We start from the raw sequence: 111,610 nt of genomic DNA, 5'->3' as shown, positions 1-111,610 counted from the left end.
CCGTTCGTGCGGGAGGGGCTGGCGGCCGGCGAGCCGACCTGGATCGCGCTCGCCGAGCGGGACGCCGGGCTGCTCCGGCGGGCGCTGCCCCGCTCCGCCGGCGCGCGCTGGCTGGCCATGGACCGCCAGTACCCGACCCCGGCCGCCGCCATCCGGACCTATCACGAACAGTTCACCGAGGCCCTCGGCGCCGGTGCGCCGCAGGTCCGGGTGATCGGGAACGTGCCGCACCCGGGGCACGGCACGCGCTGGGCCGGCTGGGCGCGCTACGAGGCGGCGATCAACCACGCCTTCGCGACCCTCCCGGTGTGGTCCCTGTGCTGCTACGACACCCGGATCACGCCCCGGCCCGTGCTCGACGGCGTCCTGCGCACCCATCCGCACCTGGCAGCACCGGACGGCACCCGCGCGGCCAATCCCGCGGTCGTCGACCCGGAGGCGGTGCTGGTCGAGGGCATGCGGACGCCGCCGCCGGCGGAGCCCGGGCCGCCCGGCCTCGTGCTCCACGAGCCCAGTCCCGCCGCGGCGCGGCACGCCCTGCTGGCGTTCGCCGCCCGGCTGGACCGCGACGAGCTGGAGGATCTGGTCCTCGCGGTGAGCGAGGTCGTCGACAACGCCTGGGTGCACGGCGCGCCGCCGGTGCGGGTGGCGTTGTGGACGGGCGAGCGGACCGTCGTCACGGTGACGGACGCGGGCGCGGGCCCGAGCGACCCCTACGCGGGCCTGCTCCCGGCGAAGGGCAGCGCCACGGCCGGGCTCGGGCTGTGGATGGCCCACCAGCTCGGTCGCGAGGTCAGCCTGCACCGCGGCCCCGGCGGCTTCACCGTCCGGATCGCCGCCGGACCCTCCTGACCGGTCAGGGCTCCACGAGGGTCGTGATCTGGGCGACGACCTCGGGCTCGGCCTGGTTCTGCTGGAGCACCTGCTGGATCTTCTGCGTGCCCTCGGTCCCCGCCGGGTACGGCTTGTTCTGCGCCAGGACCTGCGCCCACTTCTCCGGGTCGTCGACCCCGTTGGTGCGGAAGGAGGCGGCCAGGTCCTTCTCCGACGAGGCCATGATCGAGCTCTTGACGGGCTGGCCGGGCGCGGAGGTGACGGTGTTGTCCACCCCGGGCTGGTCCGCGCCTGCGCGTGACCCGCCCGAGCAACCGGCCAGGGCGAGCGCGGCGACGGCCGCGAGCACGCCCGCGGCGATCCGTCGCGTCGGCGTCGTGGTCCTGCTGCTGGTGGTCATTCGGGCACTCCTCCGGCGTCGGTGACGGCGGGGAGGTACCCGGGAGCGCGCCGGGAACACCTCGCGGTGATCGGCAGCGGTGATCGTGCTCGCGGCGCGCCCCGGGGTGCGGCTCAGGTGTTCCCGTGCTCCTCGCCGGGCTCCATCGGCATGCTCGGGGCGCCGGGACGGGGGACCTCGACCGGGTCCGAGTCCAGGGCGTCGGGGTCCTCCTGCTCCGGGAAGGTACGCACCGGCTCGTCCTCGGCGGTGCGGTCGTCGCGGGGTTCGGTCATGGGTGCCTCCTCGCTCGGCCCAGGCGGTCCGGGCACGGACCGTCGGGAGGATTCCTCACCCGGGGAACGGCAAACCGGCGAACGGCCCTACCGGCCGCGCGGTCCGCCCCGCTCGTGGGACCGGCGCCGCCGCGCCTCGCCCCACCAGATCGCCCCCGCGGTGCCCACCACGACGGCCGCCACCAGGATCCCGATGTTCAGCGCCAGCAGTCCGCCGACGGTGAGGGCCGCGGCCACCAGCAGGATCACGCCCGCACCGACCAGCTCGGCGCGCGGGTCGACGCCCCGGGCCGCACCCGTGACGGCCGCGAGGGCCCGCCACTCGTCCCCGTCCGGCACGGCGACTCCTCTCCCGTGCTCCGTGACTCCCGTCCCGGGGGCGAGGGCCGCCCGGCGTCGGGAAATACCCGCTCCGCGCGATTCCACACGCCCCGCCGCGAACCTCGTGGACAGCCGTCCGAGGCGCGCGCCGCACCCGCCGGATCCGGCTACGCTTCGACTTCCGTACATCTCCCCACGTCGGAACGGAGCCTTCATGACCCGGCCCGACGACTCGGTGCGCCCGCCGGTCGCGGAGGAGAGCATCTTCGCCCGCGGTGGCGAGCTCGGCCGGATCATGGCGGGCTGGGACTGGGCGGCGACCTCCGTCGGGCCGCCGGAGACCTGGCCCTCCGCGTTGCGCAACGTGGTCCGGATCCTGCTCGGGTCGCGCTTCTCGATGTGGATGGGCTGGGGCCCCGAGCTCGCCTTCTTCTACAACGACGCCTACCAGCGGGACACGCTGCGGGCCAAGCACCCGTGGGCGATCGGGCGGCCCGCCCGCGAGGTGTGGGCGGAGATCTGGGAGGACATCGGCCCGCGCATCGCGTCGGTCCTGGGGACGGGCGAGGCGACCTGGGACGAGGACCTGCTGCTGATCCTCGAGCGGTCCGGCTACCCCGAGGAGACCTATCACACGTTCTCCTACAGCCCGCTCGCCGACGACACCGGCGCCATCCCGGGCTTCCTGTGCGTCGTCACGGAGAACACGGACCGGGTGCTCGGCGAGCGCCGGATGTCGATCCTGCGGGCGCTGTCCAGCGCGGTCACCACCGCCCGCACCGAGCACGCCGTGCTCACGGCGGCCGGCGACCTGCTCGGCGCCAGCACCCGCGACCTGCCGTTCTCACTGGTCTACCTGTTCGACGACGAGGGCGGCGCCCGCCTGGCCTGCGCCGCCGGCGTCGAGGCGGGGGCCCCGGTCGCACCGGAGCAGGTCGGGCCGGACGGGCCGTGGCCCGTCGAGGAGGCACGGGCGGGCCGGACGGCCGTCGTCGACGACCTCGGCGCGCGGTTCGCCGAGCTGCCCACGGGGGAGTGGGACCGCCCGCCGCTCGAGGCCGCGGTCGTGCCACTGGGCACCGAGGACGCCGTGGCCGGGTTCGTGGTCGTGGGCCTCAACCCCTACCGCCGCTACGACGAGGGGTACCGCGGCTTCGTCGAGCTGCTGGTGGCGCAGATCGCCTCCGGGCTGCTCAACGCGCGCGCCTACGAGACCGAGCGGCACCGGGCCGAGGCCCTCGCCGAGCTCGACCGGGCGAAGACGGACTTCTTCTCCAACGTCAGCCACGAGTTCCGCACCCCGCTCACGCTGATCATGGGGCCGATCGAGGAGCTGCGGTCCGCCGACGGGATCCCGGCCGACCGGCTGCGCACCGAGCTGGACGTGATCCACCGCAACGGCCTGCGGCTCGGCAAGCTGGTCAACAGCCTGCTCGACTACTCCCGGCTGCAGGCGGGCCGGATCGAGGCCCGCTTCGAGCCGCTGGACCTCGCCGTCTTCACCGCCGAGCTGGCCGGGGCGTTCCGCTCCGCGATCGAGCACGCCGGGCTCGAGCTCGTGATCGACTGCCCGCCGCTGCCCAGGCCGGTCCACGTCGACCGGGACAGCTGGGAGAAGGTCGTCCTCAACCTGCTGTCCAACGCACTCAAGTTCACCTTCGACGGGGCGATCACGGTCCGGCTCCGGGAGGTCGACGGGGCCGCCGTGCTCACGGTGTCGGACACCGGCGTCGGCGTCCCGGCGGACGAGATGCCGCGGCTGTTCGAGCGCTTCCACCGGGTCACCGGCACGCGGTCGCGTTCGGCGGAGGGCAGCGGCATCGGGCTGGCGATGGTGCGGGAGCTGGCGGCGCTGCACGGCGGCACGGTGAGCGCGGAGAGCACCCTGGACGTCGGCACCTCGTTCACTGTGACCGTCCCGCTGGGCACGGCGCACCTGCCCGCGGACCGCGTCGCCGCGGCATCCGAGGAGGCGCAGCCCACCTCGGCGTCCGCCGTCGTCGAGCCCTTCGTCGCCGAGGCGCTGCGCTGGCTGCCCGACGGCCCGGAGGACCGGGCGGACGGGCCGGCCCCGGGACCGTCCGTCACGGGCGGGCGGGTGCTCGTCGCCGACGACAACGCCGACATGCGCGACTACCTGCACCGCCTGCTCGCGCCCCGGTACGCGGTGCAGGTGGTGGGCGACGGCCGCGCCGCGCTCGAGGCGGTCCTCGCCGACCCGCCGGACCTGGTCGTCTCGGACGTGATGATGCCCGAGCTCGACGGGATGGCCCTGCTGGGCGCGCTGCGGGCCGATCCGCGGACCGCCCGGGTGCCGGTACTGCTGCTGTCGGCGCGGGCGGGGCAGGAGGCGGCCGTCGAGGGCCTCGCCTTCGGGGCGGACGACTATCTGACCAAGCCCTTCGCCGCCCGTGAGCTGTTGGCCCGGGTCGACGGACACCTGCGGCTCGGCCGGGCCCGGGCGGACGCCGAGCGGCGCTTCCGCGCCCTCGCCGACGCCACCCCCGCCCTGATCTGGGCGGACGGCGCCGACGGCCGCCGGGTCTTCGTCAACAAGGCCTGGCGGGAGTACACCGGGGCCGGGGACGCGGACCTGGGCATCGGCTGGCGGACGCGGATCCACCCGGACGACCTGGCCGGGTACGACGAGCGCCGCGCCGCGGCCGCCGGCGGGGTCTTCGAGGCGGAGTACCGGCTCCGGCGGGCGGACGGCCGGTACCGCTGGGTGCTCGACCGCGGCGCCCCGCTGGGCCCGGCCGCCGCGGAGCGCGGCTACGTCGGCGGCTGCCTGGACATCGACGACCGGTACCGCGAGCAGGAGCGGCAGCGGGTCCTCGGCGTGCTCGGCGGCGCGATGGACCGGGAGAGCAGCGTCGCCGGGCGGCGCGAGGTGCTCGTCCGTGCGCTCGTCGACGAGGGGGTCGCCGACCTGGCCCGGCTGATCGTCGTCGACGACGGGGGCGAGCCCCGGGTGGTGGCGGTGGCGGCCCGCGACGCCGCCCGCGAGGCCGACCTGGCCCGGCTCGACGCCGCCTCGCGCTGGGCGTCGGAGGTGCTCGCGGACGGCCGCCCCGCCACCGCGCAGGTCGACGAGGGCTACATCCTGGCCGCGTCGAGCGATCCCGAGCAGCAGGAGGCGCGCCGCCGCCTCGACCTGCGCAGCGTCTCGCTCGTCCCGCTGGTCGCGCGCGGCCGGATCGGCGGGCTGCTCGCCACGGCCCGCACGGGTGCGTCGGCCCCGCAGGACGCGCTGGACCCGGCCCTGCTGGAGGAGATCGGCCGGCGCGCGGCCACCGCGATCGACAACGCGCAGCTCTTCGAGAGCGAGCGGGACACCAGCCACCGGCTGACGCTGCTGCAGGAGGCGACCGCGGCCCTGTCCGCCGCGGCGACCCCGGTCCGGGTGGCGGAGACGGCCGTGACCCAGTTCGCGCAGCTGCTGAAGACCTCGTCGGTGTCGTTGTGGGAGGTGCGGGGCTCGGGCACGCTCGAGGTGCTGCACTCCGTCGGCTGGCCGCCGGCGGTGCAGCGGGACTGGGCGACCGTGCCGGACGACGCGCACGCCCCCGTCGTCGACGCGTTGCACCGCGGGGCACCGGTGTGGGTGGAGCGGCCCGAGGACTGGGAGCGCGAGTACCCGCACCTGCACCGGCTCGTCCGCGACGAGTACGGCTACTCCGGCGTGGCGGCCGTCCCGCTGCTGGTGGCCGGGCGCTGCATCGGCGTCGTGGCGCTCGGCTTCGTCGAGCCGCGGCGGCTGGCCGCGACCGAGCGGGCGGCGGCGGTGTCGCTGGCCGAGCAGAGCGCGCAGGCGCTGCAGCGGGCCGAGCTGCTGGCCGCCGAGAGCGACGCCCGGCTGGCCGCCGAGAACTTCAGCCGGGTCGTCTCGGCGCTGTCCGGCTCCGCGCGGCCGGCCGAGGTCGCCGAGGTGATCCTGGAGCACGCGGCGGAGATCGGGGCGACGGAGGCGGTCGTCGCGCTGTGCCGGGGCGACCAGCTGGAGGTGCTCGGCGCCTTCCCGCCGACGCCGACGCGCCGGCTGCCGGCGGACGTGCCGCGCCCGCTGGCCTACGCCGCCCGCACCGGCGAGCCGGTGTGGGTGGGCACCCGGTCCACGCTCGCCTGGTCCGACCGGCGGCTCGACGACGGCGGCGGCGAGCTGCCCGACCAGGTCGCCGTGCCGCTCTCGCTCGGCGGTACCCCGCTCGGCGTGCTCGGCCTGCGGTTCCCCGTGGGGGGCCCGGAGCTCTCCGACGAGGCCCGCGCCGCGCTGCTCACCGTCGCCGAGCAGTGCGCGCAGGCCCTCGACCGGGCCCGGCTGCACGAGGCGGAGCACCAGATCGCCGCGGTCCTGCAGCGCAGCCTGCTGCCCCCGGAGCCGCGGCCGTTCACCCGGATCCGCACCGCGACCCGCTACCGGCCCGGCGCCGCCGGGGTGCAGGCCGGCGGCGACTGGTACGACGTCTTCGCCGTCGACGACGACCGGATCGCGCTGTCCGTGGGCGACGTCGTCGGGCAGGGCCCGGCCGCGGCCGGGGTGATGGGTCAGCTGCGGGTGGCGCTCTCCGGCGCCCTCCGGCAGGGCAACCCGCCCGCCGCCGCCCTGGAGATCCTCGACGCGCACGTGTCGTGGATCCCCGGGGCGCGCGCGTCGACGGCGGCGTGCCTGCTGCTCGACCGGGCCTCCGGCACGCTGCGCTGGGCGCGGGCCGGGCACCTGCCGCCGCTGCTCGTCGACCGCGACGGCGCCCGCTACCTCGACGACACCCGCGGTCCGGTGCTCGGGCTGCCCGACCACGCCCCGTTCACCGAGGGGTCGACCATGATCCGGCCGGGCACCACCCTGCTGCTGTACACGGACGGGCTGGTCGAGCGGCGCGGCGAGATCGTCGACGACGGCCTCGCCCGGCTGGCGTCGGCGGCCGCCCGGCGCGCGCTGGAGGGCCCGGACGAGCTGGTCGACCACCTGCTCGAGGAGGTCGTGGAGCAGCAGCACGGGCACGCGGACGACATCGCGCTCGTCGCGGTGCGGCTGCTGCCGGCCCCGCTGCACGCCCGGTACCCCGCGGCACCGGAGGTGCTGCGCCGGATGCGGAGCGACGTCCGGGTCTGGGCCGAGGAGGCGGCGCTGCCGAAGCTCCTGCTCGAGGACCTGCAGCTCGCCCTCGGCGAGGCCGCCGCCAACTCGGTCGACCACGCCTACCGGCGGAGCACGCCCGAGGACTTCGAGATCGGCCTCGAGCTCGAGGCCGACGGCGGGATCCGGGTCGCCGTGCGCGACCGCGGCCACTGGCGCCCGGAGCCGGCGGACAAGGGGTTCCGCGGCCGCGGCATCGACCTCATCCGGGCGCTCGCCGGCGAGGTCGAGATCGCCCGGCACGAGGACGGCACCGTGGTGCGGTTCCGGGTGGATCCGACCGTCCGGGACCCCGCGCCGCTGCCGGTCGCCCCGGCCGCCACGACCCCGCCCACCCGGGCGCCGGCGGGCCTCACCGTGCACCGGGAGGGCTCGGGCCTGCGGCTCGCGCTGCACGGCGATCTCGACCTCAGCGGGATCGACGCGGTCCGTGCCCCGCTCGCGGCCGAGCTCGCGCGGGACGGGGTCGTCGATCCCGTGGTCCTCGACCTCACCGGCGTCGGCTACCTGCCCAGCGCCGGGATCGGCATGCTGGTCGACCTCGCCGACGACGTCCGCTCCCGCGGTGGGGAGCTCCGGATCGCCCGCCCCGAGACCGGCCCGGTGGCACGGGTGCTCGCCCTCACGGGCCTCGACGGCGACGCGCCGTTCGGCCGCGGCTGAGCTCCCCGCGCCCCGGGCGGTCGGGACGGCTCAGGACATGAAGCCGGGGTCGGCGACGTGCGCGACCGGGGCCCGCCCCTTCGGCTCCTCCCAGTCCTCCTGCCGGCCCAGCGCCGTGAGGTCGAGCAGGTGGTAGCCGTGCATCATCTCCTCGACCCCGCGGCCGTAGGTCGACCAGGTGTGGAAGACCTCGTCGCCGTCGCGCAGGAACGTGCTGATCCCCGGCTGCTCGCCCACGTAGTCGGTCAGCCAGCCCTGGCCCGCGGCGACCAGCTCGTCCGCGTCCCGGAAGTTGTAGCTCGACGGAGCCACGGCCGGGTCGAGCGTGACGTGGAAGTCGTAGTTGAACGTGCTGCCGTACGACGAGTACCAGGCGAAGGTCCAGCCCCGCGCCTCGCGGACCTCCTGCAGTTTCGGGTAGGGCGCCCGGGACACCGCGGCGAAGGCCGTGTCCCGCCGACCGAGGTGCTCGCGCACCCCCTCACCCGTCTCGGCCGCCATCGCGCTGCAGCTGCGGCAGGGTTCGTCCCAGGCCGGGTCGTACATGAAGTGCTGCAAGACGAGCTGCCGGCGACCGGCGAACAGGTCGCGCAGCCCGACCTCGCCCTCCGGTCCGGTGAACCGGTAGTCCTGCTCGACCCGCACCATCGGCAGCCGCCGGCGGTCCGCGGCGAGCACGTCCCGTGCCCGGGTCAGTTCCTTCTCGCGCAGCAACAGCGCCCGGCGCGCGGCCAGCCACTCGTCCCGCGAGACCACCTGCGGAAGTGCCATCGTCCTCAACCCCTTCGTGTCGACTTGCGTGATGCAAGTCACGGTAGGGGTGGGACTTGCATCACGCAAGTCGAATTCGGCTATCGTCGGCCGCGTGCTGGGTCGGCTGTACGAGCGCGAGAACTGTTCGGCGGCGCGCGCCCTCGAGCTGGTGGGGGAGCGCTGGAGCCTGCTGATCATCCGCAACGCGGTCTTCGCGGGGATGACGCGCTTCTCGGACTTCGAGCGCCGGCTCGGCATCGCGCCGAACGTCCTCGCCAAGCGGCTCGACGGCTTCGTGACCGCCGGGCTGATGGAGCTGCGCGAGGGCGAGTACGTGCTCACGGAGAAGGGGCGCGAGCTCGGCGAGGTCGTCGTGGCCCTCACGGAGTGGGGCGACCGCTGGGCCGCCCCGGACGGCCCGCCGATCGTCTTCCGGCACGCGGGGTGCGAGGGAGTGGTGCACCTGCGGACGACCTGCGAGGAGTGCGGCGGCTCGCCCACCATGGCCGAGGTCGTCGCCACCGCCGGTCCCGGCGCCGACCCGGATCGGCTGCCGGGCCGGGACACGGGCTGACGATCCGGGTGCGCCCCTCGCCCCGCCCGAGCGCTCCCGGCCCGCCGCTCGAGCCGGGAGCCGGGCGTCAGCGGTAGTTCGTGAACTGCAGGGCGATGCCGAAGTCCTTGCTCTTCAGCAGCGCGATGACGGCCTGGAGGTCGTCCTTCTTCTTGCCCGAGACCCGCAGCTGATCCCCCTGGATCTGGGCCTGCACGCCCTTGAGCTTCTCGTCCCGGATGGCCTTGCTGATCTCCTTGGCCTTGTCCGAGGCGATGCCCTGCAGGATCTTGCCGGTGACCTTGTAGGTCCTGCCGGACTGCGCGGGCTCGCCCACCTCGAACGCCTTCAGCGAGATGTTGCGCTTGATCAACTTTTCCTTGAAGACGTCGATCGCCGCCTTCAGTCGCTCCTCGGTCTCCGACTCGAGGGTGATCGCCTCCTCGCCCGCCCAGCTGATCGAGGTCCCGGTGCCCCGGAAGTCGAACCGCTGGGAGAGCTCCTTCCCGGCCTGGTTGAGGGCGTTGTCGACCTCCTGCCGATCGACCTTGCTCACCACGTCGAACGACGGGTCGGCCATGGGCTCCTCCTCGCTGACGGCCCCCCTCGCGGGGACCGGATCTCGCTGTCGTATCCTTCTCCCTGCACGTCGGCGAGGCCGACGGCACCCCGGCAGGTTGCCCGAGTGGCCAAAGGGAGCGGACTGTAAATCCGTCGGCTTAGCCTACGAAGGTTCGAATCCTTCACCTGCCACACCCTCGGGGTACGGCCCCTGACCAGCGGAGACGCGGGTCAGGGGCCGTTCTCGTCCCCGGGGTGCGGGCCTGGAGGGGCCACCGCCACCGCGTCGCGGGCTACCGTCTGCGAATGGACGCGGGCGACGAGTTCGTGGCGCACTACGCCGCAGGCCGGGAGCGCGACCGCCTGACCGCGCAACCCTCGCTCGAGCTGGTGCGCACCCAGGTCCTCCTGCAGCGCCACCTCCCGCCCCCGCCCGGCCGGGTCCTCGACGTCGGGGGCGCCAGCGGGGTCTACGCCGCGTGGCTGGCAGGCCTGGGCTACGACGTACATCTGGTCGACCCGGTGCCGCTCCACGTCGAGCAGGCGGCGGCGCTCGGCGGCTTCACCGCCGCCCTCGGCGACGCGCGACGCCTCGACGAGCCCGACGGCGCGTACGACGCGGTCCTCCTGTTCGGTCCGCTGTACCACCTCGTGACCGAGGACGATCGCCTGCAGGCCCTCCGGGAGGCCCGTCGGGTCGTCCGGCCCGGCGGGACCGTCGCCGCCGCCGCGATCTCCCGCTACGCGAGCACCCTCGACGGGTACTACCGCCGGTTCGTCGACCGGCCCGGCTTCGTGCCGATCATGCGTGCCGACCTGCGCAGCGGGCAGCATCGCAATCCCACCGGCGACCCGGACTTCTTCACCACCGCCTACTTCCACGACCCGGCCGGCCTGGCCTCCGAGATCGCGGCGGCCGGCCTTCGTCCCGAGGTCGTCCTGCCCGTCGAGGGCCCTCTCGCCTGGGCACCGGACCTCGGACGGCGCCTCGCCGACCGGCAGCAGCGCGAGCTGGTCCTCGAGGTGCTCGCCGTCGTCGAGCGCGACCCCGCGATGACGAGCGCGACGGGCCACCTGCTCGCCGTCGCCCACCGCTGAGCGCCGGCCGCGGCTCAGACGCCGAACGGGGCGGGATACCGCACGATCCCCGAGGGCAGCGGGTCGCCGGTGAGCGACAGCGCCATGAGCGCCTCGTCCGGCACGTCCGCGGACAACCGGATCCCGTGCGCCGAGGCGCGGCCGAAGCCGAAGCGCGGGTAGTAGTCCGGGTGTCCCAGCACCACGACGAACCGCTCGCCCTTCGCCTCCGCCGCCGCGAGCGCCGCGCGGATCGCCGCGGACCCGGCGCCGGTGCGCTGGTGGGCGGGCAGCACCGAGCAGGGGGCGAGGGCCAGCGCCGGGACCTCGCCGACGTGGCAGCGGGTCAGCAGGGCGTGCCCGACGATCTCCCCGTCCGGGGCCTCGGCGACCACGGACAGCCCGTCGATCCACGCGGGATCGGAGCGGAGGGCGTCGACGAGGTCGGCCTCGGCCGGGGCGTCGAACGCCTCCACCACCACCCGCCGCACCGCGGGCGCGTCGCCCGGCCCCTCCGGCCGCGTGGTCCAGCGCACGGACACGATCCTGCCAGTGATCGCCGTCGACGCCCGACCGGATAGCGTGCGGCCGTGCCTCCGAGGCTGCCCCTGACCGTCGTCGCCGCCCAGCCGCCCTGCACCCCCCGGGACGTCGCGGCCAACGCCCGCGCCCACGCCGACACGGTCCGCCGGGCCGGCGCGCGCGTCGTGGTGTTCCCCGAGCTGTCGCTGACGGGCTACGAGCTCGACGCGCCCGTGCTCGACCCCGTTGACCCCCGGCTCGCGCCGCTGGTCGAGGCCTGCACGGACACCGGCGCGCTCGCCCTCGCCGGCGCCCCGCTGCCCCTCGCGGGCGGCGGCCGCTCGCTCGGCGTGCTGGCCGTCGACGGCACGGGCGCCCGGACCGTCTACCGCAAGATGTGCCTGGGCGGTGCCGAGCCGGAGCACTTCACGGCGGGGACCGAGCCCGCGGTCGTCGAGGTCGACGGGTGGCGCCTCGGGCTCGCGGTCTGCCGGGACACCGGCGTGCCCGAGCACGCGGCCCGGACGGCGGCGCTCGGGGTCGACGCGTACGTCGCCGGCGCCGTCGACACCCCGGAGGACGCCGCGGTGCAGGAGGAGCGGGCCCGCCGGATCGGCCGTGACCACGGGATCCCGGTCGTCGTGGCCAGCTTCGCGGGCCCGACCGGCGGCGGCTACGCCCGGACCGCGGGCCGGTCGGGGATCTGGGCGGCGGACGGCACGCTCCTCGCGCGGTGCGGGCCCGGGCCCGGCGAGACGGCCCGCGCGGTACTGGTGCCCTGACCACACCGGACGCGCGGGGCCCCGTCGCCGTAACATCCGCCCGTGGCGGAGTACAGGATCTCGGAGGTCGCGGGCCTGCTCGGGGTCAGCGACGACACGGTGCGCCGGTGGATCGACGCCGGCACCCTCCCGGTGCACCTCGACGCCTCGCGGCGCAAGGTGGTCGACGGGGCCTCGTTGGCGGCGTTCACCCGGGAGCACGCGACCGCGGCGCCGGACCCGTCGGACGTGCACACCTCCGCGCGCAACCGCATGGTCGGCCTGGTGACCGAGGTCGTCATGGACAAGGTCATGGCCCAGGTCGAGATGCAGTGCGGGCCGCACCGGGTGGTGTCGCTGATGAGCCGCGAGGCGGTCGAGGAGCTCGGCCTGCAGCCCGGCTCGCTCGCCGTCGCGGTGATCAAGTCGACGAACGTCGTCGTCGAGACACCCCGGCGGTGACCCCGACGACCACGGTGGCGTCGAGCTCGGTGGAGTGCGTCAGCGCGGTGCCCATGCCGTGCACCACCATCGCCGCCGCGGTGCCCGGCGCCTGACGCCGGGAGGTCTCGATCAGCAGGTGCGCGCCGGGCCGCAGCCAGCGGGGGGCGAGCGCGGCGATCCGGCGGTGCAGGTCGAGGCCGTCGGCGCCGCCGTCGAGCGCGACGAGCGGCTCGTGGTCGCGGGCCTCCGGCGGCATGAACCGGACCTCGGCCGTGGGCACGTAGGGCGCGTTGGCGACCAGCAGGTCGACCCGTCCGCGCAGGTCGGCGGGCAGGGCGGCGTCGAGGTCGCCCTCGTGCACGTGCCCGCCGCGCGGCTCCAGGTTCCGCCGGGCGCAGCGCACCGCCGCCGGGTCGACGTCCGCCGCGTGCACCTCGGCGCCCGGCAGCTCGACGGCCAGGGCGGTCGCCACCGCCCCCGAGCCGCAGCACAGGTCCACGACCACCGCCCCCGGAGGGGCGAGCGCCACGCCCTGCGCGACGAGCAGCTCGGTGCGCCGCCGCGGCACGAAGACCCCGTCCTCGACGGCAATCCGCAGCCCGCGGAACTCCGCCCACCCCACGACGTGCTCCAGCGGGACGCCCGCGACGCGCCGGGCGAGCATCGCCTCCAGCTCCTCCGCCGACCCGGCCGACGCCGCCAGGACCTCGGCCTCCTCCTCGGCGAACACGCACCCGGCCGCCCGCAGCGCCCCGACCAGGGCCTCGCTCGTCCCCACGAGGGGGCATTATCACGGAATGATCCAGCTGGACGGCGCGGTCCTGCTCCCCGACGGCACCCCGGTCCGCGGCCGGGGCCGCCGCGACCCCCTGCCGGACGGGCCGCTGCCCGAGTTCTCCCTCTGCCTCGGCCGCCCCGGGCACGACGACGAGCCGGACTGGCCCTCGGCCTGGATCGTGTGGCCGGACTTCCGCGTGCCCCGCGACCGGGACGGCGCCACCGCCGCGATCGTCGACGCCTACGAGCGCGCCCGGTCGGGGGTGCGGGTGGAGGTCAGCTGCACGGGCGGGACCGGCCGGACGGGCACGGTGATCGCGTGCATGGCGGTGCTCGCCGGGCATCCGGGCGCCGAGGCCGTGGCCTGGACCCGGGCGCACTACCGGCCCCGGGCCGTCGAGACGCCCTGGCAGCGGCGGTGGGTCCGGGCGTTCGCGGAGCGGGTGGCGCGCCGCCCCGGCTGACCCGAAGAACCGCGCGAAGGTCGGGGTGTCCCGGAAGGCCGCCGCGCGGAGGAAGGCCGGCGCACGGGGAGGTCGCGGCACCCCCCAGAGGTCGCGGCACACCCGCTCGATCGCCGCGCCACACCCGCGCCGAGCGCGACACATCCGGTCGACGGGTGGCGAGCCGAGCGAGCGGGTGTGCGCCGCTCGACGTGGCCGGCTCGGGCGCGGTCTGCGCGGACACCGGCTGGTGGCGCTGCCGGCCCGGAGTCGCGCCGGCCGTCCGACCGCTCGTCGGCCGGGTCCGCAGCTCGCACACCCGGGAAGGCACTCCACACCCCGTCGACGACGTGTGCCGCGTGCCGATCGGTTGTGGGACGTGGCCGCAGCGGGTGTGCCGGGGCGGACCGGTTGTGCCGGGGCGGACCGGTTGTGCCGGCAGGCCCCTCAGACCCCGCGCCGCCCGTAGTCCGATGCCAGCCGGGTGCGCGCGGTGAAGAGGTGCCGCGCCACCTCGGCGGTGATCCGGTCCGCGTCCGTGCAGCAGCGGCCGGCCCGTTCGGAGTCCGGCAGCCCGCGGTAGGCCGCGGTGAGCTCCTCGAGCGCGCCGAGCAGGTCGGCGATCGCGGCGGACCGCGACTCGGCCTGAGCGACGGTCAGGTCGATGGTCATACCCTCGAGGGTTCCGTGCGCAGGTGTCGGGCGTGGTCCCTCGACGTCACGAACCCGTGACCTCCGCCGCACACCCGTCCGGACCGCCGCCGCCCCGGGAGACGGCCACGATCACCGCCGGGACCGCCCCCGGGTTGTGGACCGTGCGCAGGTTCAGCCCGGTGAACCAGAGCACCGAGCCCGCCGCGAAGCGCCGCCGCCCGCCCGCGTGGCAGCGCAGCTCGATCTCCCCGGCCTCGAGGACGACGAGCACGCCGCGCCACTCGTCCTCCACGTGCGGCCGGGACTCGCCCGGCGCGATCTCGATCCGGCGCCTGCTGAAGCGGCGCCCGGGTGGGAGTGCCGGACCGGCTCTGCCGTCCATGGTGTCGCCTCCCACCCGCGACTCATGCGGGCCGGTCGCTCCGGGCCCGTCGAGGGGTGGACCAGGTTGCGTCCCGGAACTCATCGGTTCCGCCCGCATCGTCCGGAACGCCCTGGTCGGGGCGGTGCGCGAGGACGAGCCCGGGATCGGCCGTCCGCAGCACGGCCGCGGCGGCGTCGTGACCGAGCCGCGAGGCGAGCTCGACCCGCGGGACGTCGATCGTCAGCCCGCGGACGCCGGCCGAGCGCTCGGGGGAGATCGCGAACAGGTGGCTGCCGGAGCGGTCCGGGTGGGCGGCGTCGGCCAGCAGGTCGAGGCTGTCGGCGTGCCGCCGGACGTCCTGGGTCATCGCGCCCAGCCCGGGGGCGAGCCGGTCGATCGACCGTGCCCACCACGGCGTGCGCCCGGCCGGGTCGGAGCGCCGCAGCTCCGGCACGGGCCGGGTGAGCAGGACGAGGACGTGCGTCGCGCCCTCCCGCAGCGCCCGCGCCACCGGCAGCGGATCGCCGATCGAGCCGTCGATCCAGCGCCGCCCGTGCAGCTCCACGGGCGGCCCGGTGAGGAGGGGGATGGCCGCGGTCGCGCGCATGGCGAGCCGCCAGTCGTCCGCCGTCGGGAGCCCGCCCAGGGCGTGCGGGGTCATGTCGTCCGCGTCCGTGACCAGGACGTTCAGCGGGGCGGGGCTGTCCCGCAGCGCGTCCCAGTCGGTGGGCTTGCTGTGCACCAGGATCTCGTGGATGAGGTGGTCGAGCGAGACCATCGGCTGCCGGCTGCGCAGCCGACGGGCGTCGACGAACTCCCGGCTGGCCATGTCGTCGGGGAAGATCCGGGAGGCCTCGTAGCCGTGCCCGAGCAGCAGCGCGGTGGCGACGAACGCGCCGGCCGAGCTGCCGTAGGCCACGTCGAAGGCCGGGGCCAGGCCCGCCTGCTCCAGGGCCCAGACCATGCCGCCCGCGTAGGCGCCGCGCATCCCGCCGCCGCCGACGACCAGCGCGATGCGGTGCCCGTCCGTGCGCGCGCCCGGCCGGCTGCCCGAGTCCCGGCGGCGGACCAGGGCGTGCAGGACCTCGAGGTCGCCCTGCAGACCGCCCTCCCGGTCGTCGCGCAGGTCCCCCATGGGCTCATCATCACCCGACGGGTGCGGCCCGGTCAGGATGTCCGGGTGAACGTCACCGACGACGGCCCGGTGCGCCGGGTCACCCTCCACCGGCCCGAGGCGCGCAACGCGCTGACCGCCGGCGATCTCCGCGACCTGCACGCCGCCTTCGACCCCGGCGGGCTCGGCCCGGACACCCGCGCCGTGGTGGTCGACGCCGCCGGGCCCGTGTTCTCGGCCGGGATGCACGTCGACGAGTTCCTGACGCTCGGGTCGGTGGCCGAGGCGGAGGCCTTCATCGCACGGCTGCGGGACCTCCTGCGGAGCGTGCGGACGGCGCCGGTGCCCGTGCTCGTGGCCGTCGACGGGCCGTGCATCGGCGCGGCGTTCGAGCTCGCGCTCGCCGCCGACCTACGGGTGGCGTCCACCCGGGCCGCGTTCGGGCTGCCGGAGGTCAGGCTGGGCATCCCCTCGGTGGTCGACGCGGCGCTGCTGCAGCAGCACGTCGGGCTCGCGCTGGCCAAGGAGATCGTGCTGACCGGCGACCTCTACCCGGTCGACCGGCTCGGCACCCTGTGCAACGCCGTCGTCCCGCCCGAGGAGCTGCCCGGTGCCGTCGCCGGGCTGCTCGGCAAGGTCACGGGGCACACCCGCACCGTGCTCGCCGCCCAGAAGCGGCTGTTCGAGACGTGGCAGAACACCGGCCTCGCGGAGGGCGCCGACCGGAGCGTCGCCGAGTTCGCCGGGGTGTTCGCCGAGGAGGAGACCCGCGAGGTCCTGGCCGCGTACCGCGCCCGCCTCGGGCGTCGCGGCGGCGCCCGCGAGGAGTGAGGCAGTCGTATCGAACTCCGCTCCGTGCCGGGGAGACGAAGACGGCGGCGGGTTTCGTACCCCGGGCACGAAGGTGGACCGCGTGACCGATGTCACGGTGCAGGGGAGACCCCAGCCCGTCCGCGTCGGACCCAGGAGGCAGCGTTGCCCGTCCACCCCGAAGCCCAGACCCTGCTCGACGCCCTCGCCGAGCAGGGCATGCCGCCGTTCCCGCAGATGACGGTGCCGATGGCCCGTGCCGCGGCCAAGGGCTTCCTCGACCTGCAGGGCGAGCCGGAGCCGATCGCGGTCGACGAGCGGCGGATCGACGGCCCCGCCGGCCGGATCCCGGTGCGGATCTACACGCCGGAGGGGGACGGCCCGAAGCCGCTGGTCGTGTACTTCCACGGCGGCGGCTGGGTGATCGGCGACCTGGACATCGTGGACCGCCCGCTGCGCAGCATCGCGAACCGCAGCGGCGCCGTGATCGTGTCCGTCGACTACCGGCTGGCGCCCGAGCACGTCGCCCCGGCCGCCTTCGACGACTGCTACGCCGCCACGAAGTGGGCCGCGGAGAACGCCGCCGACCTGGGTGCGGACCCGGACCGCGTGATCGTGGCCGGCGACTCGGCGGGCGGTCACCTGGCCGCGGCCGTGGCGCAGGCGGCGAAGGACCGCGGCGGCCCGGCGCTCGCCGCGCAGCTGCTGCTCTACCCGGTGACCGACTTCGACTTCGCCACGCCCTCCTACGAGGAGAACGCCGACGGCTACCTGCTCACCCGCGGCGCGATGGAGTGGTTCTGGGCGCACTACCTGGGCGCCCAGGCGGACGACGGCGAGTACCTCTGCCCCGGCCGCCGCGAGGACGTCTCCGGCCTGCCGCCGGCCTACGTGGCCACGTCGGAGTTCGACCCGCTGCGCGACGAGGGCGAGAACTACGCCCGCAAGCTCGAGGAGGCCGGCGTGCCCGTCACGCTGAAGCGCTTCGACGGGATGCTGCACGACTTCCTCTGGACCCTCGGCGCCACGCCGTCCGGCGGGGTGATCGTCGACGAGATCGCCGACGCCATCAAGAAGGCGGGAGCCTGAGGCCCACCCCCCGAGCGGGGGCACCGACCCCCGGCCGGGTGCGACGTCGGCAACGGCGCCGGCGTCGCGCCCGGCCGGGCTCGCCCGTGCGGGCAGTTGCCGAACGTTCGGCAGGACGTACTGTGGGGGCGTGCCGCCACCGTCGACGGACGTCTCCCCGGCCGGGCTCGCCCAGGTGGGCGGCTGCGTGCGGGCGATCGCCGTGGCCCTGGGCCGCCGCGTCGTCGAGATCGCGCTCGACCTGCGCCAGCTGATGGCCACGGAGATCGCCGAGCTGGACGGCGACCCGCGGATCGTCGAGCTGCTCGGCGCCTCGGTCGAGGGCAACGTCGAGACGATCCTGCACATGCTCGCGCACGAGATCCCGGCCGAGCGGATGGAACCGCCGTCGGCCGCATTCGAGTACGCGCGCCGGCTGGCCCAGCGCGGGGTCCCGGTCAACGCGTTGCTGCGCGCCTACCGGGTCGGCCACGACCGGCTGCTGCGCTGGATGTTCGCCGAGCTCGACCGGCGCCGGGAGGACCCGGTGGTGGCGCTCGGTGTCGCCCGCAAGATGGTCGGCGACACCTTCGGCTACGTCGACTGGATCTGTCAGCAGGTCGCCGAGGTCTACGAGGAGGAGCGCGAGCGCTGGCTCGCCAACCGGGACACGCTGCGCGCGGGCCGGGTCCGGGCGCTGCTCGACGGCGACGGCCCGGCGGACCTCGACGCGCTCGAGACCACCCTGGGCTACGGGCTGCGCGGCCGGCACCTCGCGCTCGTGGCCTGGTCCGGCGAGGGGGAGGGTGCGGCCGTCGTCCGGCTCGTCCGGGCGCTGGCCGAGCGGACCGGTTGCCGGGGCCGTCCGCTCTGCGTGGCCTACGACCACGCGACGACCTGGGCCTGGCTCCCCCTGGGCCGCGAGGCCGGGGTGGCCGACCTGTCCCGGGCCGTGGAGGCCCTCGCCGAGGACGGCGGGCCGGCCGTGCGTTTCGCCGTCGGCGACCCGGGGACCGGGGTGGCCGGGTTCCGCGAGAGCCACCGGCAGGCCGTCCGGGCGCAGACCGTGGCCCTCGCCGCCGGCGACGACGCCCGGACCCTGACGACCTTCACGGACGTCGGCGCCGTGGCCCTGCTCTGCGCCGACCTGGAGGCCGCGCGCACCTGGGTGGCCGACACGCTCGGCGGCCTCGCCGCGGACGACCCGCAGCGCGCCCGGCTGCGCGAGACGCTGCGGGTGTTCCTCGCCGCGGGCGGCAGCTACACCACGGCGGCCGAGCAGCTGACGATGCACAAGAACTCGGTGCGTTACCGGGTGGGCCGCGCCGAGCGGGAGCGCGGCCGTCCCCTCACCGAGGGCAGGATCGATCTCGAGCTGGCCCTGCTGGCCTGCCGCTGGCTCGGCCGCGCGGTGCTCACACCCGCCCGCTGATGGTGGGTAGTGTCGCGATCGTGAGCGCTCTGAAGACCGAGGTCGAGCCGGACGAGGTCGGGCTCGACGCACAGCGGCTGGACCGCATCGGGACCCACTTCGCGAAGTACGTCGACTCCGGCAGGCTCGCCGGCTGGTCCGTCGCCGTCGCCCGCCGCGGCAAGGTCGCGTACGTCGCGCACCACGGGCTCCGAGACGTCGAGGCCGGGCTCCCGGTCACCGACGACACCATCTGGCGCATCTACTCGATGACCAAGCCGATCACCTCGGTCGCCGCGCTGATGCTGTGGGAGGAGGGCGCGCTCGAGCTCACCGACCCGGTCTCGCGGTACATCCCGTCCTTCGCCGACACCCGCGTCTACCGGTCGGGCTCCGCGCTCAACCCGGGCACCGACCCCGTGGTCGAGCCGATCCGGGTCTGGCACCTGCTCACCCACACGTCCGGCCTGACCTACGGCTTCCACCACGCCCACCCGGTCGACGAGATGTACCGCGGCAAGGGCCACGAGTTCGGTGCGCCGCGCGGGCACGACCTCGCCACCGCCTGCGACACCTGGGCGAGCATCCCGCTGCTGTTCCAGCCGGGCACCGAGTGGAACTACAGCGTCTCGACGGACGTGCTGGGCCGGGTCGTGGAGGTCGCCTCGGGCATGTCGCTCGCGGCCTTCTTCCGCGAGCGGATCCTCGACCCGCTCGGCATGACCGACACCGGCTTCCACGTCTCGGGCGAGGAGGACCTCGGGCGGCTCGCCACGCTGTACGTGCCGAAGCCCGGCGGCGGGCTGGTCCGCAGCGGCGCGATGGCCGAGGCCATCACCCGGGAGCCGACCTTCCTGTCCGGCGGCGGCGGGCTCGCCTCGACGCTGTACGACTACCACCGCTTCACCCAGATGCTCGCCCGCGGCGGCGAGCTCGACGGCGTGCGCCTGCTCGGCCCGCGCACCCTCGCCTACGCCACGCGCAACCATCTGCCCGGCGGCGCCGACCTGGAGACCATCGGTCGGCCGATCTTCGCGGAGTCCACCTACCAGGGCACGGGCTTCGGGCTGGGGTTCTCGGTCGTGGTAGACCCCGCGGCGGGCAAGCAGCTGCAGGGGCTCGGCGAGTACGGCTGGGGCGGGCTGGCCAGCACCGCCTTCTACGTCGACCCGGTCGACGAGCTCTCCGTCGTGTTCATGACCCAGCTGATGCCGTCGAGCACCTACCCGATCCGCCCGCAGCTGCGGGTGCTGGTGTCCCAGGCGGTGGTCTCGTGAGCGAGCTTGCGAGCTCACCACTCAACACAGCAGCGCCGCGAACGCGACCGACGAGCGCCAGCGAGGAGGGCTCGTGAGCTGGGTGGACGAGCGCGAGGGCTCCTGGGTCCTCGCGTTCGTCGTCCGGGTGGTCGTGGTCGCGGTCGCGCTGTGGGTCGCGACCTGGCTGGTCGACGGCATCGAGCTGGGCGGCAGCTCGACGGGCGCCCGGGTGGGCACGCTGGTCCTGGTCGCGCTGATCTTCGGGCTGGTCAACGCGTTCCTCAAGCCCGTGATCAAGATCCTGAGCTGCCCGCTGTACATCCTCACGCTCGGGCTGTTCGGGCTGGTCGTCAACGCATTGCTGTTCTGGCTGGTCGGCACGTTCGCCTCGCGGATCGGCCTGCCCTTCGTCGTCGACGGCTTCTGGCCGGGCTTCTGGGGCGCCATCGTCGTCGCGATCGTCGGCTTCGTCCTGCACCTGCTCATCCCGGACCGCTTCGACCAGCGCTGACCGGCGCTGACCGGCGCTGACCGGCGCTGACCGGCGCTGACCGGCGGACGCGCCGCGTGCGCGGTGAGTGGTGCCGGAGCACCGCTCACGCGCACGGCGGGGTCAGACGGGCCAGCCCTCCTCGCGGTAGCCGCCGTCCCAGAACATCCACTCGTAGCGGCTGGTCGTCGTGAAGTGCGCCCGCATCCGGGCGAGCTCGGCGTCGGAGACCGACTCGCCCAGGCGGTTCGTCGCGGCCAGCACGGCGTCGACGACGGCCTGGAACTCCGCACCGCCGTACGTGCCGATCCACCGGGCGTACAGCGGGTCCGGGGATCCAACCTCGACCAGGTGCTCGCCGACCTTCGCGTAGATCCAGTAGCAGGGGAGCACCGCCGCGACCGCCTCCGCGTACGAGCCGGAGTACGCCGTGGCGAGCAGGTAGCTGACGTAGGCCTGGGTGGCCGGGGCGACCGGCAGGGCCATCGCCTGCTCGGCGGTCAGGTCCAGCTTGCCGAGCAGCTCGGTGTGCAGCTCCTGCTCCGCGGCGATCGCGCCGCCGGCGTGCGCGCAGAACATCGCCAGGTCGTCCTCGTCCGGCGCCTTCGCCGCGCACAGGGCGAGCGCGCGGGCGTAGCCGCGCAGGTAGTGGGAGTCCTGCACGATGTAGTGCCGGAAGGCCGAGTGCGGCAGCGTGCCGTCCGTCAGTCCGGTGACGAACGGGTGGGCCAGGATCGCGGCGTAGACGTCCTCGACGTCGCTCCACAGGACGTCGGTCGTGCGGGTGCTCATGCCCGGAACCGTAGGGCCCGCAGCAGATCCGCCGGTGTGGCGTGGACCACCCGCCGAGTGATCATGTGCGCGTGGGGTAGTCGCGTTCTGACAGCTCGTGCGCTCAGAGTGAGAGCCTCGTCACTCTTCGGGTACCATGACACCTGCCGGTAAACGGGGTGGGTCACGATGGGACACCACGGATGGCGACTCAGCGCTGAGCGCGCGCCGGCCCGCACGTCCTTCCTCCACGGAGGTGAGTGGAATGAGTCCCGTCCCCATGGACCATCACGAGAAGATGCGGCTGCGCGCGGCCGCGTTCCGGGTCACCCGGCTGTACCCCGGCCCCGTCGGTGAGGTGCTCTCCCGCGAGCTCCTGACCTGGGAGGAGTTCGGGTACCGGCTCGGCGGCGGCCAGCTCGTCATGCGGCTGGTCGACCACGTGCTGAAGACCCCGCTCAACCAGGACGGCGTCGCGGCCTGACCGTCCCGGGGCGACCGGCCGTCACTCCGTCGGCATCCCCGCGGGGTCCTGCAGGGTCGTCACCGTGGTCGCTGCGGGGCCGCTCGGCACCGTGCCGTCGGCCGACGCGGCCACGGCGCCACCGAGCACCAGCATCGCCGCGAGGGTGGCCAGGCTGCCCGCCCGGGCCGCGACCGTGTAGGCCGCCGTGGCGGCACCGTGCACCACCGGGGACGCCCTGAGCGTGCGTCGGTCGGCGTGCTGGATCGCCACCGGACGCAGCAGCCGCTCCGCCGACGCGGGCGCCGCGGGAAGGCGGAGCACCTCGTGCGGGTCGGGCTGTGCCCGGTGTGCACCCGGAAGGGGCGAGCGGCCAGGTCGCGCTCGCCGGTCCGGGAACCCACCGTGCCCCGGCACCCGCGGCCGCGGAACCGCCGGAAGGGCGACCGTGGGCTGCTCCTCCCGACGGGCGTGGCACGGACCCGGCACGGGGCGACGGGCCGGGGTGGCGGGCAGCACGGTCACGTCCGGTTCATCGTGATGTCACACACCGCCGTTAACGCACCCCGGCCGCCTCACCCGATCGGTGTGATCCGCCCTGACGAGTGCGACCCCGGCGCTCGGCCGACCGGTCGGGCGGACCGATCTCCCCTACAACCGTTCCCGCAGCTCCCGCTTGAGCACCTTCCCCGCCGCCGACACCGGGATCTCGTCGACCAGCCGGATCTCGCGCAGCCGCTTGTAGGGCAGGACCTGCGCGTTCACCGCCTCCATGAGCTGTGCGGCCTCGGCCTCGGTGCGGCCCGGCGCCACCACGAACGCCACCGGCAGCTCTCCGACGTTCACGTCCGGCCGGCCGACGACCGCCGCCCCGACCACACCCGGCTGCCGGAACAGCAGCTCCTCCAGCTCGCGGGGGTACACGTTGTAGCCCTTGTAGAGCAGCATGTCCTTCTTGCGGTCGACGATCCGCAGGTACCCGTCCTCGTCGAGCACGCCGACGTCGCCCGTGTGCAGCCAGCCGTCCCGCAGCGCCGCCGCGGTCTCCTCCGGCCGGTCCTTGTACCCGACCATGACCTGAGGGCCGCGGATGCAGACCTCGCCCTCGGTGCCGGTCGGGACCGGGTTCCCCTCGTCGTCGACGATCCGGATCTCGGTGTCGGCGACGGGCGGGCCGACGGTGCCGGCCTTGCGGACCGCGGAGCGCGCGCTCGGGTTCTGGGTCGCGCCCATCGTGACCTCGGTGAGTCCGTAGCCCTCGACGATCACGAGGTCCTCGCCGAGCCGGCGCTGGAGTGCCTCGATCAGCTCCACCGGCAGCGGAGCGGCTCCCGAGCTGAGTGCGCGGACCGAGGAGAGGTCCCGCGTGGCGAAGTCCGGGTGCCGCAGCAGCGCGGCGTAGAGCGGCGGGGCACCGCCCATCGAGGTGGCCCGGAACCGCTCGACGTCCGCCAGGTAGGCGGCCGGGTCGAACCGCTCGTGCAGCACGCTGGTGGTGCCGGAGAGCAGCGGGATGTTGAGCCCGCCCACCGTGCCCATCGCGTGGAACCAGGGCGTGATGTTGACGACGGCGGCGGTGCCGAACCGCACCGGGAACTCCTCGGGCGGGCCCTGGTCGACGAGGACGAGGCCGCCCTGCTCGTCGAGCTCCGGCCGGGCGCCGGAGCCCGCGCACGCGTACTGCAGGACGTTGACCACCACGTTGCGGTGCGGCAGCTGCACACCCTTCGACCGCCCCGTGGTCCCGCCCGTGTAGGCGAGGTGGGCGAGGTCGCGGTGGACGTCGATCTCCACGGCGGGCGGCTCGGTGGGCGCCTGCGCGTGGAACTCCTCGAAGTCCGTCGCACCGGCCGCGGTGAGCCGCACGGTCGGGTCGACGGCCTGCTCCCGGTTCGTGACCAGCGCGAACTTGACGCGCGTCTGGTCGCGCACCGCGGCGAACGTCGGGTACGCGGCCTCCCAGCTCACCAGCGCGACCGCGCCGGCGTCGGCCAGCTGGGCCGCCAGGTCCGCCGGCGGCAGCAGCGGGTTGGCCGGGGTGAAGGTCGCCCCGGCGAGCTGGATGCCGTAGTAGGCGATCGCGTACTGCGGGCAGTTCGGCAGGTGGATCGCGACCACATCGCCGCGGCCGACGCCCTGCTCGCGCAGCGCGTGCGCGAAGGCCGAGGCCCGTGCGAACAGCTGGGTGTAGGTCAGGTCGCGGCCGTAGTAGTGCACGGCCGCGCGGTCGCCGTAGCGCCGCGCGGAACCGGCGAGGACCGCGCCGACGGGCACCTCGGGGTAGATCACCGGGCCCCTCCGGCGGTGAACGCGACGGGCAGGTGCTTGATGCCGTTGATGAACATGGACCGCAGCCGCTGCGGCTCCCCGGTGACGTGGATGTCCGGGACCCGGGTGAGCAGCTCGCGGAACATCACCGCCATCTCCCGGCGGGCCAGGTGGGCGCCCAGGCAGAAGTGCGGGCCGGGGCCCCCGAAGCCGACGTGCGGGTTCGGCGAGCGCCGGACGTCGAACCGGTCCGGGTCGGGGAAGTGCGCGGGATCGCGGTTCGCCGCCCAGTAGAAGAGGGCGACCTTGTCGCCCGCCGCCAGCTCCTTGCCGCCGAGCACCGCATTCCGGGCGAGCGTGCGCCGCATGTAGATCACCGGCGAGGCGAGCCGGACGATCTCGTCGATCGCGGTCGGGGTGACGCCGTCGAGATCGGCGAGCCAGGCGGCGCGCTGGTCCGGGTTGTCCGTGAGGAACTTCAGGCCCCAGCTGATCGCGTTGCGGGTGGTCTCGTTGCCCGCCACCACCAGCAGGACGAAGAAGCTGGCCAGCTCGTCCGGGGTGAGGCGCTCGCCGTCGATCTCCGCGTTGACGAGCGCGGACGTGACGTCGTCCGTGGGGTTCTTCTCCCGCGCCGCGCCGAGCTCCTTCATCAGGGCCGCGAGCTCGCCGCCCGCGGTGAGCAGGGCGGTGATGACGTCCGTGCCCTCCGGCACGTACTCCGGGTCCTGCGCCCCGAGGATCACGTTCGTGCGGTCGAACACGAAGCGGTGCTGGCTCTCGGGGATGCCCATCATGTCGCAGACGATCTTCAGCGGCAGCCGGGCGGAGATCTCGGTGACGGCGTCGCACTCGCCGCGGTCGATCACGTCGTCGACGATCCGGGTCGCCGACCGCTGCACGTCCTCCGTGAGCTGGGCGAGCCGGCGCGGGGTGAAGCCGCGCGAGACGATCCGGCGCAGCCGGGCGTGCCGCGGGTCGTCCATGTTGATCATCGAGCCGAAGAACTCCGCGAACTCCGGCGGCTGGTCGACGACCGAGGTCGAGCCCGAGCCCGAGGTGAAGACCTGCGGGGTCCGGCTGGCCTCGACGATGTCGTCGAGCCGGGTCAGCGCGAAGAATCCCGGGCCCGGCTCGAGGTGGCCGAAGTCCGGCTCGGGGTAGAAGGGGATCGGCTCGTTGGTGCGCAGCCAGGCGAAGGCGGCGGCCCGCTCCTCGACGGGCACGGTCCAGAACCCCTCGACGTCCGAGAGGTCCGGGCGCCCGCCCGGGCCGACGGCCGTCGGATCCGTGGTGGTTGCGTCAGTGGACATGCGTGCGGTCCCTCCTGCCGGTCCGCGGTGACCGGCGCCACGCACACCATAGTTACTGAACGGTAGATCGGGGAGGGATGAGCCCCCGTTCGTACCCGATCGCCACCGCGTCCGTGCGGCCCGCGGCGCCGAGCTTCGCCATGACCCGGGACAGGTGCACGCTGACCGTCTTCTCACTGATGTAGAGGGCCTCGCCGACCTGCCGGTTCGTGCGTCCCTCGGCCACCAGCGCCAGCACCGCGCGTTCCCGCGGGGTGAGGGGGCCGGTCCCGTCCGCGACGGGCTCGGACCGCGTCCGCCGCGACCCCGCCCGCTCCCGGACGTCCGCGGCCCGCGCGCGCAGCGGGTCCGCGCCGAGCCGGTCGGCGGTGGCGACGGCGGCGTCGAGGTCCGCGACGGCCTCCTCCCGGAGCCGGGCGGCCGCCGCCCGGTCCTCGGTGCGGCCGGCGGCGGCGAGCAGGGCCTCGGCGCGCCGGACCCGCGCCTCGGCCTCCCGGTACGGCTCGCCGTAGCCGAACGCATCGAGCACGCCCGTCCACGTGGCCGCGTCCGCCTCGCCGTGCACCCGGTCCCGCTCGGCGCGGGCCCGGGCCAGCCACGCCCGCCCCTCGACGCCCAGGGAGCCCGACCGCGGGATGCCTTTCTCGGCCGCCTCCTCCGCGCTCGCGAGGAGCCGCTCGGCCGGCTCGTGCGCGCCCTCGGGCAGGGCGCCGAGGCCGAGCGCGGCGAGCATGATCGCCGCGATGTGGTGCGGCACGAGGCGGTCGAGGTCGGCGAGGGCGGTCTCCGCCCGGCGCAGCGCCTCCGCCGGCTCGCCCCGCCACAGCGCCGCCTCGACGCCGGCCCCGCCGAGCAGGAGGACGACCTGGTCGTCCTCCTGCTCGCGGGAGTCCAGCTCGGCCCAGCGCCGCTCGGCCTCCGTGAGCCGGCCGCGCGCGACCTCGACCAGCAGACCCGCGGCGGCGAGCCGGCCGGCGACGACCGGTGCCACCATCGCGCCGCCGAGCCGGGCGGTCCGTTCCGCGGCGTCCCAGTCGCCGGCGACGAACTCGCTCATCAGCCGGGCGACCCGCATGTCCATGCCGTAGCCGCTCCACGTGGTCCCGGTCTCGGTGGCCCGCCGGCCACCCGCCGCGAACTCCGCGGCCGCCGCGGCCGCGGAGCCCTCCTCCAGGAGCGACATCCCCCGGTTGTAGAAGATCCGCAGCTCGACGCCGATGTTCCCCGAGCCGCGGGCCAGCGGCAGCGCCTCGGACAGCAGCTCCCGGCTGCGCGGGCCGCGGCCCTCGAACTCCTCGACGACGGCCAGGCTGATCAGCGCGTCCGCCTCGGCGGCCGCGACGTCCTGCAGCGCCTCGGCGAGGGCCGTCTCCGGGTCCGCGTCCCCGTGCTCGCCGTGCGGCGCGGCGGTGCCCGCGCGCAGGGCGGCGGCGACCTCCTGCGCGATCCGCAGGGCGGCCTCGCCGTGCTCGCGAACGCCGGGCACGTGGTCCGCGCGCCAGAGCGCGCGGGCCAGGACGGCGTGCGCCCAGGCGAGATCGGCGGTGGGCGGACCCTCTGCGAGGAGGTCGATCGCCTCCCGGACGGCGGCCGCCGCGGCCGCGGTGCCCTCGGTGCGCTCGAGCAGCCGGATGGCGTGCCGGACCCGGACCTCGGCGGCGCGCGCACGGTCCGCGGTGGCGTCGGCCAGCTCGAGGGCGCGGCTGCTCAGGGCGATGCCGCGGTCCGGGTCTCCGGTCGCGCTCGCCGCGTACGCCGCCCACAGCGTGACGGTGATCTCGTCCGTGCCGGTGACCGCCTCCGCCCCGGGCACCGCGGACCACAGCTCGACGGCCCGTTCGGCGTGCCGCAGGACCTCGGCCGGCGCCCCCACCCGGTCGGCCTCGCGGGCCGCGCGCACGGAGGCGGCGAGCGCGCGGGGCAGGTCGTGCGCGGCGAGGGCGTGGTGGGCGAGGGCGGCCGCGGGCGAGGCGCCGACGGGCGACGGGCGGCCCGGCGGCGCGGGCTGCTCGAGCCGCGTGGACAGCAGGTCGGCGTAGCGGGAGTGGATCCGCGCCCGTTCGCCGGGCAGCAGGTCCCCGTAGACCGCCTCGCGCAGCAGCGCGTGCCGGAAGGCGAGATCGCCCCGCTCGTCCGGCACGAGGACGTGATGGGCCACCGCCTCGCGGACGGCCTCCTCGAACTCCGCGGTGCCGAGCCCGCTGACCTCGGCCAACGTCGCGTCGGCGACGCTGCGGCCGGCCACCGAGGCGACCCGCAGCACCTGCCGCGCGGGTGTCGGCAGCCGCTCGAACCGCGCCAGCAGGACGTCCGTGAGCGCCTCGGGCAGCCCGCCGCCGCCCCCGGCCGCCGACACCAGTTCCTCGGCGAAGAACGCGTTGCCCTCGCTGCGCCGGGCCAGCCGGTGCAGCTCGCGCTCCTCCAGCCCGAGACCGCCGGCGAGGGCGGTGACCAGGGCGAGCGCGTCCGCCGGCGGCAGCGGCGCGAGCTCCAGCCGCTCGATGGCGGGCAGCCGCACCAGCTCGGCGAGCACCGGCCGCAGCGGGTGTCGCCGGTGCAGGTCGTCCGCCCGGTAGGTGGCCACGACGAGCAGCCGACCCGCGCCGAGCCGGGACAGCAGGAAGACGAGCAGGTCGCGGCTCGACCGGTCCGCCCAGTGCAGGTCCTCGAGGACCAGCAGCACGGGCGGTCCCTCACCGGCGACCGTGTCGAGGGCGGAGAGCAGCGCCTCGAACACCTGCAACTGGCCCAGCTCACGGCCGCCGCGCTCCGCGGCCGACTCGCCGGGAACGAGCCGCAGCAGCCCGGGATGCCGCGCGGCCAGCTCCGGGTGCTCGGCGAGCAGCCGGCCGACGATCTCGGTGAACGGCAGGTACGGCAGCTCCACGCCCGCGGTCTCGATGCACCGCCCGAGCAGGACGAGCGCGCCCGCGGCACCCGCCTCGGCGGACAGCTCGGCGATCAGCCGGGACTTCCCCACCCCGGCGTCCCCGGACAGCAGGACGCCCGTGCCCCGCCCGGAGCGCGCCCGATCGAGCGCAGCCGCGAGGACGGACCGCTCGGCCCCCCGGCCGACCAGCCCGATCCCCACCCCCGGACGTGGCACGGACGTCATGCTCGCACGCGCCCCCGACGGTTCCGCGCGAGTTCCGTGCCGTCCGCGCGGAGCGTCCCCCTCACGCCGCGCGGCACTGCCCCGTGACCGACACCGCCGCGGACGTCTCGGACTTCTCGTGCGGCACCGGCGGGGGCGCGGGGAACCGCGGTGCGCGCGGCGGCTCGCGGCGGCCCCTCCGCCAGAGCCGGGCGAGCCGGGCGAGGCGGATGCGGTCGGCCTCGGCCAGGAGGGCGCTGCGGTGCTCGTCGACCATCGTCTGCAGGAAGACCATGACGATGACACTCCGCCTGAGGGGCCGCCGCGGACATCGGTCGGTCACGCCGTCCCACGGGCGCCCCGACGCCCTTACCTGAGGGCGTGCCTTACCCCTCGGGGTGGAGCAGGCCTCGCCGGTACGCGGGCAGCAGCCGGCGCGGGACCAGGTGCCGCCGCCCGTCCACGGTGACCGGGACCAGGTCGGGTGCGGTGTCGCGCACCGCACGGCGCCACTGCGCCCGCCGTGACCGGGTGTTGCTGCGCGAGGTCCGCCGCGTGGGAACGGCCATCAGGACTCCTCTCCTCGGGACCGCCCGGCCTCTCGGCCGGCCGGGTCGTGGCCTGCGGGTTCGGGGTCGCCGCAGGGGTCGGTGTGCCAGAACCCGAAGGGATCGGGCAGCGCCGGCCAGGTCTCCTCACCGGCGGCGAGCTCGGCGTCGGTGAGCAGGGCGGACCGCAGCCCGGCCTCGATCGCGTCGAGGCCGTCGCCGTCGAGCGCGTGGGCCAGCACGACGACGTCCTGTGCCCGGTCGCCGAAGCGCGGGTGCCAGCCGAGCGCGGCGAGCGCCCGCCGCTCGTCGGACACGTCGTCCCAGGCTCCGGGCTCCTGCCCGGCGAGCCACTCGCCGGCGTACCCGATCCGCAGCCCGCCGCCGGCGGACTCCAGCCACAGGACGTCGTCCGGCCGGGTGGCGAGCCAGATCCGCCCGCGGGTCCGCACGACGCCGTCCAGCAGCAGGTCGATCGCCTCGTGCAGCCGGTCGGGGTGGAAGGGTCGGCGCGCGGAGAAGACGAGCAGCCGCACCCCGCAGTCGGCGGTCAGCGGCGGAGCGCCGCGCAGCAACGGCCCGTGGACGTCGTCCGGCCGGCCGCGACGGGCACCGGCGCGGGCGCGGCGCAGCAGGATCCCGTCGTCGTCGAGCTCGGCGAGGCGGAGGCGCAGGGCCGTGGGCGCCAGCCGCTCGAGCACGGCGTCGACGCGGGCCTGCTCCCAGGCCGGGGCGGCGCCGGTGTGCACGAGGAGGTCGGCGAACTCGGCCTGCGCCACGGCGACCTGGGCGACCGTGCGCTCGTCGTCGGGCAGGTCGGCGAGGCCGCGCTCGGCGACGGGCTCGTCGCCGGTGGCGTCGTCGAGCCAGGTGGCGGCGTCGATCGCGGTGATCACCCCACGCAGGTCCACGAGGTCGGTGAGCACGACGTCGTCGACCAGGACGTGCGCCAGCGCCCAGCACACCTGCTCGGGCTCCAGCGCGGGATCGAGGTGCAGCACGACGCGGCGGACCCGCCCCGCCAGCCGGCGCAGCGTCGGCAGGAGGTCCTCGCGCAGCGTGCAGGAGACGCAGCCGTGGGCCAGTTCCAGCTCGGTCCGGGTGTCGGTGTCGCGGTCGCGGATCCGCCGGTGCAGCCGCCCGCGGGCGAGGTCCTGCAGGGCGTGGTGCACGACCACGACGTCCGGGTCGGCGGCGCGCAGCCGGGCGACGACACGCTCCACGCCCTCGGCGTTCAGGCCCGTGACCACGAGCAGTTCGGTGTCGGGCATGGGGCCTCCTCGGGAAGGGGACGGGGTCGGCGAGTGTTACCGTAAATGACAATCGTTCCCAATACGAGAGGAGGGTGGCGTGGCCGCCAAGTCCACCGCCGTGCGTCCCGTCGTGAAGATGCGTTCGACCGCCGGCACGGGCACGACCTACGTGACCCGCAAGAACCGCCGCAACGACCCCGACCGGCTCGTGCTGCGCAAGTACGACCCGGTGGTCCGCCGACACGTCGAGTTCCGCGAGGAGCGGTGAGGATGCGTCCCGTCCGCCCCCTGCGGAAGAAGGTCGACCCGCTGCACGCCCGGGGCCTGACCGAGGTCGACTGGAAGGACACCGCGCTCCATGCGGACCTTCGTCTCCGACCGCGGCAAGATCCGGGCTCGCACGCGATCGAGCGTGCGAGATCGCGATCGGCACAGCACGGGCGAAGCGGCCTGACGCCGCAGCAGCAGCGCCAGGTGGCCGTCGCGATCCGCAACGCGCGGGAGATGGCCCTGCTGCCCTCCCCGAACGCAGGGCGGGGGTGAGGGCGTGTCCCGCAGGTGTCAGCTGACCGGCCGCGAGCCCGGGTTCGGCCGACGGGTCTCGCACTCGCACCGGCGCAGCCCGCGCCGGTTCGACGCGAACGTGCAGGACCGTCGCTACTGGCTGCCGTCGGAGAACCGGCACGTCCGGCTCCGGCTCTCGGCGAAGGCGATCAAGTTGGTCGACCGGATCGGCGTCGACGCCGCGGTGGCGCGTATCCGCGCGCGGGGGGAGAAGGTCTGATGGCGACGACCGCGAAGATCGCCCGCAACGAGCGGCGCAAGGAGATCGTGGCCCGCCACGCGGAGCGGCGCCGGGAGCTGAAGCGGATCATCGCCCGGCCCTCGACGCCGGAGGCCGAGCGGGAGGCGGCGGTGCGCGAGCTGCGCCGCCGGCCCCGCGACGCCAGCGCGACTCGCGTCCGCAACCGGGACTCGACCGACGGCCGTCCCCGCGGGTACGTGGGGAGGTTCGGCGTCTCGCGGGTGCGCCTGCGTGAGCTCGCGCACGCCGGGATGCTGCCCGGAGTCACCAAGTCCTCCTGGTGACACGGCGGCCACCGCGACCCGCGCGGGGTCGTCGGGTGAGCGGGTGGATCGGGGTGGTGTCGCGCAGGCCGACTCATCGGCGTGACGACACCGCTCCGCCCGCGACGCTCCGCCCGTCCCCGCGCCAGACCGGCCGGTCCACATCCATCTGGACCTGGCGCACCCGTTCCTGCCGCCTTGCGCACCCGGCCGGGTCGTCCACATCCGCCCGGGCCTCGCACATCCGCTCCTGCCGCGCGCGGCACACCCGTCGAGGTCGTCCACATCCAGCCGGGCCTCGCGCACCCGTTCCTGCCGCCCGGCACACCCGTCGGGTGCCTCGCACACCCCGTCGCCGGCGTGCGTCGCGCTCCTTCGGATGTGGGAGGTCTCCGATCTCGGTCCGGAACGGCGGTCGACCGTGGTCACTCACGATGGAGACCGCCGGGCGCGGTCGGACCGGGGAAGGCTCCGCGCCGTGTCCCGGCGCCACACCCGGAGATGCGCGCCACATCCTGTCGACGGGATGTGTCGCCGACCTCCCGGATGTGCGAGCGCTCCGCAACGGGTGTGAGGCGCCTCGCCGAGTGCGTCCGCCGGATGTGTGATGCCGTCATGGCGAGTGCTCGAGCTGCCCGCGCCCGCTCCTGCCGCCCGGCATAGCCGCCGAGTGCCTCGCGCACCCGCCGACCGCCCGGCACACCCACCGGCTGCCTCGCACACCTGCCGGTTGCCTCGCACACCTGCCGGGTGCCTCGCACACCCGGCGGGTGCCGCACGCGCCTGCCGGGTGCCTCGCACACCCCGTCGACGGTCTGCGTCACGCCCCTTCGGGGGCAACTTCGGGCGGTCACGGCGGTCGAGCTGCGGAAACGGGGAGGGGCACCCCCGGGTTGGCGGCCCGCGGAGGGGGTTGTGTAGAGTTCTGCAGGTCCGACGGGGAAGTCCTCGGAGGGCGTGCCGCCCCTTTAGCTCAGTCGGCAGAGCGTCTCCATGGTAAGGAGAAGGTCTACGGTTCGATTCCGTAAAGGGGCTCCAGCGAGGTAGGTGTGACCGGCTTCGCGAGGCGGTGTAGCTCAGTCGGTAGAGCAAGCGGCTCATAATCGCTGTGTCGCCGGTTCAAGTCCGGCCACCGCTACACACACGATCCGAGCTCGAAGCAGGAATTAAGCAGGAGGCACCCGCGATGGCGAAGGCCACCGACGTCCGGCCGAAGATCACGCTGGCGTGCGAGCAGTGCAAGCACCGGAACTACATCACCAAGAAGAACCGGCGCAACGATCCCGACCGGCTCGAGATCAAGAAGTTCTGCCCGAACTGCGGCACGCACCGCGCCCACCGCGAGACCCGCTGAGTCCGGACGGGTCGGCAGTGCCCGACGAGTCCTTCGTCGGCCGTTCCCTCCCGGCCGCCGGGCCCTTCCAGGTCGGCCGGGAGAAGATCCGCGAGTTCGCCGCGGCGATCGGGGACACCTCCCCGCTCAGCCGTGATCTCGACGCCGCGCGCGCGGCCGGTCACCCCGACCTGGTCGCGCCGCCGACGTTCTCGACGACCTTCACCATGCCGCTGATCGAGGCGTTCCTCCGGGACCCCGACTTCGGCTGGGACTACACGCGGATGGTCCACGGCGACCAGCGCATCACCTTCCACCGCGCGATCCACGGCGGGGACGAGCTGTTCACCACCATCCACGTCGACGAGCTGCGCACCCGCGCGGGCAGCCACATGCTGACCCTGCGCTGCGAGGTCGCCGACGCCGAGGGGGCACCCGTCGCCACCACGAGCTCGCTGCTGGTGACCCAGGCATGAGCACCCCGCCGAACCCCGCCGCGGTGCAGAAGGGCGACGAGCTGCCGCCGCTGCGCGTGCACCTCACCCGCACGGACCTGGTCCGCTACGCCGGAGCCTCGGGCGACTTCAACCCGATCCACTGGAGCGACCGCGTCGCCGGTGTCGCCGGGCTGCCCGGCGTGATCGCGCACGGGATGCTGACCATGGCCGTGGCCGGCCGGGTCGTCACCGACTGGATCGGCGACGCCTCCCTGGTCCGCAGCTACGGCACCCGCTTCACCCGCCCCGTCGTCGTCCCGGACGACGACACCGGCGCCCTCGTGGAGTTCACGGGGACGGTCGCGGACGTCACCGGGTCGGACGGTGTCCGCGTCGCGCGGATCGACGTCAAGGCCCTGTTCGAGGGCAAGTCCGTGCTGGGTAGGGCCACCGCGGAGGTCGTCCTCCCCGACTGAGGCACCGTGCGTCTCCGGTTGCCGTGATCGTCGTCGGGGTCGATGCTGCCTTCCGTCCCGGGTCCGCGAGGGCCCGCACCGCACGGAGGGAGCACCAACGTGAAGTTCGGGAAGCTGGTGGACAAGGCCTGGGAGGAGAAGACGGCCGCCGAGATCCTCAAGGCCCCGCCGTCGGCTCTCGAGGGCCTCACCGAGAAGCACGACGAGGCGCTGGCCGCCCTCGGCATCAAGTCGGTCGGCGACCTGGCGAAGTGGAAGTACTTCCAGCGCGCCACCGCGCTCGCCGCCCTGGCCGAGCTCGACAAGTAGGTCCCCCCACGCGCGAGGGGCGGGCGCCGCGACCGGCGCCCGCCCCTCGTGTCGTGTCCGCCCCTACTGGGCCTCGCGCAGCAGCGCGCCCATCCGCTCGACGCCGGTCTTCAGGTCGTCGTCGCCCAGGGCGTAGGACAGCCGGAAGAAGCCGGGGGTGCCGAACGCCTCGCCCGGCACCACGGCGACCTCGGCGTGCTCCAGCACCGCGGCGGCCAGGTCGAGGCTGGTCTCGATCTTCTGCCCGCGGATCTGCTTGCCGAGCAGCTCGCCCACGGCCGGGTAGGCGTAGAACGCGCCCTTCGGGGTGGGGCACTGCACGCCCGGGATCGCCGAGAGCAGCTCGACGATCGTGCGGCGGCGGCGGTCGAAGGCGGTGCGCATCTCGTCGACCGCGTCGAGCGGGCCGGTCAGCGCCTCGATCGCGGCCCGCTGCGACACGTTGGCGACGTTCGACGACAGGTGGCTCTGCAGGTTGGTGGCGGCCTTGACGACGTCCGCGGGGCCGGCCATCCAGCCGACCCGCCAGCCGGTCATCGCGTAGGTCTTGGCCACGCCGTTGAGCACCACGCAGGTGTCGGCCAGCTCCGGCACGGCGACGGGCATCGAGACGGCCTCGGCGCCGTCGTAGACCAGGTGCTCGTAGATCTCGTCCGTGACCACCCAGATGCCGTGCTCCACGGCCCAGCGGCCGACGGCCTCGGTGAGCTCGCGGGGGGCCACGGCGCCGGTCGGGTTCGACGGCGAGCACCACAGCAGCGCCTTGGTGGCCGGGGTGCGCGCGGCCTCGAGCTGGTCGACCGAGGGCAGGTAGTCCGCCTCGGGTCCGGTGACGACGACCTTGGTCACGCCGCCGGCCAGGGCGATCGCCTCGGGGTAGGTGGTCCAGTACGGGGCCGGGAGGATGACCTCGTCGCCCGGGTCGAGCAGGGTGGCGAAGGTCTGGTAGACGGCCTGCTTGCCGCCGTTGGTCACCAGGACCTGGTTCGCGGCGATCTCGTAGCCGGAGTCCCGCTTGGTCTTCTCCACGATCGCGGCCTTGAGCTCCGGGAGCCCGCCGGCGGGGGAGTAGCGGTGGTTGCGCGGGTCCGCGGCCGCCTCCTGCGCCGCGGCCACGATCGCCGGCGGGGTGGGGAAGTCCGGCTCGCCGGCGCCGAAGCCGATCACCGGGCGGCCCTCGGCCTTGAGCGCCTTGGCCTTCGCGTCGACGGCGAGGGTCGCCGACTCGGCGATCCCCCCGATGCGGGCGGAGATCCGTGGCTTCTGCGCTGAAGAGGCTGCACTGGGTGCGGACATGGCCCTCATCCTCGCGCACCCCGCGTATGCTCGCGCGAGCGGGTTTCGGCCCCGCAGGCCCTGTCGGACGCTCCCCGGGGGCCGCGGGTGAAGGGCCCCGGACCGGGTGCCGTACACTCTCCTTCGCCGGGCGCACCGGATCTTCCGGTGTGCCTGCTCCGAACCCGTCGGGTCCCCGACGTGACGGGCCGGGGCAGCGTAGGGGTGTAGCTCAACTGGCAGAGCAGCGGTCTCCAAAACCGCAGGTTGCAGGTTCAAGTCCTGTCACCCCTGCCACCTGGGACGACAGCAGGAACGAGACGAGGGGGCGGGCGTCTGCCCGCCGGTGAGGACGAGTGTGAGCGACGAGCGGGAGACCGGGCGGGAGCGCCCGACGTCCGCGGCCGACCGCCGCGGGCGGCGCACGTCGTCCTCGTCCGGCTCCGGCGCGGTCACCGCGCCGGGCAAGGGCCGCCCGACGCCCTCGCGAGGTGGCGGGGCGCCGCGCAAGGCGTCGCCCGTCGCCAGACTGGTCCGCTTCCTCCGCGAGGTCGTGGCGGAGCTGCGCAAGGTCATCTGGCCCACGCGCAAGCAGCTGGTGACCTACACGATCGTCGTGCTCATCTTCGTCGCCTTCATGGTCGCGCTCGTGTCGCTCCTGGACTGGGTGTTCGGGCTGGGCGTGCAGGCCCTGTTCGGCGCCTAACCTTGTACCCGGGACCCCGATCGAGCACGATGACGCTGACGAAGGAAGCGAGAAGCACGTGACCTCCCCAGACGGCCGGCCGGCCGAGGACGAGACGACGGTGCAGGACACCGACGTCGAGGTGGCTTACGGCGCCGAGGCCTCCGACAGCTCGGACAGCGGCATCGACCCCGCCGACACCGACACCGCCGCCGAGGCGGTCGAGGCCGAGGAGGCGGAGGACGCCCTCACGGACGCCGGGGAGGTCGACTTCGGCTCCGACGCGGCCGCGGCCGTCCCGACCGGGGAGGCGCAGGCCGACCCGGGCGACCTCGAGGCGGGCGCGGACGGCGAGGGCGCGGACGGCGAGGGCGCTGCCGGTGCCGTCGAGGCGCCGGAGGAAGAGGTCGACCCGGTCGAGGAGATGAAGCAGGCGCTGCGCCGCGCCCCCGGCGACTGGTACGTCGTCCACTCCTACGCGGGCTACGAGAACAAGGTGAAGCAGAACCTCGAGACCCGGGTGCAGACCCTGGACGTCGAGGACTACATCTACCAGGTCGAGGTGCCCACCGAGGAGGTCACCGAGATCAAGAACGGCCAGCGCAAGCAGGTGCAGCGCAAGGTGCTGCCCGGCTACATCCTGGTCCGGATGGAGCTCAACGACCAGTCGTGGGGCGCCGTCCGCAACACCCCGGGCGTCACCGGCTTCGTCGGGGCCACCTCGCGGCCGTCGCCGCTGGCCCTGGACGAGGTGCTGAAGTTCCTGCTGCCCAAGCAGGAGGCGCCGAAGGAGAAGGCCGCCGCGACCGCGGGCACGGGCGGTGCGACCGCCGGCACCGGCGGCGGAGCCCAGGTCGAGGTCGACTTCGAGGTCGGCGAGTCGGTCACCGTCATGGACGGCCCGTTCGCGACCCTCCCGGCCACGATCAACGAGGTCAACGTCGACGCGCAGAAGCTGAAGGTGCTCGTGTCCATCTTCGGCCGCGAGACGCCCGTCGAGCTGGCCTTCAGTCAGGTCTCCAAGATCTGACGGTGCACGAACTCCGCCGCGGCGGGCAGGTCCGCGGCGCGTAGGACGATCACGAGGAAACAAGGATGCCACCCAAGAAGCGGAAGCTCTCCGCGATCATCAAGCTCCAGATCAAGGCCGGCGCGGCCACGCCGGCCCCGCCGGTCGGCCCCGCGCTGGGTCAGCACGGCGTGAACATCATGGAGTTCTGCAAGGCGTACAACGCCGCCACCGAGGCCCAGCGCGGCGACGTGGTGCCGGTCGAGATCTCGGTGTATGAGGACCGCTCGTTCACCTTCGAGCTCAAGACCCCGCCCGCCGCGAAGCTGCTGCTCAAGGCGGCCGGCGTGGAGAAGGGCTCCGGCGAGCCGCACAAGACCAAGGTTGCCTCCGTGACCATGGACCAGGTGCGGGAGATCGCGCAGACCAAGATGCGCGACCTCAACGCCAACGACCTGGACCAGGCCGCGAAGATCATCGCCGGCACCGCCCGGTCGATGGGCATCACGGTCAACTGACCCACTCAGCACGCGTGGGAGAGCCGGGCGCGGCTCCTACCACGATCTTCGAGAAGGACTGAAGATGGCAAAGCGCAGCAAGATCTACGAGCAGGCCGCGGCCAAGATCGACCGCGACACCCTGTACTCGCCCCTCGAGGCCGCCAAGCTGGCCAAGGAGACCTCGAGCAGCAAGATGGACGCGACCGTCGAGGTCGCCATGCGGCTGGGCGTCGACCCGCGCAAGGCCGACCAGATGGTCCGCGGGACCGTGAACCTGCCCCACGGGACCGGTAAGACCGCCCGCGTCATCGTGTTCGCGGTCGGCGACAAGGCCGCCGAGGCCGAGGCCGCCGGTGCGGACGTCGTCGGCGCCGAGGACCTGATCGAGCGGATCCAGGGCGGCTGGCTGGACTTCGACGCCGCGATCGCGACCCCCGACCAGATGGCGAAGGTCGGCCGCATCGCCCGCATCCTCGGCCCGCGCGGCCTGATGCCGAACCCGAAGACCGGCACCGTCACCCCGGACGTCACCAAGGCCGTCAGCGACATCAAGGGCGGCAAGATCAACTTCCGGGTGGACAAGCAGGCCAACCTGCACCTCGTCATCGGCAAGGCCTCGTTCGACACCGAGAAGCTGGTGGAGAACTACGGCGCCGCTCTCGACGAGATCCTGCGGGCCAAGCCGTCCGCGGCGAAGGGCCGCTACATCAAGAAGATCACCGTCTCGACGACCACGGGCCCGGGTATCCCGGTCGACCCGAACCGCACCCGCAACCTGCTGGTCGACGACACCGTCTGATCGTCCCGCCGGTGCGCCGGCACACGAAGGCCCCCTCCGGGATCCGGAGGGGGCCTTCGTCGTTCGACGAGTGGACGTCAGGTCCAGTCGGCCAGGACCTGGTCGACGGACTCCGGCTCGGCGGGCCGGCCCGGGACCTCGGTCCGGGTGCGCGAGAAGCGCGGGGCCGGGGCGACCTGCGGGGTGTCGTCCGGGCTGACGATCGTGTTCCGGGCGGCCATGTGCGGGTGCTGCGCCACCTCGCCGAAGGCCAGCACCGGGGTGGTGCAGGCGTCCGTGCCGTCGAAGATCGCGGCCCACTCGTCGCGGGTCTTCGTCCTGAAGACCTCGGTGAACCGCTCCTTGATGGCCGGCCAGGACGGGATGTCCATCTGCGGCGGCAGCTCGGCGGGGTCGATCTCCAGGCCCTTGAGGAGCTCGGCGTAGAACTGCGGCTCGATCGCCCCGACGGCCATGAACTTGCCGTCGGCGCAGGTGTAGGTGTCGTAGAAGGGGGCGTAGCCGTCGAGCATGTTGCTGGCCGGCTGGTCCTGCCAGAACTTCTGCCCGAGCATCCCCCACACCATCTGCACGAGCAGGCTGGCGCCGTCGACCATCGCGGTGTCGACGACCTGGCCCTCGCCGGAGCCGCGGGCCTCGTACAGCGCCGCGAGAACGCCGATGACCAGCAGCATCGAGCCGCCGCCGAAGTCGCCGACCAGGTTGAGCGGCGGTACCGGGCGCTCGCCGTTCCCGCGCCCGATGGCGTGCAGCGCGCCTGTGAGCGAGATGTAGTTGATGTCGTGGCCGGCCCGGTCCGCCATCGGTCCGTCCTGACCCCAGCCGGTCATCCGGCCGTAGACCAGGCGCGGGTTGCGCGCGTGGCAGTCCGCGGGGCCCACGCCGAGCCGCTCGGTGACGCCGGGCCGGTAGCCCTCGAGCAGCACGTCGGCCTTCTCGACGAGCTTGAGCACCGTCTCGCGGCCCTCCGGGGTCTTCAGGTCCGCGGCCACGCGCCGCCGCCCGCGCAGGGTCGGGTCGACGTCGCCGCCGATCTTCAGGCCGCCCGGCCGGTCGATCCGGACCACCTCGGCGCCCAGGTCGCCGAGGATCATCGCCGCGTGCGGCCCGGGTCCGATGCCCGCGAGCTCGACGACCCGTACGCCCGCGAGGGGTCCGCTCCGAGTGCCCACTTCCATCCTCCTCATCGATCGATCGTTCAGGACTCTACGGGTCCGGCGGCCCCGGGTCAGCGGTCCGGACCACAGATCCGCACTTCGCTCACGCCACGGCGATCTGGTCCGCCGCCGCCCGGTCCGGCTGGTGCCGCAGACCCTGCCACGCCGCCGTGAGCCGATCGAGCGCGGCGGCGGCCTGCTCGGGGCGCAACGTGTAGGGCAGCCGGACGTACCGCTCGAAGGCGCCGTCGACGCCGAACCGGGGCCCGGCGGCCAGCAGGACGTCGTGCCGGCGGGCGGCGCCGGCCAGCAGGCTCGACACCGGCTGGCCCAGGTCCACCCACAGGCTCAACCCGCCCGACGGGTGGTTGGGTCGCCACTGCGGGAAGTCCGCGGCGAGTCGGCGCTGCAGGTCGGCGCGGGCCATGCGCAGCGTCTCCTGCCGCTCGGTCACCACCGCCTCCACCTCGCCCAGCAGCCGGGCCGTCACGATCTGGTCGAGCACCGCCCCACCGAGGTCGATCGACGGCCGGAGCGCGGCCAGCCGGCGCACGAGCGAGGCCGAGGTGCGGATCCAGCCGATGCGCAGCCCGCCCCAGAACACCTTGCTCGCCGAGCCGATCGTGATCAGCAGCGCCGAGTCCGGTGCGTGCCGGGCGACCGGGTCGGGCACCGGGACGTCGAGCGGCAGCTCGGTCAGGGTCTCGTCGACGACGATGGGGGTGCGCGTGCGCCGCGCCAGGGAGACCACGCCCTGGCGGATCTCCGGCGGCATCACCGCGCCCGTGGGGTTGTGGAAGTCCGGGACCAGGTAGCACAGGGCGGGATGGGTGTCCCGCACCGTCGCGGTGAGCAGGTCGAGGTCCCACGCCGGCTCCCGGTCCCCGGGGCTCAGCGGCACCGGGACGGGCCGGGCGCCGCGGCTGCGGATCGCGTCGAGTGCGTTCGGGTAGGTCGGGTGCTCGACGAGAACCCGGTCGCCCGGCCCGGCCAGCAGCGTCAGCACCAGCGCGATCGCGTGCTGGGCACCGGAGGTGACCAGGATCTGGTCCGGTGTCGTCGGCACGCCGCGCTCGGTGAAGCGCCGCGCCACCGCCTCCCGCATCGCCGGGATGCCGGAGAGGGTGTAGCCGTGGCCGCAGATGTGCCCGTCGAGCTCGGCCACGGCCGCCGCGGCGGCGCGCCGGATCGCGTCCGTCGGCGCGGCGAGCGCCGCGTGCGCGAGGTCGGTGAGCCCGCCCCCGGTGAGCGGCGAGAACGGGGTCTCGGCGGCGGCGGCGCCGGTGGGTCCCGGGACGCGGGTCCAGCTGCCGGAGCCGCGCCGGCTCTCGAGGAAGGCGTCGGCCCGCAGGGCCTCGTAGGCGGCGGCCACCGTCGTCCGGCTGACGTCCAGGGCGGCCGCGAGCTCACGCTCCGCCGGAATTCGGGTGCCGAGCGGGAGCCGGCCGTCCAGGATGAGGAGCCGGACGCGCTCGGTCAGCGCCGCGGCCAGCCCGCGCTGGTCGTCCGGCCGCCAGGTACCCAGCAGTCGGGCGAAGCTCGGGCCACCGATCCGGCGAGTGCCGGGATCCAGGGGGTCCACCCAGTCCACCTCCGCGAAATTGGCCATGGAGAACCAGGCCAATACTGTCAGAGTGGAGCCATGACAGCGACGATCCTGCTCTCGGTCCTGACCCTCATCGCGATCCTGGCGCCGCGCTACGGCGCCGACAGCCGCAACCTGCGCGAGCGGCCGCACTACACGGCGACGCCGTGGGGCGACGTCAAGAAGCTGCTGCGCCGACTGGAGGACGCCGCCGCGCGGCCGCAACGGGCCGGTCCCCGGCTCCGGCGACTCAGGTCCGGTACTCCCAGTGGTTCTGCATGAGCACCTCGTCCGTGCGGTCGGCGTCGTCCCGGATCTCCGCGCGGTAGTAGTAGCGGCCCGGCTGCCAGCCGTCCTTCTCGGCGACGACCTGCAGGTACTCCGTGGCCCAGCGGTGCCACTCGTCGACGTCCCGGGGCACGGGGTCCGGGGCGTCGCACACCACGGTCGTGAAGTCGTGCAGCCGGCCGCGCAGCGAGGTCCACATCCGGACGTCGAGGAAGAGCGTCTCGGGCAGCCCGCCCGCGGTCCGCTCGCCGGACCCCGTCTGCTCTCCGTCCACGCCACGCCTCCCGGGGACGGGCCCGTGGTGGGCCCGCAGGGAGTATTGATCATCGGTGCGGCCCGGGCGCCGGGGTGTGCCCGGACCTCACCGGATCGTGCTACGCGGGGGAGCTCACGCGGCCAGCAGGTCCGCGCGGCCCTTCTCCTCGAGCATGCCCTTGTACGGCCCGAACAGGCCCTTCGCCAGCGGCAGCACCTTGAGCAGCTTGGCGACCGGGCCCTTCGCGCGGACCTGGCCCTTCGCCAGCGCCACCGGCAGCACGACCTTGCCGAGCCAGAACCGGTTGCCGGTGTCGGCGCTCATGAACAGCTCGACGTTCGGCTCCGGGCCGTTGCCCGCGCCCTCGTGGATCTCCGAGTTCGGCATGTCCACGGTCAGCACGGCCTCGGGGTCGGAGTAGGTGATGCGCAGGACCACCCCGGACGGCCTCAGCTTCTCGACGAGGGCCGCGTCCTCCATGCCCAACCGGAAGACCCCGCCCAGGTACTCGTACACCTCGGCCTCGTTCTGGAACGCCGCCACGTCGCAGCCCCTTTCGCTCGCTTGCCGGGGAGTCTGGCCCGCCCGGGCCACCGGCGGCGACTCCCCGGCCGGGCCACGCCTGGCCCGCACGGACCGGGCTCAGGGGCGGTGGTCGTCGAGCAGCCCGGCCCGGCCCGCGAGCGCGGCCGCCTCGATCCGGTTCGCCGCGCCGAGCTTGTGCAGCAGCGAGGCGATCATCCGCTTCGCGGTGCGCTCGCTGACCAGCATCGGCCGGGCGATCTCGCTGGTCTCCAGGCCGCGGGCGAGCAGCCGCCACAGCTCGACGTCCCGCTCGGAGAGGGTGTCGAGCACGCCGTCGGCCGTGCGGTCCGCGGAGGCGAGGAGCGCGTCGAGCAGCTCCCCGCGGACGACCTTCACCCCGGCGAGCAGGGACAGCAGCGGGGCGACGAGCACCGCGGGATCGGCGGACTTGGCGAGGTACCCGTCCGCCCCGGCGCGCAGGGCGGCGGCGGCCAGGTCCAGGTCCTCCGTGCCGGAGAGGGCCAGCACCTTCGTCGCGGGGTAGGCGGCCTTGATCCGGCGGATCGTCTCGACGCCGCCGAGCGGCGGCAGTGCGAGGTCCACCACGGCGATGTCCGCCCGGTTCTTCCCGACGAGCGCGACGGCCTCCTCGCCGGCCGTCGCCGAGCCGGCGACCCGGAAGGTCTCGCCCGCGCGGGACTCCAGCAGGAGGGCCAGGCCCTGGGCGAACAGCGCGTGGTCGTCCACGATGACGACGGTGTGGGGCCCCTCCTGCACGGACCGGAGCCTAATCAGGCCTAGTCTCCGGACTCTCACGACCTGCACCGATCGCGACGGAGGCCCGGTGACCAGCCCGACGGACGGCGGGGTGGACCCGCTCGCGGAGGCCATGACGGACCCGGGCGCGGCCCGCTGGGACCCCTGGACGCGGCGCTCGGACTCGGCCGAGGAGCGGGCCGCCGTGGTGATCCGGGCGATCGTCGTGGTCGCCGTCGGGCTGGCGCTCGCCGTCGGCCCGGAGCTCGCCCGGGGCCGCCCGCTCGTGGTCTGGGGCATCGTGGTCGGCACGGCGCTCTACGCCGCGGCGCTGGTGGTGGCCGAGTGGGCGGAGTGGCAGCTGCCCGTCCGGCCCGCGGTGATCACGGTGATCGACGGGGTGCTGGTCCTCGTGGCCTGCGGGCTCACCGGCGGCGCGGACAGCATCTTCGTCGCGGTGCTGCCGCTGATCGCGATCGCGATGTCGCTGCGGAGCGGGCCGGTGCTGGGCCGGCTGGGCGCGCTGGGTGTCGGTGTCGGTTTCACGGTCGCCTGCCTGCTCGGCTCGGACCCCGACGTGCCGGTGGCGGAGCGGCTGCTCACGGGGGCCTGGTGGAGCGGGTTCCTCGTCGCCGGCGCGGTGCTGGTCGGGGTGCTGGTGCGGATGCTCGAGCGCCAGCTGCAGGAGGCCGCGGACTCCCGGGCCCGCGCGGCGGCGGAGCACGAGAAGCTGCTCTCGGAGCGGGAGCTGCGGGCGCGGCTGGTCGCGGCGCAGCAGGCCCGGCTCGACGGGGTGCGGGTGGTGCTGCACGAGTTCCGCACGCCCGTCGCCTCGCTCACAGCGCTGACCACCGACCTCGCGAAGGGCGCGCTGTCCCCGGAGGCCTCGCGCACCGCGACCCGGTTGCTCGCCGAGCACGCCGTGCACCTGCAGGACATGCTCGAGGGCCTCGCCGACCTGGCCGTCCGGGACGGCAGCCCGCTGGGCCGGGTCACCGACCGGCGGGTCGTGCTGGCCGAGCTGGCCGAGGCGGTGCTCGACGCGGCGGCGGTGGCGCCCGGCCGTCGGCGGATCGCCGTGGCGCCGCCGGATGCGGCGGTGCGCTGCGACCCGCAGCGGCTGCGCCGGGTGCTCACCAACCTCGTGGAGAACGCGGCGCGGCACAGCGGCGAGGAGCCCGTCGAGCTGGACCTCGCCCACACCGCGGGCACGCTCGTCGCCGAGGTGCGCGACCGCGGTCCCGGCCTGCCGCCGGGCCAGGAGGGCCTGGTGACGGCCAAGGGCGTGGCCCTGGGGGAGCGGCGCGGTACCGCGGGCCTCGGGCTGTGGATCGTCGAGGCGCTGGTGGGCGCGATGAACGGCGAGCTCACGCTGCTGCCGCGGGAGGGCGGCGGCCTGGTCGCCCGCCTCACCCTCCCCCTCGCCCCCGCCTGACCACCCGACTCGCGGTGCAGCACCTGCCGACTCGCGGGAGCCCAGACCCCGACTCGCGGGAGCCCAGACCCGACTCGCGGGAGCCCAGACCCCGACTCGCGGAAGCCCAGGCCCCGACTCGCGGGAGCGCTGCCGGCCCTTCCCGCGAGTCGCGCTGTGGGCTCCAGCGAGTTGCGCTCGACACGTCGCCCACTGCTCGTCGGGGTCCGGTGCAGTACGCTGGACAGCCGTCGGTGAGGAGCCCGTGCCCATGATCGGAGTCGAGGTGGGACCTGCCGCGGAGCCGTTCACGCACCCCGCCCTCCTCTACGTCGACCCGGCGCACTACGTCCGGGAGACGACGTCGTTCGTCCGGGAGGGGCTGGCGGCGGGAGACCCGGTCACCGTGGCGGTCCCGACCCGCAATCTCGAGCTCCTGCGGGACGAGCTGGGGGCCGACGCGCGGCACGTGCAGCTGCTCGACATGAGCGAGGTGGGGCGCAACCCCGGCCGCATCCTTCCCCAGGTGCTGTACCGCGCGGTCGACGAGAGCCCGCCGGAGGTGCACGTCCGGGTCATCGGCGAGCCGATCTGGCCGGGGCGCACGCCGCTGGAGTACCCGGCGTGCCTGCAGCACGAGGCGCTCATCAACCTCGCCCTCCGGGGGAGACGGGCGACCGTGCTCTGCCCCTACGACGTCGGCGGGCTGTCGCCCGAGGTGCTGGCCGACGCCGAGCGGAGCCACCCGGTCCTCGTCGACGGCGACGGCGCCCGCACCAGCCGGGCGTACGACCCGGACGGGGTGCTCGTCGTGACCAACCGGGAGCTGCCCGAGCCGGAGAGCTGTGCCGAGTTCCCGTTCGACGCCGGCCGACTCGCCCGGGCACGCGCCTTCGCCGCCGCGGAGGCCGCCCGCGCGGGGCTCGACGAGGACCGCTGCGACGACTTCCAGCTCGCGATCGCAGAGCTCGCCGCGAACAGCATCCGGCACGGTGGCGGTTCCGGCCGGCTGCGGGTGTGGACGGAGGACGGCCACCTCGTGGGGGAGGTCCAGGACGCGGGCCGGTTGGCGAACCCCCTGGCCGGGCGCCGCCGGCCGGACGACTCGCAGCTCAGCGGCCGGGGCCTGCTGATGGTGCAGAGCCTCGCCGACCTCGTCCGGACCCACACCGGGCCGGCCGGCACGACGACCCGGGTCTATCTGCGCCGCTGAGCCGGCCCGGTCGCGCGCGGCGCGAGCTGGCACGCGCGGGACAGGGCGGGAACTCGCGGCCCGCTGTGGTCCCGCGTGACGCGGGTCATGATCGACGCTCATGAAGACCCGAGCAGCGGTGCTGTGGGAGCAGGGCGGCAAGTGGGAGGTCGAGGAGGTCGAGCTCGACCCGCCTGGCCCCGGTGAGGTCCTGGTCGAGCTGGCCGCGTCCGGCCTCTGCCACTCCGACGAGCACCTGGTGACCGGCGACCTCCCCGTCGCCTACCCGATGGTCGGCGGCCACGAGGGCGCGGGGCGCGTGCGCGAGGTCGGCCCGGGCGTGACCGAGGTGGAGGTCGGCGATCCGGTCGTCATGACCTTCCTGCCCAGCTGCGGGCGCTGCTCGTACTGCGTGCGCGGCATGACCAGCCTGTGCGACGACGGCGCGGGCGCCACCCTCGGCCCGCAGCTCGACGGCACGTACCGCTTCCACGCGCGCGGCGAGGACGTCGGGCAGATGTGCTTGCTCGGCACGTTCAGCCAGCACACCGTGGTGCCGGTGAAGTCCGTCGTGAAGATCGACGAGGGCTTCCCGCTCGAGCTGGCCGCGCTGGTCGGCTGCGGTGTCACCACCGGCTTCGGCTCGGCCGTCCGCACCGCGGACCTGCGCGCCGGCGACTCGTGCGTCGTCATCGGGATCGGCGGGATCGGCGCCAACGCCGTGCAGGGCGCGGTCAACGCCGGCTGCCGGTACGTCGTGGCGGTGGACCCGGTGGAGTTCAAGCGGGAGAAGGCCCTCGAGCTGGGCGCCACGCACACCGCGGCGAGCATCGACGAGGCCTGGCCGCTGATCTCCGAGCTCACCCGCGGCCAGCTCGCCGACGCCGCCGTGCTCACCACCGGCATCGCCGACGGGGACGACCTGCAGCCCGCGCTGCAGCTGGTCGGCAAGCGCGGCCGCGTCGTCGTCACCGCGCTGGGCAAGGCCGAGCAGGAGACGGCGAGCCTCAGCCTGCTGGAGCTCACCCTCTACGAGAAGCAGATCCGCGGCGCCCTGTTCGGCAGCTCCAACGGCCAGCACGACGTGCCGCGCCTGCTCGAGCTGCACAACCTCGGCCGGCTCAAGCTCCGCGAGCTGATCACCACGGAGTACACCCTCGACGAGGTGAACGAGGGCTACGAGGACATGCGAGCGGGCCGCAACATCCGGGGCCTCATCCGCTTCTGACCCCCACCCCACCACGAGCCTCGAGGCAAAGGAGCCGACATGCGCACGATCGAGCACGGCAAGCGGGACGGGTTCGCCTCCCTCGACGCGGGCGGGCTGAAGCAGGAGTCCTTCCCGCTCCGCCTGTTCACCAAGGGGGCCGCGAAGCACTGGAACCCCGCGGACATCGACTTCTCGCAGGACGCGAAGGACTTCGCGGCCATGACGGACGAGGAGCGGTGGTACACCTGCGCGCTCGCGGCGCAGTTCATGGCGGGCGAGGAGTCCGTGACGCAGGACCTGCAGCCCTTCGTGGCCGCGATGGCCGCCGAGGGCCGGTTCGCGGACGAGATGTACCTGACCCAGTTCGTCTACGAGGAGGCCAAGCACACGCAGGCCTTCCGGCTGTGGTTCGACGCCGTCGGGATGAGCGGGGACCTGCACGAGTACATCGAGTTCAACGACGCGTACATGCAGATCTTCACCCAGGAGCTGCCGGGCAGCCTGTACGCGCTGGAGCACGACCCGTCGCCGCGCAACCAGATCCGCGCCTCGGTGACCTACAACCACATCGTCGAGGGCACGCTCGCGCTCACCGGCTACTTCGCCTGGCAGAAGATCTGCGCGAGCCGCGGGATCCTGCCCGGCATCCAGAAGGTGATCAAGCACATCGGCGACGACGAGCGCCGCCACATGGCCTGGGGCACCTTCACCTGCCGCCGCCACGTCGCCGCGGACGACGACATGTTCGAGGTGGTGGACGAGCGCATGCAGGAGCTGATGGTGCCGGCGATGGGCGTGGTCACCGCGACCTTCGACAAGTACGAGGGCGGCGAGCCGCCCTTCGGCGTCGACATCTCCGAGATGGCCGAGTACGCGATGGACAAGCTGGGCCGCCGGCTCGGCGCGATCGAGTCCGCCCGCGGCGCGGACCTGCGGGCGATCGACGTCGACGCCTCGCCCGAGGCGCTGGAGGAGAAGTTCCACGCCGAGGACCAGCTGGAGCTGGCCGGATGACCCGCGCAGGGCGGTACGACCGGCTCCGCGAGATCGAGCTGCTCGATCCCGAGACGGACTACCTCGAGATCTACCGGCTCATGTCGATGTACGAGTTTCCCTGGGACATCAACCAGGCGCTCTCGTTCGCGCTGTTCCGCACCTACGCGGTGCCGACGATCGGGAAGCTGCTCGCCGAGACGGGGGAGTTCACCGAGCGCGTCCAGAAGCGCTACGACGACACGGGGCTGATCCTCGAGGCCGTCCTCGAGCACGGGTTCGCCGGCACCGGCAAGGACGCCGTCCGCCGGATGAACCAGATGCACCGTAGCTATCCGATCAGCAACGACGACATGCGCTACACGCTGTGCACGTTCGTCGTGTCGCCGATCCGGTGGATGGACGCCTACGGCTGGCGGCCGTTCTCCGAGACCGAGAAGGTCGCGAGCGCGAACTACTACCGTGAGCTCGGCCGGCACATGGGCATCAAGGACATCCCGGCCACCTGGCAGGAGTTCTGCGAGGCCCACGACGCCTACGAGCGGGAGCACTTCGGCCACGACCCGGGCGGCCGCGCCGTCGCGGACTCCACGCTCGCGCTGCTGTGCACGTTCCCGCCGAACGACAGGGCCCCGGCGGCGCTGATCGACGCCTTCTCCCGCTCGCTGATGGACGCCCCGTTGCGGGAGGCGTTCCGCTACGCCGCGCCCCCGCGGTGGTTCCAGGCGATGTCGCGGGCCGCACTGCGGCTGCGCGGCCGGGTCGTCCGGGCGATGCCCGTGCGTACGCGCCCGAAGTTCGTGCGGGACCTGCCGAGCATCCGGAGCTACCCGGACGGGTTCGACGTCCGGGAGCTGGGGACCTTCCCCCAGGGCTGCCCCGTGCCCCACGGCCGGATCGCTTCGGGCGGGGACACGTACTCCGATCGAGTGGTCTCCCCGCTGGTCACTCCATCCGGAGCCTGAGACCCGGGTTGTACCGGCATGGGCCCGCCCGGGGTAACGGAGTGCGACGGGCGACGCCCCGCGAACCGTGATCGACAACGGTGTGTCGATCACGGTTCACGGGGCGTGTCCGTCGTTCTCAGGGACCGCCGGAGCGCCTGCGTCGCCCCGGAATACCCGGCAGTAACCAGACTGCGCCGCCGTCGTTGGGCGCTGCAGGACGAGTGCGTGCACCGGCAAGAACCGGTCCGCAGGGCTCGAGTGCGCGAGGAGGCGACGTGCCCGGTGTCGAGGTGAAGGTCGAGGGACTGACCAAGTCCTTCGGGCGCGCGAACATCTGGTCGGACGTCACGCTGACGCTGCCGCCGGGTGAGGTCAGCGTGCTGCTCGGCCCGTCCGGCACGGGCAAGTCGGTGTTCCTGAAGTCGCTGATCGGGCTGCTGAAGCCGGAGAAGGGCTCGATCGTCATCCACGAGACCGACCTCGTGCGGTGCAGCGAGAGCCGGCTCTACGAGATCCGCAAGCTGTTCGGGGTGCTGTTCCAGGACGGCGCGCTCTTCGGCTCGATGAACCTCTACGACAACATCGCCTTCCCGCTGCGCGAGCACACCAAGAAGGGCGAGGCGGAGATCCGTGACATCGTCGCGGAGAAGATGGACATGGTCGGCCTCAAGGGCGACGAGAAGAAGCTGCCCGGCGAGATCTCCGGCGGCATGCGCAAGCGCGCCGGGCTGGCCCGGGCGCTGGTGCTCGACCCCGAGATCATCCTGTTCGACGAGCCGGACTCGGGCCTGGACCCGGTGCGCACGGCCTACCTGAACCAGCTGATCATCGACCTGAACGCGCAGACGGACGCGACGTTCCTGATCGTCACCCACGACATCAACACCGCGCAGACCGTCCCGGACAACATCGGCATGCTCTACCGCAAGCACCTCGCGATGTTCGGCCCGCGGGAGGTGCTGCTCACCAGCGAGGACCCGGTGGTGGCGCAGTTCCTCAACGGCCGCCGGCAGGGTCCGATCGGCATGTCGGAGGAGAAGGACACCGCCCAGGCGGCCCGGGAGATGGCCGAGGTCGACGAGCTGTCGGGGCTGCCCCCGATCAAGCCCCAGCTCGAGGCGACCGCCGGCCTGCCCGAGCGCAAGGCCGTGGCCCGCCGGCAGAAGCGGGTGGCGGAGATGATGCACACCCTGCCGCCCGCCGCGCAGGAGGCCATCCGCCGCTCGCAGGCCGAGAGCGGCCAGGCGGCGCAGCAGACGGGCCAGCAGCCGACCCGCCAGCAGGCCGTCGGTGCGGCGCCCTATGGTCGTCCCGACGCCCCCACCCAGAGCATCCCGCGGGTGCAGGACGCCGGTCCGTCGGCGCCGCAGGACGCTCCGCTCGGCCAGCCCGTGCCCCCGCAGGACGCCCCGCAGGGCTCCTCGCAGACCCCGCAGCAGTACCGCCAGCAGAACGTGCAGCAGCCCCCGACCGGCCGCGCCCCCGGCGGCCCCGGCTCCGGCCCCGGCCGGCACCGCTTCCGCTAGTCCCGAACGCCGCCCCGTCGCGGGTGGGCCGCCCCCACGGACCACCCGCGAACCTGCTCCCCACCGCCCCCGCGCAGCTCGCCGCTGCCGTGGAGACAAGGACTCCGCCGTGTCCGCTCCCCAGGCCGGCCCCAGCCCCCTGACCCGCGCCCTCACCCCCGTCGGGCGCCTGTTCGGGCTGGGCGTCGACATCGTGAAACAGACCTTCCGGCCGCCGTTCCAGCTGCGCGAGTACATCGAGCAGACCTGGTTCGTCACCAAGGTGTCCGCGCTGCCCACGGCGCTGTTCACGATCCCGTTCGGCGCGACGATCGCGCTGCTGCTGGCCGAGCTCACCCGCCAGTTCGGCGCGCAGAGCCAGACCGGCGCGGGGTCGGTGCTCGCGATCGTGCAGCAGGCGGCCCCGATCGTCACCGCCCTGCTGATCTCCGGCGCCGGCGGCAGCGCGGTCTGCGCCGACCTCGGCGCCCGCACCATCCGCGAGGAGATCGCGGCCATGGAGGTGCTGGGCATCTCGCCGATCCAGCGTCTCGTGGTGCCCCGGGTGCTCGCGATGGCCACCACCGCCCTGGTGCTCAACGGCCTGGCCACGGTGGTCGGCGTCGGCGGCGGCTACTTCTTCAACGTCATCATCCAGGGCGGCACGCCGGGCGCGTACATCGCGAGCTTCTCGGCGATCGCGCAGGTCAGCGACATCGTGGTGAGCGAGGTCAAGGCGGCCCTGTTCGGGTTCACCGCCGGGATCGTCGCGGCCTACCGGGGGCTCAACCCGCCCCCCGGTGCGAAGGGCGTCGGCGACGCGGTGAACCAGTCCGTCGTCATCTCCTTCGTCCTGGTGTTCCTGATCAACCTGGTCCTCACCGCGCTCTACCTCGAGCTCGTCCCGCCGAAGGGGATCTGAAGTGGCCCGAGTCAGCACGCTGGTGCGCCGGCCGGTCGACCAGCTCGAGGAGCTGGGCGACCAGCTCGACCTCTACGCCCGCGCGATCGCGTGGGTCCCGCGCACGCTGCGCCGCTACCCGAAGGAGATCTTCCGGCTGCTGGCCGAGGTCAGCTTCGGCTCCGGCGCCCTGATCGTCATCCTCGGCACCGCGGGCGTGATGGCGGCGCTGTCGCTGTTCGTCGGCTCGCTGGTCGGCCTGCAGGGCTTCCGCGCGCTGGACTCCCTCGGCGTCGAGGCCCTGACCGGCTTCATCACCGCGTACTTCAACACCCGCGACATCGCCCCGCTGGTCGCCGCCTCGGCGCTCACCGCGACGCTCGGCGCGGGCTTCACCGCCCAGCTGGGCGCCATGCGGATCTCCGAGGAGGTCGACGCGCTCGAGGTCATGGCGGTGCCCTCGGTGCCGTTCCTGGTCACCACCCGCGTGATCGCCGGGATCCTGGCGGTGATCCCGATGTACACGATCGGCCTGCTGGCGAGCTTCGCCGCGGCCCGGATCAACGTCACGCTGATCAACGGGCTGCCCGGCGGGACCTACGACCACTACTTCGACCTGTTCCTGCCGGTCGGGGACATCTTCGCGTCGTACCTGAAGGTGATCATCTTCGCGACGGTGGTCATCCTGATCCACTGCCACTACGGCTACCACGCCAAGGGCGGGCCGGCCGGCGTCGGCGTGGCGGTCGGCCGGGCGGTGCGGCTGTCGATCGTCAGCACCGCGATCCTGGACTTCTTCCTCACCCTCGTGCTCTTCGGCACCTCGACGTCGGTGCGGGTGGCCGGATGACGCACAGCACCAAGAAGGTGACGCTCGGCGTCGTCTTCATCCTGGTGATCGCACTGCTGATCGGCCTGGCCGTGGCGCAGTACGCCGGGGCGTTCCGCTCCGGGATCCCGGTGACGCTGAAGGTGGACCGGGTCGGCACCCAGCTGAACGAGCGCGCGGACGTCAAGATCCGCGGCCTGAGCGTCGGCACCGTCGACGAGATCAGCACGGACGGCGACGGCGCCACCATCACGATGTCGATGAACCCGGACCTGATCGACCAGATCCCGGACGACGTGACGGCGCGGCTGCTGCCCAAGACGCTCTTCGGGGAGAAGTACGTGTCCCTGGTGCCGCCGGAGCGCTCCGACGGGGTCACGCTCGCGGCCTACGACACGATCCGCGAGGACCGCAGCGTGGCCGGCATCGAGGTCGAGCGGGTGCTCGACGACCTGCTCCCGCTGCTCCAGGCCGTGCAGCCACAGGATCTCGCCACCACGCTCGGCGCGCTGTCGCAGGGCCTCGCCGGCCGCGGCGAGCAGCTCGGGCAGACCCTGGAGCAGCTGAACACCCTCACCGCGGGCCTGCGGCCGGCCATCCCGGACCTGCAGGAGGACATCACCCAGCTCGCGGACTTCTCCGAGAACCTGTCGAACGCCGCGCCGGACCTGCTCGACGCGCTCGACGACCTCACGGTCACCAGCCGCACGGTCGTCGACCAGCCGCAGGACCTGCGGAACCTGTACCGGTCGGTGACGGGGGCGTCGGACGACCTGCGGGCCTTCCTCGACGCCAACAAGGACAACCTGATCGGGCTGGCCGCGTCGAGCCGGCCGACGCTGGAGACGCTGGCGCGCTACGCGCCGGAGTTCCCCTGCTTCTTCCAGCAGGCCAGCCGGCTGATCCCGTACCTGGACCAGGTGTTCGGCAAGGGCACGAACGAGCCCGGAGTGCACATCACGCTGGAGATCGCCGCAACCAACGGCAAGTACCTCCCGAACCAGGACGAGCCGGCGTACGAGGACGACCGCGGGCCGCGGTGCTACCCGATCATCATGCCGGGCCCGCAGTACCCGCCGGACGGTCCGTTCCGGGACGGCTCGGTCCCGCCGCCGGCCCCGGCCGGCCAGCCGATCGGCCCGCCCGGCAAGTTCGGGGTCGAGGACTACGGCACGTTCGACGGCACGTACTCGTGGGACCTGATCCCCGGGTTCGAGTGGAGCCCGAACACCCACGCCGGCGCGAAGCCCGCGTCGTACGACATGGGCATCACCAACTCGCGCGGTGAGCAGCAGCAGGTCGCCGAGCTGGTCGCGGCGCGCACCGGGACCGCCCCGGCCGCCGTGCCGGGCTGGGGCAGCGTGCTGGTCGGCCCGCTCTACCGCGGGGCGGAGGTGCGGATCGCATGACCCGCGTCCCGATCGGCCCGCTCACCAAGTTCCTCGTCTTCGCTCTGGTCACCGCGCTCGCGACGACGGTCCTCGGGCTGACCATCGCGAACAGCCAGGGCGGGGACAAGACGACGTACTCGGCCCGCTTCACGGACGTCAACGGCCTGCTGCAGGGCGACGACGTGCGGATCGCGGGGGTGATCGTCGGCTCCGTCGACAAGATCGAGATCGTCGACCGGCGGCAGGCCCAGGTCGAGTTCAGCGTGGACTCCGCGCTGAGCGTCCCGGCCTCGGCCACCGCGGCGATCCTCTACAAGAACCTCATCGGGCAGCGGTTCCTCTCGCTCGGGCAGGGGACCGGGGGCGGCGGCCGGCTGCAGCCGGGCGGCACCCTGCCGGTGCAGCAGACCCGCCCGCCGCTGGACCTCACCACGCTGTTCAACGGGTTCAAGCCGCTCTTCCAGGGCCTCGACCCGGAGCAGGTCAACAAGCTGTCCCAGGAGATCGTCTCGACCCTGCAGGGCGAGGGCGGCACCGTGGACAGCCTGCTCGCCAGCACGGCCTCGCTCACCAGCACCATCGCGGACCGCGACCTGGTGATCGGGCAGGTCGTCGACAACCTCAACGGCGTGCTGCAGACCGTGAACAGCCACGACGAGAACCTCGACCAGCTGATCACCTCGCTGCAGCAGCTCGTGTCCGGGCTGGCCCAGGACCGCGAGCCCATCGGCGACGCGCTCTCCTCGATCGCCGACCTCACCCAGGTGACCGGCGGCTTCGTCGAGGAGGCCCGGCCGCCGCTGAAGGCGGACATCCGCGCGCTGGGCGACCTCGCCGGCCAGCTCGACCAGGCCCGCCCGACGCTGGAGCACCTGCTGGAGTTCAGCCCGTACAAGCTGAACACGATCAGCCGCGCGGCCAGCTACGGCAGCTGGTTCCAGTTCTACCTGTGCGGGCTCTCCGGCTCGGTGGGGCTCGGCGACCTGATCCCGCGGGTCGAGATCCCGGTGTTCCACTCCGACGCACCACGATGCGGCCCCGATCCCGACGGCGTCGAGGGCCAGCAAGCACCGCTGGTGCCGGGCGTGCCGCCCGCAGTGGAGCAGCTCGTCAACGGTGTGCTGCCGAACGGCCTGCCGGAGAACGCCCCCGCTCTGCCGATCTTCGGCCCGCTCCCGACCGGAGGAACCCGCTGATGGCCGCCACCGGTGCGCGCCGCCCGGTCCCGCTCGCGATCGCGGGGCTGGTGCTGATCGCCGTGCTCGCGGTCGTCGCCTTCCAGGCCCCGTCGATCTTCGGCGGCGCGACCTACCACGCCGAGTTCGGCGAGGCCGCGGGCCTGCAGGCGGACGACCGGGTCACCGTGGCCGGCGTCGAGGTCGGCCGGGTGACGTCGGTGACGCTCGCGGGCGACCACGTCGACGTCGCCTTCCGGGTGGACGACGCCTGGCTCGGCGACCGGACGTCGGCGTCGATCGAGATCGCCACGCTGCTCGGCTCGAAGTACCTGGCCCTGGACCCGCAGGGCGACCAGGAGCTCGATCCGGGCACGGCGATCCCGCGGGACCGCACGATCTCGCCCTTCGACGTGGTCGAGGCGTTCAACGGGCTGTCCGGCACCATCGACCAGCTCGACACGAACCAGCTCGCGGACAGCCTGCGCACGCTGGCGGACACGTTCGAGGACACCCCGGACGACGTCCGCGGCACCCTCGACGGCCTCTCCCGGCTCTCCACCACGATCTCCGGCCGGGACGAGCAGATCCGCCAGCTGCTCGCCGGGGCACGGAACCTGTCGTCCATCCTCGCGGATCGCCGTGGCGACTTCGACAAGCTGCTCTCGGACGGCAACCTGCTGCTCGCGGAGCTGCAGCGGCGCAAGGACGCCATCGACCGGCTGCTCGACGGCACGCGGCTGCTCTCCCAGCAGCTGTCCGGCCTCGTCGCGGACAACGAGGATCAGCTGCGGCCGACGCTCGAGACCCTCGACCGGGTCACCGAGGTGCTGCAGCGCCACCAGGACGACCTGGCCGACACGCTGAAGAACGAGGCGGTGTTCGTGCGGCTGTTCACCAACGCCGTCGGCAACGGCCGCTGGTTCGACAACTACATCTGCGGGCTGCTCCCGATCCCGACGATCGGCCCGCTGAACCCCGGAGGCTGCTGATGGTCGGCTCCTGGGCGGCGGACCGCCGCGCGCTGCAGATCACCGCGCTGGTCTCGATCGTCGCCGTGCTCGTCGCCACTGGCGTCTGGCTGATCGGCAACGGGGGCGGCCGGAAGATCACGGCCTACTTCACCAACGCCTCGGCGCTGTTCGAGGACAACGACGTGCGCGTGCTCGGCGTGCCCGTGGGCCACATCGACACGATCACGCCGCAGGGCACGCAGGTGAAGGTCGACATGACCATCACCGACCCGGAGGTGCACCTGGCGCCCGACGCCAAGGCCGCGGTCGTCTCGCCGAGCCTGGTGACCGGCCGCTACGTGCAGCTGTTCCCGACCGTCCCGGACGGCGCGCCGCAGCTCGAGAGCGGGGCGACGATCCCGCTGGAGCGCACCGCGGTCCCGCTCGGCGTCGACGACCTCGCCAAGGCCGCCACCGAGCTCTCGCAGGCCCTCGGCCCGCAGGGCGCCAACTCGACGGGCGCTGTGTCGCAGGCCCTCGACGTCGGGGCGCAGAACCTGGCCGGCAACGGCGAGGCGTTCAACGACACCCTCCGCGGCCTCGGCAACCTGTCCAACACCCTCGCCGGATCCAGCGAGGACCTCTTCGGCACCGTGACGGAGCTGCAGAAGTTCACCGAGACCCTGGCCCGGGACGACGCGAAGGTGCGGGAGTTCAACGGCCGGCTGGCCGACGTCACCGGCTTCCTCGCGAGCGAGCGGGAGGACCTCGGCGGGGCGATCAGGGACCTGTCGGTGGCCCTCGGCGACGTGGCCGGCTTCGTCCGGGACAACCGGGACACGGTCCACTCGAACGTCGACCGGCTCGCCGACGTCACCCAGGTGCTGGTGGACCAGCAGCGGGCGTTGACCGAGATCCTCGACGTCGCGCCGCTGGGCATCTCCAACCTGGCGAACACCTACAACGGCTCCTCGGGCACGCTCGACACCCGGGCGAACATCAACGAGCTCGGCCGGCCGCCGATCTACTTCCTCTGCGACCTGCTCAAGACCGGCGCGCCGGATCCGCTCAAGCCGCTCGTGCCCACGTGCGCCGCGCTGCCGGACGTCACCACGCTGCCCACGCCGGCGCAGATCCTCGGTTCGGTGACCACCGGGCAGACCCCGCCCGTGCCGGGCCTGGCTATCCCGTCCGCCCCGCTCGTCCCGCAGGACCCGGCGGCGCCGCAGGCCGGCCGGCCGGCGCCGGCGGTCCCGGGGCAGGAGAACACCGCTCCGTCCGCGCCGACCAGCACCGCCCCGGCCGTCCCGGCTCCCGCGGAGCAGGAGTCCGGCGGCGGCATCGGCGGGTTCTTCTCGACGCTCTTCGGAGGTGGGTCGTGAGGCGGACGAGGCTCGCGGCCAGGCTGGTGGTCCTGGTGACCGTCGCGTCGGTCGCGCTGAGCGGCTGCGGGGTGTTCTCCGGCGGGCTGCGCGGGGTGGAGCTCCCCGGTGGCGCCGACCTGGGCGACGACCCGTACGCGGTGACGATCGAGTTCCCCGACGTCGTCGACCTGGTCCCGCAGTCCCTGGTCAAGGTGGCCGACGTCAGCGTCGGGACGGTCCGGTCCATCGACGTGGACCCGGCCTCCTGGAACGCACGCGTCACCGTGGCGGTGAACCGCGGCGTCGCGCTGCCGGCGAACGCCGAGGCGCGGGTGCGCACCACCAGCCTCCTCGGCGAGAAGTTCGTGGAGCTGGCGGCGCCCGCCCAGGGCGGCGCCGGCACCCTCGCCGACGGGGCCACCATCCCGGTCGAGCGCGCGGGCCGCGCGGTCGAGGTCGAGGAGGTCTTCGGCGCGCTGTCCATGCTGCTCAACGGCGGCGGCGTCGCGCAGATCAGGACCATCTCCACCGAGCTGAACAAGGCCCTCGACGGGCGGGAGCCGCAGATCCGCGCACTGCTCGACAATCTGGACACGCTCGTCGGTGCGCTCGACGACCGCAAGGGCGAGATCACCCGCGCCCTCGACGGGCTCAACCGGCTGTCCGCCACGCTGAACGACCGGCGACCGCAGATCGAGAACGCGCTCGAGAACATCGGGCCGGGCCTGGCCGAGCTGGAGCGCCAGCGCGGCCAGCTGGTCGACATGCTCAAGGCGCTCGACCGGCTCTCCGGCACCGCGACGGACACGATCAACCGCAGCCGGGAGGACGTCCTCGCCGACCTGCGGGCCCTGCAGCCGACGCTCGCCAAGCTCGCCGAGTCCGGGCAGGACCTGCCGAACTCGCTGGAGCTGATCGGCAGCTTCCCGTTCACCGACGCCGCGGTCGACGCGTTCGCCGGTGACTACGCGAACCTGTACGTCCGGGCCGACCTGGACCTGACGACCCTGTTGGACAACCTGCTGCGGTCCAACCAGCCCTTCCCGACCCCGGAGACCCCCCTGTTCAACCAGCTCCCGCCCGTCGGGCAGCTGCTGTCGCCGCTGCTGGGCGGCAACCCGGACCAGCCGTCCCTGCCGCTGCTCGGCCCGGCGGAGACCCCGCTCGGCCAGGCCGACCCGAACAACCCGCCGCCGACCATCGCGCCGACCACCAGCGCCGTGCCGCCGCCGCCGACGGACGGCAGCGGCACGCCCGGCGGCGGCTCGGGCGGCGGCGGTCTCCTCGGCGGACTCCTCGGAGGTGGCCGGTGATCACCCGGACCATGCGGTGGCAGCTCCTCGCGCTGCTGCTGGTGACCGTGCTGGGCGTCGGGTACACCGGCTTCCGGTACGCGAACTTCGGCGCGATCTTCGGCGCCACGACCTACCCGGTCACGATGAGGCTCGCCGACTCCGGCGGCATCTTCACCGGCGCGGACGTCACGTACCGGGGCGTCAGCGTCGGCCGGGTCGGCCCGCTGACCCTCACCCCGGACGGCGTCGACGTGCAGCTCGACCTCGAGCGCGGCGGCCCGGAGATCCCCGCCGACGTCACCGCCGCCGTGCGGAACCTGTCGGCGATCGGCGAGCAGTACGTCGACCTGCAGCCGGCGAGCGCCTCGGGGCCCGAGCTGCAGTCCGGTTCGGTCATCCCGCTGTCGCGGGTGAGCGTGCCGGTACAGGTGGACCAGGTCGTCACGAGCCTCGACGGGTTCGTGCGGTCGGTCCCGCTGGAGAGCCTGCGCACCGTCGTCGACGAGCTGGGCAAGGGCTTCGCCAACAGCGGCGTCCCGCTGCAGAAGCTGCTCGACACCACCAGCGAGTTCACGAAGGCGGCCACGGACGCGCTGCCGCAGACCACCGCGCTGCTGCGCGACGGCCGGACCGTGCTGACCACGCAGAACGACGTGGCCGGGCAGTTCGCCGACTTCAGCTCGAGCCTGAAGCTGCTCGCCGAGCAGCTCAAGGAGTCCGACCCCGACCTGCGTCGGCTGATCCACACCGCGCCGGAGGCGGCGGACCAGATCCGCGGGCTGCTGCGGGAGAGCGGTGCCGGGCTGTCGACCACGGTCGCCAACCTGCTGACCGTCTCGCGGATCGCCGAGCCCCGGCAGTCGAACCTCCAGCAGCTTCTGGTGACCTACCCGGGCGTGATGGCCAACGGCTACACGGCCGCGCCCAACGACGGCACGGCGCACCTCGGGCTGGTGCTCAACTTCTTCGATCCCTTCCCGTGCGTGGCGGGGTACGAGGGCACCGAACACCGACCCGGGAACGTGACCACGGAGATCCCGGTCAACAAGAAGGCGTACTGTGCCGAGCCACAGGGGAGTCCGACGAGCGTGCGCGGTGCCCAGAACGCTCCCCGGGCACCGCACTCGACGACCCCCCGAGCCAAGCCCGGCACGACCGGAAACCCGTCCGCGGAGCTGCCGCTCCCGGCCGGGTCCGACGACCCGCAACCGCTGAACCCGCTCCCCCTCGGAACACCCGCCGGGATCCTGGCCTGACGGCCGGAGCCCCGGAGCCACACCCCGATGGCCGACGCCCCCACGGCCGGATGGAGTCCCGCAATGACTGCGAGCACCACGGAGAGCACGACCGAGACGACCGCCGAGGTCCGGCCCGACACCGGGCCCTCGGGCGGGAGGAGGTTCGGCGGTCCGCGGGCCCTGCAGGTCGCCGCCGCCGTCGCGGTGGTCGCGGCGATCGTGTTCGGTGTGCTGTGGCTGACGACCCTGCTGAGCGGCGAGCGGAAGCTCGCCGAGGCGCGCGACGACGTGCTCGTCGCGGCCCGGCAGTCCGCGATCAGCCTGAACACGCTGGACTGGCACGACGTCGACGGCGGGCTGGACCGCTGGGAGCAGACCTCCACCGGCGCGGTCCTCGACGAGTTCCGCACCAACCGCGCGCAGTACGCGCAGTTCGTGGCGCAGTCCAGGCGGACCACCACGGCCACGGTGTCCGACGCCGCGGTGAGCGAGCTCGACGACCGCGCCGGCGTCGCCCGGGTGCTCGTGGGCGTCGACGTGACGGTGACCCCGGACGGGCAGCAGCCCATTCCGACCCGTCAGCGCCTGCAGCTCGAGATGACCCGCACGGACGCGGGCTGGAAGGTCAGCAAGCTCGCGCCCGTCCGTGCCCCCGGACAGAGCGGCTGACCGGCCCGGCAGCCGGCCTGCTCCCGTCCGTACCCGGTCGACCGACGGCCCCCAGGAGGTCACCATGACGCCCCAGCCCCGCAAGCCCGCCCCCACCACCGCGACCCGGCGCCGGGCCACCACCGGCATCCGCCGCCCGCGCGTCGCCGGGCGCCCGGACCCGGGCCGGCCCGACACCGGCCGCCCGGACGCCCCGGCCGAGGCCGCCGAGGCAGCCGGCCGCCCGGACGTCACCCGGGCGGACAGCCGGCACGCCCCGGTCGAGCCGGAGACCGAGGCGCTCACCGCCCCGGACGTCGAGGACGAGGCGGAGACCGCCGCCGTCCCGGCCACGCACGACGCCGACGCCGCCGACGACGCCGCCGGCGCCGAGGTCGCCGGGGACGCCGGGGACAGGGCGACGGGGGAGCGGCCCGCCGGTGCCCGCGCCCGCCGTGCGCGGCTGGCCCGGCGCGAGGGTGTCGAGGCCCTCGCGGCCGCGGAGCCGGACGAGGCGAGCGGGGCGCAGCGGCCCCGGCGCAGCCTCACGGAGCGCCTGCGGGTGCCGGCGCCGCCCTCGACGACGCGGGGCACCACGATCCTCGCCGGCGTCACGGTCGTCGCGCTGGCGCTGGCCGCGCTGGCCGGGGTGAGCTGGTGGACCATGCGGCACACGCCCGCGGCGCAGAACACCGCGCTGGTCGACGTCGCCGCCACCACCCAGGTCAGCCAGCAGCTCGGGGACGCGGTGAAGACCGTCTACTCCTACGACTACACCCGGCTCGACCAGAACGAGGCCGCGGCCCGCGAGGTCATCACGCCGGCGTTCGGCCAGCAGTTCGACGCGCTGTTCGGCGAGGTCCGCAAGCTCGCACTGGAGCAGCAGGCGGTGGTCACCGCGACGATCTCGCAGTCGGCCGTCGAGTCGATCACCGGCGACCGCGCCGTGCTGGTGGTGTTCCTCGACCAGCAGGCGACCCGCGCCGCCGCGGGCGACCAGGCGGGCCAGCAGGTCGCCGCCGCGGGCCGGCTCACGGTGACCGGGCAGCTCGTGGACGGCACCTGGAAGATCGCGGAGGTCGCCGTCGCGTAGCGGCGCATCGATGCCGTCGCCTGGCGGCAGGGCACCCCGGCGGCGGGGGCGTCGCCGGGGTGCGTATGCTTGTCCTCGGTTCCACCGAAGACCGCAGGTCTGCCCACCGGCCCCGCCGGTGGTCACGAAGGCCCCGCAGCCGCGGGCGGCCCGCGCAGGAGGACGAGGCAAGCAGCCCGGGTGCGCACGCGCGCCCGCACTCCACGCCCCGTGCCCTGCGCACGGGGCGTTCGTCGTCTCCAGGGGTCTCGGGACGCGGTGGCACACCGACACCCGAGAGGAGGCATCACATGGCACGACCCGACAAGGCGGCGGCGGTCGCGGAGATCGCCGACCGGTTCCGGGGCGCGTCCGCCTCGGTGGTCACGGAGTACAGCGGCCTCACCGTGGCTCAGCTGAGCCAGCTGCGCCGCGCCCTGGGCGAGAACGCCAGCTTCCGCGTCGCCAAGAACACCCTGGTGAAGCGGGCGGCGGCGGACGCCGGCGTCGACGGCCTGGACGAGCTCCTGGCCGGCCCGACGGCGATCGCGTTCGTCACCGGCGAGGCGGTCGACGCCGCCAAGGCGCTGAAGAACTTCGCCAGGGACAACAAGGGCCTGGTGATCAAGGGCGGCTACATGGACGGCCGCGCCCTGTCGGGCGCGGAGGTCGAGCGGCTCGCCGACCTCGAGTCCCGCGAGGTCCTGCTCGCCAAGCTGGCCGGCGCGATGAAGGGCAACCTGGCCAAGGCCGCGGGCCTGTTCGCCGCCCCGGCGTCGCAGGTCGCCCGCCTGGCCCAGGCCCTGGCCGACAAGCGGGCCGCCGAGGGCGAGAGCGCCCCCGAGGGCGAGAGCGCCCCCACCGAGAGCTGACCCGGCTCCACCACCCGATCCATCCAGAGACACACAGAAGGAGCCAGACATGGCGAAGCTGTCCAGCGACGAGCTGCTCGACGCGTTCAAGGAGCTCACCCTCATCGAGCTCGCCGAGTTCGTGAAGAAGTTCGAGGAGACCTTCGAGGTCACCGCGGCCGCCCCGGTCGCCGTCGCCGCCGCGGCCCCCGCCGCCGGTGGCGAGGCCGCCCCGGCCGAGGCCGAGAAGGACGAGTTCAACGTGGTCCTCGAGGCCGCCGGCGACAAGAAGATCCAGGTCATCAAGGTCGTCCGCGAGCTCGTCTCGGGCCTCGGCCTGAAGGAGGCCAAGGACCTCGTCGAGTCGGCCCCGAAGCCGATCCTCGAGGCTGTGGCCAAGGACGCGGCCGACGCCGCCAAGGCGAAGCTGGAGGAGGCGGGCGCGAAGGTCTCGCTGGCCTGACCGGTTTCCGGTCAGCGCTGCGTGACGAGCGCCGCCTGATCCCCGCCGCCACGCCGCCCACGGGGCGGCACCGGCGGGTCACGAACGGCACTTCCGCGGGTGCGGAAGTGCCGTTCGTGCGTTCTCAGGACTGCTCGCGCTCCCGCAGCTCGCGGCGCAGCAGCTTGCCGCTGACCGTCTTCGGGATCTCGTCGAGGAACTCGACCTGCCGAGGGTACTTGTAGGCCGCCATCCGCGCCTTGGCGAAGGCGATCAGCTCCTCGGCGGTGACCTCCTTGCCCGCGCGCAGGCTCACGAACGCCTTGACCGTCTCGCCGCGGTACTCGTCCGGCACCCCGACCACGGCCGCCTCGCGCACCGCCTCGTGCTCGTAGAGCACGTCCTCGACCTCGCGCGGCCACACCTTGTAGCCGCCCGCGTTGATCTGGTCCTTCTTGCGGTCGACGATGTAGAACCAGCCCTGGTCGTCCATGTACCCGACGTCGCCGGTGTGCAGGGAGCCGCCGGGCAGCGCCCGCTCGGTCTCCTCGGGCTTGTTCCAGTAGCCCTTGACCACCTGCGGGCCCGTCGTGACGATCTCGCCGACCTCGCCCGGCGGGAGGTCCGTGCCGTCCTCGCCGACGATCCGCACGACCGTGTCGTACACGGGCACGCCCACCGACAGCGCCCCGGAGGCCTCGTCGACCGGCGCCTCGGCGTGCCTCGGCGTGCAGTGGCTGGGCGAGGTGGTCTCGGTGAGCCCGTAGATGTTGTGGATGTACTGGCCGAAGGCCTGCTGGAAGGCCTTGACCGTGGACGGCGGGATCGGCGCGCCGCCGGACCAGATCTTGGTGAGCGAGCTCAGCGCGTCGTGGTCGGCGTTCGGGGCGTTCATCAGCGCGATGAACACGGTGATCGAGCCGACGGTGAAGGTCGGCCGCTCCTCGCGGATGATCTCGATCGCCGCGGACGGCTCGAAGCGGTGGAACAGCACCAGCGGCGCCCCGAGCAGCATGGCGATCGTGACGTGCCCGATGAGCCCCGTGATGTGGAACAGCGGCGCGACGCCGAGGACGACGTCGTCCGGGCCGAGCTCGCAGAAGCCGCGGTAGGTCTGCGAGTTGAACACCAGGTTGGCGTGGGTGTTCATGGCGCCCTTGGGCGGCCCGGTGGTGCCCGAGGTGTAGGTGAGCACCGCCGTGTCCTGCGGGTCGAAGGACACCGCCGGCGGCCGCTGCCCGCGGAACCGCTCGACCAGCTCGCCGAGGTCGGTGGTGCCCTCGACCGCCCCGATCCGCTCGACGCCGCCGAGGATGCGCTGGTCGTTGCGCGTCTGGTGGTCGAGCTCGCTCGTGGTGAGCACCGTGCGCACGGCGGTGTCGCCGACCACCTTGGACGCGACGTCCCGGTACAGCTTCTCCAGCGTGACCAGCACGCTCGCCCCGGAGTCGGTGAGCAGCAGGTGCAGCTCCCGCTCGCGGTTCATGGGGTTGACGTTGACGGCGATGCCGCCGGCCTTCCACGTGCCGAGCAGCGCGATCACGTACTGGGGGTCGTTCTGCAGGAACAGCGCGACCCGCTCGCCGGCGGAGAAGCCGGCGTCGAGCAGGCCGGACGCCACCGCGTCGGACAGCTCGTCGAGCTCGCGGTAGGTGATGCGGCCGTCGAAGTAGCGGATCGCGTCCCGGTCGCCGTGCTGCTCCAGCGTGGCCCGGAAGAGCGCCAGCATGTCCGGGAACTCGGGCGTGATCGAGGTGGGCTGGCCCTCGTCGTAGCGGGCGAGCCAGGGCTTGTCGTCGTAGATCGACACCGGGTCTCCTAGCGGATGGCGATGGGGTTGACCGGCGCGCCCGTGCCGTGCACGACCTTCAGCGGGGCGGCCGCGTAGAGGAACGACCAGCGGTTGTCGGCGGCGCAGGCGTCGGCCAGGTCGTCGAGCCAGGCGATCTCCGTGAGGGTCACGCCCAGGTTGCGCATGAGCGCACAGTGCAGGGGCAGCGCGACGCCGGAGTTCGGGTCCGCGGTCACCTCGTTGGCGATGGTGTCGGTGACGAGGTTCGGGATCTCGCGCTGCTGGAACCACTCGACCAGCTCGCGGGAGTAGGTCAGCCCGGGCTCGACGAAGCCCTCGTAGAACTTCTCCGGGTCGTTCAGCTCGTACCAGTACTTCATCCAGCCCGTGCGGATCAGCAGCACGTCCCGCGGCTCGATCTCCACGCCCTGGTTCTCGGCCGCGGCCTCCAGGTCGGTGTGGTCGAACGTCTCGCCCTTGTCGAGCCACTGCTTGCCGCGGTGCCGGGCCATGTCGATGAGCACCCCGCGCCCGACGACGCCCTTCTCGGCGATGGGGAGCACCGAGGCCTTGTCCATGGCGTCGATGGTCGTGCGGGCGTCGTAGCCGTTCCAGAGCTTGCCGTCGTACCAGACGTGCCCCAGGGCGTCGTACTGCGTGGAGCCCTGCAGGAAGATGTGGGCGGTGTCGTCGGCGTAGTGCAGGCCGCCCGGGAAGGCCGGCGCGTCGGGGGAGTCCCACGTGCCCTCGTCGAGCTCGTTCTTGCGGGACATCCCCCTGCGGCCCGGCCAGATCGGGTCGCCGGGGCTCTCCGTGCGGCCCATCTGGATCTGGAGGGTGAAGACCTCGCCCGACCTCACGTGCCGGATGCCGCGCAGGACCTGAGCGGCGTCGAGGTAGTTGAGACAGCCCAGCTCGTCGTCCGGGCCCCACTTCCCCCAGTTCGTCGGGGCGTCCGTGACCAGCAGCTCGCCCGTCGTCGGCACGGTGTTCTCGGCCATCCGTCGACCCCTTCGTCGGCGTTCTGAGACAGGTGCTTGATCGCCGTCGATCGTGGTCGCGCCCGTTCCCGGCAGTCAAGGCCGGTGGCCGCGAGCCCCGTCAGGAGGGTGGGCGTAGGGTTGGGGATCGAACCGAGGCCCCGCTGCTCCGGACGAGTGAATTACGCCCGGCGCGACAGACGGCGGGTAGGCCCACGGGTCGCGCCGACCGACGGTCGACCGGGGGTCCGGGAGCCCTGAGCTGCCGGTCGTCCTCCGGGAGGGACCACTTACCGACGCGTACGGTCTTGACTCGGTGCGCCTGCCGGGTCACTCTTACGTCACGGTGCTTGGCTCCGGTGGTGAGCTGAGCGACGTGTCTCGACAGCGGCTGCCTTCGCGGCTAGACTGACTCTTTGCGCTGCCTCCGCCCAGGTTCGGCGTGCACGCTGTCGGAAGTCCGCCGGTCGCGAGGCCGGGTCCCGGAAGGTCCGTCAGGGTGCTCGGCGGACCTGGTCGGAGCGTGGCGCCCTGACAACGAACGGCGAGTTCAGCTCCCCGGCCACACCCGACACGTCGCCAGATCGGCCGCCGGCACCGGAACCGGTGCGGTGACGGGAACGGTAGCGCCTCGGGGGCGGTGCCCGCCAGACGAGAGCGTAGTTCTCGGAAGGACGCATCTTGGCTGTCTCCCGCGCCACCGTGACCACTGCGACCCCTGGGAGCGCCGTCTCGGCGAACCCGAACTTCCCTGGCGCACCCACCCGAGTCTCGTTCGCGAAGATCGCCGAGCCCCTCGAGGTGCCGGACCTCCTCGACCTGCAGATCCAGTCCTTCCAGTGGCTGGTCGGGGACGAGGCGTGGTTCCAGCGCCGCATCGACGCGGGGGACGAGAACCCGGTCGGGGGCCTGGAGGAGATCCTCGCGGAGATCTCCCCGATCGAGGACTTCTCGGGGTCCATGTCGCTGTCCTTCTCGGACCCGCGCTTCGACGAGGTCAAGGCCTCGGTCGAGGAGTGCCGGGACAAGGACATGACCTACGGTGCCCCGCTGTTCGTCACCGCGGAGTTCACCAACAACACCACCGGCGAGATCAAGAGCCAGACGGTGTTCATGGGCGACTTCCCCGTGATGACGGACAAGGGCACGTTCATCATCAACGGGACCGAGCGCGTCGTCGTGTCGCAGCTCGTCCGGTCGCCGGGCGTGTACTTCGACCACGCCATCGACAAGACGACCGAGAAGGACGTCTACTCGGTCAAGGTCATCCCCAGCCGCGGCGCGTGGCTGGAGTTCGACGTCGACAAGCGCGACACGGTCGGCGTCCGCATCGACCGCAAGCGCCGCCAGCCGGTCACCGTGCTGCTCAAGGCGCTGGGCTGGACCGCCGAGCAGATCCGGGAGCGCTTCGGGTTCTCCGAGACGATCCTCGCCACCCTGGAGAAGGACCACACCGCCGGCCAGGACGAGGCGCTGCTCGACATCTACCGCAAGCTGCGCCCGGGCGAGCCGCCGACCCGCGAGAGCGCCCAGACGCTGCTCGAGAACCTGTTCTTCAAGGACAAGCGCTACGACCTGGCCAAGGTCGGCCGCTACAAGGTCAACAAGAAGCTGGGCCTGGCGGAGCCCACCGAGGTCGGCACGCTGACCGAGGAGGACATCGCCACCACCATCGAGTACCTCGTCCGCCTGCACGCCGGTGAGACCTCGATGAAGGCCAAGGACGGCGAGACCGACATCCCGGTCGAGACGGACGACATCGACCACTTCGGCAACCGCCGCCTGCGCACGGTCGGCGAGCTCATCCAGAACCAGGTCCGCGTCGGCCTGTCCCGGATGGAGCGCGTCGTCCGCGAGCGGATGACGACGCAGGACGTCGAGGCCATCACGCCGCAGACCCTGATCAACATCCGGCCCGTCGTGGCCGCGATCAAGGAGTTCTTCGGCACGTCGCAGCTGTCGCAGTTCATGGACCAGCACAACCCGCTGGCCGGCCTGACCCACAAGCGGCGCCTGTCCGCGCTGGGCCCGGGCGGTCTGTCGCGCGAGCGCGCGGGCTTCGAGGTCCGGGACGTGCACCCGTCGCACTACGGCCGCATGTGCCCGATCGAGACCCCCGAGGGTCCGAACATCGGCCTGATCGGCTCGCTGTCGACGTTCGCGCAGGTCAACCCGTTCGGCTTCATCCAGACGCCGTACCGCAAGGTCGTCGAGGGCCGGGTCACCGAGCAGATCGACTACCTGACCGCGGACGAGGAGGACCGCTTCGTCATCGCGCAGGCCAACGCGCCGCTCAACTCCGACGGCACCTTCACCGAGGACCGCGTCCTGGTGCGCCGGAAGGGCGGCGAGGTCGACCTGATCCCGCCGACGGGCGTCGAGTACATCGACGTCTCGCCGCGGCAGATGGTGTCGGTCGCGACCGCGCTCATCCCGTTCCTCGAGCACGACGACGCGAACCGCGCCCTGATGGGCGCGAACATGCAGCGCCAGTCCGTGCCGCTGCTCCGCTCCGAGGCGCCGCTCGTCGGCACCGGCATGGAGCTGCGCGCCGCGGTCGACGCGGGGGACGTCGTCGTCACCGAGAAGGCGGGCGTGGTCGAGGAGCTCTGCGCCGACTACATCACCGTCATGGCGGACGACGGCACGCGCCAGACGTACCGGCTGAACAAGTTCCGGCGCTCGAACCAGGGCACCTGCAACAACCAGAAGCCGATCGTCGACGAGGGCCAGCGGGTCGAGGTGGGCCAGGTGCTCGCCGACGGGCCGTGCACCGAGAACGGCGAGATGGCGCTGGGCAAGAACCTGCTCGTGGCGATCATGCCGTGGGAGGGCCACAACTACGAGGACGCGATCATCCTGTCGCAGCGCCTCGTGCAGGACGACGTGCTGACCTCGATCCACATCGAGGAGCACGAGATCGACGCCCGGGACACCAAGCTCGGCGCCGAGGAGATCACCCGGGACATCCCGAACGTCTCCGAGGAGGTCCTCGCGGACCTGGACGAGCGCGGCATCATCCGGATCGGCGCCGAGGTCCAGCCCGGCGACATCCTGGTCGGCAAGGTCACCCCGAAGGGCGAGACCGAGCTGACCCCGGAGGAGCGGCTGCTCCGCGCGATCTTCGGCGAGAAGGCGCGCGAGGTCCGCGACACCTCGCTGAAGGTGCCGCACGGCGAGAACGGCAAGGTCATCGGCATCCGGGTCTTCTCCCGGGACGACGACGACGAGCTGCCGCCCGGCGTCAACGAGCTGGTCCGCGTCTACGTGGCCCAGAAGCGCAAGATCTCGGACGGCGACAAGCTCGCCGGCCGGCACGGCAACAAGGGCGTCATCGGCAAGATCCTGCCGGCCGAGGACATGCCGTTCCTGCCGGACGGCACGCCCGTCGACATCATCCTGAACACGCACGGTGTGCCGCGACGGATGAACATCGGCCAGGTCCTGGAGACCCACCTCGGGTGGATCGCCAAGTCCGGCTGGGAGGTCGAGGGCAACCCGGACTGGGCGAAGATGCTGCCCGAGGAGCTCTACTCCGTGCCGCCGAACACGAACACCGCGGTGCCGGTGTTCGACGGCGCCAAGGAGCACGAGATCACCGGGCTGCTGGGCTCGACCCGGCCGAACCGCGACGGCGACCGCATGGTCGGCCCGGACGGCAAGGCGCAGCTCTTCGACGGGCGCTCGGGCGAGCCGTACCCGTTCCCGGTGGCCGTCGGCTACATGTACATCCTGAAGCTGGCGCACCTGGTGGACGACAAGATCCACGCGCGGTCGACCGGCCCGTACTCGATGATCACCCAGCAGCCGCTCGGCGGTAAGGCCCAGTTCGGCGGCCAGCGCTTCGGCGAGATGGAGTGCTGGGCGATGCAGGCGTACGGCGCCGCCTACACGCTGCAGGAGCTGCTCACCATCAAGTCCGACGACGTGGTGGGCCGGGTCAAGGTCTACGAGGCCATCGTCAAGGGCGAGAACATCCCCGAGCCGGGCATCCCGGAGTCCTTCAAGGTGTTGTTGAAGGAGCTCCAGTCGCTGTGCCTGAACGTCGAGGTGCTCTCCAGCGACGGTGCCGCCATCGAGATGCGCGACACGGACGACGAGGACCTCGAGCGCGCCGCGGCGAACCTGGGCATCAACCTGTCCAGCCGCCCGGGCTCGGACTCGATGTCCGTCGACGACGTCGTGAACTGACCCAGCCCAGAGCCGAGACAACGAGAAGGACACATCTTGCTCGACGTCAACTTCTTCGACGAGCTGCGCATCGGCCTGGCCACCGCCGAGGACATCCGCCAGTGGTCGCACGGTGAGGTCAAGAAGCCGGAGACCATCAACTACCGCACCCTGAAGCCCGAGAAGGACGGCCTCTTCTGCGAGAAGATCTTCGGCCCGACCCGGGACTGGGAGTGCTACTGCGGCAAGTACAAGCGCGTCCGGTTCAAGGGCATCATCTGCGAGCGCTGTGGCGTGGAGGTCACCCGCGCCAAGGTGCGGCGTGAGCGCATGGGCCACATCGAGCTGGCCGCCCCCGTCACGCACATCTGGTACTTCAAGGGTGTGCCGAGCCGGCTGGGCTACCTGCTCGACCTGGCGCCGAAGGATCTCGAGAAGATCATCTACTTCGCCGCCTACGTGATCACGTCGGTCAACGGCGAGCTGCGCCACCAGGACCTGTCCACGCTCGAGAACGAGATGAGCGTGGAGCGCAAGCGGGTCGAGCAGCGCCGCGACCAGGACCTCGAGGCCCGGGCCCAGAAGCTCGAGTCCGACCTGGCCGAGCTCGAGGCCGAGGGCGCCAAGAGCGACGTCCGCCGGAAGGTCAAGGAGGGCGGCGAGCGCGAGATGCGCCAGCTCCGCGACCGCGCCCAGCGCGAGCTGGACCGGCTCGACGAGATCTGGACCACCTTCGCCAAGCTCGAGGTCCAGCAGCTGATCCCGGACGAGGGGCTCTACCGCGAGCTCTACGACCGGTACGGCGACTACTTCACCGGCGCCATGGGTGCCGAGGCGATCCAGAAGCTGCTGGAGAACTTCGACATCGACGCCGAGGCCGAGAAGCTGCGCGAGATCATCCGCAGCGGCAAGGGGCAGAAGAAGCTCCGGGCCCTCAAGCGCCTCAAGGTCGTCGCCGCGTTCCAGTCCACCGGCAACTCGCCGATGGGCATGGTGCTCGACTGCGTCCCGGTCATCCCGCCGGACCTGCGCCCGATGGTGCAGCTCGACGGTGGCCGCTTCGCCACGTCCGACCTGAACGACCTGTACCGCCGGGTCATCAACCGGAACAACCGCCTCAAGCGACTGATCGACCTCGGCGCGCCCGAGATCATCGTCAACAACGAGAAGCGGATGCTGCAGGAGGCCGTCGACGCGCTGTTCGACAACGGCCGCCGCGGCCGTCCGGTGACGGGCCCGGGCAACCGGCCGCTCAAGTCGCTGTCCGACCTGCTCAAGGGCAAGCAGGGCCGGTTCCGCCAGAACCTGCTCGGCAAGCGCGTCGACTACTCCGGCCGGTCGGTCATCGTCGTCGGCCCGCAGCTGAAGCTGCACCAGTGCGGCCTGCCCAAGCAGATGGCGCTGGAGCTGTTCAAGCCGTTCGTGATGAAGCGCCTGGTCGACCTGAACCACGCGCAGAACATCAAGTCCGCCAAGCGGATGGTCGAGCGCGGCCGCTCGCAGGTGTGGGACGTGCTCGAGGAGGTCATCTCCGAGCACCCCGTCCTGCTCAACCGCGCGCCGACGCTGCACCGCCTCGGCATCCAGGCCTTCGAGCCGCAGCTGGTGGAGGGCAAGGCCATCCAGCTGCACCCGCTGGTCTGCGAGGCGTTCAACGCGGACTTCGACGGTGACCAGATGGCGGTCCACCTGCCGCTGTCGGCCGAGGCCCAGGCCGAGGCCCGGGTGCTGATGCTCTCGAGCAACAACATCCTCTCGCCGGCGTCCGGCCGCCCGCTCGCCATGCCGCGTCTGGACATGGTCACGGGCCTGTTCCACCTGACCCGCGAGCGTCCGGACGCCCAGGGCGCGGGCCAGTCGTTCAGCTCCGAGGCCGAGGCCGTCATGGCCTACGACCGCAAGACGCTGCACCTGCAGGCCCCGATCAAGATCCGGCTCCCCGGCGTCACGCCGACCCCGGGCACCGAGCTCGAGGAGGGGGAGGTCTGGCGCGCCGAGACCACCCTCGGCCGGGTCATGTTCAACGAGCTGCTCCCGGCGGACTACCCGTACGTCAACGAGCCGCTGCCGAAGAAGCGCCAGGCCGCGATCATCAACGACCTGGCCGAGCGCTACTCGATGACCGAGGTCGCGCAGGTGCTCGACCGCCTCAAGGACGCCGGCTTCTACTGGGCCACCCGGTCCGGCGTCACGCTGGCGATCGACGACGTCGTGGTCCCGCCGAACAAGCAGGAGATCCTCGACGGCTACGAGGCCAAGGCCGACCAGGTCAACAAGCGGTACCAGCGCGGTGCGCTCTCCCACCAGGAGCGCAACGACGAGATGGTCAAGATCTGGACCCAGGCGTCCGAAGAGGTCGCCAAGGCCATGGAGGACAACTTCCCCGAGGACAACCCGATCCCCACGATCGTGAAGTCCGGGGCGGCGGGCAACATGACGCAGGTCCGGCAGCTGGCCGGTATGCGTGGTCTGGTCGCCAACCCCAAGGGTGAGTACATCCCCCGCCCGATCAAGGCCAACTTCCGCGAGGGCCTGTCCGTGCTGGAGTACTTCATCTCCACGCACGGCACCCGGAAGGGTCTGGCGGACACCGCGCTGCGGACCGCCGACTCGGGCTACCTGACCCGTCGTCTGGTCGACGTCTCGCAGGACGTCATCGTCCGCGAGGTCGACTGCGGCACCTCCCGCGCGGTCACCATGCCGGTCACGGAGGAGACGGCCGACGGCCGCCTCATCCCGCACCGCTACATCCGCACGTCGGTGTACGCGCGGAGCTCGGCGGAGGAGGTCACGGACGCCGACGGCACCGTGATCGTGGCCAAGGGCGGCGACCTCGGCGACCCGGCGCTCGACGCGCTGGTCGCGGCGGGCGTCCGGCAGATCCGCGTGCGCAGCGCGCTGACCTGCGAGTCGGCCACCGGCATCTGCGCGACCTGCTACGGCCGCTCGATGGCGACCGGCAAGCTGGTCGACGTCGGCGAGGCGGTCGGCATCGTCGCGGCCCAGTCCATCGGTGAGCCGGGCACGCAGCTGACGATGCGTACCTTCCACCAGGGCGGTGTCGCGGGCGACGACATCACGACCGGTCTGCCGCGTGTCACGGAGCTCTTCGAGGCGCGTGTCCCGCGCGGCAAGGCGCCGATCGCGGACGTCGACGGCCGCATCCGCATCGAGGACGGCGACCGCTTCTGGAAGATCACCCTCATCCCGGACGACGGGGGCGAGGAGATCGTCTACGAGAAGCTGTCGAAGCGGCAGTGGCTCGCCATGACGGTGGTCGACGGCGAGGAGCGCCCGCTCCGCGACGGCGACCACGTCGAGGTCGGCCAGCTGCTCCTCGAGGGCACGGCGGACCCGCACGAGGTGCTGCGCGTCATGGGCCCGCGCGAGGTGCAGCTGCACCTGGTGCGTGAGGTGCAGAAGGTGTACCGCACGCAGAGCGTGGACATCCACGACAAGCACATCGAGGTGATCGTCCGGCAGATGCTCCGCCGGGTCACGATCATCGACTCGGGTGCCACCGAGTTCCTGCCCGGCGCGCTCGCCGAGCGGGGCGAGTTCGAGTCGGAGAACCGGCGCGTGGTCGCCGAGGGCAACGAGCCGGCCTCCGGCCGCCCGGTGCTCATGGGGATCACCAAGGCCTCGCTGGCGACGGAGTCGTGGCTGTCCGCGGCCTCGTTCCAGGAGACCACCCGGATCCTCACCGACGCCGCGATCAACGGGAAGCGCGACAAGCTCGTCGGGCTGAAGGAGAACGTGATCATCGGCAAGCTGATCCCCGCCGGTACGGGGATCAGCCGGTACCGCAACATCCAGGTGCAGCCCACGGAGGAGGCCCGCGCGGCCGCCTACGCGCTGCCGAGCTACGACGACGGCTACTACAGCCCGGACGTGTTCGGCACGGGCACCGGTGCCGCGGTCCCGCTGGACGACTACGACTTCGGTCGCGACTACCGCTAGTCGCCTCCGCGGTCACGACGGGGCCGGCGCCTTCGGGCGCCGGCCCCGTCGGCGTTCTCGGGCGGACGCTCGCCGGGCAGGTGGTGGGCGTGGTGTCGGCCGGGATCCGCGCCCCGACACCTCCTCCTCCGTGTGCCGGCGTCGGACGTGCCGGTTCGCGGGTCGTCCGGGAGCGCGGGTGCGCCTTCGCGCGCGACCGGTCCCGCCCGGCCCGCACACCGCGCCGGGCGCGCCACACCCGGCGTGGCCCCGCGGCACACCGGGCAGGTCGGTCGCACACCCCGTCGACCGGGTGTGGCGGGCGTCGTCGGTTGTGCCGGCTCGGCGGTGCGGGGGCGCGTTCCGAGGCAGGCGCGGCCCGGTGCGCTGGGTGTCGCACCCTCGGGCCCGCACATCCCGCCGAGCGCGCGACATCCCGTTGAGCGCGCGACATCCCGTTGAGCGCGCGACATCCCGCCGAGCGCGCGACATCCCGCCAAGCGCCGACATCCTCCCGAGCGCGCCGCATCCCGCCGAGCGCGCCACATCCGGTCGACGGCCTGTGCGAGCACCCTCGGGGGTGTACCGGCGGGTCGTACGGGGTGTGAGGCGCTCGAGACGGTGTGTGAACGGGGGCCTCGGCGTCTCCGACAGCCGGCCGGCCCCGACCCTGGCCTGGCACACCCACCCGTGCCCGCACGCACCCGCCGCGCCCCCAGTCGCGCGCCCCGCACACCTCGCCCGGCCGTCCACACCTCTGCGGGCCTCGCGCACCTCTGCGGGTCTGGCACACCAGGCCGTGCACACCTCTCCGGGTCCCGTACACGTCTCCCAGGCCCCGCCACGTCTCCAGACCCCGCACACCCGCCCTCGGCCGGGCGGCACACCCGCGAGGTCAGTGGCACATGCCGTCGACCGGGTGTGGCCCGCTCCTCCGGTTGGGTCGCGCCCCAGCAGCGGCAGCGGCAGCGGGCGGGGCGTGTCCCGAGAACACCGCACCCCTCCGGCGGGCACGTGCCGGAGGGGTGCGGGAGGGCCCGCGAGGCCGTCAGGTGGTGACGTACTCGCCCTCGTCGAGCACGGCCGTGCGGCGGCGGTACTCGAGCATCGTGCCGGGCCAGTTGTTGGTGACCCGGCCCGAGTCGGTGCGGTACCAGCTCACGCACTCCGTCCACACGCTGTCCGTGAGCCGGGACTGCATCTCGGTGTCGTAGGCGGTGGCGGCGTTCGGCCGCACCTCCAGCGAGCGCGTGCCGGTCGCGAGCCGGCGGATGCCCTCGCGGGCGTAGCGGATCTGGCACTCGAGCATGTGCACGATCGAGCCCGAGCCGACGTTGGTGTTGGGCCCGTAGAGCAGGAACAGGTTGGGGAAGCCCGGCACGGTGATGCCCAGGTGCGCCCGGGCCCCGTCGCGCCACTCCTCGGACAGCTCACGACCCTCGCGGCCGACCACCCGCATCGGCGCCAGGAAGTCCTGGGTGCGGAAGCCCGTGCCGAAGATGATGACGTCGGCGGGGTACGGCGTGCCGTCGGCGGCGACCACGCCCTCCTCGGTGACCTCGGAGATCTTCTCGGTGACGACGTCGACGTCCGGCCGGGCGAGCGCGCGGAACCAGTCCGAGGAGATCAGCACCCGCTTGCAGCCGACCGGGTAGTCCGGCGCGACGCGCTCGCGCAGCTCCGCGTCCGGGACCTGCAACCGCAGCTGCAGCCGGTGCAGCAGGCCGAAGGTCGAGGCGAACGGCCGGACCACCGTGAAGCCCAGGGCCCCGAACTCGAAGAACCCGGTCCAGAAGGCGCGCGCGGCGCGGTGCCAGGCCCGGAACCGCAACGAGAAGGCCCGCGGCCCGTACGGGCGGTCGAGCTTGGGGATGACGTAGGGCGCCGAGCGCTGGAAGATCGTCACCCGCTCGGCGTCCGGCGCGATCGCGGGCACGAACTGGATCGCGCTCGCCCCCGTCCCGACGACGGCGACGCGCTTGCCGCGCAGGTCGACCGAGGAGTCCCAGCGGGCGGAGTGGAACACCGGGCCCCGGAACCGCTCGATGCCGGCCAGGTCCGGTGTCGCGGGGTGCGAGAGCTGCCCGCAGGCTGCCACCAGGGCCTCGGCCTCGAGCTCCCCGCCGCTGGTCTCGATCCGCCAGACGGCCGCGTCCTCGTCCCACCGGGCGCCCGTGACCTCGGTGCCGAGCCGGATGTCCCGGTCGAGGTCGTGGTCGGCCGCGACGGTCCGCAGGTACCGCAGGATGTCCGGCTGCGGGGCGAAGCGGCGGCTCCAGTCGCCGGGGGCGAAGGAGTACGAGTACAGGTTCGACGGGACGTCGCAGGCGGCGCCCGGGTAGGTGTTGTCCCGCCAGACCCCGCCGACCTGCGGCTCCTTCTCCAGGATCGTGACGTCCGCGAGGTCGTCCTCGCGCAGGGCCACGCCCATCCCGATCCCGCCGAAGCCAGCGCCGACCACCGCGACCCGCACCCGTCGTTCCGCCTGGTCGCGGCGCAGCGCCGCACCGAGCTCGCGGAGGTCGGCGTACGCCCGGCCGAGCAGCCCGGCCTCGAGCACGTGGTCGTGCCACATGCCCTCGGCGCGGGTGTAGCTGACCCGCCCGCCCGCCGCGCGGACCCGCTCGACCAGCCGGTCGGCGTCGCCCACGAGGACCTCGTCCGCCCCGGCGACGACGTGCAGCGGCGGCAGCCCGGACAGGTCGGCCTCCAGCGGCCGCAGCTCCGGGTCGGTGGCCCCGCCGCCTCGCAGGTACGACCGCCGGCCCTCCTCCAGCAGGCCGGGCCCGAGCATCGCGTCCCGCCCGGTGTTGCGGGCGATGGCGGGGTCGGTCAGGTCGAGGTCGAGCCACGGCGAGATCAACCCGACGCCCGCGGGCAGGGGGAGGCCCGCCGCCCGCAGCCGCAGGAGCAGCGCGACGGCCAGTCCGCCGCCCGCGGAATCTCCGGCGAGGGCGATGCGTTGTGCAAGGTGTCCCGCGTCGAGGAGCGCCCGGTAGGCGCGCTCGGCGTCGTCGAGGGCCGCGGGGTACGGGTGCTCGGGCGCCAGCCGGTAGTGCAGCAGGTGCACGGTCCCGCCGGTCGCCTCGGCCAGCCACGCCCCGAGCGATCGGTGCGAGGCGGGGGAGCCGACCACGTAACCGCCGCCGTGCAGGAAGAGCACGGGGCGGTCGTCGCGGCTGCCGGGGACGGACACGCGGACCGACGGCCGGCCGCCGAGCGACGAGGGGGTGGAGCGGGTGCCACGGGGAACGGGGAGCAGTCGGCCCTGGAGGTCGACGAGCGCCCGCGAGACCGGGGTCGGCAGCCGGGGCGAGAGCGCGGGGGCCACGAGCACCCGGGTGGCGGCCCGGACGGCGGCGCACGGCAGTGTGAGGCGCATGATCGAACCGTAGGGCCGGGGTACGGGCCCGCGGACCGGGGCGGCAGGGGCAACGGCGGCCCGCGAGGGCCAGCCCGGCGACCGGCGTTCGCAGGTCGGCGGGGCGCGACGAGCGCAGGTCGATCTGCGACGAGCGGGTGAGCCTGCTTGCGTCGCCGGCGGGGCTGGGGCAGCCTCCCAGCTGACGCGAGAGTGACCCGGAGTTGGCCGGCGGGAGTCCCGCGGGCCCCGCGACGCCCCCTGGGCGGACCCGTTTTGACCCTCGTCAGACGGGCCGCGTACCCTTGGGACTTGCGCGCGATCACGCGTGCCCTCGTCCGTCCTGGACGCCTCCACGGAGTTCCCCGACTCCGCGCCGGTGCGCAGGGCGCGACACGCCCGACCTCGCGGTCCGGCGGGCCGGGGTGGAAGCGGCCCGTGACCACGATCGGGCGGCGCACGACCGCCCGCCCGGGCAGCCGCACGGGCGAGACACCTGAGCATCACGAGTAGGGAAGAAGCAGAGGGTTCATGCCCACGATCCAGCAGTTGGTCCGCAAGGGCCGCGAGGACAAGGTCGCGAAGACCAAGACGGCCGCGCTCAAGGGCAGCCCCCAGCGCCGCGGGGTCTGCACGCGCGTCTACACGACGACCCCGAAGAAGCCGAACTCCGCGCTCCGGAAGGTCGCCCGCGTCAAGCTGAGCAGCGGCATCGAGGTCACGGCCTACATCCCCGGCGAGGGCCACAACCTGCAGGAGCACAGCATCGTGCTGGTCCGCGGCGGCCGCGTGAAGGACCTGCCGGGCGTCCGGTACAAGGTCATCCGCGGGTCGCTGGACACCCAGGGTGTGAAGAACCGGAAGCAGTCCCGTAGCCGCTACGGCGCCAAGAAGGAGAAGAGCTGATGCCTCGCAAGGGCCCCGCTCCGAAGCGGCCGCTGGTCTCCGACCCGGTCTACAGCTCGCCGCTGGTCACCCAGCTGATCAACAAGGTGCTCAAGGACGGCAAGCGCTCGCTCGCCGAGCGGATCGTGTACGCCGCGCTCGAGGGCACCCGCGACAAGACCGGCACCGACCCGGTCGTCACGCTCAAGCGCGCGCTGGACAACGTCAAGCCGGCCCTCGAGGTCCGCAGCCGCCGCGTCGGTGGCGCGACCTACCAGGTCCCGGTCGAGGTCCGCGCGAGCCGGCAGACCACCCTCGGCCTGCGCTGGCTGGTGAGCTACGCCGGGCAGCGCCGCGAGAAGACCATGGTCGAGCGCCTCATGAACGAGCTGCTCGACGCGAGCAACGGCCTCGGCGCCAGCGTGAAGCGGCGCGAGGACATGCACAAGATGGCGGAGTCCAACAAGGCCTTCGCCCACTACCGCTGGTGACGGGCCGACCGTCCGCGCCAACCTTTTCCCAGGGGAAGTGAGCTGAACGTGGCACGGGACGTGCTTACGGACCTGACGAAGGTCCGCAACATCGGCATCATGGCGCACATCGACGCCGGCAAGACCACCACCACCGAGCGGATCCTCTACTACACCGGGATCAACTACAAGATCGGTGAGGTCCACGACGGCGCCGCCACGATGGACTGGATGGAGGAGGAGCAGAAGCGCGGCATCACGATCACGTCCGCCGCGACGACCTGCTTCTGGAAAGACCACCAGATCAACATCATCGACACGCCCGGCCACGTGGACTTCACCGTCGAGGTGGAGCGCTCGCTGCGCGTGCTCGACGGCGCGGTCGCGGTCTTCGACGGCAAGGAGGGGGTCGAGCCGCAGTCCGAGCAGGTCTGGCGGCAGGCCACCAAGTACGACGTCCCCCGCATCTGCTTCGTCAACAAGATGGACAAGCTGGGCGCGGACTTCTACTTCACCGTGTCCACGATCAAGGACCGGCTCGCGGCCACGCCGCTGCCGCTCCAGCTGCCGATCGGCTCCGAGAGCGACTTCATCGGCGTCGTCGACCTGGTCGAGATGCGCGCGCTGACCTGGCGCGGCGAGGTCCAGAAGGGCGAGGACTACACCGTCGAGGAGATCCCGGCCGACCTGGCCGAGAAGGCGGAGGAGTACCGCACCGCCCTCCTCGAGGCCGTCGCCGAGACCGACGACGAGCTCATGGAGCTCTACCTCGGTGGCGAGGAGCTCACGGTCGACCAGATCAAGCACGGCATCCGGGAGATCGTGCGCACCCGCGCCGCCTACCCGGTGCTCTGCGGCTCGGCGTTCAAGAACAAGGGCGTCCAGCCGATGCTCGACGCGGTGATCGACTACCTGCCGTCGCCGTACGACGTGCCGCCGGTCGAGGGCACGCTGCCGGACGGGGAGACCCCGGCCAGCCGCAAGCCCAGCAAGGACGAGCCGTTCTCCGCGCTCGCCTTCAAGATCGCCGCACACCCGTTCTTCGGCAAGCTGACCTACGTCCGGGTGTACTCGGGCCGGGTCGCCGCCGGGTCGCAGGTCGTCAACTCGACCAAGGACCGCAAGGAGCGCATCGGGAAGCTCTTCCAGATGCACGCCAACAAGGAGAACCCGGTCGACGAGGCCATGGCGGGCCACATCTACGCCGTCATCGGCCTGAAGGACACGACCACGGGTGACACGCTCTGCGACCCGCAGGCGCCGATCATCCTGGAGTCGATGACCTTCCCGGACCCGGTCATCCAGGTCGCGGTCGAGCCGAAGACCAAGGCGGACCAGGAGAAGCTCTCCACGGCGATCCAGAAGCTGGCCGAGGAGGACCCGACCTTCCAGGTCTCGCTGGACGAGGAGACCGGGCAGACGATCATCGCCGGCATGGGCGAGCTCCACCTCGAGGTGCTCGTCAACCGGATGAAGAGCGACTTCAAGGTCGAGGCCAACATCGGTAAGCCGCAGGTGGCCTACCGGGAGACGATCCGCAAGACCGTCGACAAGTACGAGTACACGCACAAGAAGCAGACCGGTGGGTCGGGGCAGTTCGCCCGGGTCATCATCAAGCTCGAGCCGCTGAACACCGCGGACGGTGCGCTGTACGAGTTCGACAACAAGGTCACCGGTGGTCGCGTGCCGCGGGAGTACATCCCGTCGGTCGACGCCGGCGCCCAGGACGCCATGCAGTACGGCGTGCTGGCGGGCTACCCCCTCACGGGGATCAAGCTGACCCTGCTCGACGGCCAGTACCACGAGGTCGACTCGTCCGAGATGGCGTTCAAGGTCGCCGGCTCGATGGCCCTCAAGGAGGCTGCGAAGCAGGCCAGCCCGGCGCTGCTCGAGCCCATGATGGCCGTCGAGGTCACGACGCCCGAGGACTACATGGGTGACGTGATCGGCGACCTCAACTCCCGCCGCGGCCAGATCCAGGCCATGGAGGAGCGGGCGGGCGCCCGCGTCGTCAAGGCGCTGGTCCCGCTCTCGGAGATGTTCGGCTACGTCGGCGACCTCCGGTCGCGGACCCAGGGCCGGGCCAACTACACGATGGTCTTCGACTCGTACGCGGAGGTCCCGACCAACGTGGCGAAGGAGATCATCGCGAAGGCGACCGGCGAGTAGTCCGGACCCCTCTCGCGAGGCGCGGTCCGCGGACGGGTAGGGTCACCCGCCTGTTCGCGGCCCGCACCTCGAACCCCCAAGACCTGCCGTCAGCACGGCGGAGACGAAGATCAAGTCCAGGAGGACACTGCAGTGGCGAAGGCGAAGTTCGAGCGGACCAAGCCGCACGTCAACATCGGCACCATCGGTCACATCGACCACGGCAAGACCACGCTGACGGCGGCCATCACCAAGGTTCTGCACGACAAGTACCCGGACCTCAACGAGGCCTCGGCGTTCGAGAACATCGACAAGGCGCCCGAGGAGCGCCAGCGCGGTATCACGATCTCCATCGCGCACGTCGAGTACCAGACCGAGAAGCGGCACTACGCGCACGTGGACTGCCCCGGTCACGCCGACTACATCAAGAACATGATCACCGGTGCGGCGCAGATGGACGGCGCCATCCTGGTGGTCGCGGCGACCGACGGCCCGATGCCGCAGACGCGTGAGCACGTGCTGCTCGCCCGTCAGGTCGGCGTGCCCTACATCGTGGTCGCGCTGAACAAGGCCGACATGGTCGACGACGAGGAGATCCTCGAGCTGGTCGAGCTGGAGGTCCGCGAGCTCCTGTCGTCGCAGGACTACCCGGGCGACGACCTCCCGATCGTCCGCGTCTCGGCCCTCAAGGCCCTCGAGGGCGACGCCGAGTGGGGCGCCCGCCTCCTCGAGCTCATGGACGCCGTCGACGAGGCGATCCCGGAGCCGGAGCGCGACACCGACAAGCCGTTCCTCATGCCGGTCGAGGACGTCTTCACGATCACCGGTCGCGGCACGGTCGTCACCGGCCGTATCGAGCGCGGCATCGTGAAGGTCAACGAGACCGTCGAGATCGTCGGCATCCGCGAGAAGTCGACCTCGACCACTGTCACCGGTGTCGAGATGTTCCGGAAGATCCTCGACGAGGGTCGCGCGGGCGAGAACGTCGGCCTGCTGCTCCGCGGCATCAAGCGCGAGGACGTCGAGCGCGGCCAGGTCGTCGTGAAGCCGGGCTCGATCACCCCGCACACCGAGTTCGAGGGCCAGGTCTACATCCTGGGCAAGGACGAGGGCGGCCGGCACACGCCGTTCTTCAACAACTACCGTCCGCAGTTCTACTTCCGGACGACGGACGTGACCGGCGTGGTGACCCTCCCGCAGGGCACCGAGATGGTCATGCCGGGTGACAACACCACCATGAGCGTTCAGCTGATCCAGCCGATCGCCATGGAGGAGGGCCTGCAGTTCGCCATCCGCGAGGGTGGTCGGACCGTCGGCGCCGGCCAGGTCACCAAGATCAACAAGTAAGACCTTCCGCGGCCCGTGGACCCTCGGGGAGACCCGAGTCCACGGGCCGCACCCCGGTCGAGGGCCGCACGAACCCGTGTGGCATCCTTGACGGGTTGCGCGCGGACGGCGGGCACACGCCAAGCCGGGTCTCCCGGAACTGGAGTGGGCCCCTCGGACGCGCCGACCCCGGATCGACAGGCGACCCCCCCGGGGGGAGCGGTGACCCGGGGACCGGTGTGCGGGTAGTAGGGCGACACGCCCGACCTCGTGGACCGGAGTCCAGAGGGTGAGACCTGAACAGAGCGCGGACGCCCGGTCCGCATCGGATGCCCGAGCCGCAACGGCTTCGCGCGCGTCGGTGCCGGTGGTTGCGACGTAGACCTGGTCGGGGCTCCCCTCGGGGCGGGACACCCGGAGACACCGCCAGCAGCGGCAGGAAGAAGAGGACGACCCACGACCATGGCGGGACAGAAGATCCGCATCAGGCTCAAGGCCTACGACCACGAGGCAATCGACGCGTCTGCTCGCAAGATCGTGGAGACGGTGACGCGCACCGGTGCCCGTGTCGTCGGTCCTGTGCCGCTGCCGACCGAGAAGAACGTGTACTGCGTCATCCGCTCGCCGCACAAGTACAAGGACTCGCGCGAGCACTTCGAGATGCGCACGCACAAGCGGCTGATCGACATCCTCGACCCGACGCCGAAGACGGTCGACGCGCTCATGCGCATCGACCTGCCGGCCAGCGTCGACGTCAACATCCAGTAGGGCACCGATGAGCGACAGGCAGATCACCGGGATCCTGGGCCGGAAGCTCGGGATGACCCAGGTATTCGACGAGAACAACCGGGTGGTTCCGGTCACCGTGGTCCAGGCCGGGCCGAACGTCGTGACCCAGATCCGCTCGCAGGAGAAGGACGGGTACGAGGCGGTCCAGCTCGCCTTCGGCGCCATCGACCCGCGCAAGGTCAACAAGCCGGAGACCGGGCACTTCGCCAAGGCTGGTGTGACCCCGCGCCGCTTCACCGTCGAGCTGCGCACCACGGACGCCGCGACGTACGAGCTCGGCCAGGAGATCACCGCCGAGGCCTTCGAGACCGGCGCCGTGGTCGACGTGGTCGGCACGACCAAGGGCAAGGGCACCGCGGGTGTCATGAAGCGGCACGGCTTCGGCGGTCTGGGCGCCTCGCACGGTACCCAGCGCAAGCACCGCTCCCCGGGTTCCATCGGCGGCTGCGCCACCCCGGGCCGCGTGTTCAAGGGCCTGCGCATGGCCGGCCGCATGGGCGTCGCCCGCCAGACCACGCAGAACCTGAAGATCCACCGCGTCGACGCCGAGCGCGGCCTGCTGCTGATCAAGGGCGCCGTCCCCGGCCCCCGCGGCGGCCTCGTCGTGGTGAAGAGCGCCGCGAAGGGTGGTGCGAAGTGAGCACCGTCGAGGTGAAGGACGCCACGGGCGCCGGCACCGGCAACGTCGAGCTGCCGGACCACGTCTTCGACGTGACCGCCAACGTCCCGCTGATGCACCAGGTCGTCGTGGCCCAGCAGGCCGCGGCCCGCCAGGGCACGCACGACACCAAGACCCGCGGCGAGGTCCGCGGCGGCGGCAAGAAGCCGTACCGCCAGAAGGGCACCGGCCGGGCCCGCCAGGGTTCGACCCGCGCGCCGCAGTTCGCGGGCGGTGGCACCGTCCACGGCCCGACGCCGCGCGACTACAGCCAGCGGACGCCGAAGAAGATGAAGGCCGCCGCCCTGCGCGGTGCGCTGTCGGACCGGGCCCGTGCGGGCCTCGTCCACGTCGTCTCCGGGATCGTCGAGGGGGACACCCCCTCGACGAAGTCCGCCCGCCAGGCCATCGAGGCCGTCGCCGGCGCCGGCACCCGCGTGCTCGCGGTGGTCGACCGGGACGACACGGTGAACCTGCTGAGCCTGCGCAACCTGCCGCAGGTGCACCTCATCGCGCCGGACCAGCTGAACACCTACGACGTGCTGGTCAACGACGCGGTCGTGTTCACGCAGGCCTCGCTCGACGCGTTCCTCGCCGGCCCCATCGCCGTCAAGACGAAGCGTGCCGAGGAGGCTGCCAAGTGATCCCCGACCCGCGCGACATCCTGCTCGCGCCGGTGGTGTCCGAGAAGAGCTACGGGCTGCTCGACGAGAAGCAGTACACGTTCCTGGTGCACCCCGACGCGAACAAGACCCAGATCAAGATCGCCGTGGAGCAGGTGTTCGGGGTCAAGGTCACCAGCGTCAACACGCTGAACCGCCCCGGGAAGCGCAAGCGCTCCCGCACCGGCTACGGCAAGCGCAAGGACACCAAGCGCGCGATCGTCACCCTCTCCGCGGAGAGCAAGGACATCGACGTGTTCGGTGCCCGGGCGAGCTGAGGGAGCGAGCTGACCCATGGGTATCCGTAAGTACAAGCCGACGACTCCCGGCCGCCGCGGTTCCAGTGTCTCCGACTTCGCGGAGATCACCCGGTCCACGCCCGAGAAGTCGCTGATCCGCCCGCTGCACAGCAAGGGCGGCCGCAACGCGCACGGCAAGGTCACCACCCGTCACCAGGGCGGCGGCCACAAGCGCGCGTACCGGCTGATCGACTTCCGGCGCAACGACAAGGACGGCGTCCCGGCCAAGGTCGCGCACATCGAGTACGACCCCAACCGGACGTCCCGCATCGCGCTGCTGCACTACGCGGACGGCGAGAAGCGCTACATCCTCGCGCCGGCGCGGCTCAAGCAGGGCGACAAGGTCGAGGCCGGCCCGAAGGCCGACATCAAGGTCGGCAACAACCTGCCGCTGCGCAACATCCCGACCGGCACCGTGGTGCACGCGATCGAGCTCCGCCCCGGCGGCGGCGCGAAGATCGCCCGCTCCGCCGGCTCGAGCGTGCAGCTGGTGGCGAAGGACGGCCCGTACGCGCAGCTGCGCATGCCGTCCGGCGAGATCCGCAACGTCGACGTGCGCTGCCGCGCCACCGTCGGCGAGGTGGGCAACGCCGAGCACTCCAACATCAACTGGGGCAAGGCCGGCCGCATGCGGTGGAAGGGCAAGCGCCCGACCGTCCGCGGTGTCGCCATGAACCCGGTCGACCACCCGCACGGTGGTGGTGAGGGCAAGACCTCGGGTGGCCGCCACCCGGTGAACCCGGCCGGTAAGCCGGAGGGTCGCACCCGCCGCACCAAGCCGTCCGACAAGTTGATCGTCCGCCGGCGCCGTACCGGCAAGAAGCGCTGAGCAGGGAGGTAAGAGATGCCGCGCAGCCTGAAGAAGGGCCCCTTCGTGGACGACCACCTGCTCAAGAAGGTGGACGCCCTCAACGAGTCCGGCAAGAAGACCGTCATCCGGACCTGGTCCCGACGGTCCACCATCATCCCGGACATGATCGGCCACACGATCGCGGTGCACGACGGCCGCAAGCACGTGCCGGTCTTCGTGTCCGACTCGATGGTCGGCCACAAGCTGGGTGAGTTCGCTCCCACCCGCACGTTCCGTGGCCACATCAAGGACGACCGCAAGGCGCGCAGGCGCTGAGGCGGACCGAGTAGCAGCTAGGAGAGGTGGAGCAACGCATGGCTGACACGGCCAGCACCGCCGACGCCGCGCTCGAGCCCGCTCGTGCGCGTGCGAAGGCCCGGTTCGTGCGGATGTCGCCGACGAAGTGCCGGCGCGTCGTGGACCTGGTCCGCGGCCTGCCGGTGAGCGAGGCGCTCGCGATCCTGCGGTACTCGCCGCAGGCCGCCGCCGAGCCGGTGGCCAAGGTCGTGGCGAGCGCCGCGGCCAACGCCGAGAACAACCTCGACCTGGACCCGGAGACCCTCGTGGTCGCCACGGCCATGGTCGACGAGGGCCCGACGCTCAAGCGCATCCGGCCGCGCGCCCAGGGGCGGGCGTACCGGATCCGCAAGCGGACGAGCCACATCACCATCGAGGTCGAGTCCGTGCCGCAGAAGGCCGGCCGCGCCCGTGGTGCGAAGGGGAGGGCCCGCTGATGGGGCAGAAGATCAACCCGCACGGCTTCCGCCTGGGCATCACCACGGACTGGAAGTCGCGCTGGTACGCCGACAAGCAGTACGCGGAGTACGTGAAGGAGGACGTCGAGATCCGTCGCATGCTCTCCAAGGGCATGGAGCGGGCCGGCATCTCCAAGGTCGAGATCGAGCGGACCCGGGACCGCGTGCGGGTGGACATCCACACCGCCCGCCCGGGCATCGTGATCGGGCGCCGCGGCGCCGAGGCCGACCGCATCCGCGGCAACCTCGAGAAGCTGACCAAGAAGCAGGTCCAGCTCAACATCCTCGAGGTCAAGAACTCCGAGTCGGACGCGCAGCTCGTGGCGCAGGGCGTCGCCGAGCAGCTGTCCAACCGCGTGGCCTTCCGCCGCGCGATGCGCAAGGCCATCCAGTCGGCCATGCGCTCGCCGCAGGTGAAGGGCATCCGCGTGCAGTGCTCCGGCCGCCTCGGCGGCGCGGAGATGTCGCGCTCGGAGTTCTACCGCGAGGGTCGCGTCCCGCTGCACACGCTGCGCGCGGACATCGACTACGGCCTGTTCGAGGCCCGGACCACGTTCGGCCGGATCGGCGTGAAGGTCTGGATCTACAAGGGCGACGTCGTCGGCGGCCGCCGGGAGAACGCTCCCGCCGCCGAGGCGCCGGGCCGCGGCCCGCGTCGCGAGCGGCCGGCCCGTCGTCGCTCGGGCGCCTCGGGCACGACCGCGACGAGCACGGACGCCGGGCGCGCCGCCGCCCGCGCCGACGCTCCTGGCAACGAGGGTGGGGTCGCGACGATCGAGGCCGACCAGGCCGCGCAGTCGTCGGGCCAGCAGACCGGTGGGGAGGCCTGAGTCATGCTGATCCCCCGCAAGGTGAAGCACCGCAAGCAGCACCGCCCGCACCGGACGGGGCTGTCGACCGGTGGCACGCGGGTCACGTTCGGTGACTTCGGGATCCAGGCGCTGGAGCCCGCCTACGTCACCAACCGGCAGATCGAGTCGGCGCGTATCGCGATCAACCGGCACATCCGCCGTGGCGGCAAGGTGTGGATCAACGTCTTCCCGGACCGCCCCCTGACCAAGAAGCCCGCCGAGACCCGCATGGGTTCCGGCAAGGGTTCGCCCGAGAAGTGGGTGACCAACGTGAAGCCCGGCCGGGTGCTCTTCGAGATGAGCTACCCGAACGAGGCCACCGCGCGTGAGGCCCTGCGCCGGGCCATCCACAAGCTGCCCATGAAGTGCCGGATCGTGACCCGTGAGGGTGGTGACATCTGATGGCGGCCACCACTGCTGCCGAGCTGCGTGAGCTGACCGACGAGGAGCTCGTGCTGCGGGTCAAGGAGGCCAAGGAGGAGCTGTTCAACCTCCGCTTCCAGATGGCGACCGGGCAGCTGGACAACAACCGGCGGCTGCGTACCGTCCGGCACGACATCGCGCGGATCTACACGGTCATGCGCGAGCGCGAGCTGGGCCTCTCGGCCGCCCCGAGCGACAACGAGGGCGCGGCATGAGCGACAAGAGCACGCGCGGGGAGCGGAAGGTCCGCGAGGGCCTGGTCGTGTCCGACAAGATGGACAAGACGATCGTGGTCACCCTCGAGGACCGCGTGAAGCACCCGCTGTACGGCAAGGTCATCCGGCGGACCAGCAAGGTCAAGGCGCACGACGAGGCCAACACGGCCGGCGTCGGCGACCGCGTCCGGCTGATGGAGACCCGGCCGCTGTCCGCCACCAAGCGGTGGCGGCTGGTCGAGATCCTGGAGAAGGCGAAGTGATCCAGCAGGAGTCGCGGCTGCGCGTCGCCGACAACACCGGTGCCAAGGAGATCCTGTGCATCCGGGTGCTGGGCGGTTCGGCGCGGCGCTACGCGGGGATCGGCGACACGATCGTCGCCACCGTCAAGGACGCGATCCCCGCGGCCGGCGTGAAGCGCGGTGACGTCGTCAAGGCGGTCATCGTGCGCACGGTCAAGGAGAAGCGCCGCCCGGACGGCAGCTACATCCGGTTCGACGAGAACGCCGCGGTCCTGATCAAGGACAACGGCGAGCCGCGGGGGACCCGCATCTTCGGCCCGGTCGGTCGCGAGCTCCGCGACCGGCGGTTCATGAAGATCATCTCCCTCGCTCCGGAGGTGCTCTAGAACATGAAGGTCAAGAAGGGCGACACGGTCCTCGTCATCGCCGGCAAGGACAAGGGCGCGAAGGGCAAGGTCATCCAGGCCTACCCGGACCGCGACCGCGTCCTCGTCGAGGGCGTGAACCGCATCAAGAAGCACACGCGGGTGAGCCAGAACCAGCGGGGCGCGCAGTCCGGCGGGATCGTCACCCAGGAGGCGCCCATCCACGTCTCGAACGTGATGGTCGTCGACTCCGACGGCAACCCGACCCGCGTCGGGAAGAAGCTCGTCGAGTCCGAGGACGGCGGCAAGGCCAGGCGCGTCCGGATCTCCCGCAAGTCCGGGAAGGAGATCTGAGATGACCACTGCCGAGAAGGTCACCCCGCGCCTCAAGCAGCGCTACGTCGACGAGATCAAGGGCGAGCTGCAGAAGCAGTTCTCCTACGGCAACGTCATGCAGATCCCCGGCGTCGTGAAGGTCGTCGTGAACATGGGCGTCGGCGACGCCGCCCGTGACTCGAAGCTGATCGACGGCGCGGTCCGCGACCTGGCCACCATCACCGGCCAGAAGCCGCAGGTCCGCCGGGCCACCAAGTCCATCGCGCAGTTCAAGCTGCGCGAGGGCATGCCGATCGGCGCGAAGGTCACCCTGCGCAACGACCGGATGTGGGAGTTCCTGGACCGGCTGCTGACGATCGCGCTGCCGCGTATCCGCGACTTCCGCGGCCTCTCGCCCAACCAGTTCGACGGGCGGGGCAACTACACGTTCGGTCTCACGGAGCAGTCCATGTTCCACGAGATCGACCCGGACTCGATCGACCGGCCGCGTGGCATGGACATCACCGTCGTGACCACGGCGACCACGGACGAGGAAGGCCGGGCGCTCCTGCGCCAGCTCGGCTTCCCCTTCAAGGAGAACTGAGAGATGGCGAAGAAGGCGCTGGTCATCAAGGCGGCCAAGACCCCCAAGTTCAAGGTCCGCGGCTACACCCGCTGCCAGAAGTGCGGGCGTCCGCGCGCGGTCCTGCGCAAGTTCGGCCTCTGCCGGGTGTGCGTGCGCGAGATGGCGCACGCCGGCGAGCTGCCGGGCGTCAACAAGAGCAGCTGGTAACCACCGAGCTGCAGTTTCGTTCGCCGCAGGCCCCCCGGGAGTACGGGGGGAACCACGGCGGGAAAGAGACACCGACATGACGATGACCGATCCGATCGCAGACATGCTCACGCGTCTGCGGAACGCGAACTCGGCCTATCACGACCGGGTCGTGATGCCGCACTCCAAGCTGAAGGTCGCCATTGCGGAGATCCTGCAGAAGGAGGGCTACATCGCGAGCCACCACACCGAGGACGCCGAGGTCGGCAAGTCCCTGGTGATCGAGCTCAAGTACGGGCGCAACCGCGAGCGCAGCATCGCCGGCCTGCGCCGGGTCTCGAAGCCGGGCCTGCGGGTCTACGCGAAGTCGACCAACCTGCCGCGCGTCCTCGGCGGCCTGGGCATCGCGGTCATCTCGACCAGCCAGGGCCTCCTCACGGACAAGCAGGCCTACCGGAACGGCGTGGGCGGGGAAGTCCTCGCCTACGTCTGGTGAGAAGGGAGTAGAGCGATGTCCCGCATCGGGAAGCTGCCGATCACCGTTCCGTCCGGCGTCGACGTGACCATCGACGGCCGCACGGTCACCGTCAAGGGCCCGAAGGGCACCCTGTCGCACACCGTCATCTCGCCGATCACGGTCGAGCGCGGCGACGACGGCGCGGTCCTGGTCAAGCGGCCGGACGACGAGCGGAAGACCAAGGCCTACCACGGCCTGTCCCGGACGCTCATCAACAACCTCGTCGAGGGCGTCACCAAGGGCTACGAGAAGAAGCTCGAGATCGTCGGCGTCGGTTACCGCGTCGCGCTCAAGGGCAACTCGCTGGAGTTCGCGCTCGGCTTCAGCCACCCCGTCGTCGTCCAGGCGCCGGAGGGCATCACGTTCGCCGTCGAGTCGCCCACCAAGTTCTCGGTGGCCGGCATCGACAAGCAGCTGGTGGGCGAGACCGCGGCGAACATCCGCAAGATCCGCAAGCCGGAGCCCTACAAGGGCAAGGGCGTGCGGTACGCCGGCGAGAACGTCCGCCGCAAGGTCGGGAAGACGGGTAAGTAAGCCATGGCCGACACGATTTCTGCGAACGCGAAGAAGCGCACCGCCTCGCGGGTGTCCGCCACCCGCCGCAAGGGGCTGGCCCGCCGGCACGCCCGGCTGCGCAAGAAGATCAGCGGGACGCCGGCGCGTCCGCGGCTGGCGGTCAAGCGCAGCTCGCGCCACGTGCACGTGCAGCTGATCGACGACGTCGCGGGCCACACGCTGGCCTCCGCCTCGTCGCTCGACGCCGACGTGCGTGCGCTCGAGGGCGACAAGAAGGCCAAGGCCGCCAAGGTCGGCGAGCTCATCGCCGACCGGGCCAAGGCCGCCGGCGTCGAGGCCGTCGTGTTCGACCACGGTGGCTTCGGCTACCACGGCCGGATCGCGGCGCTGGCCGACGCCGCCCGCGAGGGAGGCCTGAAGTTCTGATGCAGACCAACGAGATGGAAGGGACCGTCTGATGCCGGGACGTACGCGGCGCGAGGGCGGTGGCCCGGGCGGTAACGACCGCCGGGACCGCCGCGACGGTGGCCGTGGCGGGGCGGCCCAGGACAAGACCCCGTACATCGAGCGACTCGTCACGATCAACCGCGTGGCCAAGGTCGTGAAGGGTGGTCGTCGCTTCAGCTTCACCGCCCTCATGATCGTCGGCGACGGCGACGGCCTGGTCGGCGTGGGCTACGGCAAGGCCAAGGAGGTGCCGGCCGCGATCGCCAAGGGTGTCGAGGAGGCGAAGAAGAACTTCTTCCGCGTCCCCCGCATCGGCGGCACGATCGTGCACCGCGTCCAGGGCGAGGCGGCCGCGGGCGTGGTCATGCTCCGCCCGGCCAGCCCCGGTACCGGTGTCATCGCCGGCGGCCCGGTGCGCGCCGTCCTGGAGTGCGCGGGCATCCACGACGTCCTGTCGAAGTCGCTGGGCAGCGACAACGCGATCAACATCGTGCACGCCACGGTGGACGCGCTGAAGCAGATCCAGCGGCCCGAGGAGGTGGCGGCCCGTCGCGGTCTGCCGCTCGAGGACGTCGCGCCCGCCCAGATGCTGCGGGCCCGCGCCGAGGCCGCCCAGGCTGCGAGGGCGTGAGCACCATGGCCGACAAGAAGCTGAAGGTCACGCAGGTCCGCTCCGCCATCGGCGGCAAGGCGAACCAGCGTGAGTCGCTGAAGGCCCTCGGCCTGCGCAAGATCCGCCAGTCCCAGGAGTGGCCGGACACGCAGCAGGTCCGTGGACTCATCAACACCGTGCGTCACCTGGTGACCGTGGAGGAGGTGTCCTGATGAGCGAGACGATCAAGGTTCACCACCTGCGGCCGGCGCCCGGCGCCAAGACCGCGAAGACCCGTGTCGGTCGCGGTGAGGGCAGCAAGGGCAAGACCGCCGGTCGCGGTACCAAGGGCACGAAGGCCCGCAAGACCGTGCCGTCCGCCTTCGAGGGCGGGCAGATGCCGCTGCACATGCGGCTGCCCAAGCTCAAGGGCTTCAAGAACCGGTTCCGGACCGAGTACCAGGTCGTGAACGTCGGCGACCTGGCCACCCTGTTCCCGCAGGGCGGCGAGGTGACCCCCGAGGCCCTCGCCGAGGCCGGCGCCGTCCGCAAGGGCAAGCCGGTCAAGGTCCTCGGCACCGGGGACCTCGACGGTGTGGCACTCACCGTCAGCGCCCACGCCTTCTCCGGCTCCGCCAAGGAGAAGATCGCGGCCGCGGGTGGCACCGCCACCGAGCTCTGACCTGTCCACGACAGGGCTTCACCCGGCGACGCCGTCCGAGCGGCCCGCCCCCGGCGAGGGGCGGCCGAGCGGGCGGCGTCGTCGCTGTTAGAGTCGTCTTCCGCCCAGGCCGTCGACGCACGGACCGTGCGGGCAGCAGACCAGGAGGATCACCGAGGTGCTCAGCGCTTTCCGGGCGGCCCTCACGACCCCGGATCTCCGGAAGAAGATCCTCTTCACCCTCGGGGTCGTGGCCGTCTACCGGCTCGGGGCGAACATCCCGTCGCCCGGCGTGTCCTACCCGAACGTGCAGGAGTGCATCCGGCAGGTCGAGGGCAGCGACAACGCGGGCATCTACTCGCTCATCAACCTGTTCTCGGGCGGCGCGCTCCTGCAGCTGTCGATCCTGGCCCTCGGGATCATGCCGTACATCACGGCGTCGATCATCATCCAGCTGCTCACCGTGGTCATCCCGCGGTTCGAGGTGCTGAAGAAGGAGGGCCAGTCCGGGCAGGCCAAGCTCACGCAGTACACCCGCTACCTCACGATCGCGCTGGCGATCCTGCAGGCCACGGGGATCGTGGCGCTGGCCGACCGCGGCGCGCTGCTGGGCAACTGCGACCGGCCGATCATCCCGGACTCGAACGTCTTCTCCCTGGCGATCATCGTCATCGTCATGACGGCGGGCACGGCGATCGTCATGTGGCTGGGCGAGCAGGTCACGGAGAAGGGCATCGGCAACGGCATGTCGTTGCTGATCTTCGCCTCGATCGCGCACCGGATCCCGGCCGAGGGCAAGAACATCCTCGACAACGGCGGCCCGCTGGTCTTCGCGGGCGTCTGCGTGTTCGGCCTCGCCATCATCGTCAGCGTCGTGTTCGTCGAGCAGGGCCAGCGCCGCATCCCGGTGCAGTACGCCAAGCGCATGGTCGGGCGGCGGATGTACGGCGGCACGTCCACGTACCTGCCGCTGAAGGTGAACCAGGCCGGCGTCATCCCGGTGATCTTCGGCAGCTCGCTGCTGTACCTGCCGGACCTCGTCTCCCGGCTGCTCGGCAACGAGGGCGGTGCCTTCCAGCAGTTCGTCCAGACCTACCTGGTCGACCAGTCCAACTGGTTGCACATCACCCTGTACGTCGCGCTGATCATCTTCTTCACGTACTTCTACGTCGGCATCACCTTCAACCCGGAGGAACGGGCCGACGAGATGAAGAAGTTCGGGGGCTTCATCCCGGGCATCCGACCGGGCCGCCCGACGGCCGAGTACCTGAACTTCGTGCTCAGCCGCATCACCCTGCCGGGATCGCTCTACCTGGGCATCATCGCCGTCCTGCCGAACTTCTTCCTCGGTATCACGGGCAGCGGGCAGAACCAGAACTTCCCCTTCGGCGGCACCGCCGTACTGATCATGGTCGGGGTCGGGCTGGACACCGTGAAGCAGATCGAGAGCCAGCTGATGCAGCGGAACTACGAGGGTTTCCTGCGTTAGAGTCGGTGCAGAGGGCCTTGTTCGACGGGCCGTCGAAGATGCAGTATCGACGCCTCGGCGAACGGGCCCTCCAGCCCGACGGTCCCGCCGGGGGTCACCTCGTTCGTCGCCGGAGCAGGCGGCAGAGCAGAAGAGAGCAGGGAGGTCGGGTTCCAAGTGCGACTCGTTCTTGTCGGTCCGCCGGGCGCGGGTAAGGGGACGCAGGCCGAGCGCCTGGCCCAGCAGCTGGACGTCCCCCACATCTCGACGGGGGACCTGTTCCGGGCGAACCTGAAGGACGAGACGCCGCTCGGCCTCGAGGCGAAGTCGTACATGGATGCCGGCAACCTCGTGCCGGACTCCGTCACCGTCGCGATGGTGAAGGACCGCCTCGCGGACCCGGACGCCGCGAAGGGCTTCATCCTCGACGGCTTCCCGCGGACGGTGCCGCAGGCGGACGCGCTCTCCGGGATCCTGGCCGAGTACGGTGTCGAGCTCGACGCCGTCGTCGAGTTCCAGGTGGACGACGAGGTCGTCGTGCAGCGGCTGCTCGGCCGCGGTCGGTCGGACGACAACGAAGAGGTCATCCGCAACCGGCAGCAGGTGTACCGGGACGAGACGGCCCCGCTGCTGCGCTACTACGCGGACCGGCTCGTCACGGTCGACGCCGTCGGCGAGGTCCCCGAGATCACCGACCGGGTGACCAGCGCACTCGAGGCACGCAAGTAACGGACGCGATCGACGGGAGGCCCGCATGACCGGCAGGAAGGGCGGCGTGCGCGGCGCGATCGCACGGCTGCGGGGGCGGGACATCGAGCTCAAGGATCCGGCCGAGATCGAGGCCATGCGGGCGGCGGGCGCCGTGGTGGCCGCCGCGCTGGCGGCGGTCGCCGACCTCGCCAAGCCGGGGGTCTCCACGGCCGAGCTGGACGCGCTGGCGGAGCAGGTCATCCGCGACGCCGGCGCCGTTCCCTCCTTCAAGGGCTACCACGGGTTCCCGGCGAGCATCTGCGCGTCGGTGAACGAGCAGATCGTCCACGGCATCCCGTCGCCGACCCAGGTGCTGGCCGACGGGGACCTGGTGTCGGTGGACTGCGGCGCGATCCTCGACGGCTGGCACGGCGACTCCGCCGTCACGCTGGCCGTCGGGGAGGTCTCGCCCGCGCACCTCGCGCTGTCCAAGGCGTGCGAGGGCGCGATGTGGGCGGGGATCGAGGCCGTGCGGCCCGGCGGCCGGCTCACGGACATCTCCTACGCGATCCAGGAGGCCTGCCGCGCCGCCGCGGTCGCGGACCGGGCGGACTACGGGATCGTCGCCGAGTACGGCGGGCACGGCATCGGCACGTCGATGCACATGGACCCGTTCCTCCCCAACCACGGCGAGCCGGGGCACGGCCCCAGGCTCCGCCCCGGGATGGCCCTCGCGATCGAGCCGATGCTCACCGCGGGCGACCCGGAGACCCGCGAGCTCGAGGACGGCTGGACCGTCGTGACCGAGCACGGCGGGCGGGCCGTGCACTGGGAGCACACCGTCGCCGTCACCGAGGACGGCTACAGCGTCCTCACCCTCCCCGCCTGACCCCAGCCCCCGGCCTCCCGCCCGGTTCCGGCCCCGCGGTCCGGTCGGCCGGGAACCGCCCGGTCGGGCAGGGTCTCGTAATGATCCGGAGAGGACCTTTCCGCGCTCCGCTGGACTAGGTTCCTCGCATGAGTGCTGATGCCGCAGAGCAGCGGCCCCCGGGAGCGACCGTGGGCGTGCCCCGCGAGTCGGGCTCCGGTGAGCGTCGCGTCGCGCTGGTGCCGAAGGTCGTGGAGCGACTCCGGTCGAAGAACGTGTCGGTGGTCGTCGAGTCCGGGGCCGGGCTGGGCGCCCTGATCCCCGACGAGCTGTACGTCGAGGCGGGCGCGACCATCGGCGACCCGTGGTCGTGCGACGTGGTCGTGAAGGTCGCCCCGCCGACGGCGGAGGAGATCGGCCGGCTCCGCCCGGGTTCCACGCTGATCGGCTTCCTCGCCCCGCTGACGTCACCCGACACGACCGCGGCGCTGCGCGAGGCCGGGGTCACGGCGTTCGCGATGGAGTCGATCCCGCGGATCTCGCGGGCGCAGTCGATGGACGCGCTGTCCTCGCAGGCGAACGTGGCCGGCTACAAGGCGGTGCTGCTCGCGGCGGAGCGCTCGACCCGGTTCTTCCCGATGCTGACCACGGCAGCGGGCACGGTGAAGCCGGCGACCGCGCTGGTCCTCGGCGTGGGCGTGGCCGGGCTGCAGGCGTTGGCCACGGCGAAGCGGCTCGGCGCCCGCACCACCGGCTACGACGTGCGCCCGGAGGTGGCCGACCAGGTGCGCTCCCTGGGGGCGCAGTGGCTGGACCTGGGCATCGACGCGGCCGGCGAGGGCGGCTACGCCCGCGAGCTGACCGAGGCGGAGCGGGCCGAGCAGCAGAAGCGGCTCGAGGAGGCCATCACCGGCTTCGACGTCGTGATCACCACGGCGCTGGTGCCCGGGCGCACGGCACCGACCCTGGTCACGGCGAAGGCGGTGGAGGGGATGAAGCCCGGCAGCGTCGTCGTCGACCTGGCGGGGGAGGCCGGCGGCAACTGCGAGCTCACCGAGCCGGGCGAGGTCGTCGTCAAGCACGACGTCACCATCGCCTCGCCGCTGAACCTGCCGGCCGGGATGCCCGAGCACGCGTCGGAGCTCTACGCCCGCAACGTCTCGGCCCTGCTCGAACTGATGCTCGACGACGGCGGCGCCGTGGCGCCGGACTGGTCGGACGAGGTCCTGGCGAAGTCCTGCGTGACGCGAGAGGCGGAGTGATGCAGAGCGGGTCCCTGCTGGCGAACATCGCGATCCTGGTGCTGGCCGGGTTCGTCGGGTTCGCGGTCATCTCGAAGGTGCCGAACACGCTGCACACGCCGCTGATGTCCGGCACGAACGCGATCCACGGGATCGTGCTGCTCGGCGGGCTGATCGTGCTCGGCGAGCTGGAGAACCCGTCGGTGCTCGACGCGGTCATCCTGGTCGTGGCGATCGCCTTCGGCATGATCAACGTGGTCGGTGGTTTCCTGGTCACCGACCGGATGCTGGGCATGTTCAAGGCCAAGCCCGCCGAGAAGGTGTCGGCCGGCGAGTCCGAGGGTGCTTCGGGCAACGGCCGGGTGAAGCGGTGAACGCGGCGCTGCTGGACGTCCTCGTCCCGATCCTCTACATCATCGCGTTCGCCCTGTTCATCTACGGTCTGATGGGCCTGACGGGGCCGAAGACGGCGGTGCGCGGCAACAAGATCGCCGCGTTCGGCATGCTGATCGCGGTCGTCGCAACGCTGCTGCGGGTGCACCACAACTGGCTGCTGATCGTGATCGGCCTGGTCGTCGGCGCCGTGCTGGGCGTGCCGTCGGCGCGGCAGGTGAAGATGACCGCGATGCCGCAGATGGTGGCGCTGTTCAACGGCGTCGGCGGCGGGGCGGTCGCGCTCATCGCCTGGTCGGAGTTCCGCACGTCCGACGGCTTCCTCGACACCGCGACCTACGTCGTCGTCGCCTCGCTGTTCGCCGCGATCGTCGGCTCGGTGTCCTTCTGGGGCTCGCTGATCGCCTTCGGCAAGCTGCAGGAGATCCTGCCGGGCCGGCCGATGGGGCTGGGCAGGGCGCAGCAGGCCGTCAACGCGCTGCTCCTCGTCGCCGCGATCGCCTGCGCGGTGGTCGCCGGGCTCGGCGGGGTGCCCCAGCTGTGGATCATCCTCGTGCTGGTGCTGGCCGCCGTGCTCGGCGTGATGGTGGTGCTGCCGATCGGCGGCGCGGACATGCCCGTGGTGATCTCGTTGCTCAACGCGCTGACCGGGCTCTCGGCGGCGGCCGCCGGCCTCGCGCTGGACAACACGGCGATGATCGTGGCCGGCATGATCGTCGGCGCCTCCGGTTCGATCCTGACCAACCAGATGGCCGTGGCGATGAACCGGACCATCCCGGCCATCGTCGCCGGCGGGTTCGGCGGCACGGCGCTGGCCGCGTCGGACGACGGCGTGGAGCGGACCGTGAAGTCGACCTCGGCCTCGGACGCGGCGATCCAGATGGCGTACGCGTCGCAGGTGATCGTGGTGCCGGGCTACGGGATGGCGGTCGCCCAGGCCCAGCACGCGGTCAAGGACATGGCCAAGCTGCTCGAGGCGAAGGGCGTGGAGGTCAAGTACGCCATCCACCCCGTCGCCGGCCGCATGCCGGGGCACATGAACGTGCTGCTGGCCGAGGCGGACGTCGCCTACGACGCGCTCAAGGAGATGGACGAGATCAACGACGAGTTCGCCCGCACTGACGTCACGCTCGTCATCGGGGCCAACGACGTCACCAACCCGGCGGCGCGCAACGACCCCAGCTCGCCCATCCACGGCATGCCGATCCTCAACGTCGACGAGTCGCGCACCGTCATCGTGCTCAAGCGCTCGATGAACAGCGGCTTCGCCGGCATCGACAATCCGCTCTTCTACGCCGAGCGCACCTCGATGCTCTTCGGCGACGCCAAGAAGTCCGTCATGGAGGTGACCGAGGAGCTCAAGGCCCTCTGACCCTCGGCACGACCGGCACTCTCGCTCAGTAGGTATGAGCGAGAGTGCCGTTCGCTCAGTAGGAGTGAGCGGGAGTGCCGATCGCTCCTCAGGTGGGGGTCGGGGCGGGGTCGAGGGGGTGGGCGAGCTCGTCGCGGTGCAGGCGCCAGCCCACGATCGCGGCCACCGCGAGCAGCACGGGCGCCAGGCCGGCGACGGCGAAGGTGGCCGGGATGCCGATCGTCTCGCCGACCGGCCCGGCCAGCGCGGTGGAGACCGGCATCAGGGCCAGCGAGACGAAGAAGTCCAGGCTCGAGACCCGGCCGAGCAGGTGCGGCGGGACGCGGCGCTGCAGCAGCGTCCCCCAGATCACCATGGCCGCGCCGTGCGCCGCCCCGACCACGCCGACGATCGCGCCCATGACCCACAACCGGTTCGTGAACCCGATGGCGGCCAGCGGCACCCCGCCGACGCCCCACAGCAGGATCATGAGCGTGAGGTACCGGCGCGGCATCCGGCCGGCCGAGGCGATCAGCGACCCGGCCGCGCCGCCCAGCCCGAACGCGGCCAGGACCAGCGCGTACCCGCCCGGTCCGCTCGCCGTCTGATCGCGGACGGCGAAGGGCAGCAGCACCTCGATCGGGCCGATCACCACCAGCACCAGCAGCACCGCGAAGGCGAGTGTGGCGAAGAGCCAGCCGGTGCGCAGCAGGTAGGCGAAGCCCTCGCGCAGGTCCGCGAGCACCGAGCTGCGTTCGCGCTCCTCGTCGACCGAGAGCGGCACCCGCATGGCCAGCAGGGGTAGCAGGGCGAGCAGGTACCCCGCGGCCGCACCGCCCAGCGCGACACCCGGACCGAACGCGGCGACCAGGCCGCCGGCCAGCGCCGGGCCGGCGGCGTACATGGCGACCGGTCGCAGGACGCCCTCGAGACCGTTGGCGGCCAGCAGCTCGTCGGCCGGCAGCAGGGTCGGCAGGATCGCCGAGTACGCCGGGTAGAAGAAGGCCTCGGCCGCACCGACCACGAACGCGATCAGGGCCAGGTGCCACAGCCGCAGGCCGCCGGTCACCGCCAGCGCGGCGGCGAGGCCGGCCATCACGAGCCGGACGGTCTCGACCAGCCGGAGCAGCAGCCGTCGGGAGACCCGGTCGGCCGCCACCCCGCCCAGCAGCACGCTCGTCAGCAGCCCGGTGGCCGCGGCCGCGGAGACCAGGGACAGGTCGGACGGCCCGCCGCCCAGGGCGATCACCTGGTAGACCAGCGCGACGATCCACAGCCCGCTCGCGAACAGCGACGCGGCCATCGACGCCGCGAGCATGCCGTAGTCGCGGTGCCGGAAGGGCCGCAGCGGCCGCGGCAGGCGGCGCTGCGGGACGGATGCCGAACCGGTGCTCACAGGGCATACTGGAGCACCTGCACCGGGGTTCAGGTCAACCGGATTGCGGACGAAGCGGACAGCGGCGCGGGGCCGGGCGGCCCCGCGCGCGTACCCCATGTGCCGGTGCCTGTAAAGCACACGTACACTGGGTCCTCGGCGCGCCGTGTGGCGCCGGTTCCGGTCGTGCGCATCCGCACCCTTCGGTCCCGTCCCCGCCCCGTGGTGCGCCTGCGGTACCAGCAGTACAGCACGACGAAGCACAGTCACCTGTCACGGAACGCGGAGGACATGGCCAAGAAGGACGGGGCGATCGAGGTCGAGGGCCGGGTCGTCGAACCCCTGCCGAACGCGATGTTCCGCGTGGAGCTGGAGAACGGGCACCGGGTCCTCGCGCACATCAGCGGGAAGATGCGGCAGCACTACATCCGGATCCTCCCCGAGGACCGGGTGGTCGTGGAGCTCTCTCCCTACGACCTCTCCCGCGGCCGCATCGTCTACCGCTACAAGTGAACATCCGGGGGCTCCGCCCCCGGAACCCCCCGATCTGTGGTCACCACAGCGAGGACGGGCAGGAAAAAAGATCCCGCCGGGAAGGCTCCGCCTCCCGGCAGACAGCAGAAGGACCGGACGTGAAGGTCAAGCCGAGCGTCAAGCCGATCTGCGACAAGTGCAAGGTGATCCGCCGTCACGGGCGGGTCATGGTGATCTGCGAGAACCTGCGCCACAAGCAGCGCCAGGGCTGATCACCGCGCTCGTCGCGGAGGAGCGTTAGCTCACCAGAGGAACCCGACGGACCTGCCGCGCCGGTCGAGGCGCGGTGACACCCCCGGTACCGGGCCGGGGCCCCGAGGACGAGTCACCCGGGGACGGCCGTCGGGAGTACCCGGCACGACAAGGAGACACCAGCCGCATGGCACGACTCTCAGGTGTCGACCTCCCCCGCGACAAGCGGATGGAGATCGCGCTGACCTACATCTACGGGATCGGGCGGTCGCGTTCGCTCGAGATCCTGGCCGCCACGGGCATCAGCCCGGACCTGCGCTCGCGGGACCTGACCGACGAGCAGCTGGCCTCGCTGCGCGAGTACATCGAGAACAGCTTCCGCGTCGAGGGCGACCTGCGCCGTGAGGTGCAGGCCGACATCCGCCGGAAGATCGAGATCGGCTGCTACCAGGGCATCCGGCACCGTCGTGGGCTCCCGGTCCGCGGCCAGCGCACCAAGACCAACGCGCGCAGCCGGAAGGGCCCGAAGAAGACCGTGGCCGGCAAGAAGAAGGCAGGTAAGAAGTAATGCCGCCCCGCACCCGTGGCGCGGCCGGACCCAAGAAGGTCCGCCGCAAGGAGAAGAAGAACGTCGCGCACGGCCACGCGCACATCAAGAGCACCTTCAACAACACGATCGTGTCCATCACGGACCCGACCGGTGCCGTGATCGCGTGGGCCTCCGCCGGCCACGTGGGCTTCAAGGGCTCGCGCAAGTCGACGCCGTTCGCGGCGCAGATGGCCGCGGAGAACGCCGCCCGCAAGGCCGCCGAGCACGGCATGAAGAAGGTCGACGTCTTCGTGAAGGGCCCGGGCTCGGGCCGCGAGACCGCGATCCGCTCGCTGCAGGCCGCCGGCCTCGAGGTCGGCACCATCTCCGACGTCACCCCCCAGCCGCACAACGGATGCCGCCCGCCCAAGCGGCGCCGGGTCTGAGTGGGAAGGGAGTAACAACTCATGGCTCGTTACACCGGCCCCATGACCCGCAAGTCCCGCCGGCTGAAGGTCGACCTCGTCGGCGGCGACCAGGCGTTCGAGCGCCGTCCCTACCCGCCCGGCCAGCACGGCCGGATCCGGATCAAGGAGACGGAGTACCTCCTGCAGATGCAGGAGAAGCAGAAGGCGCGCTTCGCCTACGGCGTGCTGGAGAAGCAGTTCCGTTCGTACTACGAGGAGGCGCACCGCCGTCCCGGCAAGACCGGTGACGAGCTGCTCCAGATCCTCGAGTCGCGCCTGGACAACGTCGTGTACCGGGCGGGCCTGGCCCGCACCCGGCGCATGGCGCGCCAGCTGGTGAACCACGGGCACTTCCTGGTCAACGGCCAGAAGGTGAACATCCCCAGCTTCCGCGTCTCGCAGTACGACATCATCGACGTCCGGCCGAAGAGCCTGGGCTTGGACCCGTTCGTGATCGCCAAGGAGACCCTCGGCGACCGTCCGGTCCCGGCCTGGCTCCAGGTCGTCCCGGCGACCCTGCGGATCCTCGTGCACCAGCTCCCGGAGCGGGCGCAGATCGACACGCAGGTCACCGAGCAGCTGATCGTCGAGCTCTACTCGAAGTAATCCCCTTCGGGTCGGACGCTCGTCGGTTCTCCTGCTCGTCCCCCCGCCCTGCAGTGGGGCGGGGGGCTCACTGCGACATCAAATGGTGGGTGTCGCGGCACACTAAGGAGACACACCAGTGCTGATCTCTCAGCGCCCCACCCTGACCGAGGACTCGGTCACCGAGACCCGCTCCCGGTTCGTCATCGAGCCGCTCGAGCCCGGCTTCGGCTACACGCTGGGCAACTCGCTCCGGCGCACCCTGCTGTCCTCCATCCCGGGGGCGGCGGTGACCAGCATCCGCATCGACGGCGTGCTGCACGAGTTCACCACCGTGCCCGGCGTGAAGGAGGACGTCACCGACATCATCCTCAACCTCAAGGAGCTGGTCGTCAGCTCCGAGGAGGACGAGCCGGTGACGATGTACCTGCGCAAGCAGGGCCCGGGCGCGGTCACCGCGGGGGACATCGTCCCGCCGGCCGGTGTCACCGTGCACAACCCGGACCTGCACATCGCCACGCTCAACGACAAGGGCCGGCTCGAGGTCGAGCTCGTCGTCGAGCGGGGTCGCGGCTACGTGCCGGCGATGCAGAACAAGGCCACCGGCGCCGAGATCGGCCGGATCCCGGTCGACTCGATCTACTCGCCGGTCCTCAAGGTGACCTACAAGGTCGAGGCCACCCGTGTCGAGCAGCGCACGGACTTCGACAAGCTCGTGCTGGACGTCGAGACCAAGCCGAGCATCGGTCCGCGGGACGCCCTGGCGTCGGCGGGCAAGACCCTTGTCGAGCTGTTCGGCCTCGCGCGCGAGCTGAACGTCGACGCCGAGGGCATCGAGATCGGTCCGTCGCCGCAGGAGGCGGACACCATCGCGGCCTTCGCGATGCCGATCGAGGAGCTCGACCTCACCGTCCGCTCCTACAACTGCCTCAAGCGCGAGGGCATCCACACCGTGGGTGAGCTCGTCGGGCGCAGCGAGGCGGACCTGCTGGACATCCGCAACTTCGGTGCGAAGTCGATCGACGAGGTCAAGATGAAGCTCGTCGGCCTCGGCCTCGCGCTCAAGGACAGCCCGCCCGGGTTCGACCCGTCTGCGGCTGCCTCGGACTACGGGACCGACACCGGCGGCTACGACGCCGACCCGTTCTCCGACGACGGCCAGGACTACGCAGAAACGGAGCAGTTGTAGCCATGCCTCAGCCCACCAAGGGGCCCCGCCTCGGCGGTTCGCCCGCTCACCAGCGGCTGATCCTGGCCAACCTGGCGACCGCGCTGTTCCAGCACGGCCGGATCACCACGACGGAGGCCAAGGCCCGTCGGCTGCGCCCGTACGCGGAGCGGCTGATCACCAAGGCCAAGCGGGGCGACCTGCACAACCGTCGCGAGATCCTCAAGGTCATCCGCGACAAGGGCGTCGTCCACCGCCTCATCGAGGAGATCGGCCCGTTCTACGCGGACCGCAACGGTGGCTACACCCGGATCACCAAAACGCTGCCGCGCAAGGGCGACAACGCCCCCATGGCCGTGATCGAGCTGATCCAGCAGAAGACCGTCACCGACGAGGCCAACCGGGCCCGCCGCGCGGCGGCCTCGCAGTCCGCGCAGACCGCCCCGGCGGCCGAGGGGACCGCGGCCGACGAGCCGGTCTCCGAGGAGACGGTGGCCGCGGCCGGCCGGCCGCAGCCGACGGACACCGAGGCGATCGAGGAGGCCGAGGCGGCCACCGCCCCGGCCGCCGACGCCGAGGAGTCCGCGGGCGCCGAGGCGCAGGCCGACGACTCCGCGGACGCGGCGGACGCCGCGGACGCCGCGGACACGGACGACAAGGGCACCGAGAAGGCCTGATCGAAGGTCCTCCGGCGTGACCACGCAGTATCCGGACGAGCCCGCCACCCGCGAGGGTGGCGGGCTCGCCCGCTTTCGTCTGGACATCACCTACGACGGCACGGACTTCTCCGGCTGGGCCGTGCAACCCGCCCGCCGCACGGTGTGCGGCGTGCTGACGGACGCGCTGAGCCGCATCCTGCGCACCGAGGTGGGGCTCACCGTCGCCGGACGCACGGACGCAGGGGTGCACGCCACCGGCCAGGTCGCGCACGCCGACCTGCCCGGTGACGTCGAGCCCGCCCGGCTGGTCCGCCGGCTCGCCCGGTTCCTGCCGCCGGACGTCCGGGTCCGGGCCGTCACGCCCGTCCCGCCGGCGTTCGACGCCCGGTTCTCGGCCCTGCGCCGGCACTACGTCTACCGCGTCGCCACCGCCCCGTACGGGGCCGAGCCGCTGCGCGCACGGGACACGCTGTCCTGGCCGTACCCGGTCGACGTCGACGCCGTGAACGCCGCGTCGGAGCGGCTGCTCGGCGAGCACGACTTCGCCGCATTCTGCAAGCGCCGCGAGGGTGCGACGACCGTCCGCGCGCTGGAGCGGTTCTCCTGGTCGCGCGAGGCCGACGGGGTGGTGTCGGCGGCGGTGTCGGCCGACGCGTTCTGCCACTCGATGGTCCGCAGCCTGGTCGGCGCGCTGCTCGACGTCGCGCGCGGCAGTCGCGCAGTCGACTGGCCGGCCGAGCTGCTCACCCGCGCGGAACGCGGCCAGGGGGTGGCGGTCGCGCCGGCGCACGGGCTCACGCTCGTCGGCGTCGACTACCCGCCGGACTCCGAGCTGGCGGCGCGCGCGGAGGTGACGCGCAACCTGCGGGTGCCTACCGCCCCCGCAGCTCCCTGACGTTCACCACGAGCAACACCAGCGCTGCGAGGGCCAGCGAGCCCGCCAGCACGATCTTCCAGCCGGAGACCAGCGCGATCACCCCGCTGGTGACGACGAGCGCGGTGATCGCGAGCCCGGCCATGGTGGCCGCGAACTCGATCGAGCGGCGGCGCGCCACCGCCTCCACCACCGCGAACAGCACGAGCCCGCCGGCGAACCACAGCAGCGTCGACAGGTGCGGCCAGAACAGCAGCGCGCCCAGCCCGCCGATCAGCACCGGGATCGACAGCGCCGCCCACACCCGCAGGAACCGGGAGCGGAAGTCGGCGTGCACCACGTAGGGCAGGTGCGGGTGGCGGAGGTGGGAGTCGGGCGGGCCGGGCGGGCGGGGGCCCGCGAGCCGGTCCGACTGGACGTCGATCTCCTCGGTCAGCCGCACCCGCTCGGCCACCAGCGCGGCGAGCCGGTTCTCCCGCTGGTCGAGCTCCTCGAGGTGGGCGGGCCGGCCGGGGGCGGCGTCCGAGTGGGCGGCGAGGAACCGCAGCTCCGCGTGCAGGCCTCGCACGCCGAGCCGCTCGGCCTCGATCTCGGTCGCCAACTCGTCGACGCGGGCCTGCAGGACCTTCATCCGCTCCTGGAGCGCCGCGGCCTCCTCCTCGGCCGTCGGGGCCACCTTGTCCAGGCCCGCCCACCCGAGCGGATCGGCCCACGAGCGGCGCACCGTCCCGTCGCGCTCGTAGCGGGGCCCGGCGGGTGCGCGCTCGCCGCCGAAGGAGTCGCGGGTGTCCAGGCCCCACAGGCCGCGGTAGTCCCGGAGCCAGCCGGTGGCGTCGTCGACCAGCTGCACGGTCCAGGACCGGCCGCCGGGACCGAGCCGGACGCCGTCGCCGCGGGCGTAGTCGATGAACGGGATGTCGAACCCGCCCCTCCCGGGCTCGGGGGCGAACGGCATCAGCCAGCGCCGCACCCGTTGGATGGTGCGCAGTACGGCGCGGAGGGCGGGCAGGCCGACGCTGACGACGTAGTCCCCGGCCACGAAGGCGTGCGAGTGCGAGCCGGCGCCGGGGTAGAGCACCGGGTGGTTCCCGTCCCGGTCGAGCATCGGGTCGTCCCAGCGGCGGCGCAGGTCGTCGCCGTGGTGGTCGTGGGTGGAGGCCGCGACCCAGGCGGGTTCGAGCCCGCCGGACCCGTCCGGCACGAGGTAGACCGCGACGGTCTCCCAGTCGGCCTCGTGGTCGTTGACGCCGTGGAAGGTCGAGCGCCAGTCGTTGAAGGCGTAGAAGAACCAGTACTGCAGCACCGTGTAGCCGGCGGTGCGCACGACGCGCCCGTAGTAGGTCGCGCCGGTCAGCCCGCGGGCACGCTGGTGGGCGGCCGCCACGAGGCCGTTGGGCACCTTGCCGCGGACGAGCAGGGACAGCCGCAGCAGGACGTCGATCAGCCGGGCGATCACGCCGACGGCGGCGAAGCGGCCGATCCCGCCCAGCCGCGGCCGCTCGGTGCGGCGCCACCGCCGGACCTCGCGGGCGCCGAGTGACTCCTGCACGAACCGCAGGTGCAGGCGCCGTTCCCGGTAGCGGCGGCCGGCCTCGCCGAGGCGTTCCAGGGTGAGCTCCCCGGCGGGGACGAGCGGCTCGTCGGTGCGCCTGCGGTCGCCCTCGGGCTCCTCCCAGAGGCTGCACTGGGTGACGTAGTCCGCCGCCGTCACCGGCAGGAACAGCTCACCGGCGGTGTAGCGCAGCACGGGCTCGTAGTGCCGCAGCAGCGCGAGGTCGTCCGCGGACCCGGTCGTGGGGTGGACCGTGGGGCCGGTCGTGGGCTCGTCCGGGCGATCGGCGGTGGACGCGCCGACGTTCTCCAGGGGCGAGTCCACGCATCCCACAGTAGCCAGCCGGACGGCGTCTTTCGCGTGGGTTGCGGACGGCGGGGCGAGGGGACGGCGGCCCGGTCTCCGTAGGCTGGGCGGCGTGACCGTCGACCCCGCCGCGCCCGTCGATCCCCTGGCCGCGCTGGAGATCGCGCTCGAGGAGGCGCGGGCCGGGCTCGCGTCGGGCGGGATCCCGATCGGAGCCGCGCTGCTCGGGCCCGCGGGCGAGGTGCTCGGCCGCGGGCACAACCGCCGGGTCCAGGACGACGACCCGTCCGTCCACGGCGAGACGGCGGCCTTCCGCAACGCGGGCCGGCAGCGGGACTACCGGCGCACCATCATGGTCACGACGCTCTCGCCCTGCTGGTACTGCAGCGGGCTGATCCGCCAGTTCGGGATCGGCGCGGTGATCATCGGGGAGAGCCGGACCTTCACGGGCGGGCACGACTGGCTCGCCGAGCACGGGGTCCGGGTGACCCTGCTCGACGACGATCGGTGCGTCCGGCTGATGGAGGAGTTCATCGCCGCCCGCCCCGAGCTGTGGAACGAGGACATCGGGGTGGCGGACTAGCCTAGTTCAGCAGCGGCTCGGCGCAGGTGTCGTAGTGCCGCGAGACTCCTCGAAGGTGGCGGCGATGGCTAAGGCCACGTACCCGGCGACGCCAACGTAGGCCATCTGGAGCGCCTTGCGACGGAAGCGGCTGGCGGCGAAGTCCTCGAGTTCGCGGCAGTGCTCGGCGCGTTTGACGGCGGCTCGTTGTCCGCCGGTCCCTGGAGATGGGCGTCCCTTCGTGCGGCACCGGCATGTGGTCCGGCGGGGAAGCGCACCGCACGAGAACGCTGGCACGTATGTTCGAATGCGATTAGGCCGCCGCGCGATCCACCCGCTCAGGCCTCTGTCATGCGGATGTGGGAGAGCCGAGACCGCGCGGTGTTGATCTGCGCGAGGGCGGCGGAGACCCGGTCGACGGCGAAGTAAAGGTTCTGGGAGGCGATCCGGGCGTGCGACCCGGCCGGGGTGACATCGTCGGATCTAAGCCCCCGGCCGGAGGTGAGCCGGTCAGCCTGGTCGGCGGTGACCCGCAGGGTCTGCTCGAGCTTCGTGAGGAGCTCGGCGAGGGCGCCGACCCGCTCGTACGCGGCCTGCGGGGTGCGGGGGCCGAGCGGAATGGCGTGATTGGCGGTGCGGAGTTGCTCGGCGGCCGCGTCGATCGCGTCGCGGGCGGGGTCGTCGCTCATGTGGGGGATCCTGCCGGATCCGAGAGCGGCGGCCGGAAACCTGGGACGAGAAGGCGCACCACCCGGCACGGGGCGGCGCCGAGCCTTCGGGGCGAGTGCTGCTAGGCGTTGGAGCCGTTGCAGGTGATCACCGCGTAGGCCCCGGAGGACGTCGAGGAGGCTACTTCCTTGCCGTCGACGAGGATCTTGCAGGTGATGTCGCCGGAGGTGCCACCGTTCTGAGCGACCAGGCTCAGGCCGGAGAAGGCGGTGACGTCGTCCTTGAAGGTGAGGTCCTTCGACCAGGGCAGCTTCGCCGGGCCTCGCATCGTCGGAACAGCGAGATGGCACCTCGAGCGCGAGCAAGCCGACAAGCCTTACGCCGACCCGCTTCCTAAGAGGCGCAGTCGTCCCGTCCCGCACCCGGCACTCCGAGCTCGTGCCAGCGATGTTGACCCGCGAACCACCGTCCGCTTCTCCTGGACCGCCGGAAGGTGCCGAGCCACGCAGTGGGCGACAGACCACATCGACTTGCCAGGACCGGTGCCCGGGCTTGTTGCTGAGTTCGTGCCCGGTTGGTGGAGCGCGCTGTACCAGCCGAGGTAGTTGCGGGCGTGCCGGTCGTAGCGGGTGGCCAGGCCGCGCCAGTGTTTGAGCTGGCAGAAGCCGCGTTCGACGACGTTGCGCCGCTTGTAGCGGGTCTTGTCGAAGCCGACGGGCCGCCCGCCGGCCGAGCCGCGCCGGCGCCGGTTGGCCTGCTGGTCGCGCGGCTCGGGGATGGTGTGTCGATCCCGCGCCGGCGCAGCAGCTCCCGGTTCGCCCGCGAGCCGTAGCCCTTGTCGGCGAGCAGGTGATCGGGTCGGGTGCGCGGCCGCCCGCGGCCCGGCCGGGCCACCCGCAGATCGGCCAGGAGCGGGGCGAACTGGGTGGTGTCGTTGACGTTGCCGGCGGTCAGGTGCAGCACCAGCGGGCGGCAGCGCCCGTCGATCAGCGCATGGACCTTGGTGGTCAACCCGCCCCGGGAGCGCCCGACGGCATGATCTGGCGCTCGTGCACCACCGGCCCGGTCGCCCCGACCGCGAGATCAGCTCGACAATTTCTGTAATTCGGCTCAGCCCCCTGTGAGCCGAGCCGACGGCGGCTCGGGGCCGGCCGCGGCCGCGGCGTTCCCGCCGAACCGCCGCGCCGCCGCACCGTGCTGGTGCACCCGCACCAGCGACGAGTCCGTGGACACCAACCAGTCCAACTCACCCTCGGCGTCCGCCCGAGCCTGGGCCGCGGCCAACAGCCGCGCCCAGGTCCCGTCCGCGCTCCACCGGGCGTGCCGCTCGTAGGCGGTCTGCCAGGGCCCGAACCGCTCTTCGGGGATCTCCCGCCAGGCCACCCCGTTGCGGTACTTCCACGCGATCGCCTCGATCACCTGCCGGTGATCACGCCACCGGCCGCCGTGGCGCGGCGTGCGGTCCGGCAGCAACGGCTCCAGCCACGCCCACGCCTGGTCCGACAACACTCGCCGAGCACCCACACCCGGCATCCTGACCCCAACAGAGATCAAGATCCGGCAGACACTCCCTAGGCCAGCGGTAGGTGGACGGTCCACGGCCCTGAGTCCGCCGTTGACGGCGGCCGAGCCTCGTCATAGGGGTCGTAAACGGTCATGGGCAACACGCCGCCGGCGTCACCGGGACGGGTCGACGTTATGGGCTGCCCGTCGCCGCGCTTCCTTGAGCTTGACCGTCTCCCCGGTTGTTGCGTCCTTGGTGGACCAGAAGTCCCATCCGTCGGTAGCGGCGATGGACTGGGGGATGTCGGGGCCGCGCGACGCGATCTTCACGGCCTCCCCGGCCTTGGACAGGCTGGGGCACAGAGCCCCGTTGAAGGTGATCGCGCCGTCGTCGGCGAGCTGGGCCTGCCAGGTCCGTCCGTCGTAGCGGGCGGTGAGCGGGCCAGGTCGGATGCGTCCGAGCCGCAGGAGATCGGGGAGCTTGAGTGCACGCTCGGCCGCGTTCACCTGCGATCGACGCGGCTTCTGCGGTCCCGTCTGCGGCGCAGGAGGGGCTGGATCTGTGACGTGAGCAGGAGTTTGAGTGACCACCAGCGCCGAGGCTGAGGGCTCCGTGGCGCTCTCAACGTTGGGCTGCTCGCCGCGGGCCCGCACAGCTGGGGAACCGGGCACGGTGCTTCCGAGTGCGGGGAGCGGAAAGTCGAAGGTGGCGCGAGCCCGGATGAGGCTGGCGCGGACTTCGTCCTTGCTGAGGCGTTCGGTGCGCTTGGCGACGAGGTTCACCAGGTCGGCCGGTGGTTCCGTGCCGGTGAACAGTTCGATGAGCACGCTGTGGATCTGCCGATCGACGAAGTAGCCCTGCCAGAGCTCCTGGATCCGGTTCTCCCGCATGTTCTCCTTCGACAGCAGATCCAGAATCTCGACCGCGCCGTCGGGGTCCTGGACGATGTCAACCGAGCGGAACAGCTTCTCCTCGGCCGGGACCGGGGCGTGGGCGTTGTAGATCCGCCACTGGGCGCCGTCGGTGAGGGCGACCCACTCGACGCCAGCGACGGCTGCATAGGAGATCGTCTGGTTGGCCCACCGGGGGTCGTCGATGTTCTCCCCGATCCCCTTGGCCTCCACGAACAGCCTCGGCGTGCGCAGCAACAGCAGCGCGTAGTCCACGGGGTTGTCGGCGCCGCGGCGGCGGTACTCGCGGTTGACCTCTTCGGGGTCGTAGAGGTCCCAGCCGAGGGCCTGCAGGAGCGGCTCGATGAGCATGATCTTGGTGTTCTGTTCGCCGATCTTCTGGTTCGGCCGGCGGTGCCGGTCGAGCCTCTCGGCGCACGCCTTGATCGCCTCACGCAGCTCGTCCATGTCGTGCAGCTTCCTCCTGCTGATCGCCACGAGGGCGCCGTCCCAGCTGAGTCCGATGGGAGCGGGCCTCAGTCCGAGATGGCTCGGGTTTCGAGGCCAAGGCCCATGACTGTCTCCTAGCCCTCGCCGCAGTAGCCGTCGTTGTCGCCGTCCCGCTCGCCGGGCAGGCACGGGTGCCCGCTGTTCCCGGTGCGGCGCTTGGGCGGGTCCGGGTCGACGTAGGCGTCCGGGTCCGAATCGACGTAGACGTCGGGATCGTCGTACTCCGCGACCGGCGTCGGGGTCGTGGTAGTCGTCCACCGCGGGGCGTTGGTGGCGGTCCTGGGCGGGGTGGTCCAGGTGCGCGTCGTGGTGGTCGGGGTTGTCACGAGAGGGGCGGTGTTCGAGGTCGGGGTCTCGTCGCCGCCGGCGCAGGCGCGGATGAGGGCGAAGAAGACGATGATGCCGAGGACGGCCTTCCACCACCGGCGATCCTTGAACGGCTTCTTGCCGGTCGGGGTGCTGCTCATCTTGCGGTACTCCTGGGGCACGAAGGGCTCGGCCCACGCTGGGCTGAGCCCCTTGCTAGATCAGACGGTGTGGCGGCTGGCAGGTTGCGCAGGCAGCCGCGGGCGGGTCACCAACGTTGCCGGGGGCCGCGTGGTCGAGTGCGAGCCGGCCTCGGGGAGAAGGCTCTTGACCTCTCTGGGCGTCCAGCACCGACCAAGCAACTCTGGCCGAGTGCGGAGGCCGGACCGTCGACTCGCCCCCTGGCCCGCGAGCTTCGCGTCCAATCGTCATGGTCCAGTCACACCCAGTTGTCGCAACTGCGCTGATCGTCTGTTACCTGCCCCGAGCGGCATCATCAGAAGTGGGTAGGAGGTCCTGCTGCAGGCGTCAACGTGACGCTAGCTGTTCCAGCCCCTCGCTGACTGTGGGAGCTCCATGTCGATGAGCAGCTCGTCCTCGGACGTCTGCGTGGAGCCCGGTGCGGGCGTCTGGCTCGCGACGTCTCCTTCAGTCGACCCGCCCTGACGTTCTCGATGCCGGTCGAGCGGGCCACGTCGATGGCGCAGTCTCCCGTCAGATGAGTGCCACCACCGACGCCTGCGCGTAGGAGTAGGTGTCAACGTCAGGGACGCGCAGTCAGGGCCGGCGACGACGATCACGACGACTGAATGACGCCCTGGGACCTGACGCCTCAGTAGGCGCTGTCTTGGCCGCCCAGGACTGCTTACGCGAATCGGAGTACCCCGGCTCCGCCGCACGGTTGCTTACCGTTGGACTCCGTAGCTGTACTCTTGCTCCGCAGCACGTGCCCCTCGTGCCCGTAAAGTTCTTCCGAGATTCGGTTGCCACCGGGTCTTGGCCGCCCTCTTATCTACGAAGACGGCGAAGGGCGCCTGGATCTGAAGCCAGGCAGGGAGCGAGGGCAGTAGCCATGCGGTCTCGACTTGGCAGGCGGCAAGGCTCGTCCGGCATGTCAGCCGTAGAGACATGCAAGTACCTGACCCCTGACCTGCTAACGGTGCTCGCAAGCCTGCATGGCGTTTCGAGGTCGATAGCTGAGGCGAGCATCCAACTCCTGCCGTTCGGCTCGCGGTCGGCCCTTGAAGCTCTGGACCTGGCGAAGGCTGGGCCAGCGATCGATGCTGAAGGGCACAGAAGCCTCCTCTTGACTGAGTTCGCCTATGAGGTCATGGCAGCCGCCAAGGAGCTTGCCGACGACTGTCCTGCCGCCGCCAGCGATTGGACCGCAGAGGCAGACGAGGTTGCCCGCATGGTTGCTGCTCGGCAGGCCAGCAGCTAGTTGCCTCTGCTTGACCTGGTTGGGTGGGCTCGGCCAGGCTCACCCGACTGCAGGCACGTAGGCACTGAAGCTAGTGCCTCGTCCAGGAACGTTGGGGTCGTAACCGTGTCGGCTTGATCAGTTCCGGTCTGGCGCTGGAGGCTGTCCGCCGGAGGTGGTGGGCATGCCGCGACGGCCCGAGGTCTTCGTCCGGGAGC

General features: G+C 72.5%; 119 protein-coding genes, 4 tRNA genes and 2 pseudogenes (1 of these 125 cut by a window edge). 91 read left to right on the top strand and 34 right to left on the bottom strand.

What is annotated here, in order from left to right:
* Window positions 1–852: the 3' portion of an anti-sigma factor RsbA family regulatory protein gene (locus ABD990_RS26925; RefSeq protein WP_345383544.1), read on the top strand. It extends 90 nt beyond the left edge of the window; 852 of the gene's 942 nt are visible here — the last part of the coding sequence; its start codon lies beyond the left edge, outside the window; it ends in the stop codon at window positions 850–852.
* 4 nt (window positions 853–856) lie between these two features.
* On the opposite strand, the gene ABD990_RS26920 is transcribed toward ABD990_RS26925, so the two are convergent.
* The 3 genes from ABD990_RS26920 to ABD990_RS26910 form a co-directional block, all read right to left on the bottom strand.
* Entirely contained in the window at window positions 857–1,234 is a 378-nt protein-coding gene (locus tag ABD990_RS26920; RefSeq protein WP_345383543.1) for a hypothetical protein, read from the bottom strand.
* 113 nt (window positions 1,235–1,347) lie between these two features.
* A complete protein-coding gene (locus ABD990_RS26915; protein WP_345383542.1) occupies window positions 1,348–1,509 on the bottom strand; it encodes a hypothetical protein in 162 nt (53 codons plus the stop codon).
* An 87-nt stretch (window positions 1,510–1,596) separates the two neighbouring features.
* Entirely contained in the window at window positions 1,597–1,848 is a 252-nt protein-coding gene (locus ABD990_RS26910) for a hypothetical protein (RefSeq protein ID WP_345383541.1), read from the bottom strand.
* A gap of 196 nt (window positions 1,849–2,044) precedes the next feature.
* Here ABD990_RS26910 and ABD990_RS26905 point away from each other — a divergent pair, with 196 nt between their 5' ends.
* Window positions 2,045–7,630: a SpoIIE family protein phosphatase gene (locus tag ABD990_RS26905; protein ID WP_345383540.1), complete on the top strand. Its 5,586-nt coding sequence runs from the start codon at window positions 2,045–2,047 to the stop codon at window positions 7,628–7,630.
* A gap of 30 nt (window positions 7,631–7,660) precedes the next feature.
* Here ABD990_RS26905 and ABD990_RS26900 read toward each other — a convergent pair whose 3' ends face one another.
* Window positions 7,661–8,401, bottom strand: coding sequence for a DUF899 domain-containing protein (locus ABD990_RS26900; RefSeq protein ID WP_345383539.1), 741 nt, complete (start codon window positions 8,399–8,401; stop codon window positions 7,661–7,663).
* A 94-nt stretch (window positions 8,402–8,495) separates the two neighbouring features.
* On the opposite strand from ABD990_RS26900, the gene ABD990_RS26895 reads away from it, so the two are divergent.
* A complete protein-coding gene (locus ABD990_RS26895; protein WP_345383538.1) occupies window positions 8,496–8,957 on the top strand; it encodes a winged helix-turn-helix transcriptional regulator in 462 nt (153 codons plus the stop codon).
* Between the two features lie 67 nt (window positions 8,958–9,024).
* On the opposite strand, the gene ABD990_RS26890 is transcribed toward ABD990_RS26895, so the two are convergent.
* Window positions 9,025–9,516 (bottom strand): YajQ family cyclic di-GMP-binding protein, encoded by a 492-nt coding sequence (locus tag ABD990_RS26890; protein ID WP_345383537.1) that lies wholly within the window; start codon window positions 9,514–9,516, stop codon window positions 9,025–9,027.
* Between the two features lie 91 nt (window positions 9,517–9,607).
* On the opposite strand from ABD990_RS26890, the gene ABD990_RS26885 reads away from it, so the two are divergent.
* Window positions 9,608–9,689: transfer RNA gene (locus ABD990_RS26885), tRNA-Tyr, on the top strand.
* A 114-nt stretch (window positions 9,690–9,803) separates the two neighbouring features.
* A complete protein-coding gene (locus tag ABD990_RS26880; protein WP_345383536.1) occupies window positions 9,804–10,595 on the top strand; it encodes a class I SAM-dependent methyltransferase in 792 nt (263 codons plus the stop codon).
* 14 nt (window positions 10,596–10,609) lie between these two features.
* On the opposite strand, the gene ABD990_RS26875 is transcribed toward ABD990_RS26880, so the two are convergent.
* On the bottom strand, window positions 10,610–11,110 hold the full coding sequence (locus ABD990_RS26875; RefSeq protein WP_345383535.1) for a GNAT family N-acetyltransferase: 501 nt from the start codon (window positions 11,108–11,110) through the stop codon (window positions 10,610–10,612).
* A gap of 54 nt (window positions 11,111–11,164) precedes the next feature.
* On the opposite strand from ABD990_RS26875, the gene ABD990_RS26870 reads away from it, so the two are divergent.
* Together ABD990_RS26870 and ABD990_RS26865 are read left to right on the top strand one after the other, a co-directional pair.
* On the top strand, window positions 11,165–11,878 hold the full coding sequence (locus ABD990_RS26870) for a carbon-nitrogen hydrolase family protein (protein WP_345383534.1): 714 nt from the start codon (window positions 11,165–11,167) through the stop codon (window positions 11,876–11,878).
* 42 nt (window positions 11,879–11,920) lie between these two features.
* Entirely contained in the window at window positions 11,921–12,319 is a 399-nt protein-coding gene (locus ABD990_RS26865; RefSeq protein WP_345383533.1) for a TOBE domain-containing protein, read from the top strand.
* Here the strand turns inward: ABD990_RS26865 and ABD990_RS26860 are convergent.
* A complete protein-coding gene (locus ABD990_RS26860; protein WP_345383532.1) occupies window positions 12,279–13,079 on the bottom strand; it encodes a putative protein N(5)-glutamine methyltransferase in 801 nt (266 codons plus the stop codon). The genes ABD990_RS26865 and ABD990_RS26860 overlap by 41 nt on opposite strands.
* Before the next feature lie 19 nt (window positions 13,080–13,098).
* Here ABD990_RS26860 and ABD990_RS26855 point away from each other — a divergent pair, with 19 nt between their 5' ends.
* Entirely contained in the window at window positions 13,099–13,542 is a 444-nt protein-coding gene (locus ABD990_RS26855) for a protein-tyrosine phosphatase family protein (RefSeq protein WP_345383531.1), read from the top strand.
* 426 nt (window positions 13,543–13,968) lie between these two features.
* Here ABD990_RS26855 and ABD990_RS26850 read toward each other — a convergent pair whose 3' ends face one another.
* The 3 genes from ABD990_RS26850 to ABD990_RS26840 are packed head-to-tail and all read right to left on the bottom strand — an operon-like array spanning window position 13,969 to window position 15,674.
* Entirely contained in the window at window positions 13,969–14,193 is a 225-nt protein-coding gene (locus tag ABD990_RS26850) for a hypothetical protein (protein WP_345383530.1), read from the bottom strand.
* A 46-nt stretch (window positions 14,194–14,239) separates the two neighbouring features.
* Complete coding sequence (locus ABD990_RS26845; RefSeq protein WP_345383529.1) at window positions 14,240–14,557, bottom strand: cupin domain-containing protein; 318 nt, start codon at window positions 14,555–14,557, stop codon at window positions 14,240–14,242.
* A gap of 22 nt (window positions 14,558–14,579) precedes the next feature.
* Window positions 14,580–15,674, bottom strand: a complete 1,095-nt coding sequence (locus ABD990_RS26840; RefSeq protein ID WP_345383528.1) for a patatin-like phospholipase family protein — start codon at window positions 15,672–15,674, stop codon at window positions 14,580–14,582.
* 45 nt (window positions 15,675–15,719) lie between these two features.
* Here ABD990_RS26840 and ABD990_RS26835 point away from each other — a divergent pair, with 45 nt between their 5' ends.
* The 5 genes from ABD990_RS26835 to ABD990_RS26815 all read left to right on the top strand — a co-directional run bounded on the left by ABD990_RS26835 (window position 15,720) and on the right by ABD990_RS26815 (window position 20,712).
* Window positions 15,720–16,484, top strand: a complete 765-nt coding sequence (locus ABD990_RS26835) for an enoyl-CoA hydratase/isomerase family protein (RefSeq protein ID WP_345383527.1) — start codon at window positions 15,720–15,722, stop codon at window positions 16,482–16,484.
* A 144-nt stretch (window positions 16,485–16,628) separates the two neighbouring features.
* Entirely contained in the window at window positions 16,629–17,552 is a 924-nt protein-coding gene (locus ABD990_RS26830) for an alpha/beta hydrolase (RefSeq protein WP_345383526.1), read from the top strand.
* A gap of 130 nt (window positions 17,553–17,682) precedes the next feature.
* A complete protein-coding gene (locus tag ABD990_RS26825) occupies window positions 17,683–18,963 on the top strand; it encodes a PucR family transcriptional regulator (protein ID WP_345383525.1) in 1,281 nt (426 codons plus the stop codon).
* Window positions 18,964–18,983: 20 nt separating this feature from the next.
* On the top strand, window positions 18,984–20,219 hold the full coding sequence (locus ABD990_RS26820) for a serine hydrolase domain-containing protein (protein ID WP_345383524.1): 1,236 nt from the start codon (window positions 18,984–18,986) through the stop codon (window positions 20,217–20,219).
* A gap of 73 nt (window positions 20,220–20,292) precedes the next feature.
* Window positions 20,293–20,712 carry a phage holin family protein gene (locus tag ABD990_RS26815; protein ID WP_345383523.1) on the top strand — a complete coding sequence of 140 codons (420 nt, stop codon included), beginning with the start codon at window positions 20,293–20,295 and terminating at the stop codon, window positions 20,710–20,712.
* Between the two features lie 102 nt (window positions 20,713–20,814).
* Here ABD990_RS26815 and tenA read toward each other — a convergent pair whose 3' ends face one another.
* Window positions 20,815–21,483, bottom strand: coding sequence for a thiaminase II (gene tenA / locus ABD990_RS26810; RefSeq protein WP_345383522.1), 669 nt, complete (start codon window positions 21,481–21,483; stop codon window positions 20,815–20,817).
* A gap of 244 nt (window positions 21,484–21,727) precedes the next feature.
* Between tenA and ABD990_RS26805 the strand changes: the two genes are divergently transcribed.
* Complete coding sequence (locus ABD990_RS26805) at window positions 21,728–21,946, top strand: hypothetical protein (protein WP_037046035.1); 219 nt, start codon at window positions 21,728–21,730, stop codon at window positions 21,944–21,946.
* A gap of 21 nt (window positions 21,947–21,967) precedes the next feature.
* Here ABD990_RS26805 and ABD990_RS26800 read toward each other — a convergent pair whose 3' ends face one another.
* The 7 genes from ABD990_RS26800 to mrf form a co-directional block, all read right to left on the bottom strand.
* Window positions 21,968–22,249 (bottom strand): hypothetical protein, encoded by a 282-nt coding sequence (locus ABD990_RS26800; RefSeq protein ID WP_345383521.1) that lies wholly within the window; start codon window positions 22,247–22,249, stop codon window positions 21,968–21,970.
* Window positions 22,250–22,576: 327 nt separating this feature from the next.
* Window positions 22,577–24,214, bottom strand: coding sequence for a class I adenylate-forming enzyme family protein (locus tag ABD990_RS26795; protein WP_345383520.1), 1,638 nt, complete (start codon window positions 24,212–24,214; stop codon window positions 22,577–22,579).
* Window positions 24,211–25,506 carry a cytochrome P450 gene (locus tag ABD990_RS26790; protein ID WP_345383519.1) on the bottom strand — a complete coding sequence of 432 codons (1,296 nt, stop codon included), beginning with the start codon at window positions 25,504–25,506 and terminating at the stop codon, window positions 24,211–24,213. The genes ABD990_RS26795 and ABD990_RS26790 overlap by 4 nt, the downstream gene beginning before the upstream one ends.
* Window positions 25,507–25,558: 52 nt before the next feature.
* On the bottom strand, window positions 25,559–28,612 hold the full coding sequence (locus ABD990_RS26785) for a helix-turn-helix transcriptional regulator (protein ID WP_345383518.1): 3,054 nt from the start codon (window positions 28,610–28,612) through the stop codon (window positions 25,559–25,561).
* Window positions 28,613–28,682: 70 nt separating this feature from the next.
* Window positions 28,683–28,895, bottom strand: a complete 213-nt coding sequence (locus tag ABD990_RS26780; RefSeq protein ID WP_345383517.1) for a hypothetical protein — start codon at window positions 28,893–28,895, stop codon at window positions 28,683–28,685.
* A 91-nt stretch (window positions 28,896–28,986) separates the two neighbouring features.
* Window positions 28,987–29,169 (bottom strand): 50S ribosomal protein L32, encoded by a 183-nt coding sequence (gene rpmF, locus ABD990_RS26775; protein WP_345383516.1) that lies wholly within the window; start codon window positions 29,167–29,169, stop codon window positions 28,987–28,989.
* Window positions 29,169–30,419 carry a ribosome hibernation factor-recruiting GTPase MRF gene (mrf, locus tag ABD990_RS26770; protein ID WP_345383515.1) on the bottom strand — a complete coding sequence of 417 codons (1,251 nt, stop codon included), beginning with the start codon at window positions 30,417–30,419 and terminating at the stop codon, window positions 29,169–29,171. Before mrf ends, rpmF begins: the two co-directional genes overlap by 1 nt.
* Window positions 30,420–30,519: 100 nt before the next feature.
* Between mrf and rpmG (ABD990_RS26765) the strand changes: the two genes are divergently transcribed.
* The 10 genes and pseudogenes from rpmG (ABD990_RS26765) (at window position 30,520) to ABD990_RS26720 (ending at window position 34,024) form a co-directional block, all read left to right on the top strand.
* Window positions 30,520–30,669 carry a 50S ribosomal protein L33 gene (gene rpmG, locus ABD990_RS26765; RefSeq protein ID WP_269323010.1) on the top strand — a complete coding sequence of 50 codons (150 nt, stop codon included), beginning with the start codon at window positions 30,520–30,522 and terminating at the stop codon, window positions 30,667–30,669.
* Window positions 30,670–30,671: 2 nt separating this feature from the next.
* A pseudogene (rpsR, locus tag ABD990_RS26760) lies at window positions 30,672–30,944 on the top strand (30S ribosomal protein S18).
* Window positions 30,945–30,948: 4 nt separating this feature from the next.
* Window positions 30,949–31,185 (top strand): 50S ribosomal protein L28, encoded by a 237-nt coding sequence (gene rpmB, locus ABD990_RS26755; protein WP_345383514.1) that lies wholly within the window; start codon window positions 30,949–30,951, stop codon window positions 31,183–31,185.
* Window positions 31,185–31,490, top strand: a complete 306-nt coding sequence (gene rpsN / locus ABD990_RS26750) for a 30S ribosomal protein S14 (RefSeq protein ID WP_345383513.1) — start codon at window positions 31,185–31,187, stop codon at window positions 31,488–31,490. Before rpmB ends, rpsN begins: the two co-directional genes overlap by 1 nt.
* 941 nt (window positions 31,491–32,431) lie before the next feature.
* Window positions 32,432–32,507 (top strand) — tRNA-Thr (locus ABD990_RS26745).
* 27 nt (window positions 32,508–32,534) lie between these two features.
* Window positions 32,535–32,607, top strand: a tRNA-Met gene (locus tag ABD990_RS26740).
* Window positions 32,608–32,655: 48 nt separating this feature from the next.
* Window positions 32,656–32,823 (top strand): 50S ribosomal protein L33, encoded by a 168-nt coding sequence (gene rpmG, locus ABD990_RS26735; protein ID WP_232869006.1) that lies wholly within the window; start codon window positions 32,656–32,658, stop codon window positions 32,821–32,823.
* A 17-nt stretch (window positions 32,824–32,840) separates the two neighbouring features.
* The gene (locus ABD990_RS26730; RefSeq protein WP_345383512.1) at window positions 32,841–33,278 is read left to right on the top strand and encodes an FAS1-like dehydratase domain-containing protein; all 438 of its coding nucleotides are present in this window, start codon (window positions 32,841–32,843) and stop codon (window positions 33,276–33,278) included.
* Window positions 33,275–33,715: a MaoC/PaaZ C-terminal domain-containing protein gene (locus tag ABD990_RS26725; protein WP_345383511.1), complete on the top strand. Its 441-nt coding sequence runs from the start codon at window positions 33,275–33,277 to the stop codon at window positions 33,713–33,715. Before ABD990_RS26730 ends, ABD990_RS26725 begins: the two co-directional genes overlap by 4 nt.
* A gap of 99 nt (window positions 33,716–33,814) precedes the next feature.
* Window positions 33,815–34,024 carry a hypothetical protein gene (locus ABD990_RS26720; protein WP_345383510.1) on the top strand — a complete coding sequence of 70 codons (210 nt, stop codon included), beginning with the start codon at window positions 33,815–33,817 and terminating at the stop codon, window positions 34,022–34,024.
* Between the two features lie 63 nt (window positions 34,025–34,087).
* Here ABD990_RS26720 and ABD990_RS26715 read toward each other — a convergent pair whose 3' ends face one another.
* On the bottom strand, window positions 34,088–35,320 hold the full coding sequence (locus ABD990_RS26715; protein ID WP_345383509.1) for a pyridoxal phosphate-dependent aminotransferase: 1,233 nt from the start codon (window positions 35,318–35,320) through the stop codon (window positions 34,088–34,090).
* Window positions 35,321–35,520: 200 nt separating this feature from the next.
* Here ABD990_RS26715 and ABD990_RS26710 point away from each other — a divergent pair.
* The 5 genes from ABD990_RS26710 (at window position 35,521) to rplA (ending at window position 38,292) form a co-directional block, all read left to right on the top strand.
* A tRNA-Trp gene (locus ABD990_RS26710) sits at window positions 35,521–35,596 on the top strand.
* 61 nt (window positions 35,597–35,657) lie between these two features.
* On the top strand, window positions 35,658–36,005 hold the full coding sequence (secE, locus tag ABD990_RS26705; protein WP_345383508.1) for a preprotein translocase subunit SecE: 348 nt from the start codon (window positions 35,658–35,660) through the stop codon (window positions 36,003–36,005).
* A gap of 58 nt (window positions 36,006–36,063) precedes the next feature.
* Window positions 36,064–37,014: a transcription termination/antitermination protein NusG gene (gene nusG / locus ABD990_RS26700; RefSeq protein WP_345383507.1), complete on the top strand. Its 951-nt coding sequence runs from the start codon at window positions 36,064–36,066 to the stop codon at window positions 37,012–37,014.
* 65 nt (window positions 37,015–37,079) lie between these two features.
* On the top strand, window positions 37,080–37,511 hold the full coding sequence (gene rplK, locus ABD990_RS26695) for a 50S ribosomal protein L11 (protein ID WP_345383506.1): 432 nt from the start codon (window positions 37,080–37,082) through the stop codon (window positions 37,509–37,511).
* 64 nt (window positions 37,512–37,575) lie between these two features.
* The gene (gene rplA / locus ABD990_RS26690) at window positions 37,576–38,292 is read left to right on the top strand and encodes a 50S ribosomal protein L1 (RefSeq protein WP_345383505.1); all 717 of its coding nucleotides are present in this window, start codon (window positions 37,576–37,578) and stop codon (window positions 38,290–38,292) included.
* A 77-nt stretch (window positions 38,293–38,369) separates the two neighbouring features.
* On the opposite strand, the gene ABD990_RS26685 is transcribed toward rplA, so the two are convergent.
* Complete coding sequence (locus ABD990_RS26685) at window positions 38,370–39,464, bottom strand: CaiB/BaiF CoA transferase family protein (protein ID WP_345383504.1); 1,095 nt, start codon at window positions 39,462–39,464, stop codon at window positions 38,370–38,372.
* 88 nt (window positions 39,465–39,552) lie between these two features.
* On the bottom strand, window positions 39,553–41,073 hold the full coding sequence (yczR, locus tag ABD990_RS26680) for a MocR-like transcription factor YczR (protein ID WP_345383503.1): 1,521 nt from the start codon (window positions 41,071–41,073) through the stop codon (window positions 39,553–39,555).
* Between the two features lie 18 nt (window positions 41,074–41,091).
* Between yczR and ABD990_RS26675 the strand changes: the two genes are divergently transcribed.
* On the top strand, window positions 41,092–41,316 hold the full coding sequence (locus tag ABD990_RS26675) for a hypothetical protein (RefSeq protein WP_345383502.1): 225 nt from the start codon (window positions 41,092–41,094) through the stop codon (window positions 41,314–41,316).
* Here the strand turns inward: ABD990_RS26675 and ABD990_RS26670 are convergent.
* The 3 genes from ABD990_RS26670 to ABD990_RS26660 form a co-directional block, all read right to left on the bottom strand.
* A complete protein-coding gene (locus ABD990_RS26670) occupies window positions 41,285–41,596 on the bottom strand; it encodes a hypothetical protein (protein ID WP_345383501.1) in 312 nt (103 codons plus the stop codon). The genes ABD990_RS26675 and ABD990_RS26670 overlap by 32 nt on opposite strands.
* A 114-nt stretch (window positions 41,597–41,710) precedes the next feature.
* On the bottom strand, window positions 41,711–42,121 hold the full coding sequence (locus tag ABD990_RS26665) for a sterol carrier protein (RefSeq protein WP_345383500.1): 411 nt from the start codon (window positions 42,119–42,121) through the stop codon (window positions 41,711–41,713).
* A 99-nt stretch (window positions 42,122–42,220) separates the two neighbouring features.
* Entirely contained in the window at window positions 42,221–42,880 is a 660-nt protein-coding gene (locus tag ABD990_RS26660) for a response regulator (RefSeq protein ID WP_345383499.1), read from the bottom strand.
* A 67-nt stretch (window positions 42,881–42,947) separates the two neighbouring features.
* On the opposite strand from ABD990_RS26660, the gene ABD990_RS26655 reads away from it, so the two are divergent.
* From ABD990_RS26655 to rplL, 18 genes are all read left to right on the top strand, one after another.
* Window positions 42,948–44,294 (top strand): sensor histidine kinase, encoded by a 1,347-nt coding sequence (locus ABD990_RS26655; protein WP_345383498.1) that lies wholly within the window; start codon window positions 42,948–42,950, stop codon window positions 44,292–44,294.
* Window positions 44,295–44,544: 250 nt separating this feature from the next.
* On the top strand, window positions 44,545–45,486 hold the full coding sequence (locus ABD990_RS26650) for an anti-sigma factor RsbA family regulatory protein (RefSeq protein WP_345383497.1): 942 nt from the start codon (window positions 44,545–44,547) through the stop codon (window positions 45,484–45,486).
* A 100-nt stretch (window positions 45,487–45,586) separates the two neighbouring features.
* Window positions 45,587–46,693 carry an NDMA-dependent alcohol dehydrogenase gene (locus ABD990_RS26645; protein ID WP_345383496.1) on the top strand — a complete coding sequence of 369 codons (1,107 nt, stop codon included), beginning with the start codon at window positions 45,587–45,589 and terminating at the stop codon, window positions 46,691–46,693.
* A 39-nt stretch (window positions 46,694–46,732) separates the two neighbouring features.
* A complete protein-coding gene (locus ABD990_RS26640) occupies window positions 46,733–47,689 on the top strand; it encodes a R2-like ligand-binding oxidase (RefSeq protein WP_345383494.1) in 957 nt (318 codons plus the stop codon).
* Entirely contained in the window at window positions 47,686–48,633 is a 948-nt protein-coding gene (locus ABD990_RS26635; protein WP_345383493.1) for an oxygenase MpaB family protein, read from the top strand. The genes ABD990_RS26640 and ABD990_RS26635 overlap by 4 nt, the downstream gene beginning before the upstream one ends.
* Before the next feature lie 257 nt (window positions 48,634–48,890).
* Window positions 48,891–50,141, top strand: a complete 1,251-nt coding sequence (locus tag ABD990_RS26630) for an ABC transporter ATP-binding protein (RefSeq protein WP_345383492.1) — start codon at window positions 48,891–48,893, stop codon at window positions 50,139–50,141.
* A gap of 109 nt (window positions 50,142–50,250) precedes the next feature.
* On the top strand, window positions 50,251–51,042 hold the full coding sequence (locus tag ABD990_RS26625; protein ID WP_051737480.1) for an MlaE family ABC transporter permease: 792 nt from the start codon (window positions 50,251–50,253) through the stop codon (window positions 51,040–51,042).
* A 1-nt stretch (window position 51,043) separates the two neighbouring features.
* Window positions 51,044–51,871: an MlaE family ABC transporter permease gene (locus ABD990_RS26620; protein ID WP_345383491.1), complete on the top strand. Its 828-nt coding sequence runs from the start codon at window positions 51,044–51,046 to the stop codon at window positions 51,869–51,871.
* Window positions 51,868–53,259, top strand: a complete 1,392-nt coding sequence (locus tag ABD990_RS26615; RefSeq protein WP_345383490.1) for an MCE family protein — start codon at window positions 51,868–51,870, stop codon at window positions 53,257–53,259. Before ABD990_RS26620 ends, ABD990_RS26615 begins: the two co-directional genes overlap by 4 nt.
* Entirely contained in the window at window positions 53,256–54,437 is a 1,182-nt protein-coding gene (locus ABD990_RS26610) for an MCE family protein (RefSeq protein ID WP_345383489.1), read from the top strand. Before ABD990_RS26615 ends, ABD990_RS26610 begins: the two co-directional genes overlap by 4 nt.
* Window positions 54,437–55,408, top strand: a complete 972-nt coding sequence (locus ABD990_RS26605; RefSeq protein ID WP_345383488.1) for an MCE family protein — start codon at window positions 54,437–54,439, stop codon at window positions 55,406–55,408. Before ABD990_RS26610 ends, ABD990_RS26605 begins: the two co-directional genes overlap by 1 nt.
* Window positions 55,408–56,751, top strand: coding sequence for an MCE family protein (locus ABD990_RS26600; protein WP_345383487.1), 1,344 nt, complete (start codon window positions 55,408–55,410; stop codon window positions 56,749–56,751). The genes ABD990_RS26605 and ABD990_RS26600 overlap by 1 nt, the downstream gene beginning before the upstream one ends.
* Window positions 56,748–58,046, top strand: a complete 1,299-nt coding sequence (locus ABD990_RS26595; protein WP_345383486.1) for an MCE family protein — start codon at window positions 56,748–56,750, stop codon at window positions 58,044–58,046. Before ABD990_RS26600 ends, ABD990_RS26595 begins: the two co-directional genes overlap by 4 nt.
* On the top strand, window positions 58,043–59,284 hold the full coding sequence (locus ABD990_RS26590; RefSeq protein ID WP_345383485.1) for an MCE family protein: 1,242 nt from the start codon (window positions 58,043–58,045) through the stop codon (window positions 59,282–59,284). The genes ABD990_RS26595 and ABD990_RS26590 overlap by 4 nt, the downstream gene beginning before the upstream one ends.
* Window positions 59,285–59,347: 63 nt before the next feature.
* Complete coding sequence (locus ABD990_RS26585) at window positions 59,348–59,935, top strand: hypothetical protein (protein WP_345383484.1); 588 nt, start codon at window positions 59,348–59,350, stop codon at window positions 59,933–59,935.
* A 64-nt stretch (window positions 59,936–59,999) separates the two neighbouring features.
* A complete protein-coding gene (locus ABD990_RS26580) occupies window positions 60,000–61,007 on the top strand; it encodes a hypothetical protein (protein WP_345383483.1) in 1,008 nt (335 codons plus the stop codon).
* A gap of 290 nt (window positions 61,008–61,297) precedes the next feature.
* Window positions 61,298–61,858, top strand: coding sequence for a 50S ribosomal protein L10 (gene rplJ, locus ABD990_RS26575; RefSeq protein WP_345383482.1), 561 nt, complete (start codon window positions 61,298–61,300; stop codon window positions 61,856–61,858).
* 49 nt (window positions 61,859–61,907) lie between these two features.
* The gene (gene rplL, locus ABD990_RS26570; RefSeq protein ID WP_345383481.1) at window positions 61,908–62,300 is read left to right on the top strand and encodes a 50S ribosomal protein L7/L12; all 393 of its coding nucleotides are present in this window, start codon (window positions 61,908–61,910) and stop codon (window positions 62,298–62,300) included.
* A 124-nt stretch (window positions 62,301–62,424) separates the two neighbouring features.
* Here the strand turns inward: rplL and ABD990_RS26565 are convergent, their stop codons facing one another.
* Window positions 62,425–64,089 carry a class I adenylate-forming enzyme family protein gene (locus ABD990_RS26565; RefSeq protein WP_345383480.1) on the bottom strand — a complete coding sequence of 555 codons (1,665 nt, stop codon included), beginning with the start codon at window positions 64,087–64,089 and terminating at the stop codon, window positions 62,425–62,427.
* 8 nt (window positions 64,090–64,097) lie between these two features.
* On the bottom strand, window positions 64,098–65,072 hold the full coding sequence (locus tag ABD990_RS26560; RefSeq protein WP_345383478.1) for a cyclase family protein: 975 nt from the start codon (window positions 65,070–65,072) through the stop codon (window positions 64,098–64,100).
* Window positions 65,073–65,732: 660 nt separating this feature from the next.
* Here ABD990_RS26560 and rpoB point away from each other — a divergent pair.
* Both rpoB and ABD990_RS26550 read left to right on the top strand, forming a co-directional pair.
* Entirely contained in the window at window positions 65,733–69,242 is a 3,510-nt protein-coding gene (gene rpoB / locus ABD990_RS26555) for a DNA-directed RNA polymerase subunit beta (RefSeq protein WP_345383477.1), read from the top strand.
* A 36-nt stretch (window positions 69,243–69,278) separates the two neighbouring features.
* Window positions 69,279–73,181, top strand: coding sequence for a DNA-directed RNA polymerase subunit beta' (locus tag ABD990_RS26550; RefSeq protein WP_345383476.1), 3,903 nt, complete (start codon window positions 69,279–69,281; stop codon window positions 73,179–73,181).
* 1,027 nt (window positions 73,182–74,208) lie between these two features.
* Here the strand turns inward: ABD990_RS26550 and ABD990_RS26545 are convergent.
* Window positions 74,209–76,542: an alpha/beta hydrolase fold domain-containing protein gene (locus tag ABD990_RS26545; protein WP_345383475.1), complete on the bottom strand. Its 2,334-nt coding sequence runs from the start codon at window positions 76,540–76,542 to the stop codon at window positions 74,209–74,211.
* A 510-nt stretch (window positions 76,543–77,052) separates the two neighbouring features.
* Here ABD990_RS26545 and rpsL point away from each other — a divergent pair.
* The 31 genes from rpsL to ABD990_RS26390 all read left to right on the top strand — a co-directional run bounded on the left by rpsL (window position 77,053) and on the right by ABD990_RS26390 (window position 97,311).
* Window positions 77,053–77,427 (top strand): 30S ribosomal protein S12, encoded by a 375-nt coding sequence (rpsL, locus tag ABD990_RS26540; RefSeq protein ID WP_037046087.1) that lies wholly within the window; start codon window positions 77,053–77,055, stop codon window positions 77,425–77,427.
* The gene (gene rpsG / locus ABD990_RS26535) at window positions 77,427–77,897 is read left to right on the top strand and encodes a 30S ribosomal protein S7 (protein WP_345383474.1); all 471 of its coding nucleotides are present in this window, start codon (window positions 77,427–77,429) and stop codon (window positions 77,895–77,897) included. Before rpsL ends, rpsG begins: the two co-directional genes overlap by 1 nt.
* 48 nt (window positions 77,898–77,945) lie before the next feature.
* Window positions 77,946–80,045, top strand: a complete 2,100-nt coding sequence (gene fusA / locus ABD990_RS26530) for an elongation factor G (protein WP_345383473.1) — start codon at window positions 77,946–77,948, stop codon at window positions 80,043–80,045.
* Window positions 80,046–80,177: 132 nt separating this feature from the next.
* Window positions 80,178–81,371, top strand: coding sequence for an elongation factor Tu (gene tuf, locus ABD990_RS26525; protein ID WP_345383472.1), 1,194 nt, complete (start codon window positions 80,178–80,180; stop codon window positions 81,369–81,371).
* 441 nt (window positions 81,372–81,812) lie between these two features.
* Window positions 81,813–82,118, top strand: coding sequence for a 30S ribosomal protein S10 (rpsJ, locus tag ABD990_RS26520; RefSeq protein ID WP_003938093.1), 306 nt, complete (start codon window positions 81,813–81,815; stop codon window positions 82,116–82,118).
* 7 nt (window positions 82,119–82,125) lie between these two features.
* A complete protein-coding gene (gene rplC, locus ABD990_RS26515) occupies window positions 82,126–82,779 on the top strand; it encodes a 50S ribosomal protein L3 (RefSeq protein WP_345383471.1) in 654 nt (217 codons plus the stop codon).
* A complete protein-coding gene (gene rplD, locus ABD990_RS26510) occupies window positions 82,776–83,441 on the top strand; it encodes a 50S ribosomal protein L4 (RefSeq protein ID WP_345383470.1) in 666 nt (221 codons plus the stop codon). Before rplC ends, rplD begins: the two co-directional genes overlap by 4 nt.
* Window positions 83,438–83,737, top strand: coding sequence for a 50S ribosomal protein L23 (gene rplW, locus ABD990_RS26505; protein ID WP_345383469.1), 300 nt, complete (start codon window positions 83,438–83,440; stop codon window positions 83,735–83,737). Before rplD ends, rplW begins: the two co-directional genes overlap by 4 nt.
* Window positions 83,738–83,753: 16 nt before the next feature.
* Window positions 83,754–84,587, top strand: a complete 834-nt coding sequence (gene rplB, locus ABD990_RS26500; protein WP_345383468.1) for a 50S ribosomal protein L2 — start codon at window positions 83,754–83,756, stop codon at window positions 84,585–84,587.
* Window positions 84,588–84,602: 15 nt separating this feature from the next.
* A complete protein-coding gene (gene rpsS / locus ABD990_RS26495; protein ID WP_020622935.1) occupies window positions 84,603–84,884 on the top strand; it encodes a 30S ribosomal protein S19 in 282 nt (93 codons plus the stop codon).
* Window positions 84,885–84,922: 38 nt separating this feature from the next.
* On the top strand, window positions 84,923–85,342 hold the full coding sequence (rplV, locus tag ABD990_RS26490; RefSeq protein ID WP_345383467.1) for a 50S ribosomal protein L22: 420 nt from the start codon (window positions 84,923–84,925) through the stop codon (window positions 85,340–85,342).
* Window positions 85,342–86,193 carry a 30S ribosomal protein S3 gene (gene rpsC / locus ABD990_RS26485; protein WP_345383466.1) on the top strand — a complete coding sequence of 284 codons (852 nt, stop codon included), beginning with the start codon at window positions 85,342–85,344 and terminating at the stop codon, window positions 86,191–86,193. The genes rplV and rpsC overlap by 1 nt, the downstream gene beginning before the upstream one ends.
* 3 nt (window positions 86,194–86,196) lie before the next feature.
* The gene (rplP, locus tag ABD990_RS26480) at window positions 86,197–86,616 is read left to right on the top strand and encodes a 50S ribosomal protein L16 (RefSeq protein WP_345383465.1); all 420 of its coding nucleotides are present in this window, start codon (window positions 86,197–86,199) and stop codon (window positions 86,614–86,616) included.
* On the top strand, window positions 86,616–86,852 hold the full coding sequence (rpmC, locus tag ABD990_RS26475; protein ID WP_037046106.1) for a 50S ribosomal protein L29: 237 nt from the start codon (window positions 86,616–86,618) through the stop codon (window positions 86,850–86,852). Before rplP ends, rpmC begins: the two co-directional genes overlap by 1 nt.
* Window positions 86,849–87,115 (top strand): 30S ribosomal protein S17, encoded by a 267-nt coding sequence (gene rpsQ, locus ABD990_RS26470; RefSeq protein ID WP_345383464.1) that lies wholly within the window; start codon window positions 86,849–86,851, stop codon window positions 87,113–87,115. The genes rpmC and rpsQ overlap by 4 nt, the downstream gene beginning before the upstream one ends.
* Entirely contained in the window at window positions 87,112–87,480 is a 369-nt protein-coding gene (gene rplN / locus ABD990_RS26465) for a 50S ribosomal protein L14 (protein ID WP_181779537.1), read from the top strand. Before rpsQ ends, rplN begins: the two co-directional genes overlap by 4 nt.
* A 3-nt stretch (window positions 87,481–87,483) precedes the next feature.
* Window positions 87,484–87,813 (top strand): 50S ribosomal protein L24, encoded by a 330-nt coding sequence (gene rplX, locus ABD990_RS26460; protein WP_345383463.1) that lies wholly within the window; start codon window positions 87,484–87,486, stop codon window positions 87,811–87,813.
* A 1-nt stretch (window position 87,814) separates the two neighbouring features.
* Window positions 87,815–88,378 carry a 50S ribosomal protein L5 gene (gene rplE, locus ABD990_RS26455; RefSeq protein WP_345383462.1) on the top strand — a complete coding sequence of 188 codons (564 nt, stop codon included), beginning with the start codon at window positions 87,815–87,817 and terminating at the stop codon, window positions 88,376–88,378.
* Between the two features lie 3 nt (window positions 88,379–88,381).
* Window positions 88,382–88,567, top strand: a complete 186-nt coding sequence (locus ABD990_RS26450; protein ID WP_345383461.1) for a type Z 30S ribosomal protein S14 — start codon at window positions 88,382–88,384, stop codon at window positions 88,565–88,567.
* Window positions 88,568–88,643: 76 nt separating this feature from the next.
* A complete protein-coding gene (gene rpsH / locus ABD990_RS26445; protein ID WP_345383460.1) occupies window positions 88,644–89,042 on the top strand; it encodes a 30S ribosomal protein S8 in 399 nt (132 codons plus the stop codon).
* 15 nt (window positions 89,043–89,057) lie between these two features.
* Window positions 89,058–89,597, top strand: a complete 540-nt coding sequence (gene rplF, locus ABD990_RS26440; protein WP_345383459.1) for a 50S ribosomal protein L6 — start codon at window positions 89,058–89,060, stop codon at window positions 89,595–89,597.
* Window positions 89,598–89,600: 3 nt separating this feature from the next.
* Complete coding sequence (rplR, locus tag ABD990_RS26435) at window positions 89,601–90,005, top strand: 50S ribosomal protein L18 (RefSeq protein ID WP_345383458.1); 405 nt, start codon at window positions 89,601–89,603, stop codon at window positions 90,003–90,005.
* A 31-nt stretch (window positions 90,006–90,036) separates the two neighbouring features.
* Window positions 90,037–90,657 carry a 30S ribosomal protein S5 gene (rpsE, locus tag ABD990_RS26430; RefSeq protein ID WP_345383457.1) on the top strand — a complete coding sequence of 207 codons (621 nt, stop codon included), beginning with the start codon at window positions 90,037–90,039 and terminating at the stop codon, window positions 90,655–90,657.
* A 5-nt stretch (window positions 90,658–90,662) separates the two neighbouring features.
* A complete protein-coding gene (rpmD, locus tag ABD990_RS26425) occupies window positions 90,663–90,851 on the top strand; it encodes a 50S ribosomal protein L30 (protein ID WP_345383562.1) in 189 nt (62 codons plus the stop codon).
* On the top strand, window positions 90,851–91,300 hold the full coding sequence (gene rplO / locus ABD990_RS26420; RefSeq protein ID WP_345383456.1) for a 50S ribosomal protein L15: 450 nt from the start codon (window positions 90,851–90,853) through the stop codon (window positions 91,298–91,300). The genes rpmD and rplO overlap by 1 nt, the downstream gene beginning before the upstream one ends.
* Window positions 91,301–91,457: 157 nt before the next feature.
* Complete coding sequence (gene secY, locus ABD990_RS26415; RefSeq protein ID WP_345383455.1) at window positions 91,458–92,768, top strand: preprotein translocase subunit SecY; 1,311 nt, start codon at window positions 91,458–91,460, stop codon at window positions 92,766–92,768.
* A 156-nt stretch (window positions 92,769–92,924) separates the two neighbouring features.
* Entirely contained in the window at window positions 92,925–93,476 is a 552-nt protein-coding gene (locus tag ABD990_RS26410; protein WP_345383454.1) for an adenylate kinase, read from the top strand.
* A 25-nt stretch (window positions 93,477–93,501) separates the two neighbouring features.
* Window positions 93,502–94,326 carry a type I methionyl aminopeptidase gene (gene map, locus ABD990_RS26405; protein WP_345383453.1) on the top strand — a complete coding sequence of 275 codons (825 nt, stop codon included), beginning with the start codon at window positions 93,502–93,504 and terminating at the stop codon, window positions 94,324–94,326.
* 128 nt (window positions 94,327–94,454) lie between these two features.
* Window positions 94,455–95,567: a Re/Si-specific NAD(P)(+) transhydrogenase subunit alpha gene (locus ABD990_RS26400; RefSeq protein WP_345383452.1), complete on the top strand. Its 1,113-nt coding sequence runs from the start codon at window positions 94,455–94,457 to the stop codon at window positions 95,565–95,567.
* Window positions 95,567–95,920 carry an NAD(P) transhydrogenase subunit alpha part 2 gene (locus tag ABD990_RS26395; RefSeq protein ID WP_345383451.1) on the top strand — a complete coding sequence of 118 codons (354 nt, stop codon included), beginning with the start codon at window positions 95,567–95,569 and terminating at the stop codon, window positions 95,918–95,920. Before ABD990_RS26400 ends, ABD990_RS26395 begins: the two co-directional genes overlap by 1 nt.
* Before the next feature lie 11 nt (window positions 95,921–95,931).
* Window positions 95,932–97,311, top strand: coding sequence for an NAD(P)(+) transhydrogenase (Re/Si-specific) subunit beta (locus ABD990_RS26390; RefSeq protein ID WP_345383561.1), 1,380 nt, complete (start codon window positions 95,932–95,934; stop codon window positions 97,309–97,311).
* An 88-nt stretch (window positions 97,312–97,399) separates the two neighbouring features.
* Here ABD990_RS26390 and ABD990_RS26385 read toward each other — a convergent pair whose 3' ends face one another.
* Entirely contained in the window at window positions 97,400–98,686 is a 1,287-nt protein-coding gene (locus tag ABD990_RS26385; RefSeq protein WP_345383450.1) for an MFS transporter, read from the bottom strand.
* Between the two features lie 270 nt (window positions 98,687–98,956).
* On the opposite strand from ABD990_RS26385, the gene infA reads away from it, so the two are divergent.
* From infA to truA, 8 genes are all read left to right on the top strand, one after another.
* Window positions 98,957–99,178 (top strand): translation initiation factor IF-1, encoded by a 222-nt coding sequence (gene infA / locus ABD990_RS26380; protein ID WP_010228514.1) that lies wholly within the window; start codon window positions 98,957–98,959, stop codon window positions 99,176–99,178.
* 119 nt (window positions 99,179–99,297) lie between these two features.
* A complete protein-coding gene (rpmJ, locus tag ABD990_RS26375; RefSeq protein ID WP_015883600.1) occupies window positions 99,298–99,411 on the top strand; it encodes a 50S ribosomal protein L36 in 114 nt (37 codons plus the stop codon).
* A 167-nt stretch (window positions 99,412–99,578) separates the two neighbouring features.
* Complete coding sequence (gene rpsM / locus ABD990_RS26370) at window positions 99,579–99,959, top strand: 30S ribosomal protein S13 (protein WP_345383449.1); 381 nt, start codon at window positions 99,579–99,581, stop codon at window positions 99,957–99,959.
* Entirely contained in the window at window positions 99,959–100,366 is a 408-nt protein-coding gene (gene rpsK / locus ABD990_RS26365) for a 30S ribosomal protein S11 (protein WP_013677438.1), read from the top strand. Before rpsM ends, rpsK begins: the two co-directional genes overlap by 1 nt.
* A gap of 21 nt (window positions 100,367–100,387) precedes the next feature.
* Window positions 100,388–100,993: a 30S ribosomal protein S4 gene (gene rpsD, locus ABD990_RS26360; RefSeq protein ID WP_345383448.1), complete on the top strand. Its 606-nt coding sequence runs from the start codon at window positions 100,388–100,390 to the stop codon at window positions 100,991–100,993.
* A 118-nt stretch (window positions 100,994–101,111) separates the two neighbouring features.
* The gene (locus ABD990_RS26355) at window positions 101,112–102,161 is read left to right on the top strand and encodes a DNA-directed RNA polymerase subunit alpha (RefSeq protein WP_037046151.1); all 1,050 of its coding nucleotides are present in this window, start codon (window positions 101,112–101,114) and stop codon (window positions 102,159–102,161) included.
* A 2-nt stretch (window positions 102,162–102,163) separates the two neighbouring features.
* Complete coding sequence (gene rplQ, locus ABD990_RS26350; protein ID WP_345383447.1) at window positions 102,164–102,817, top strand: 50S ribosomal protein L17; 654 nt, start codon at window positions 102,164–102,166, stop codon at window positions 102,815–102,817.
* Between the two features lie 16 nt (window positions 102,818–102,833).
* The gene (gene truA / locus ABD990_RS26345; RefSeq protein WP_345383446.1) at window positions 102,834–103,694 is read left to right on the top strand and encodes a tRNA pseudouridine(38-40) synthase TruA; all 861 of its coding nucleotides are present in this window, start codon (window positions 102,834–102,836) and stop codon (window positions 103,692–103,694) included.
* Here truA and ABD990_RS26340 read toward each other — a convergent pair.
* Window positions 103,672–105,549: a hypothetical protein gene (locus tag ABD990_RS26340; RefSeq protein WP_345383445.1), complete on the bottom strand. Its 1,878-nt coding sequence runs from the start codon at window positions 105,547–105,549 to the stop codon at window positions 103,672–103,674. The genes truA and ABD990_RS26340 overlap by 23 nt on opposite strands.
* Window positions 105,550–105,643: 94 nt before the next feature.
* Here ABD990_RS26340 and ABD990_RS26335 point away from each other — a divergent pair, with 94 nt between their 5' ends.
* Entirely contained in the window at window positions 105,644–106,114 is a 471-nt protein-coding gene (locus ABD990_RS26335) for a nucleoside deaminase (protein WP_345383444.1), read from the top strand.
* A 317-nt stretch (window positions 106,115–106,431) separates the two neighbouring features.
* On the opposite strand, the gene ABD990_RS26330 is transcribed toward ABD990_RS26335, so the two are convergent.
* The 5 genes and pseudogenes from ABD990_RS26330 to ABD990_RS26310 form a co-directional block, all read right to left on the bottom strand.
* Entirely contained in the window at window positions 106,432–106,782 is a 351-nt protein-coding gene (locus ABD990_RS26330) for a hypothetical protein (protein ID WP_345383443.1), read from the bottom strand.
* A 101-nt stretch (window positions 106,783–106,883) separates the two neighbouring features.
* Window positions 106,884–107,090, bottom strand: a complete 207-nt coding sequence (locus ABD990_RS26325; RefSeq protein WP_345383442.1) for an MmpS family transport accessory protein — start codon at window positions 107,088–107,090, stop codon at window positions 106,884–106,886.
* 255 nt (window positions 107,091–107,345) lie between these two features.
* Window positions 107,346–108,295 (bottom strand): annotated as a pseudogene (locus ABD990_RS26320) (IS5 family transposase); the annotation flags it as partial.
* Between the two features lie 144 nt (window positions 108,296–108,439).
* A complete protein-coding gene (locus tag ABD990_RS26315) occupies window positions 108,440–109,654 on the bottom strand; it encodes a restriction system modified-DNA reader domain-containing protein (protein ID WP_345383441.1) in 1,215 nt (404 codons plus the stop codon).
* Between the two features lie 86 nt (window positions 109,655–109,740).
* Window positions 109,741–110,133 (bottom strand): hypothetical protein, encoded by a 393-nt coding sequence (locus ABD990_RS26310; protein ID WP_345383440.1) that lies wholly within the window; start codon window positions 110,131–110,133, stop codon window positions 109,741–109,743.
* 950 nt (window positions 110,134–111,083) lie between these two features.
* Here ABD990_RS26310 and ABD990_RS26305 point away from each other — a divergent pair.
* The gene (locus tag ABD990_RS26305) at window positions 111,084–111,413 is read left to right on the top strand and encodes a hypothetical protein (RefSeq protein WP_345383439.1); all 330 of its coding nucleotides are present in this window, start codon (window positions 111,084–111,086) and stop codon (window positions 111,411–111,413) included.
* The last annotated feature ends 197 nt before the right edge of the window (window positions 111,414–111,610 follow it).

The organism is Pseudonocardia yuanmonensis, assembly GCF_039542425.1.
GTDB lineage: Bacteria > Actinomycetota > Actinomycetes > Mycobacteriales > Pseudonocardiaceae > Pseudonocardia > Pseudonocardia yuanmonensis.
This window is presented reverse-complemented; position numbering and strand designations above follow the sequence as displayed.

Coding starts and splice junctions, on each gene's coding strand:
- ABD990_RS26920 (WP_345383543.1), bottom strand. CDS start 1,234: ATGACCACCAGCAGCAGGACCACGACGCCGACGCGACGGATCGCCGCG.
- ABD990_RS26915 (WP_345383542.1), bottom strand. CDS start 1,509: ATGACCGAACCCCGCGACGACCGCACCGCCGAGGACGAGCCGGTGCGT.
- ABD990_RS26905 (WP_345383540.1), top strand. CDS start 2,045: ATGACCCGGCCCGACGACTCGGTGCGCCCGCCGGTCGCGGAGGAGAGC.
- ABD990_RS26900 (WP_345383539.1), bottom strand. CDS start 8,401: ATGGCACTTCCGCAGGTGGTCTCGCGGGACGAGTGGCTGGCCGCGCGC.
- ABD990_RS26890 (WP_345383537.1), bottom strand. CDS start 9,516: ATGGCCGACCCGTCGTTCGACGTGGTGAGCAAGGTCGATCGGCAGGAG.
- ABD990_RS26880 (WP_345383536.1), top strand. CDS start 9,804: ATGGACGCGGGCGACGAGTTCGTGGCGCACTACGCCGCAGGCCGGGAG.
- ABD990_RS26855 (WP_345383531.1), top strand. CDS start 13,099: ATGATCCAGCTGGACGGCGCGGTCCTGCTCCCCGACGGCACCCCGGTC.
- ABD990_RS26850 (WP_345383530.1), bottom strand. CDS start 14,193: ATGACCATCGACCTGACCGTCGCTCAGGCCGAGTCGCGGTCCGCCGCG.
- ABD990_RS26845 (WP_345383529.1), bottom strand. CDS start 14,557: ATGGACGGCAGAGCCGGTCCGGCACTCCCACCCGGGCGCCGCTTCAGC.
- ABD990_RS26840 (WP_345383528.1), bottom strand. CDS start 15,674: ATGGGGGACCTGCGCGACGACCGGGAGGGCGGTCTGCAGGGCGACCTC.
- tenA (WP_345383522.1), bottom strand. CDS start 21,483: ATGAGCACCCGCACGACCGACGTCCTGTGGAGCGACGTCGAGGACGTC.
- ABD990_RS26805 (WP_037046035.1), top strand. CDS start 21,728: ATGAGTCCCGTCCCCATGGACCATCACGAGAAGATGCGGCTGCGCGCG.
- ABD990_RS26790 (WP_345383519.1), bottom strand. CDS start 25,506: ATGTCCACTGACGCAACCACCACGGATCCGACGGCCGTCGGCCCGGGC.
- ABD990_RS26780 (WP_345383517.1), bottom strand. CDS start 28,895: ATGGTCTTCCTGCAGACGATGGTCGACGAGCACCGCAGCGCCCTCCTG.
- rpmF (WP_345383516.1), bottom strand. CDS start 29,169: ATGGCCGTTCCCACGCGGCGGACCTCGCGCAGCAACACCCGGTCACGG.
- mrf (WP_345383515.1), bottom strand. CDS start 30,419: ATGCCCGACACCGAACTGCTCGTGGTCACGGGCCTGAACGCCGAGGGC.
- rpsN (WP_345383513.1), top strand. CDS start 31,185: ATGGCGACGACCGCGAAGATCGCCCGCAACGAGCGGCGCAAGGAGATC.
- rpmG (WP_232869006.1), top strand. CDS start 32,656: ATGGCGAAGGCCACCGACGTCCGGCCGAAGATCACGCTGGCGTGCGAG.
- ABD990_RS26725 (WP_345383511.1), top strand. CDS start 33,275: ATGAGCACCCCGCCGAACCCCGCCGCGGTGCAGAAGGGCGACGAGCTG.
- ABD990_RS26715 (WP_345383509.1), bottom strand. CDS start 35,320: ATGTCCGCACCCAGTGCAGCCTCTTCAGCGCAGAAGCCACGGATCTCC.
- rplK (WP_345383506.1), top strand. CDS start 37,080: ATGCCACCCAAGAAGCGGAAGCTCTCCGCGATCATCAAGCTCCAGATC.
- rplA (WP_345383505.1), top strand. CDS start 37,576: ATGGCAAAGCGCAGCAAGATCTACGAGCAGGCCGCGGCCAAGATCGAC.
- ABD990_RS26675 (WP_345383502.1), top strand. CDS start 41,092: ATGACAGCGACGATCCTGCTCTCGGTCCTGACCCTCATCGCGATCCTG.
- ABD990_RS26650 (WP_345383497.1), top strand. CDS start 44,545: ATGATCGGAGTCGAGGTGGGACCTGCCGCGGAGCCGTTCACGCACCCC.
- ABD990_RS26645 (WP_345383496.1), top strand. CDS start 45,587: ATGAAGACCCGAGCAGCGGTGCTGTGGGAGCAGGGCGGCAAGTGGGAG.
- ABD990_RS26640 (WP_345383494.1), top strand. CDS start 46,733: ATGCGCACGATCGAGCACGGCAAGCGGGACGGGTTCGCCTCCCTCGAC.
- ABD990_RS26635 (WP_345383493.1), top strand. CDS start 47,686: ATGACCCGCGCAGGGCGGTACGACCGGCTCCGCGAGATCGAGCTGCTC.
- ABD990_RS26615 (WP_345383490.1), top strand. CDS start 51,868: ATGACGCACAGCACCAAGAAGGTGACGCTCGGCGTCGTCTTCATCCTG.
- ABD990_RS26610 (WP_345383489.1), top strand. CDS start 53,256: ATGACCCGCGTCCCGATCGGCCCGCTCACCAAGTTCCTCGTCTTCGCT.
- ABD990_RS26605 (WP_345383488.1), top strand. CDS start 54,437: ATGGCCGCCACCGGTGCGCGCCGCCCGGTCCCGCTCGCGATCGCGGGG.
- ABD990_RS26600 (WP_345383487.1), top strand. CDS start 55,408: ATGGTCGGCTCCTGGGCGGCGGACCGCCGCGCGCTGCAGATCACCGCG.
- ABD990_RS26585 (WP_345383484.1), top strand. CDS start 59,348: ATGACTGCGAGCACCACGGAGAGCACGACCGAGACGACCGCCGAGGTC.
- ABD990_RS26580 (WP_345383483.1), top strand. CDS start 60,000: ATGACGCCCCAGCCCCGCAAGCCCGCCCCCACCACCGCGACCCGGCGC.
- rplJ (WP_345383482.1), top strand. CDS start 61,298: ATGGCACGACCCGACAAGGCGGCGGCGGTCGCGGAGATCGCCGACCGG.
- rplL (WP_345383481.1), top strand. CDS start 61,908: ATGGCGAAGCTGTCCAGCGACGAGCTGCTCGACGCGTTCAAGGAGCTC.
- ABD990_RS26560 (WP_345383478.1), bottom strand. CDS start 65,072: ATGGCCGAGAACACCGTGCCGACGACGGGCGAGCTGCTGGTCACGGAC.
- ABD990_RS26545 (WP_345383475.1), bottom strand. CDS start 76,542: ATGCGCCTCACACTGCCGTGCGCCGCCGTCCGGGCCGCCACCCGGGTG.
- rpsL (WP_037046087.1), top strand. CDS start 77,053: ATGCCCACGATCCAGCAGTTGGTCCGCAAGGGCCGCGAGGACAAGGTC.
- rpsG (WP_345383474.1), top strand. CDS start 77,427: ATGCCTCGCAAGGGCCCCGCTCCGAAGCGGCCGCTGGTCTCCGACCCG.
- rpsJ (WP_003938093.1), top strand. CDS start 81,813: ATGGCGGGACAGAAGATCCGCATCAGGCTCAAGGCCTACGACCACGAG.
- rplC (WP_345383471.1), top strand. CDS start 82,126: ATGAGCGACAGGCAGATCACCGGGATCCTGGGCCGGAAGCTCGGGATG.
- rplB (WP_345383468.1), top strand. CDS start 83,754: ATGGGTATCCGTAAGTACAAGCCGACGACTCCCGGCCGCCGCGGTTCC.
- rpsS (WP_020622935.1), top strand. CDS start 84,603: ATGCCGCGCAGCCTGAAGAAGGGCCCCTTCGTGGACGACCACCTGCTC.
- rplV (WP_345383467.1), top strand. CDS start 84,923: ATGGCTGACACGGCCAGCACCGCCGACGCCGCGCTCGAGCCCGCTCGT.
- rpsC (WP_345383466.1), top strand. CDS start 85,342: ATGGGGCAGAAGATCAACCCGCACGGCTTCCGCCTGGGCATCACCACG.
- rplP (WP_345383465.1), top strand. CDS start 86,197: ATGCTGATCCCCCGCAAGGTGAAGCACCGCAAGCAGCACCGCCCGCAC.
- rpmC (WP_037046106.1), top strand. CDS start 86,616: ATGGCGGCCACCACTGCTGCCGAGCTGCGTGAGCTGACCGACGAGGAG.
- rpsQ (WP_345383464.1), top strand. CDS start 86,849: ATGAGCGACAAGAGCACGCGCGGGGAGCGGAAGGTCCGCGAGGGCCTG.
- rplX (WP_345383463.1), top strand. CDS start 87,484: ATGAAGGTCAAGAAGGGCGACACGGTCCTCGTCATCGCCGGCAAGGAC.
- rplE (WP_345383462.1), top strand. CDS start 87,815: ATGACCACTGCCGAGAAGGTCACCCCGCGCCTCAAGCAGCGCTACGTC.
- ABD990_RS26450 (WP_345383461.1), top strand. CDS start 88,382: ATGGCGAAGAAGGCGCTGGTCATCAAGGCGGCCAAGACCCCCAAGTTC.
- rpsH (WP_345383460.1), top strand. CDS start 88,644: ATGACGATGACCGATCCGATCGCAGACATGCTCACGCGTCTGCGGAAC.
- rplF (WP_345383459.1), top strand. CDS start 89,058: ATGTCCCGCATCGGGAAGCTGCCGATCACCGTTCCGTCCGGCGTCGAC.
- rplR (WP_345383458.1), top strand. CDS start 89,601: ATGGCCGACACGATTTCTGCGAACGCGAAGAAGCGCACCGCCTCGCGG.
- rpsE (WP_345383457.1), top strand. CDS start 90,037: ATGCCGGGACGTACGCGGCGCGAGGGCGGTGGCCCGGGCGGTAACGAC.
- rpmD (WP_345383562.1), top strand. CDS start 90,663: ATGGCCGACAAGAAGCTGAAGGTCACGCAGGTCCGCTCCGCCATCGGC.
- rplO (WP_345383456.1), top strand. CDS start 90,851: ATGAGCGAGACGATCAAGGTTCACCACCTGCGGCCGGCGCCCGGCGCC.
- map (WP_345383453.1), top strand. CDS start 93,502: ATGACCGGCAGGAAGGGCGGCGTGCGCGGCGCGATCGCACGGCTGCGG.
- ABD990_RS26400 (WP_345383452.1), top strand. CDS start 94,455: ATGAGTGCTGATGCCGCAGAGCAGCGGCCCCCGGGAGCGACCGTGGGC.
- ABD990_RS26395 (WP_345383451.1), top strand. CDS start 95,567: ATGCAGAGCGGGTCCCTGCTGGCGAACATCGCGATCCTGGTGCTGGCC.
- infA (WP_010228514.1), top strand. CDS start 98,957: ATGGCCAAGAAGGACGGGGCGATCGAGGTCGAGGGCCGGGTCGTCGAA.
- rpsM (WP_345383449.1), top strand. CDS start 99,579: ATGGCACGACTCTCAGGTGTCGACCTCCCCCGCGACAAGCGGATGGAG.
- rpsK (WP_013677438.1), top strand. CDS start 99,959: ATGCCGCCCCGCACCCGTGGCGCGGCCGGACCCAAGAAGGTCCGCCGC.
- rpsD (WP_345383448.1), top strand. CDS start 100,388: ATGGCTCGTTACACCGGCCCCATGACCCGCAAGTCCCGCCGGCTGAAG.
- rplQ (WP_345383447.1), top strand. CDS start 102,164: ATGCCTCAGCCCACCAAGGGGCCCCGCCTCGGCGGTTCGCCCGCTCAC.
- ABD990_RS26330 (WP_345383443.1), bottom strand. CDS start 106,782: ATGAGCGACGACCCCGCCCGCGACGCGATCGACGCGGCCGCCGAGCAA.
- ABD990_RS26325 (WP_345383442.1), bottom strand. CDS start 107,090: ATGCGAGGCCCGGCGAAGCTGCCCTGGTCGAAGGACCTCACCTTCAAG.
- ABD990_RS26310 (WP_345383440.1), bottom strand. CDS start 110,133: ATGAGCAGCACCCCGACCGGCAAGAAGCCGTTCAAGGATCGCCGGTGG.
- ABD990_RS26305 (WP_345383439.1), top strand. CDS start 111,084: ATGTCAGCCGTAGAGACATGCAAGTACCTGACCCCTGACCTGCTAACG.